A 114,938-nucleotide genomic window follows, 5' to 3' on the forward strand; every position below is an offset into this window, starting at 1 on the left:
GATGCTGCTCAAATTAATAGAAGAAGAAAAGCCGACGCATTTTCTTGTTGCTTTTGATGCCGGGAAGATTACGTTTCGACATAAAGAATATACCGAATACAAGGGAGGACGGGCCAAAACGCCGTCAGAGCTTTCCGAACAGTTCCCGCTGATCAAAGAATTGCTGAAAGCGTTCAAAATTCCGCAGTTCGAGCTGTCTGGCTACGAGGCAGACGACATTATCGGTACACTGACCAAAGCCGCAGACGCCAAGGGCGAGAAAGTGCTTCTCGTTTCTGGAGACAAGGATATGCTGCAGCTGGCTTCCGATCACGTGACTGTTGCGATAACTCGCAAAGGAATTACGGAAGTTGAGCTTTATAATCCAGCTGAGATCAAAGAGAAATACGGTCTTACCCCTGCGCAGATTATTGATCTCAAAGGACTTATGGGCGATACGTCGGATAACATTCCGGGTATTCCGGGGGTTGGTGAGAAAACCGCGCTCAAGATGCTCCATGAATTTGGCACCGTTGAAGAAGTGCTTGCGAATACGGCCAGCCTGAAGGGCAAAATGAAAGAAAAAGTCGAGGAGCACGCGAAAGACGCGATCATGAGTAAAGAGCTCGCGACGATCTTCCGTGAAGTACCTATGGAAACCGCGTGGGATACGTTCCGTTACGACGGTTATGACGGACAAGCCTTGGCAGGCATGTTCCGCAAGCTGGAATTTAAATCATTGCTGGAGAAAATGGACTTCGGCACTGTGGACTTGGAAGCTGAGGGACAAGTTGTTGAAAGCATGGAAGCGGTTGTTGTTACAGAAGCCAATGTAAGTGAGCTCATTGGTAAACTGAGCGATAGCGGAGCCATTCATGTAGAAGCTGTCGGCGAAAATCCGCATCAGGCCGTCAATGTCGGCGTTGTCTGGTTCACACATGATGGGGACGTGAATACGTCCTATTACGTGCCTATCCAGCTGTTAAAAGGGGAAGCGGGCGTACCGCTGCGCGCGTGGCTGGCTGATGATTCGAAGAAGAAGCAGCTCTTTGATTTGCATCGTTCTATTCTTGCTTTGGCTTGGCAGGGTATCGTGCTCGAAGGTGTGGATTTCGACGCCTTGCTGGCCGCTTACCTGCTCGACCCTACGGAGTCGAATCTCACTCTGAGCGGCTTATCGGCGAAGTACAGCCTGCCTGGTCTGAAGGCAGACGAAGACGTGTTCGGCAAAGGCGCGAAATTCCGCCTGCCGGAGCTCACAGCGCTTAGCGACCACGTGGGACGCAAAGCAATGGCGACCGCGCGCCTGGTGCCGGTGCTGGCGGAAGAGCTGGAGAAGGGCGAGATGCATCAGCTCTTCTATGAGCTAGAGCAGCCGCTGGCCAGCGTGCTCGCCGAGATGGAGCTGCGCGGTATCACCGTGGACGCCGAAGGGCTTAAGGCGCTCGGCGTGGAGCTCGTAAATAAGCTGGACACGATTATGTCCAGTATTTACAAGCTCGCCGGCGTGGAGTTCAACATCAACTCGCCGAAGCAGCTTGGCGAGATTCTGTTCGAGAAGCTGGGGCTGCCAGCTTGGAAGAAGACCAAAACCGGCTACTCGACAGATGCCGAGGTGCTGGAGCGCCTAGCGCCCTACAACGAAGTGGTCGGGCAGATTCTGAACTACCGTCAGCTAGCGAAGCTGCAATCGACGTACGTCGAAGGGCTGCTGAAAGAGGTGCGGCCAGAGACCGGTAAGGTGCATACCTATTACCGGCAGACCATTGCCGCCACAGGACGGCTCAGCAGCCAGTTCCCGAACCTCCAGAACATTCCGATTCGTCTGGAGGAGGGCAGGAAGATCCGCAAAGTGTTCGTGCCATCCGAGCCTGGATGGTACATTCTCGCTGCGGATTACTCGCAGATCGAGCTGCGTGTGCTTGCGCACATCTCGCAGGATGAGAATCTGAAGGAGGCTTTCCTTCAGAATATGGACATCCACACGAAGACGGCGATGGACGTCTTCGGAGTGGAAGAGAGCGCCGTCGACGCGAATATGCGGCGCCAAGCCAAAGCCGTTAACTTCGGGATCGTTTACGGGATCAGTGACTATGGCTTGTCTCAGAACTTAGACATTACTCGCCGGGATGCAGCGCAGTTCATTGAGCAGTATTTTGCTGTCTTCCAGGGAGTACGCAAATATATGGACGATATCGTAAAGGATGCACGTGAGAATGGCTACGTCACGACGCTGCTGCAGCGCCGCCGGTATTTGCCGGAGATTACTCATTCGAACTTCAATCTGCGCTCTTTTGCGGAACGTACCGCGATGAACACGCCGATTCAGGGTACGGCGGCAGACATCATTAAGCTTGCTATGGTGCAGATGGATGCTCGCTTGAAGCAAGAGGGATTGAAGAGCCGCATGCTGCTTCAAGTACACGATGAGCTCGTCTTCGAGGTTCCGGAAGAGGAACTCGAGACGATGCGCCGCCTTGTGCCGGAAGTCATGGCAGGAGCATTGAAACTGGACGTACCGCTGAGTGCGGACGTTGATTATGGCCTTACTTGGTATGACGCCAAGTAAGGAAGGCTGAACAACTACAAAAGAGGTGAACATCCGTGCCTGAACTACCCGAAGTCGAGACGGTCAAGCGCACACTGAATAATCTGATCACCGGTAAAACGATCGAGCAGGTTCAGGTCAGACTGCCCCGCATTATACAGAAACCTGATGATATTCAGATGTTTGAAGTGCTGCTGCAAGGGCAGCAAATTGAAACAATTGAGCGCAGAGGCAAGTTTTTGCGATTTGTTCTAACCGATTACGTCATGGTCTCTCATCTGCGGATGGAAGGTCGTTATGGTCTATACAGCAGTGAAGATCCATTGGAGTCTCATACGCATGTGCTATTTCGGTTTACCGACGGCAGCGAACTGAGGTACAAGGATGTGAGACAATTTGGCACCATGCATTTGTTCCCTAGAGGGGAAGAACTTACGCAGCCGCCGCTGCGCAAGCTTGGTTTGGAACCACTGGATGAAGGCTTCACGTTCGAAGTTTTCCGAGATCGAATAGCTCACAAAAAGACGAAGATTAAGCCGCTGCTGCTGAATCAAGAATATATTGTTGGCATCGGTAATATTTATGTAGACGAGTCCCTTTTCTTGGCCGGCATCCATCCGGAACGCGAGGCATCGTCGCTCAGCAAGAAGGAGCTCATGTTGCTGCATAAGGCGATTATTCGCACGCTAAGCGATTCTGTTGAGGTAGGAGGATCTTCAATTAAATCGTATGTCAACGGCCAAGGTGAAATCGGATTGTTCCAGCATCAACTGAACATTTACGGCAGACAATCGCAAAGCTGTAAAACATGCGGAAGCGAAATCTACAAAACCGTGGTTGGTGGTCGCGGGACGCACATTTGTCCGACCTGTCAACCGCTAAAGCGAAAGAGAATCATAAAGAAGTCTGAGAAATAGGCACGTGAAGCGCGCCCTTCCCATATGATATGGAGTACTTAGCCCAGATGATGTGCTGTTACCGGCTTATTGTCGTCAGTGGTAAAACTCTTAGGAGGGGTATTATGCTTCCGGTGGTTTCTTTGCTCATTCTGGCTTTCGCAGTTTCATTGGACGGTTTCGGCGTTGGCGTCATGTACGGATTACGTAAAATTCGAATCCCTTTTCTCTCTATTGGTATTATATCCCTATGGTCTGGTATCATTATTTATAGTTCGATGCAAATTGGTGTCCTCATGTCTTCTTTTATGTCTCCCATGTTTGCCAAACGTATCGGAGCACTCATCCTGATCGGGATTGGCATCTGGGCGCTCTCCCAGCTAAGACAGCAGAAGTCGCATGATCCCCAAGAGACAGCCAAATCGCCAGAAGACCAGATATCTCTCAGTAGTGTTCCCCCTTCCCGCAATGAGCCCGCCACGCTCGATACGCTGCAAAGGACGAAGGAAATCCTGAATATTGAGCTCAAGCGTTTTGGTTTGGTTATTCAAATTCTGCGAACACCGTCCATCGCAGATGTGGATAAATCGGGTAATATTTCAGCTTCTGAGGCTACATTGCTAGGGCTAGCCCTCTCGCTCGACGCATTTGGGGCGGGAATTGGCGCTGCATTAATTGGTTTTGTTCCTTTGTTAACGGCATCCGTTATTTCTATTTCTAGCGGTTCGTTTATTGCACTCGGACTTCGTATTGGTTTTCGTTACGCTGAAATGACTTGGATGAAGAAGTTATCTATTCTTCCAGGATGCGTACTTATTCTTATGGGTTTATTGAAAATGTTATAGTTGAACAGGAATACACTTAGGAGAGATTGGCCTATGAATATCGGGTTAACAGGAGGAATCGCTTGCGGCAAAAGCACGGTTAGCGCCATGCTGGTTAGCCGCGGCGCTCTATTAGTAGATGCGGATCAAATTGCGCGCGATGTTGTCCAGCCCGGCAGCCCTGTTCTTGAACAGGTTGCTGCACATTTTGGACAAGCCGTCATTCAGGAAGATGGCTCACTGCATCGTAAAAAGCTAGGAGAGATCGTATTTGGGAATACAGAAGCACGTAAACAACTAGAACACATTTTACACCCGCCTATTCGCAAGATGATTAGAGAGCAGATGGAAGCCTATGAGAAGCAATTTCCGGACAAGCTGGTTGTCGTCGATATTCCTTTATTGTTTGAATCCGATTTATCCTTTATGTTCAAAGAAGTAATGGTCGTGTATGTGCCTCCTCACATTCAGGTGGAACGTTTAATGCGCAGAGATAACATAACGGAAAGCGCGGCCAATAACCGAATCAACGCACAAATGTCGATAGAAGAAAAACGCAAACTGGCGGATATCGTGATCGACAACAGCGGAACCTGGGAAGATACCTTTGCTGAGGTTGAACGGTTTTGGCTAGGGAAGGGGCTTTCATGAAGTTTTTACGCAAAAAACGAGTTTTTGCCCTTTTACTCGTTTGTTTCGTTCTAGTCCTCTTTATGAACAGCACTTTTATAGGAAGAAAGTTGTATCCCATCTATTTTGAGCAGGAAATTAGGCAAAGTGCGGCGAAGCACAATATAGACCCTTTTCTCATTGCGGCCATCATCAGGGTAGAAACGAATTATAAGCATCATTTGGAATCAAGTAAAGGTGCTTTGGGACTTATGCAGTTGATGCCAGACACGGCAGAATGGATTGTGGAGTCCACCAATTTAGGACCTCATACCCAGGAAGATTTGTTAAAAGCGGATGTGAATATTAATCTCGGTTCTTGGTATTTGAGCTGGCTTAACAAGCATTACAATGGAAATTTAATTTATGCGATTGCAGCTTACAATGCAGGACAAGGGAATGTGAATAAATGGAAGCAAACGAACCTTTGGGACGGCTCACAAGAGCGCATTGACCAAATCCCATTCGGCGAAACGCGTCATTATGTTCAGCGAGTTATTTATTATTATGAGAAGTACACAAAACTGTATTCAGAGCAGTGGCAAAGCAAACAAACGTAGTCCCCACAAAACAAAGAAGCATTGGACTAGCTCCTTTGGGGGGCATAAGTCCAATACTTCCCGTTTGCAGATTCAGCGGCTACTTCATCTCAAGATTACTTGAATTGACCAGCCAAAGATTGTTCTGCGATTTGTACCAGGCGACGAGTAATGTGACCACCGATGGCACCAGTGTCACGAGTAGCCATGTTACCGTAGTATCCATCTTGTGGGATAGAGATACCAAGTTCTTGGGCTACTTCGTATTTCAACTGATCCAACGCTGCGTTAGCTTGAGGAACAACTAGCGTGTTGCTGTTTCCTGCGCTCATGTCTGTTCACCTCCTTGTCGGTTGGTACTAGTATTGTGCGCACTTCTTCATCGTTCATGACATGTAACATATGGTAATCCATCAGATAGAAGAGAAAGGAGAGATAGCGAATGAAGTGTCCGTTCTGTGATTATTCCGGTACGAAAGTGCTTGACTCACGTTCAGCTAATGAAAATAAATCGATCCGCCGTCGCCGGGAATGTGAGAAATGCGCTCGAAGATTCACGACCTTTGAGATGGTGGAAGAAACTCCGCTTATTGTGATTAAAAAGGATGGCAGCAGGGAAGAATTTAGTCGTGAGAAAATATTAAGAGGCTTAATACGTGCCTGCGAGAAGCGTCCGGTGTCCATGGAGAGACTGGAGATGCTAGTATCCGAAGTCGAAATGCAGCTTCGCACGACGGCTCATGCGGAAGTTGACAGTTTAGGCATTGGCGAAATCGTCATGGAGCAATTGTACCCAGTCGATGAAGTGGCTTACATTCGCTTCGCCTCCGTTTACCGACAATTTAAGGACATTAATATGTTCCTAAAAGAGCTAACGCAAATATTGGGAAAGCATGATCCCGGCCTACTCCGGGACAAATAAAGAAAGCCGGTTCTGATTCGTTCTATTGAACGTGCTCAGATCGGCTTTTATTTGTTAGATTTGTTAGATTTGTTAGATTTGTTAGACAGAATGAATGACCGTAGTGACAACTAAATTAGTTGTCGTTGAAGATGAAGTTGAGGTGGCTGTGAACGAGAGCGTCTCCAGGACGACGGTAGCGCCGATCGTCAGGGAATTAGTGATAACCAGATTGGCTGTTGTCAAAGTCGTAAGACCTCCTGCGATGAGAGTGCCATTCACAAAGACATTGTAATAGCCATTGCTGGCTGGAACGGTAAGACTGTTCGCGGGCAAATTCGTGCCCGAGTCGTCCTTGAAGCTTGTGGAGGGGATTGTGGTTACACCAGAGAGAATGTTCCCTATGACGACTGTGGCTGTGAAGCGTTTGACCAGCGGCGTAATGGTCGATGTTGTCGTCGTTGTAATGGTCCCTGAAACTGTGCTGGTTGCAGTCAAATGCAAGGTAATCAAGCCTGAACTCATAGTCATTCTCCCTTTCTATCATCTACCGGATGATAATTCTAGTATTCTATTTAATATATGCTATAAAAATGGAAAATATTGGATGATAGCCACGCTAAGGCAGCATGTTCAAAAAAAGGTTCCAACCAACTAAACTTTAAACCTTAAATCTGACAAAAAATAAGAAAAAGACAGCGGGATTCCCGTTGTCTTTTTACTGTTTTATTCCTAAAAGGCTATGATGACGCGACTTCGTTCGATTTTAAAAAAAATAATTTTATAGACATCAACCGACTGCATTTTTGTGGGCGATCGTGCATAATTCTGTTATTGGGTACGTTTGTCCAGTTCACTCCTAAGAAATTGAATAAACCGAATTGATTCCTCGGGGGACAACAGGTTGTTATTAAACTTAAAGGAGAACATATTCAAAATATCACTTTCTGGTAGGTGCAGGTTAGCAATCAAGTTTTCCACATCCAAGCTCATGTTTCCATTTAATACAATTTTCTCCATCCTTATCAGCTCCTCCTAAGTCATTCTACATTAATCGGACGGAGGCTGTTTTGGCAGCTGGCTGACATTTTGGACATGTAACACATCCAAATTAGTCCCTATAGCTTTGCGTCACCACTTTTCAGTGGTTTTGCCTTTGTCGTGCCGATTAATGCTTGTAAGAAAACTATATCACATTATTTCCATTTATTACATCTATTCGAAGGATGGTTGAAGCATATGTCCGTCAAGTCCAATCAAATTCCAGGCTTTTCTTATGAATTAGATATTATGAAAGTAGCCAGCTCGTTAGGAATTGATCAAGATCGCTTACTGGCTTATGTGTATTCGAATATGGATACCAATAAACGGAGTGAGGATAGGGCCGCTCAGCCGATGATTAGACTTGATGAGCATTCCTAAATTTTGTATACAAAGAAAAAAAGCACTGCTGCCATAGCGGCGGCAGTGCTTCTTGATGGTGAAAGGGTTCTTACTACACCATAATTTTGCAAATGTCGTTCGTGAACTCAACCGGATCTTGAAGAGGCAAGCCTTCGATCAGGAGAGCCTGGTTGTATAAGAGGGCTGTGTACAGGTTCAGCTTCTCTTTGTCTTTCTCGAAAGCGTCCTTCAACGAGCCGAAGACTTCATGATTCATGTTGATTTCAAGAACCTTTTCTGCTTTCACACTCGGGTTATTCGGCATTGCATTCAAGATTTTCTCCATCTCGATGGTCACGTCACCATCTGTAGATAGACATACCGGATGCTTTTTGAGTCGCTTGGATGCTTTGACGTTAGTAACCTTGCCAGACAACAAGCTAGTCATGTAATCAAAAAGCTCTTTATTTTCGTTTTTGTCCGCTTCGTTTTCGGATTTATCATCCGCTTCAATGCCGAGGTCACCGCTGGAAACAGATTTGAATTCTTTTTCCTTGTAAGTCATGATCATTTTGATAGCAAATTCATCGATATCGTCAGTGAAGTACAAGATTTCATAACCTTTATCGGTAACAATCTCCGTTTGAGGAAGCTTATCGATGCGCTCCATGGACTCCCCAGAAGCATAGTAGATGTACCTCTGATCTTCCGGCATTCTCGCGATGTACTCGTCGAGTGTAACAAGCTTCTTCTCATTGGAGGAGTGGAACATCAACAAGTCCTGTAGAACGTCCTTATGAGCCCCGTAATCGCTGTAAACGCCGAATTTGAGCTGACGGCCAAACGATTTGTAGAAGGTCTCGTATTTCTCTCTTTCATCTTTGAGCATGGATTGAAGCTGGCTTTTGATTTTGCTCTGAATGTTTTTGGCGATCAGCTTTAATTGACGATCATGCTGCAGCATCTCTCTGGAAATGTTCAGAGACAAGCTTTCGGAATCGACCATCCCTTTCACGAAGCTGAAATAGTCTGGAAGCAGATCCGCGCATTTGTTCATGATGAGAACGCCATTCGCGTATAGCTCTAAACCTTTTTCATATTCTTTGGAATAATAGTCGAAAGGCATGCTTTCCGGAACAAAGAGGATCGCTTGGTAAACAACAGCCCCGTCCGCGCTAACATGAATATGCTTAAGCGGCTTATCGAAGCCGTAATGTTTCTCATGATAGAACTTCTCATAATCCTCAGGCGTTAGTTCACTTTTGTTTTTTCTCCAGATTGGCACCATGCTGTTGAGCTGCTGCTCATCTTGATAATCTTCGAACTCATCTTCCGTACCTTCTTTGAGTCTTTTACCGGAAACGTCCATTTTGATAGGGTAACGGATGAAGTCGGAATATTTCTTGATGATAGCTTTCAGGCGGTACTCGTCCAAAAACTCGTCGTAGTTGTCATCTTCCGTATTCGCTTTGATTTGCAGAACGATTTCTGTACCAACGGAATCTTTATCTGCTGTTTCGATCGTATAGCCATCAGTGCCAGTGGACTCCCATTTGTAAGCTGTGTCGCTGCCAAGCGCTTTACTTGTCACTGTCACGACATCCGCTACCATGAAAGCGGAGTAGAAGCCTACGCCGAACTGACCGATAATATTGTGGCCGTCTTTGGATTCATTTTCTTTTTTGAACGCAAGTGAACCGCTCTTCGCAATGATCCCTAGATTGTTCTCCAAATCTTCCTTCGTCATCCCAATACCCGTATCCCGGATTGTTAACGTTCTATTTGTTTTGTCAGCAAAGACTTTGATAAAGTAACTATCTTTGTCAAATACCAACGAGTCGTCTGTTAGTGCTTTGTAGTAAATTTTATCGATGGCATCGCTGGAGTTGGAGATGAGTTCTCTCAAGAAGATTTCTCTTTGCGTGTAAATGGAGTTAATCATCATTTCTAATAGTCGTTTGGACTCAGCCTGAAACTGTTTCTTTTCCACGGTTAAATCTCCTCTCGATATGTAACAACATTTCAATATTAGCACTCTCTCTACTTGAGTGCTACACCTTATTTTTATATCATTCCTCCAAAATAATGTCAATTGCTATTCATCGTTAAACTCCTGTGACAATGACAAAAAAATGCCGTCTCTCCCTTCCACTCAGAAGTGTTAGTGAGAAACGGCATTACCTTATTTCATGGAAGCCGCAGGTCCGGGCTTCAGGGCGACACTTGATTTCCGGTGATGCAGCCCGTAATACAGCAGTGATGAACATGCGACAACGATTCCTGCCACGAAGTACATCGTATGATAGTTTGTTTTGGATGCAACAAGGCCAAGCACATACGAGCCGATTCCATAGCCGGTATCGAAGAGCAAGAAATACGTGCCAGTGGCAAGTCCTCTTCGGTGAGCGGGCGCGGCTTGGATGGCGATGGTCTGGAAGCTCGGAAGCATCGCACCGAAGCCAAGTCCTAGCAGTCCGCCGGCTACTAAAAAGGGAACGGGGGAAGATGTCAGGCTGAGGCCAATCATCCCCAGAGTGAACAAAATAACGCCAGGATAAACTAAGCCGTTAGGTCCTGAACGATCGAACCATTTGCCGGTAAACGGCCTGGAAATGACAATCATCAAAGCGAACACCATGAAGAAGTAGCTCGCATATTTCTCCAATCCGTTGGATTTCGCATAAACGGACAGAAACGTTGTGATGGCGCCATAGGAGAAGGCGAGTACACTGCCTGTCAAAGAAATCGGGATCGCGCGCGGCTCGATGAATTTTCTCCAGCCTTTTTCCGGTTTCACAGAAGCTTGTACGACGCGCTGCGGGATACGGAGGGATAGTCCGAACATAAGGGATAGCACGGAGAATACGATACATATGCCAAACAGCAGCGCATTATTGTTAGATTGCATAATCGTTAAACCGAGAAACGGTCCTACAACCATCGCTAAGCTCATGAAAAGGCTGAAATAGCCGATGCCTTCTCCTTTGCGGCGCTCCGGCACTAGATCAATGGCTACTGCCCCCGCGGCAGTTGTAGCCATCCCAAAGCCAATGCCATGAAGAAAACGTAGGCCTAGCAATAGATTATACTGATGAATAAATGGATATATCGCGGTGCAAATCATAAAGAGGACAAGTGAGAAGGAGATGATCTTCTTCCGATTCCATTCGTCCATCCATTTACCGGTTAATGGTCGTAAAATAACGGTTGAAATAATGAAAACGGTCATTACGAGACCAATTTGCTCCTGCCTTGCATGCAAAGTATCAGTGACAAAGATAGGTAGAGTTACGGCAAGAATATAAAATGTCATAAATAAAAAAAAGCTGCTGAGACATACAGCAACGAAATCACGATTCCACAATTTCTGATCGGTATTCACTGTGCTTCCTCCACTTCCTTGATGCGTGCATTGGCTTCTTGCGTGATTTGAATAAGCAGCGACTTGAGCAGGGCTGCCTGCTCCTCCGTGAAGCTGCTGAGTAGTGATGCGATGACCTTCTGCTCAATCGGGGTGAGGATGTCATTCATAGCCCTGCCTTGATCCGTAATGAACGTTAGGAATGACCTTCGATCCTGCTCATTAGCGCGGCGTTCAATCATACCTTTGCGCTCCAATTGGTCGAGGATTCGGGTGATATTCGTCTGATCTTTTTCCGCGCGAATAGCGAGCAGTTTCTGCGTAATGCCATCCTCGCATGCCAAACGATGAAGCACGACCCACTGTTCTGTCGTCATATCGTAAGGCTGAAATTGAGAGCCTAAAAGTTGTGTCATTCGGCGCCCGGCATGATTCAAGATAAATCCCAAGGAATGATCTAAGTGCATAGCACAAAACCCCCTTTCGAAAATTAGTTGCTATAGCAATTATATTCTTAGCAAATAAATTCGTCAATGATTTCGATGCGCTTTGCATAAGACCATTCAGATCGGACATACTAATTTCGACGGTGATTTAGAGAGGTGTTGTGTCGCATTTCATGTAGACGAAATACCAGGGAAGTTGTTGTTGAATCTACCGTAAAGCGAGGAGATGTGCCGCAGGCCATTAATGTAGTCAAAAACTGCAGGAATGTGATGAGGTAGTTACCGAGCGTAGTATGGTTCAAGGCAAAAGTACCATCAATTTGTCACCGTCGAAAAGGACTCCGCGAGGAGTCCTTTTTCTTTTTCTTTTGGTGCAGGAAGTCAGAAACGGTTAAGATCACTGCTCTCAATGACCGGTTTGGGATAGCCGTTAACGGCAACTCCAATCATGGCTCGGCCAACCTTTTCCGAGGTTGTGACCGAATTAGGGAACCATTTTTCCAGCATCGGGTAAAAAGGTTTCATGACCGTATAAACGGCCTGATATAACTTTGTTTTGGATCTGACGCCATGCAGGGGCAGAATGCCTCCAGGCCTGAACATATAGGCCCCTTTAAAAGGCAACTTGAGCAGGTCATTTTCTGTTTTGCCTTTGACACGCGCCCACATACTGCGTCCTCGCTCCGAGCTATCCGTACCGGCGCCGGTCACATAGGTAAATGTCATACCGGGGTTCAGCCTCACCAAAGTTTTGGCCACACTCATGGTTAAATCGTATGTTATCGCAGTATATTTCTCCTCGCTCATTCCAGCTGAAGAGACGCCAAGGCAGAAAAAGCAAGCATCAAACCCGGAGAGTTTGCCCTCCAAGGCCAAGGCTGACAAATCCAACAAGTTCGCCTGCACGATTTCGCGCAGTTTCGGGTGCTGCTGGCCTGTTGCATTTCGACCTATTGTTACCACGCTCTTGATCCGAGTATCAAGGAGACATTCACGCAGCACAGATTGCCCTACCATGCCGGTTGCTCCGAAAAGAAGAACGTTCAAAATGAGATCACACCTCTCTATTTACCTCCATTGTTTCCGCTTAAAAGGGTTCATAACCGATGCAGCTTTCGGTAGTGCGAAGGGGTAATTCGCATGTGCTTTTTAAACACGCGGCTCAAATAAAACTCATTCTCGAACCCGCATTGTCCCGCAATTTGCTGCAGGTTCAAGTCGCTATCGAGTAAAAATTTCTGTACCTTTTGAAGTCTCAGAGAGGTTAGGTAATCAAGCGGTGCCATGCCGGTCAATTTTTTGAATCTCCGCGTAAACTGCACCTGCGTCAACCCTAACTCCATGGCGAGTTGTTTCAAATTGAACGAGGACGCTGCATGCTCTAGCATGAAGTCAATGGCTTTCTGTACGAGGATGTCCTTTACGCTTGAAGGTGCGCGCGAGTCTGAATGCCATTCTTCCACGACCTGCATCCAGATATCCGTCACAAAATGATGACGTAAAGCAGTAGAACTATCGGCGCTAAATTCTGCCCACTTTCGCAAATAGGTGTAGGTGGATGTGAGGCGATGCAGATCGTGAATGGTTACTTTGCCAACAGGGATGCCGTCTTCCGTAAGCAAGGTACCGTTCTCTTCATTGACCCACCGCAGCAAAATGACGTGAAAGGACAGCGGGTGGATCACTTCTCTCCGAAAAGTGAGGCCAGGCGGACAAAACACAAGATCGCCGAAAGAAGCGGTGCCTTCTTGCGGACCGATTTTGTAGGTGAAGCTGCCTTCTTCCACGGCAAATATCACCCAAATGTCGTTCACATCCTCTTGCAGTTGAAAGGCGGCTTTCTCCTTCCAGTATACATGGCTGATGACTTCCGGTTTCGTGATTGTTACATCGCGTATTCGCACTGGTTTGCCCCTCGCTCCTGCCAATTTGCCCCATATGACTATCATATACGAAATCCTGAAAGCAGCGGAAGATGAGCATGAAATTTTGTATATGTTTATGTTGAATGCGTGCATGGAGTAAATCGCTAACTATGAATTAAAATGAAGATAAAAGCGAACATGGAGGGGGAAAGACGTATGAAAGAGGAACTGGTAAAGACGGATATTGCCGTTATCGGCGGTGGTTTATCCGGTGTGTGTGCAGCGATTGCGGCAGCACGACTTGGGCAGTCGGTAGCACTCGTCCAGAATCGGCCCGTGCTAGGCGGGAATTCCTCCAGCGAGGTACGTGTTTGGGTCTGCGGTGCGACAGGACACGGGGTCAACCGCTATGCGAGGGAAACGGGCATTATGGGGGAGCTGTTCGTCGAAAATCAATATCAGAATATGGACGGGAATCCGTATTTGTGGGATTTGACGGTACTAGAAGCAGTGCGCGCCGAGAGCCGTATTCAGCTTTTTCTCAACACGGACGTCCATGAGGTGGAGGCAGATGGTGATGAGGAGAACCGAGTGATCCGCAGCGTCACAGGTTGGATGATGGGCTCTGAGCGAAGAATTCGTTTCGAAAGCGAAGTATTTCTCGATTGCACAGGGGATGGGCTCATAGGTTTTCTGGCTGGCGCCAAATATCGAATTGGACGCGAAGCGAGGGAGGAGCATGGCGAGGAGTGGGCGCCGGAGGTGGCGGACGACATCACGCTGGGCAGCACGATTTTATTTCATACGAAAGATACAGGACATCCCGTTAAATTTAATCCTCCGAGCTTTGCCAAAGATATTACGAAGACATCGATTCCAATCAAAAGGGTCATACGCAGCGGAGACTCGGGCTGTCACTATTGGTGGATTGAGTGGGGCGGCGAGCTGGACACGGTACATGAGAATGAGAAGATCCGTGACGAGTTATGGTCGGTCATATACGGAATATGGGATTATATTAAAAACTCCGGCCACTTTGAAGCGCAGCAAATGACGCTCGAGTGGGTCGGTGCTTTACCCGGAAAAAGGGAGTACCGGCGTTTTGTCGGTGATTATGTGCTTAATCAAAACGACATTATGGCGCAGACGCCTTTTGAAGATCGCATCGCCTTCGGCGGGTGGTCGATTGATTTGCATCCACCGCAGGGGATGTACGCTGCGGAGAGCGGCTCTAAGCATCTGCATGCCGACGGCATCTACCATATCCCTTTCCGTTCGCTGTACTCAGTGAACGTCAGCAACATGCTGATGGCGGGACGCAATATCAGCGCTTCGCATGTCGCGTTCGGCACGACGCGGGTCATGGCGACCTGCGCCGTCATTGGCGAGGCGGCAGGTACAGGCGCAGCCCTGTGCGTGCAAAAGCAAGTGATGCCTCGCGAGCTGTATCAGAAGCATCTGAAGGAGCTGCAGATGACCTTGCTGCGTCAGGATGCTTCCATCATCGGCTTACGCAGCGAGGATGAGGCGGATCTGGCCCGCCGGGCGCAGGTAACGGCGTCGAGCACGTTAAACAAGGTAGTCGTGGAGTCGGCCGTGGAGCCTAGGCGCTTGCACACGGACGTGGCTGTTTTGTTTCCTGTAGCTCCAGCGCTGCGGGGCTTTGAGCTTCTGGCGGACGTCTCGGAGGCAACGACGATCAGTGTAGAGCTTTGGGATACTGGACGCGCGGAGAACTATGTTCCGAAGAGCATGATTGCGGCAGTATCGGCTCATGTTGAGGCCGGTGAGCGGCAGTGGGTTGGTTTTGATCTACGCTGGCAGCCGGAGGTGGAGCAGAACGCTTTTGTCATTGTAAAAGCGAACGAGCACGTTACGGTGTACCATGCGAGTGAGCCGAAGACAGGGACGATCACTTTGGTGAAGGGAGCGAAACCGATTGTTGATCCGAAGCTGGAAGATCACCAACCAGAGCAGCCTGTTGTGCTGTGGAGCATGAAAGGCGGCTTAGACCGCAAGCCGATCTGCTTCCGAGCTTCTGAAGCGACAAGCGCCTTCTCTGCGGAGAAAGTGACGGACGGTTATCTGCGTCCATACGGCACGCCGCATCTGTGGATGTCGGAGCCAATGGCAGCAGGCAGGGAAGAGTGGCTTGAGCTGGGCTGGGAGGAGCCGCAGGAGATCAGACGGGTGCAGGTGACTTTTAATGATAATGTGAATCAGGATTTGATCAATCTGCACGCGTTTAGAACGTCCTTTGACGTTATGCCGGAATTGGTGAAAGATTACCGGATTGAGGCTTATGTGGACGGGACGTGGGTCGTTCTGCAGCGCGAGGTGAACAACCGGAAAAGGACCCGAAGACACGAGCTGGCAAGCTGTGTTTCTGCTACGCGATTACGGCTAATCGTCGAGTCGACGAACGGTAGCCCGAGTGCGGAAGTGGTGGAAGTACGGGTGTATGGGTAATAAAGAGGCAATCCTTGGGGCGCTGGTGAGGAAGCTGGGGGTAGAGTAGAGGTAGGGGGAGAGGTAGTGAGTGTAGTGTAGTGTAGTGTAGTGTAGTGTAGTGTAGTGTAGTGTAGTGTAGTGTGGTGTGGTGTGGTGTAGTGTGGTGTGGTGTGGTGTGGTGTGGTGTACTGCACTGGTGCACTCATTGGATAGATTCCAATGAAAGTGGGGTTTAGGTAGCTGAAACTGCTATCTCATTGGATGGAATCCAATGCAGCTAGCTATTTGCGGTGTTTATTAGGGCTTTTCAGTTGAGTTCGTTGGATTCTTTCCAACGAAAACGACGATCAGCCCGCAAAAACAACCAGTTCATTGGAAATCATCCAATGAAAACAAAAAAACCAAGGCCATCCATTCAAAACTGGATGGATAGCCTTGGGGAGTTTAACGGGCAGTAGCTTTTCCGATACGATGCCTTCTAACCTTTCAACCCTGAACTGGCGAAGCCCTCCACGAACCATTTCTGGCAGACGATCACGACGATGAGAAGAGGCAGCAGAGCGGAAACCGAAGCAGCCATGGTTAGGACATAATTGGTCCCGAATTCTTCGACGTAGCTAGTTAACCCAAGTGGGATTGTAAACAGTTGTTTGTCTCTCAGGTAAATAAGCGGACCTTCGTATTCGTTCCAATGGGAAGTGAATGAGAGAATGAGTAGGGTGACGATAGCAGGTTTGATCAACGGCAAAGAAATCTGCCAGAAGGTGCGCCAGTACCCGGCTCCGTCCACGCGGGCTGCTTCAAGCAGTTCGTTTGGAAGCGTGCTAAAGAACTGTCTCATCAAGAATGTTCCAAATACCGTAAATAAACCAGGCAAAATAAGTGAATAGTGCGTATTGATTAGTTTCATCGAATCGAACAAGATAAAGCGTGGAAGTAGGAGCACCTGGCTTGGAATCATCATCGTTGAAAGGTAGAGCAGGAACAGGAAGTTGCGTCCTTTGAAACGGATTTTGGCGAAGGCGTAACCGGCCATGGCACTGGTGAATAAGTTGCCTATCACGGTAATTCCGGTAATTTTGATGGAGTTCCAATAAAACAGATAAAAGGGGTTAGGACCTGTCCATACTTGTTTATAATTTTCAAAATGCCATGTCTTTGGAATCCAATCAATTGGATACTGGAATACTTCTCCATTGATTTTGAATGAGGTAGAGATCATCCAAATATAGGGCAGTATCATGATTAGCGCGAAGGCTGCCATAACGACAGTTATGATTGCTTTTATTGCCCAGGAAAGCTGCTTGGTTTTGGAACGAGTCTTTTGTTTTGTCGCTTGCACCGGATAAGTGGTTTCCATCATCGTTCTCCTTTCTTCCTAGAAGTGATCTTGCCAACGCTTTTGGCTCTGCCACTGAATGATTGTAATGATGAAGATAATAGTGAACAACACCCACGAGACCGCAGCCGCATAACCCATTTTATAAAAACGGAAAGCAAGGAGATAAATGTGGTAGGACAGCACCATCGTTGAATCAATCGGACCTCCCTGCGTCATAACTGCGACTGGACCGAATACTTGGAAAGACCAAATGATGAGCGTAATGGCAATGAGAAATGTCGTTGGCGTTAGCATGGGAACCGTGATTTGGACAAATTGCCGCATCCTTGAGGCGCCATCAATCTCCGCTGCTTCGTACAAATCCTTAGAGATGCCTTGCAGACCTGCCAAGTAAATGACCATGGCATAGCCAATTGTGACCCACACCGACATGATAATAATGGCGAAAAGCGCAGATTTCGGGCTGGATAGCCAACCTGGCGGATGTTCGATGCCGATCGATAACAGGAATTGGTTGATAGGTCCGTTCGTTGCACGGTACATGATGCTCCAAATGACGGAGACGGCTACAAGGGAGGAGACGTAGGGTAAAAAGATCAGCAGCCGCAACGTATTTTTGAAAAACACATATTTGTTTAAAATAACGGCCATGAACAGCCCGATTACGATGGAAGCGGGTACGCTGACTAATGTAAACACGGTATTATTTTGCAGCGATTTGAGAAATTTTGGATCACTTGAAAGAGCTTTAAAGTTATCAAAGCCAACCCATGTGATGCCGGCAAAGCCTTTGAGGTACTCCCAATCCACGAACACCAGATAAAGACTGAATAGAATAGGCAATAAAATAAATGCGAGATACCCAGTAAGATTAGGTAAAATGAATAGGTACCCGGCGAGGTTTTCCCTGAATTTCGCGGTTTGCCAGAATGGTCTCATGGGCGAGTCACCCTTTCGTATCATGTGTTAGGCTTACTTTACCAACAGTCTTGCCTAAAGCACATAGCGTGAGATTGAACGTTTCTGTATTTTTATTGAGAAAGAGTAAGTTAGATGGGAAAACTACCGTTAATCTGCGCTGCTTTGTGGCTGTGAACAAAATAGTGGTAGAAACTCCAGCTAAATCGTCCGTGAGCGCTGAAAATAGCCAGATTTGGCAAAATTAGCGCCGGAAACTCCAGTTAATTGGGGAAAAGTGACTGAATCGCGGTAAATAACAGGAGGAAACGGCGTTTCCTACAAGTGACCCATCTACTCAGTTGCCCAGCTCAAAAAAAAGCTGTCCCTAGGTCATCAAGCGACTTCGGGGACAGCTTCCTTGGCTACACCAGCTTATTTTTTGGCGCCTTTGATCGTTGTATCGGAGCGGGTTTTCATTGTTTCCAGTGTTTTATCAATGGGTTGGACGCCGAGTAAATATTTCTCCATCTCGTCTTTATAGATGGCTTTCAGTTCAGTAGGGACAGGTACATTGTAAGCAGTCGGGAATGTGTAACTGCCAGCAAGCAGTGCTTTCAAGGATTCTTCATCGATCAAATCTTTGGCATCGCCGATAAGGATAGAAGCAATTTTGCCTGCATCGGCTTTTTTACTAGTCGGGATCCGACCACCAGGCACCATGGACATGTTGCCTTCTTGCAGATACCAGGAAATGAACTTCATGGCAGCTTCTTTGTTTTTACTGTTTTTATTAATGGACATATAGTCGCCCATGCCACCGCCGGGGTTCACGTTACCGCCAGGTGTGAATTGCGGATACGGAGCGAAAGCTACTTTAAAGTCGTGCGGGAAGCTCTTCGTATCTTTGATGTAACGGATGATATAGATTTGGGAAGGCGTCATAGCTACTTTACCTGTCAGAAGCTCGTTTTGCACCGTAATTTTACCGGCAACGGCTTCGGAATATTTCATCATGATGCCTTTGCTCTCTAAGCTTTGTTGAAGCTCCAGACCTTTCTTCAGAGCCGGACTGTTGAAGTTCGATGTGCCATCGTCAGCAATAAATGAATCTTTGGCTTTGCCGGTTTGCAACACAAACTCCCCGAAGGTGGCCAAGGCTGGATCAAGCATTGTGCCTTTGCGCTCGCCTTTATTGAGCTTCGCTGCAAGAGCGCTGAAGTCATCCCACGTCCAGGAGGTTGGCAGCTTCTCGCCAACTTCGTCTAATGCTTTTTTATTAAAAAGTACGGCACCGACGTTCTTGTTGGCAGGCAGATAATAGTATTTGCCATCTGCAAATTTCTTGATATTAGCGCTGCCGATAATGCCTTCCACGTCAAAGCCCGCCTTGGCGATTAGATCATCGAGAGGCTCTGCCATGCCGGCGGCTTGGCGCTTCGTCATTTTATCATCACCGTAGTTCATGTAAATGTCCGGTGCGTCTGTATTGGAGAGCAAAGCGGTTTCCAGCTTCAAGTTACCGGGATCGTCATTCACATAACGGATATATTCAACTTTAATGTTCGGATTTGCTTTGTTCCAGTTGTCGACGGCTTCTTGCGGACCGCTTTCCGGTGGTACGCCTCCCCAAAACTTCAGTGAAACCGGCTTTTGGGCTTCAGGCGTAGGAGTTGCGGCAGCCATTGTTGCTGCAGGCGCTGCAGAGGTGGAAGCTGTGGGTGCAACGTCGGTTTTTGCGCAACCAGCCACGAAAACGCTTACAGCCAGTGCAAGCGATGCGCTTACTCCAAAGAATTTCTTCATGTAGTCATCCCCTTTTCTTTTGGTAATTAAATCGTAATGGAATCCGCCAGAAAAAGACACGCACGATTCTTTCAAAGTTAAGCATTATTCTATGATGTTCGCCCGCCAAAATACAATTTGCGAAATTCGGTGGGATACATGCCCTCAAGTTGCTTAAAGCTGCGGCTGAAATGATTCGGGTCGGCGTAGCCGATTTTCTCAGAGATTTCGAATATTTTGTAATCGGGATTTTTGAGCAGCTCTCTAGCCGTTTTCATCCGAACGTTGGTCATATAGTCCGTGATTGTCTTGCCAGTTTCTTTTTTAAATAAAATACTTAAATAATTTTCGGTGTAACCGACTTTGCATGCCAAATCCGCCACTTTCATGGGCAAATTGTATCGCTCCGTAATCATCCGAATAACGGTTTGAATCTCAGGTCGCAGCTTTTCTTTGCCATGCTGTCGTTTGTAGGCCATGAAAACCGGAATCCACCCGACAAACCAATCCACCAAGTCCTGCAGCGTTTCCGCGTTCCGGATCACATGATACGGGTATTGATTCTCGTGAAGTGTAACGGAATATATATCGTTGCCTTCCGCTTTGAGACTGCGAGAAAAGATATGCAGCAGACTAAGCCACGTCTCGCGAAGCATGAGTGGGGGCACGTCTTTCTTGCTCAGCAGCTCCTGTGTCCAATCCTTCAACCGCTGCTGAAGTCCGGACTCATCTTGTTCGTCAATCCGTTTACGTAAATCCTCCTCGTCCCAAGGTTCCGATAGTCGGTGAGCAGCAGGGGGGATCTGGTGACAGGGAACGATGCAGGATCGTCCGAAATAAAACCGATAGCTCAGCGAATAATCAGCTTTCTCATAAGCTTGTTGAAGCTGATAAGGATCCTCTATTGGGGGCGAGACACCGCAAGAGATGGCAATTTTCAGGAAAGTGTGTACGGCATTTTGCATTTCTTGCAGGACACCCGGGTTCAACTGACCCATGAGCACGCAAAATTTGCCGCCACCAATCTCAAGCAATTCGCCATTTCCATATTTTTTTAAAATCTCGCTAAGCACATTCTTAACCGTGTAAGTCAGAAGCCGATCGCTTTGAAATCGGTTGTTCTGCGTCAGCTCATCATAAGATTCAATCTGAATGGCAATGGCGGAAAGTGGGGCAGGGAAAGGCTCAAGTTGGAATTCAATGAATTCCTGCTCGATTTCTCTGCGGGAGGAATGACCCAGCACGAGCTCGCGAAGCCGCTTTTCCTTCACCTCGCTGCTGTATTGGTTCACTTTTTGCTCCAGCCTTGTGTACGCAGTTTGCCCTTGCTTCTCGATGTGAAGCTGTTCCTTTATAGCTCGAAGCTTCTGCATAAGCTCGGAAGGATTAATTTCGAGTTTCGTAATGTATTCAATAGCCCCAAGCCGCAGGGCCGTTTGCACATAGGCGAAATCACTGTGATTCGATAAAATGAGGCATTTCATGGCCGGCCAACGTTCCCTAATGATTTTGAGCAGCGCCAGTCCATCCATTTCTGGCATGCGGATATCTGTCAGCACGATTTCACAAGGTTGGTTTTCCAGAATCGAGAGAGCTTCGAGGCCACTGGCTGCTTCGCCGATAACTTGGAATTCATCGCTGTCCATAGGAATAATCGTTTTTAACCCAATACGTACCAGTATCTCATCATCTACGATCAGAATGCGCATGATGCGGGTCCCTCCTGTTAAGTGGCAGAATTAGTGTCAATCGAACACCTTCGTTCGGAGAGCTGGTGATATGTATGCCGTATTGTGCGCCGAAATGCAGCTTAATTCGTTCATTCACATTCCGAATGCCGATTCCGCTGAACTTGACGTGGGGTTGGTTAAGTTCCGTTTCTACTTGTTGGATTTTCTCCAAGCTCATGCCAACTCCGTTATCCTGCAGAAGGATGTGCAGCTTGCCAGCAACTTCCTTGGCTTGCAGCTCAATCATTAAGGGGAAGCGGTCTCCGTGTATGATGCTATTTTCGACAGCAGGTTGCAGAGTGAATTTTAACATTTCACAATCCAGCAGCGACTCAGGAATATCGAAAGAGAATTTGATTTGATCATGATAGCGGATTTCCTGCAGGGAGAGGTAGACCTGAATATAATCAAGTTCTTCCCGGAGCGTCACGAACTCTTGTTCATTACGCATAGTGAAATTGAGTAGTTTGCCAAGCTTCGTAATCATTTCACTGACGTGCTCTGCGCCCGATAGAATCGCCATCCATTTAATGGAATTGAGCGTATTCAGCAGGAAATGGGGGTTAATTTGCGCCTGAAGCGCCTGGAATTGCGCCTTCTGCTTACGCTGCTGCTCATCATATAAATTCGCAATCAAATGCTGCAGATGGCTGACCATTTTGTTGAAGTTACTCCCCAGAACGGCAATTTCGTCCTCGCCTTTAATCGTGACCATCGTATTAAACTCGCCTTTTCCGACCCTGTTCATCGATTTGGCGAGCTGCTTGAAAGGACTTGTAACACGGAGCATCAGCATGATGAAAGCGATTGCAAATAGGAAAAACCATGCGACGACCCAACCTATGGACTTATCTTTTTCACGGCTTAACTGTGTAGCAAAATCTTTCTGATTCATCAGCTGTACCAGCCTCCAGCCAAGCTGAGGGACATAGGCATCATTTACGAGGTAGTTCTGGTTGTTCAAGGTTATTTTCTGAATGCCGCTGGCGTCTTTGTGCATGGCTTGAAGGGAATCTGAGGCTTTAAAATGGCTTGACGTGCTGTCACCAAGTAGAAATTTCTGGTCCTGATCTAACAGAAAAGAGATGACACCGGTTTCTTGTTGCTGGTGCAGCTCCTGCGCGTTATAGAAAAATATCGAAGTCGGAACCCCAATCATGAAAAAGCCATAATTGCTCGTATATTCCCCGTTGACTTGTCTAGTCATGACAACAAGGTCTTGACTACTGGCAGCAGTGCGCAGCGTGTAGGGTACAGACCAGTAGGGAGAGCCGCCCAGTTGCAAGGTGGGTTGATACCAGCTTTCCTTCCGATAGGATGCAATATCTGTCTTGGTGACTGCGGACCAGGTGGTGTGCGTATACCCACGGTTGTCATAGAGGCCTAAGTAAGCATCGCTGTCGAGCAGCAGGTCTTTCACGTTAGACAGTTTCTTTTGCAAGCTAGTAAGTTTAATGAAAGAGCTGTAGCTATCGGACCAATCAGCAGGTTCTCTTAGGAATTTCTCCGTTTCCGGATCGTTGATAATGAGGCTGGAAGCTTTAATAATACGAACGGCTAGATCGTTCATCATGTCTGCTTTTTGAGCTACAGCGGCTTGGTTGGATTGATTGAGCTGCATTTGGACAATAAGTTCAGAAGAATTATAGAAGCGGTAAAGGATGACGATGACGGGTAAAATGATGAGAACAAACAGTGAAATAAGAATTTTGCCACGTAATGTCTTGAAGGGACTTCGCAGAAGATTCATGGCGGTCACCATTCCTGTATTTTCCTAATAGGAAGAACTATCTCTATCATACAACGGATGATTCCAAGGTTGCCATAGGACTTGAAAACCGCCCTAAAAAGATCAAAGAATATGCTGTAAATTAAAAAGAATCATGCTAGTTTGTAGTGCGTAAACGGGTTCAAAAAAATCCCTCGAGGTATAACCTCAAGGGATTCCGTGGTACAAGGCGGCTTACGCCTGTGGCATTCGGCTTTGATCCATGTACAGTACATTCCAACGATGGCCGTCCAAATCAATGAACCCGCCGCCGTACATCCAGCCTTGGTCCGTAGGCTTACCATAAATGGTTCCACCTGCTTTGACTGCTTTCGCAAGCACTTCGTCCACTTCTTCTCTACTTTCGGCATCAAAAGAGATCAGCATCTCCGTGCCTTTTGTCGTGTCAGCGATCTCATTATTCGTAAAGCCTTGGAAAGCCGACTCTGGGAACAACATAATAATCACCGGGCTATGTCCGACAAACATACCAGCCAGTTCTTCGCTATGCTCGTGCCGCGGGTGAAAAGTGAACCCAAGTTGGGCGAAAAATTCTTTTGATTTCTGCAGGTCCTTGACCGGCAAGTTGAGCCAAAATTCTTTCGTCATTAACATGTCTCCTTTGCACTAGCGAAGTTCCTTGGGATTAAGGTCTACAAATTCACCTTGGATTGCACGATATTCTTAAGTACATCACAGGAAAGATCAGTTTTAAAATCTTGTATAGTATGCAAAGCCTGCTGCTCATCAATTCCTAGCACGCTTGTGAAGTAATAAAGCATATGATCATAGATTGAATCATAGTTTTTAAGTTCATTGGAGTTAACAGACAAATAGTGTTGATGTTGCTTTATGAGCTTCTCGGTGACTGCTTTCAAGTTGATTTACCTCCAATGGATGATACAATCAATCTACCATATTTATTGAAGGGAGAACAGGCATAAATTTACGTTTCATAGAATTTATTTTATGTTAAATTTTGCTGGATTTAGGGGGGCCGAAACGGCTATTTATCAAAAAAAGCAATTTGAATAATATCTTTCGCTTTTTTAAGATTTCGGTCATCCAATTGATGCAATAAGGTAACTATTTCGCTTATATCAGTTGCCTTTTCGAGTGTTTGAGCTGGCGACGTAGCCTTTGGTTCGACCTGTACGGATTCAGGTTGTACCCAGGAGGTTTCTGAAGTATCTTTCATGCACTGGACAAGAAAACGCATTTGCTCGACCGTATACCTGAGGAGGAACTTCTGCACATTTCGTTCGATATGAAGATGCAACTGTTTATGCAGGATATACATGTGATGGCCCAGTGGAGTGAGGTGAAACAAGACTTCTTTTTTGTTATCGGGAAGCAACTCGGAGTTCAGCATGCCCTGTTCCACAAGTTTTCGTGTTATTTTGGATACGCTGCCTCTTGGAATGCCGAATTGCTTAGAAATTGTAATCCCGTTCACGGGCTCTAATTCTCCAATAGCATCGATAACATGAAGCATGATGACGGTCGAATCTTTAAGGAATGCGATAAGATTCGGGTCGCTAGTCCGCTCAATCATCCAACGCCTTTCCTCATCTTCACCTTCGGCTAGAAATTGTTTTTGCATATTTGCGACTTGCTGCATCATCTCTTGCATCAAGATCTCTCTTTCGATGCTTTCCGTCATGTTAATCTGTGTTTCTGAGAATTGGGTCACGTACATTTCCCCCTTAAGCGTTCTGGCATCATTATACCAACAAACGCTTATCCAAAAAACCCACGAAGGAATCGCGGGTTACATTCGGTCTTCGCTTTATCCCACTGTGATGACGACATTGCCTTTTTTATGCCCGCTATCCACATATCGGTGGGCCTCGGCGATTTGCTCCAAGGCATAGCGCCTGTCTATGACAGATATGATTTTACCTGCTTCAGCAAGTTCTTTGAGAAAGGCGAGGTTTTCTTTCTTTTGCTTGAGCCCAGTGGCTGCGAAGCAGGCTCTTTTGCTGCCGATCCGTGATGTCCACAACATCTGAAGCATGATACCGAGCGAAGGGACCGACGTAAGATAGATGCCATTTCGTTTAAGCGAGTTTTTGCAGCGTGCGAAAGAACTTTTACCCACAGCGTCAAAAATAATATCGTAGGTATCGCCATTTTTAGTAAAGTCTGTTTTTGTATAATCTATGACACGGTCGGCACCTAACGTTTTGACTACATTCACATTAGTCGCGCTGCATACCCCGGTAACTTCTGCTCCATAGTACTTGGCAAGCTGCACCCCGTAGGAACCAACCGCTCCAGAAGCGCCATTGATAAGGACTTGTTGTCCACGCTGAATTTTGCCAATATCTCTTAGGAAAGACAACGCCGTTAAGCCTCCATCACAGATAGCGACGGCATCTGCATAGGTCATATTAGCTGGTTTAGTGATGACAACGCCGGTTTCCGGCAAGCATTTGTATTCAGCATGAGCACCGAAACCAGTGCCAGAAGTTCCAAATACCTGATCACCTTTTTTAAAAAGAGTTACCCCGCTGCCTACTGCCTCAATTTCCCCGGCTAGCTCAAATCCTGGTATACAGTTAGGTTTGGTCAGACCGCTGAACAATCTTGTCAGAAAAGGGTCGGCTTTCCGAAAAGCGCAGTCTGCTGGCGTGACGACCGTCGCATTTATTTTGATCAAAATTTCGTGATTCTTCGGTATAGGTTTTTCAACCTCTCTAAGCTGAAGCACATCGGGTGATCCGTATTTTGTAGTTATGATTGCTTTCATAAGATCTCCTCCAAAATCAAGCAGATTCGGCCACCGCCTAATAAACCAGAGATGCCGCTTGCTTAATCTACAACCAATAATAGCTACAAGCAGGTATCACTGTGTAGATACTAAAGTATTGTTTTGAGGTATTGTTGTTCGCTAAAGGAACTTTGGGCTACATCAGGCCTAACTCGCGGGCTCTTGCAACAGCTTCGGTGCGCCTTTTGACTTGGAGTTTGTCAAAGATGCGCTGATTGTGCCCTTTAACCGTACTCAAAGCGACGAAAAGCCGCTCGCTAATCTCACGGTTGGAGAGCCCCAATGCGATGAGTTCGAGCACTTTTAACTCGCGTACACTTAAGGGCTCTATAAGATTCTGTGCAATTGGAGCAGGAGATGGTAGCAAGTAAGAACTGTCAGCGTCAAATTGTTCCACAGCTTCGGAGGAAGCTAGCAGTTTGCTCAGATAGTCTGGCATGATTTCATGCAACTGTACTTCGGATACCAGCTCAGCGATAGGAATGCCTTCGTCAATAAAAAGCCGAATATAGCCGCCTAGCTCTGCTAGCTTCAGCGCTTGAACAAGCAGTCCCGCTGCCTCTGGCTTGTCTCCATTCGCATATTGAGAGGCCACTTGCAGGGCCATTATCTTGAGCCGTTCATCTGGCGAGCTGATCTTTTCGGTGCGCTGGCGCAACTGCTTGAGCACGGCTAGTGCGGTTGGTGCATCGCCTTGGACTAGATGTACGCGTGCCTGGCTGATCGCGAGCTCCTGTGAATGTGCCAGCTCGGCAGCTGCGACTAGATTGCCCTGATGAAGCAGCATAAGCACTTGTGCAGCAACAATATCAGGCATTCGAGATACGAAGTTATGCTTTCGGATAAACTGATCTGCTTTAGCTAAATGAGCCGCAGCACCAGCCACATCCCCTAGGGCAAGCTTGAGGCGGGTGAAAAACAATTCACAGAGAGCATAGGTGTCAACGCTTGCTACCTGCCTCGCTAATTGCATGCTTTGTTGGCCGTGCAGTTCAGCGGCATTGAGCTCGTTCCACTCGTAGTAAATACGAGCTAGACCTAGATGTGCTTCGCAGGCCGCGGGGAGAGGAGGCTCGCCTGCTAACTGGATCACTCGCTCGTAAGACTCGGCTGCCAGAACAAGCTGGCCGTCTGCTTCTTGTATGCTGCCGAGTCCTGTTGTAGCCGCGATCGTAATCATGATCGATGGAGTGGATTGGCCGAAAGAGATAACCTCTCTATACGACCGGCTTGCTGAGGGATGGTCGCCTTGAAGCTGGTAAGCAAATCCAAGCGTCCAGGTAGCCGCAGAACGGGCTGACAAGTTGTCAGGGTGCAGGAACTCTAATGCTCGGAGTGACTGGGTGAGGATGATGTCACTCTGATATTGGGGAATAGCCAACATTGCCCTTATGAAAGCGATTTGTCCTGCAAGATCTTGCGCATTGTCAGCTGCCTCGGCTTTTTTTAGTGCTTTTTCAGCTGTTAGCAATTTTTGTTCCACGTTGCTGTTTTGGCCCGTCAATACTAGAGCCGAGGCATACATCACCATCAAAGTAGGTCTAGCCTCCAGCACATTCACTGGCAATGAGGCTAACCATTTTAATACAGGAGCCATCATCCCGCGAAAATGCAGAGGAATCCCGTTACCTTGCAGTAAACGAGCAGCACGATCTACATGCTTCGCTGCAGCAGCATGATGAAAAGCCTCAAGCTCCAGCCCATTTTCCTCATACCACCCGCTGGCACGAAGGTGCAGTTCCTCTACGGCATCTTCTCCAGGTGAGGCGGCGAATGCGGTGCTTTGGTGCAGCTGCTTCCGCAGCAAATCAGCAAAGAGATGGTGATAACGGAACCAACGACGCTCGTTGTCCAGCGGAATGATGAAAAGGTTGGCTTGCTCAAGCTTTTTCAAGATTTCATGACTGGAGGATGAGGAAGTGCCGCGCATAACGGCATCACAAAGTGGAGCGCAAAAGCGGTCCAGAATCGACGTGTGCAGTAAGAAAGTCTGAACGCTTGCGGATTGTGTGTGCAGCACCTCTTCAACCAAATAGTCGAGAACGAAGCGGTGGCTGCCGGTAAAAGACTTGATAAAGCCAGTGGCATCAGGAAGCCCCTCCATAGAAATCGCGGCCAATTGCAGGCCGGCAACCCAGCCTTCTGTGCGTGATTCCAACTGCGCAACATTGTCAGGGGAGAGGTTCAACCCCATCGTTTGGTTGAGGAAATCAGCAGCTTCCGAAAGAGTGAAACGCAAGTCGGCAGCACGCAGCTCAGTCAATTGTCCGCGCACTCTCATCCGAGCTAGCGGTAGAGGCGGATCTTCACGTGTGGTGATAACCAGATGCATCTGTGGAGGCAGGTGCTCAAGCAGAAAGGTGAGCGCCTGGTGTACCGGCTCAGCATCAATTAAATGGTAGTCGTCCAGCACAAGGATAAATGGGTGCGGAATGCTGCTAATTTCATTGAGCAGCGATGTTAGAATCGATTCTACAGGCGGTGGATAAGGGGCTTCAAGGGCACTAAAGAAGCCTTCCCCAATGTTCACTCCAACGCCTCGAAGTGCTGCCGAGAGGTAAACCAGAAAACGTGCGGGATCGTTATCGCTCTCATCGATCGATACCCAGGCGGCAGGTCGTTTGCAACTTGCAAGCCATTCGCTGACGAGCAGGGTTTTACCGAACCCAGATGAGGCTGAGAGAAGGGTCAGTTTGCGATGCAGACCTGCACTCAGCCTTTCAGTCAGGTGGGTGCGAATAACCATTTTAGGCCGCGGAAGGGGGATATGCAGTTTAGTGGATAAAAGTGTCGTAGACATGGATCTGTAACCACCGTTCTGCGCCGTCATTGCAGCGCTTTGATAGGCTTTGTTAGTATGTTCGACGGTTGTCATGCTTTTCCTTTGCCGCGGAGCTCCAAATGAAAACAGCACCACAACCTTATCGGTCGTGATGCTGTTTTTTGCTGCGACAGTTGTACAATCCTATTTTTGAACGCTGCCTAAACTAGCACCATCGGTAAAGAATCGCATGATGTTTTTCTCAACCACTGGGTCCGGAATTAATGGAGGTGCTTGGTGCGGCTTGATTCGGGCATCAATCACGATATTATCGCAAGCCCAATGCTTATTCTCATAATAACTATTAACGCCATAAATATCATGGGAGGGGTTGCTGCGTGTAAATGTGCCCCAGACGAAATTGTCAATGGACTCACTTATAAATTGGCTGTCATCGCAGACGATAATCAGCGGACAAGTCGGGAGCGGGCCTTTTGTCCCGATGGCCTCGCATAAATCTCTCATTTCCCCTTGCGTATCGCTATAACTTTTAAACTTAGAAACCTGAATCGCAACGATTCCCGGCATGACCAAATGCGCATGCTCAATTCCCGTTATGTCATTCAATACGTCAGGAACCTCTTGGCATAAATCTCTTTTTATATCACCAACTGCTGCAAAAACGACTTTACTTCCGCTATTTAACCCAGTACCTGAGTAATCGAGCGTGTCAATGGTCGTATTTGTCTGGAAATGAAGGTCGCGATGAAGATCCATTCTAGCTAAAATGTAAGTTAGAAAATGCTCAACATCATGAGAATCCAGAGGCTGACTCTCTTCTGCCGTAATAAATAAATACTTGGCTAGACTCACCTGTCCCGTGCCTAAAATTCGATTAGCTATGGTGAGCAGCTCTGCTGGTTGTTTTACTTGCTGATATGGTGTGTATCGTTCACTGCCGATCGCAAAGAGTAACGGATGCACCCCGGCAGCATCGACGGCATGAACTTCTTTGACACCAGGGATTTCTTGCTTGATCGCATCCCCGGTTAGTTCATGAATTAAGGCACCGAATGCCGTATCCTCTTGAGGCGGTCTGCCTACGACAGTAAATGGAAAGACAGCATTTTTCTTAGCGTATACCTTATGAACTCTCATAAGAGGAAAAGGATGCGTCAGGCTGTAATAGCCCAAATGATCACCGAAAGGGCCTTCCGGCTTGGTTTCACCAGGGTATATTTCCCCGGTAATAACGAAATCAGCATCATGGCTAATGCAGTATCCATCGGTATAGCTATAACGGAAACGGCGCCCTGAAAGCAAGCCAGCAAAAGTGATCTCACTCATGCCTTCCGGCAAAGGCATCACCGCTGACAGCGTATGTGCAGGTGGTCCGCCAATAAAGATACTTACTTTCAGAGGAAGTCCCTGTTTGGTTGCTTTGTCTTGGTGCACGCCGATGCCGCGATGAATTTGGTAATGCAAGCCGATTTCCTTATTCAGCTCATACTCGTTTCCGCTCAGCTGAATCCGATACATCCCCAGATTGGAATTCATTATTCCTGGCTTCTCAGGATCTTCCGAATAGACCTGAGGTAACGTGACGAAGGCACCACCATCCTCTGGCCAGTGTTTAATAAGAGGGAGATCAGCTATGCTGACTTCTTCCATTGAAGTAGGCAATCCCCCGTTTACTTGGAGCGGGAGTGCTTTCCACGCAGCGAGCCCCGTTCCGAAATGTTTCAGGGGACTTTTCATTGCCTTCATGGGATCGCTTCGCAAAGAGATTACCTTTTGGACGCCTTCCCACGTATCCCGAAAAATAAATTTGCTGCGCTCAACCGTGCCAAAAAGGTTAGATACCGCGCGGAATTTTGAACCCTTTACATTCTCGAATAATAAGGCCGGGCCGCCAGCTGCATAAACTTTCATATGAATGGCTGCCATCTCTAGCTCTGGATCAACTTCTTCATGAATGCGAACCAAATGTCCGTTATTCTCTAAATCAATGAGGCATTCTTCTAAATTATGATAGATCATGATTATCTCCAATCGGATAGCTATTCCCCAAAGGTCTTATTTGATACTGTCATTCTACAACAAATATCGCCAAAAATAAAAAACACGTCACATCGACGTGTTTTCTTCGCTTTCCCTTAGACAGGAAGCAGTTCATAGGCTAATTTTTTGATGACCTCTTTGTGCTGCGGGTATTGCTTAAGTAACTCTTCCTGTGAAAATAGTTCGAAATCCTGAAAATCGAATCCAGGAGCTACCATGCATCCGACAAGCGAAAATGTATTTTTTTCCATGACAGAGGATCCGAAAATACAGTTTTTTGGCACTAAATATTGTGGGATTTCTCCATTTTCCAAATGAATGCCTAGTTTGACTTCCTCATAGGTGCCATCCTCGTGAATGACATGAATCGTGAGCGGGCTTCCGGCATGAAAATACCATAACTCGTCCGACTTCAACCGATGGAAATGCGAGACATCATGAGATTGCAGGAGAAAGTAGATACTAGTATAAAGCAAACGTGAACCATTGAATTGGACGGACAATTCTTGATCCGTAATCTTTTCTTCGGCTTGAAAAGTTCGTTTATAGTAACCGCCCTCGGGGTGAGCTTCGAGTTCTAGTTTGGAAATCCAATATTCGGGGCTATTTGTAAGCATGTCATCAATTCCTTTTGTTTAATGTAACATTCCAAGCTTGTATTATAATCTAGCATGTTGGTGAGATCAATCATAAAAACCGCGATCCAAAAGGAGTCGCGGTTTTCTATGATAGAATCATCTAACGTGCCGAGTTCTATCGAGGTGATTCAAAGATTGGCTCTGGGGAAAAATCAGGGAAATCCCAAAATTGGTTTTGAAATTGTGGATGTGCGCGACCTAGTCGACCTTCATATTCGTGCTATGACGGATCCTGAGGCTGCTGGTCAAAGGTATATTGCAAGCAGCGGTTATATGTGGATGAATGATATTGCGAAGCTGTTGAAAAGTGAATTAGGGGAAAAAGGTCAACCTATTTCAGTCAAAACGATTCCGGATATTGTTTTAAAAAGCGCCGCAAAAGTGACGCCGTCCTTACGAGCGTTAGTCCCGATGTTGGGACGGAAATTTCGCTATACGTCTCAGAAAGCGAGAAGCCAATTGAAGTGGAGTCCGCGGCCTGTTGAAGAGACCGTTGTAGATACTGCCAATAAATTGGCGGAGTTTCAGTTGATTTAGTGGTGTAGGGTATAGCTATAGAAAAAGGGTGTTTCATAAGTCATGGAAATGACGGAGAGACACCCTTTTTAGATTGCGCAGCGGTTGGCTTCGCTAACGGACGAGGTAGGCTTTATTCGATGGAAATAAGGCCTTTTTACATGCTAACGGACTCTGGTGCAGCTATTTACGTTATCTGTGTGTAGATAGGTTGTTTATTGATCTATTAGCGGCTCTGGTGTCCGTTATTTATGGAAATAGTGTTATAAATTGAAAATAACGTCAGTGGAGTCCGTTATGGATGAATGGATCAGACGACTTATATAGCATCTGGTGATGAGATTTTTGAAAATCGCATAATTTTAATGTGACAGGTATTGCTTTATTAATTTACTAATAAGGAGAGCGCCTAAATGGAAAAAGGTGAAAATGTAAGAAAAGCAATCAAATACGGAGTCGGCGGAGTAGCTATACTTCTTATAACATTATCTGCGTTTAGTACAGTAGAGAATGGCCATGTTGGATTTAGAAAAACATTAGGTAGTGTTAGTCCAACCGTGCTTGAGCCGGGGCCTCATTGGAAATGGCCGTTCATTTCAAGTATTGTAGAGGTCAATACTCAAGTGGCTAAATCAGAATCTGATGCAGCGGCGTCATCCAAAGATTTACAACCTGTACATAGTCATGTAGCTGTTAACTATACGATTCCAAAAGGACTAGCGTACAAGTTACTTCATGACGTTGGTTTAGACTTTGACTCTAAAGTAATCAGTCCTCACGTGCAGGAAATATTTAAAGAAGTTACTGCAAAGTACAGTGCAGAAGAGTTAATCTCAAAACGTGAGCGTGTAGCATTAGAAACAAACGAGTTATTAAAGAAATCTCTGGAGGCTTATAACATTCAGGTAGGGGATATCTCAATTGTTAATTTCACCTTCTCGGATGCATTCAATCAATCTATTGAGCAGAAACAAATTGCAGCTCAAAATGCAATGAAAGCTCAGAACGATTTAGATAAAGCTAAGATCGATGCTCAACAAAACGTAGTAAAAGCAGAAGCAGATGCTACAGCCGCGAAAGCTAAAGCGGATGCAGATCTATATGTAGCTCAACAAAAAGCGATGGGTAACCTAGAGCTTGCAAAGTCAATTACTGTTGACTTGGTAGATTATAAATTCCTTGAAACGTGGAAAGGCGATGTTCCTAATGCTTGGGGCAATGGATCTTTGATAAATATGTTACCGAGCAAAACCCCAGTACCTGATGGAAAATGAGAAAGGTGTTCTGGGTAGAGAGAGTCCAAGGATGGCGAATTTGGATATGAAGTGAGATAATGCATCTAAGAAGAACGGAGGAATAAAGAGATTAATGGAAAACTCAAACAAAGTGGTATCAATATCTTGCCGCAATTGTGACGTAGAAGGTTACATTGAGAATATTGAACAAAGCGAAGTATCCTATTGCCCCAAATGTGGAAGCAAAAATATAACTGTCCTCGATAACAAGAAGTCGCTAAAATGAGCGGCTTCTTCTTTTTCTTTGATCATGAAAATGAAAATTAGACCTACAGCTTTCTAGGGCTGTAAGTCCAATCTCTTTTATGTTTTAACAGTGGGGTTGGTCTTTAGAATAACGAAGGAAGATTAAACCTAGCTTAAGAATAGATAAGTTTAAAGTAAACTGCTCCATTGTCTCTTTCCATAAAGAAACCGAATAATCGTAACGGTTTCTTCTTTTTCCAAGACGACATAGAACACGATGTACGAGTCCACAAGTATATGTCGAATGCCACTCGCTGCCAATCGTTCATCACGAACTAATCCGTTTCTAAAAGGCATTTGCTCCAATTGAAAAACGGCTTCAGCGATTTTGGCTATCATTTTTCGAGCTGTCGATGGATCCAGTAATTCGTTTGCGATATAGTCGGCAATGTTTCGCAAATCCACTTCTGCTAGGTCAGTAATCACTATACGATATGTTAAGCTCACTCTGAAATACCTTTCTCGATGTCTGCAAGTGCTTCATGAAAAGGTCGTACTTTCTGTTTTTTCGATTCATCCAGACCTTCATCCAGCAGTTTATATAGTTCGAATTTACCAACTATTTTTTCATAGGTTTCAATACTCATCACAGCCAGGTCGCCTTGACCATTCTTCGTAATGTAGACAGGTTCATCAAATTTATGGCAAAACTCAGAGATCTCATTGTAATGATTTCTTAGATCTGAACTTGGTCGAATAGTGGGCACGTTAATTCCCCTCTCTTGTACATATCGTTATTTTATCAAAATAACGATATGTACACAAGGATGTTTAGCCGATTTCTTGGTTAATTAAATTGTGAAAAACTTCTTTAATGGAAAGATATTAAGTCGCAAACAGGCACGTTCTTTTTGGCTTAATATGGAGCCTAGGGGGATGTATGAATCCCGATTTAAATAGCTGACGAAGTAAATTCGACGAAGACAAGCATAGCGGTAGATTCAGATGCCGTGCTCCTACACTCGAAGCAAAGCTACGAAGTCAACTCATCCGTTCCGTCCGCGCGGGTGAACCCAGAGGGGTTCTCTCCCCACGGCTCCATACAAAAAACCGCGATCCCGAAGGACCGCGGTTTTTCTTATATGGAGCCTAGGGGGATCGAACCCCTGACCTCATCGCTGCCAGCGATGCGCTCTCCCAGCTGAGCTAAGGCCCCTCAATTAACGTCGACTTTTCGTATTATACATGAAATATATGAAGCAGGCAAGCCCTTTGCATAGATAATTCATTTTGTCTTTTGTGCCTGCGAAGTTTCTGTTGCAAACGGTGCCAAACGTTGTTTTCATTCACATTTTCATGCTAACCTAGTAATAGAAACTAGTTGATCGTGTAGGAGTGACGAAAGAGTGTCAAACGGGGTCTTATATTGGGTTTACTTGGGAATATCTTTTGTGTTGCCGTTTGTGATCGGTGTGTGGTTAATGCGGAAAACGAATCGGCTGGGATTCTCTTTCTGGATAACGACAGCCTTAAATATTGTACTGACCTTGGCTGCAGCATTCTGGTGGAAATCAGTGACGGAGGATCCGTTCCGCATGATGTTTGGGATGGCGTTCTATGGAGTGTCGGCCGTAAATTTGATGGTCATCGAATTTTTTGCGCTATTTAGCATTCGCAAGAAAATGAATTCGTAGAAGGATGGTTTCTTTCATGACACAATCTTCTTCCAAGGTTTACTTTTATGTGTTTACTATTGCTGCCGTCCTATGGATGGCCTTTATTTTTTTTAAGTCAGGGGAGACGTATCAGCAGCAGACGCTGCGTCCGCTTTTAGAATCAAAGCTTAGTGGATCAAATCCCTTGAATCGCATCCCGCATATGGCATTCACCTATGATGGGCAGATACTATCGTGGCAGGATCCCATCGGCGTTATCGAGTTCTTCATAAGAAAAGCAGGGCACGTAAGCGAGTTCGCTGTACTTACCCTGCTCTGGATCTTGGCCTTGCTTTCGAAGCCGTTACAAATAATCATGGCACTGCTCACCTCCTTTATGATTTCGGTTTTGTATGCAGTGACGGATGAATGGCATCAAACGTTCGTTGATGGCCGCACGGGTCATGCGATTGATGTGGTGGTCGATGCTTTCGGAGCGCTACTCGCTGTTCTTTTGGTACTGGCGGTTCTCGGGATCCGCGCTGCGATTAGACGAAGAAGAACAAACTTGTAATCATCATGTACACTTTTCTTTTTTTGATGGATTTGAATTTCCAAAGCTCGCGAGCTTCGACTTCTAATTCGTGCTGTTGCCACTGCATTAATTTCTCAGATACGTATAAGTTGGATGGTTGCATGATTCGATTCACCTTCCTTTCTTTTCCTGTTAGATCCAGTTTACATCTAGAATAAGGGGAACAAAAAGTGTATAATTCACTTTAACAATTTCCCCTTTTGGAGAAGGACGTGGACCATGCAGATTCTGTCTCATTTTTTGGAACTCCGGTCCGGCTTTGCACATGGTGTAGAGCATGAACCGCAGCCGATCACGTTAGAAGAACTATCCGAAAGAATGTACTGCACAACGCGGAATGTTAAGATTTTGCTGAAAAAAATGATGGAGCAGGGCTGGATTTCCTGGAAGCCAGGAAGAGGAAGAGGCAATGTTTCTGAGCTTACATTTCTAGTTTCCGCGGAAGACATGGTCACCAAACAGGCCATGGAACTAGCGAGTCAAGGGGATTACAAAGGTACGATTGAACTCATTCACCAATTGGGCAGGGGAGAAGCTTTGCAGGACTCTTTTGTCGATTGGTTATTTAGTTTTTTCGGATATCGAACAGTTGTCCAAGAGGAATGTTACAAGGATACACTGCGGTTTCCAGTCTACAAATGGCTTGTGTCACTCGATCCGGCTTTTAGCTTTTTTGCGTTTGACACCCATCTGATCAATCAGATTTTCGATACGCTGGTTCAATACAATCCAAGTACACGGGTTGTAGAGCCACACTTGGCGCATTATTGGGAGAAAAGCGAAGACGGGTTGCACTACACCTTTTACTTGAGAAAAGGGGTTCTCTTTCACCATGGCAGGGAGATGACAGCTAACGATGTCAGTTACTCCTTATCTAGGCTCATGGAGCTTGGTCTCTCGGCGTGCCAAGGCTGGATGACACAATGTATTGAGAATATTAGGGTACTCAACCGAAGTGCAATTGCTATCGAGCTGAAACAGCCCAACGAGCTTTTCCTGCAGCAGCTGGCGCATCCTTCATTAGCGATTCTGCCGGAAGAAATTTGCCGGGACAACGAGGGGATTTTTGGCCGCATGCCGATTGGAACAGGGCCTTTCAGGCTGGAGCGAAATGATGATTATATCTGTAAGCTTCGTGCCTTTGACAGTTATTTCGGGGTTAGGCCGCATTTGGATCAATTGGAAATATGGCTGTTGCCCCATGAGTTGTCGGAAGTAGGCCCCAGCTGGGATATGGTGCAGGTTTTGTGTGACCATACGAACTCCCGTAAACCGGTCGGAGCTGTCGGGAAAGATTCGGAATGGCATCAGATTGAACAGTCGATTCTAGGATGTTCGTTGCTTACTTTTAACCAAGGGAAAGAAGGGCCTCAGCAGCATCCGAATTTCCGAAAAGCTATCGATTTGATCCTTGATCGGGAACGAATGATTGAACAGCTAGGAGGTTTCAGGGAAGCTCCGGCCAGTTCCTTTTTACCAGCAATGAATGATAAAGGGACAGCCGCTGTATATCGAACCGATTTGGAGGAAGCGAAGAGCCTGCTTAAAGAGATGGGTTACGATGGCGAGCTAGTAAACATGTTTATCTATAGCAATAATAACGAGGATGCGATTTGGATCTGTGAGCAATGTGTCAAGGCTGGTATCCGGATTGAACTGACGACCCGGAGCATGTCGGACATGATACGGCTCGATACGATACATGAAGCAGATCTTATTTTTTACCACATCTGTCTGGAAAGCGAGTATGATCTCCATATTATCCAGACGCTTAAGCAGAGCAACAGCTATGTCCGTGCACATCTAACTCAAGAAAAAAAGGAATGGATAGATGAAGAGATGGAGCATATTCTTATGATTCCGGACATTAAAGATCGCATCGCGAGACTTCACGACATCATTGAAGTGCTTCAGAAGGACCAATCCTTCCTTTTTGTGCTTCATCGCTCCCAGCAAACTACCTATCATGATTCGATCAGAGGTGTGTGTATTAACGACTTGGGTTGGGTTGATTTCCGGAAAATTTGGTTTACGCCTAGCGCTTGATAAATCCTGGTTGACCTGGAAATACTCTTGGTAACAATCATGAAATGCCAGGAGGGTATGGTTATGAGCAAAATTAAAGAGGCTAATCTGGTTCGATTTATTGAACGTCACGATGTGTGGTGCGCAGATGTCGAAGTAATCACCGAGGGTATCACAGATACGCTGGTCGTTGAATTTGCATCGACAAAAGGGAGCCAATTCGAGATGAGTCATGTGTATCGCAAAAACGCATCCCGTGAAATTGATTGGTACGATAATCATTTGCACAATGCCTATGAAGACGTTTCCAAAGAGTTATTCGGGACAAAAACCCAGCAATCGAAGAAGTGGGGGAAACGCGAAGAATTCGAAGAGGAAATACTTGCTTTCGGCTCTATTCGCGAAGAGTTGAAGGAGCATTTTCAGCTTAGCCGCACGGCATCCTTATTCCATACGGAAGATGTGGAAGACCAAACCTACTTACATTAATGTCCTTCGTTCTTAGCAAATAAAAAAACGACCATTAAGGTCGTCGGCTTCTAGGTTCGTAACGATTTTCCATGGCCATCCAAGAAGCATTCGCAACGAAAAAACCAATGAAAAAGAACAAAACTAAACGAATAGGTACCCAAACTAAGCTAATTTCGTGCGTATTTAGTAATTCAATAATGCTAAATAAGGCCGTAAGCCCAACACCCCAAGGGAGAAGGCCGAAATTCACCAAATACTTGTTTCTGCCGAGCTGTTTTCTCTTCAGCCATATGGCTTTGCGTGGATCTTCGTTCATATCGAAACTCCCTTTTTCTTTTTATTATAGCATTGCTTGAAATAAATCTCGAATCAGTATTCATAAGAAGCCTCCATTCATATGCTAGTCATAGGGACGGGAGCTTTTTTCTATGGAAGAGATGACCAAAGTCCTCATATTATGGTAGTATAAGGAAGTTGAAAGGGGGTATATCTTTTGCTGCTTAAATTTCTTGCTTTTGGTCTGTTATGGCGACTTGTCGGTAATCCATTCCTTGCACTTCTAATTCTATTAATCATCCTATATGTATTAGATAGAAGATTTATCGGATTGACGCCGAATATTTTTAAGCCATTTCAATTAAGGCGAAGAGCGTCCAGGCTGCGAACGGAATTACATGCGAATCCACATCATACGTCAGCAAAGTTGGAGCTTGCAAGGAACCTGCTGCAGCGCAATAAATTCCAAGAAGCGCTTCCTTACTTGGAACAAACGCTGCCAATTATGGAAGACTCCGCTGATGTGCACTACGAAATCGGACTTTGCTACCTGAAGCTAGGCGATTTGAAAAAGGGAGAGAGCTTCATGCTCCAAGCGATAGAGCTGAACCCGAGGGTTAAATATGGCGAGGCTTATTTACGCCTAGGGGAAGCTTTAGCGCCTGTTGCACCTGAAAGGGCTGTGTGGCTGATCGAGCAGTTCCGTGATCTGCACTCCTCTTCGGTCGAGGCCTATTACCGTCTCGGCTTGCTGTATCAGCAGCTTGGACGCGGCAATGATGCGAAGGCAACATTCCGCGAAGCGTTGGATATTTACCGCGGCTTGCCGCGATACAGCCGCAGACAGCAGCGACGCTGGGCCATGCTTGCTCGTTTCAAATGAAAAAGGTTCCGCTGCTAAGCGGAACCTTTTTTCACGGCCGCGTACAGCCGTACGAGCAGCCAAGAGCCGAGCAGCCCGATCAGGATCGAGCTGGCGGTATGCAAATCATAGAGCCAGAGCTGATCTTGGATCGGCGTGAGGCGACCCCATAGCGTCAGGAGTGCAGGGTGCACAAGGTAGATACCGAAAGAAGCAGCTCCTAATGAGGTAAGTGCAGTACTAAGCTTTGGGCTGTTGGCAAGACGCTTAAGCGACCAATGGACGGCCCATAATGGAACTGCCATACAATACACGAGGAGAGTTAGCTCAAACCAACTATTTGCGAAGCTAGCCAGTTCATATTGATGCAGAAGAAGCATGCCTACGAACGTGGAGCCTGCAAGGTACATGATGCTCCCTATTAATTGCTTGTAGCGTTCAGACCAGGCGGCAATAGCCGAATAATGAATCCCCATGAAAGCTCCAAAGGCGAAAAGCGCTGAGTAGCTGACAAAAAGCGAGGCATATTCCGGCAGGGGATGCACCCCATGATGGAAGGCATAAGCTGCGGCTTGTATAACGATACCTATAGGAATTAGCCCTCGACGAACCCAAGATGACCTCCTCACCACAGTGATGAGAAGCGGGAACAAGAGGTAAAACTGAACGATAATGACCATATAATAGAGATGATAGCTGGCATTTCCTGAAATAAGCAGCTTGAGAAAGTAAATGACGTCAAATCGGATATGTCCATGAAACATAACCTGATTAAATAAATAATAGAACAGGGACCATAGCACATAAGGAATTAGGATTCTTCGCAGCCGCTTTGTCCAGAAAACACGCGACATTCCAGGCTCCCAGCGATCATAATACGTATAGAAGAGCACGGCACCACTGATCCAAATGAAAAGTGGCACAGTGAATAAACTAGCTTTGTTAAGGATGAAAAAGATGGCTTGCGAGCCGCTGCCAATCGGGAGCAGCGTAGCGCTCGATGTGCCGTGAATAAGCACCACGGCGATGATGGCGATTGCGCGGACGAGGTCGATCTCTGGTAATTTGGGTCTTGACGACATGACGGTGTTCTTCTCCTTTTTTCACTTTGTTCACTGTAACATGAATGAAAAAGGAGGACAATACACGCTAATCAATCGCGATAAGCGACAAAACTGTCTGGATCAAGCAGCTTCCACTCAGATGGAGGTGACCCGAAATCAGGGACGTCGATCATTTCGCCTTCCCGTTTGGAAGATTCATGAGCGACCAACCCTGGGGCTAAGTAATCCGCAGCCCGCCAAGCATGATTTGGTGGCAATTTCTTCGTGTAAATGGCTTTCAAATAATCATCAACAAGGAATTGATGAGAGCCGAAGTGACCATTAGGAAGCCCCTCAAAGGCATGTGGCAGGCGGAAGCTGTGGTGCACCTTGGCAAGGCTGGCATGGAAATCGTGCTGCAACGTTTGATTCAGATTGGAATCGTTCACATGCACATATTGATCGTTGCAGGCAAGCTGCGGAGTCAAATCCTGAGTGGCTCCCCACTTCAGAGAGGTCCATGCAGAACCACCCGAATGCTCCTCGTAGCTGCCGGTTGTTCCGAACATGCTCATATATACACTGTTGTTTCCTCCCCAGCCCACGCGCCGGAACTCATTGAGGCGCATCATCCCGCCATCTGAGGTACGTACTAGAGCACTCTGATTACTGAACGTATTGTCCCATAGGTTAGCCCCTTCCCGAAAAATCCCATCTTCGTGCTGGTCTATATAGCCCAAGCAGGATACCTTAGTCGCCTTAGCTCCTGTAACAGAGAGAATCATAGAGACAGAGTGTGTCGGATAATACATCGGTGGAATGCCGGCCACTTTCTTCCAATCTTTCCCGCCAGAATATTTGAAAGCATCATAGAACCCATGCGCCATATCATGCAAATACTGAGCTTCTCCATAGACAAAGTTGCCGAAGTGACCTGCTTTGAACTGGTCTCGGCAATAGACCGTGGAGGGATAGTAATAACTTGTCTCCCCAGTCATATAGATTAGTCCGGAACGCTTCACTTCCTCTATGATGGCGGATATTTCGTCTAAACTTTGGGCCATTGGTACTGCACAATAGACATGCTTGCCCGCTTGCAGAGCTTGTATCGTTTGAGGGCCATGCAGATGTCTTTGTGTAAAAATGGCGACGGCGTCCACATCGCTGCGCAGCAGCTCTTCCAATGAAGCGTAAGTTTGTTTGAGGGAAAAAGCTTTTGCAAATTTTTCGCGACGATCCTCGTGCAATTCCGCCAAAACAACTTCATCGACATAAGGATGAGCTTGAAACAGCTGTACGAAGCATTGGGAGAATTGACCTGCTCCAACAATTCCTATTTTAATACCCACGAAAGTTCCTCCTATAATGAGAGCTTATATTTCTGCTGCCGATATGCGACTTCTCTTTTATTGTAAAGAGGTTTCTTCACGATGTATTTAGTCCAAAGTAACAATATGGTTTCCAAAATCACATGAAAGAGACCCAACTTGCATCAGCCAACGTGCTTGCTTGACGCTCTACAGCTAGCGCGATACACTGATAGAAGTGAATACAGCGAAAGTCAAGAGGGTGATTGTACATGAGTTACGAATATCTCATGCAAGCGGTATTGTTAATTTTCCTGGTTGTCATTACTTTTTTTGCAATGTTGATTTGGACGAAATGGCGAAAAAGAGGACGGAGATAGCATTATGTATTTTATTAATCATGAACAGATCGATGAAAGAATTCAGTTTTTATCTGCATTGGCCGATGCGAGCAAACAGTTAGAACAGCAGTGGGGACAAGGCACGAATACTCTCGTTTGGCAGCTCGCCCAAGAGCGTGTTCTTCATTTGGCTATTGAAACCGTAACGGATGTAGGAAGCCTGCTGATCGATGCCTTCATTTTGAGAGATGCAAGCAGCTATGAGGACATTGTAGAGATTGTACACGGTGAAGGCGCATATTCGGAGGCATTAACCGAGACGCTGCTTGAGCTTGTGAAGCTCAGAAAACCTCTTGTGCAGGATTTTGTAGCATGGAACCGCCAAGATCTGCATCCATTGGTGCCTAAACTTCCAGCGGCTTTTGAGGAGTTTGCTGCGAGTGTAAGGGCATTTATCAAGAGTGAATTGGAATAACATACATAGATGTTTCTTAATTTACAACTTGGATATGATGCTGTAAAATGAAGCATAATGATTGATCCGAGGGTAGGTGAGCTAATGAATCAAGCACTTGAGACATCTACGCGTAAAGTGATTCTTTCCATGCTCAAAACTAGTGGACCTCTAAGCGTTCAAGAGATATCCAAACAGCTCGGAATTACGGAGATGGCCGTCAGGCGTCATATTCATTCCATGGAAAAGGACGATCTGCTCGAAACGAAGCTTGTAAGGCAAGCGATGGGGAGGCCAACCAATGTGTATACGTTAGCTCCCAAGGCGGACGAACTATTTCCTAAGAAATATATGCAATTGACACTCGATTTACTGGATGAGTTACTGGAAGATCAGGGGCATGAGAAGATCGAGCGGCTTTTTGAAGGCCGACAAGATAAGCTGGAATCTCGTTATCAGCCGCGTATGCTGGACAAAAGCTTGGAGGAACGTGTAGCTGAGTTAGCACAAATACAGAACGAGAACGGGTATATGGTCGATTGGTCACAAACAGAGGATGATACCTATACGTTTAGCGAGCATAATTGCCCGATCGCCCAAGTGGCGAATACATTTGGGCAGGCGTGCCAGTGTGAACTCGCCCTGTTCCGAAATTTACTTGACGCAAATGTCGAGCGAACAGAATGTTTAGCTAAAGGCGCAAACAAATGTGTCTATATCATTAGCAAAAATAAATAACCATCTACCTCTAAGCCTAGGGGAGATGGTTATTTTTGTATTTATCGCGAAGCCGCAAGCAGGCGGGCAGCTTTGTCTGTGATCCACTCGAAGCGACCGGCTTCGATCTCTTTTAGATTAATAAGCGAGCCGCCAATCCCTAATCCGTAGCATCCCAGATCTACAAATTGCTTAATGTTCTCCTCGGTTACGCCACCAACTGCCATCATAGGAATATGGTCTAGCGGCCCCATTAGTTCCTTGATGTAGGTCAGTCCAAGGCTGGCGCTTGGGAATATTTTAATCGCTGTCGCGCCTGCTTTCCACGCTTTCACGACCTCCGTTGGTGTCATCGCTCCTGGGAAAATCGGTATCCCTTCGCGGCTTGCATAACGGATAACATCCTCGTCCAAATTCGGAGTAACGAGGAAAGAAGCGCCTGCTTGAATAGCTTTCTGCGCATCCTCCACATCGAGTACGGTACCTGCTCCAATAAACATTTGTTCGCTGAGCTTAGCCTGCAGCTCACTGATCATCGCCAAAGCGCCAGGAGTGTTGAGCGTTACCTCCATTACGGTGACCCCGCCTTTCAAAAGCGCTTCCGCCAAAGAAACAATGTGAGCTTCTTTCACGCCTCGAACAATGGCGATAATGCGCGTTCGTTCGATTTCCTTCAATCCTTGTTCTCGATTCATGTGATTCCTCCAGAAGTTCAAAGTTCGATTTGTTTTTCATTATGACAGGTCCCTGAAATTTTTCCAGCTTTTTTGTGTCAAAACAAGCTGCTCCTATCTATACTGTAGTAATTCATAGGCATTCGTCTAGAAGCCGTCATCAATCTACGCAGTTTGCAGACCCAGGAGGTGCCTGTCATGACATGGATGGAGATTAGTGCAGTGGGTTCGACTCTTGCTTTTATCGTTCTCGTCGTCTTTGCGGTTCGCATGCTGATTACGGCAAAACGCATGTTACAACAGCTTAGCGATACGGTTGCTCAAACGGAGCAGCATGTAGGAAAGGCGGCAGGGGAAGCTGAGCAATTGCTGAAGCAAGCGGGGCAGCTGACCGAAGAGGTGCATTTGCAGGTGCTGGCGTTAGAGTCAACCGTTCAATCCATCGAGAAGACTGGAGCAGCTATAGGGGATGTCGCTTCGGTCCTTCGCAAAGGTGCACGAATGATGAATGAGTCGCTTCACGGTGCGGAAAAGGTTGTACATACCCACCAGAAGCGTATACAGGACGTCATGGAGTGGGCAACGACGGGTCATGAGCTGTGGCAAAGATGGCAGGCGAATCGGAAAGCCAAATCAGACCATTAAGGAGTGGATTTCACATGGCAAGCGAAAAAAAAGGTAAGGATCTTCTCATCGGAGCGATCGTAGGAGGGTTACTGGGCGCAGCAACAGCTCTGCTGTTCGCCCCGAAATCCGGACGCGAGCTAAGAAGTGACATTGCGGACAATGCCAAAACGGTTAGCGACAAGACGGTGCAACTGGCCAACTCCGTCACACAAAAAACGCAAGAGGTTGCAAAATCCGTTAGCACGACAACTTCTGATTTCGTTGGCAAAGCGAAAGAATCGGCAACAAATGTGGTAGACACGGTTCGTTCCTGGAAAGAGGCCAAGATTGACGATGCGCAGTTGCAAGATGATGTAGAAGTATCTGAAGCAGCAGAAGATTTAGTCATCCTAGGAAATCGTTAAAATGAACGAAAAGCAGCAAGCTCAAGAAATTGAGCTTGCTGCTTTGACATTTACCACTTGGACGGGTCAATCTTGCGAATGTCCAAACCTTCCCAGACGTTCTTGATGGGAGCTGTTTCCGGATGTTCGAAGACCAGCCATGCCGTAGGTAGATACCTCTCCCCGTATTCACTGGATGGCTTATTGATGATGGCATTGTTGTGTACAAGAACGGTAGAGGCACCACCGTCTAGATTGGCAGCAGTGACAGCGCCGTGCGCCAGGAAAATCTCCTGAATATCGTACAGCGTAGCTCCTATGCTGTGCTTCTGCCTGCCGTCGATGACAGCGAATAGAATGGAGCCGTCTTTCGTTTGGGCCATACTGGTTCGCGGAGCAATACCCCAGCCGTCGGCTTGGCTTTTGATTTGTCCAACGCCGTTGACGATGAACCGCGGGGAGAAGGAAACAGCTTCCTGAACACCCATTGCCACCAGTTCGGAGACTTTATATTTGCCGGCGATCATACGCCCTTCTTTATCAATACCGACCACTTGTACAGTGCCGTTCATGCCTTTGTCATTGTAAAAGATTTTGCCTCCGGACATGACGATGCCTTCCGGTTGAAACCCATTCCCCTCCCAATTGGGGTCGATGAAGCCTCCGCCGTTAACGCCGAGGATCGCTCCCGTTCTTTTGACCATGGAGGATACTTTCTCGCCTTTGCCCACTTTCTCAGGTACAGCAATTCGAAGCTTTTTTGGATCAGAAATGGTGACAAGCTGTCCTTTGAAATTCGTCCCCGAAATGGGTTCGATGGTCACGAGCTCTTTCTTGACTGCCGCCTCTGGGGCAGCTGAGCTCACAGGTTCAATCTGAACAATACCTTTATCTTTCTCATCGCCCATTTCGTCGAATTGCTTCCAATAAGCTTCCACGCGCTTCTGCAATTCTTCGGAACCAATTAAATATTTGGCCCAATCGCGATGCTGCGTTGTAATCAAAGTATCCGCCATCATGAGTCGGACACTTGTGCCAGAAGATGTAAGGAAAAACCAACATAAAGACAGGGTAGAGAGAAGAACTAAACTTAAAATCGTATACTGAAAAAAACGCATGCCCACAGAACGTTTTCTGTTCTTTCTCGCTAGTCGAGACTGTGTGGAGGTGGTCTGTTGTACAGCCATGAATTCATTACCAACCCTCTCTAACAAAAAATCAATTCAATCAACCTTTATAGATAGACGAAAAAAAAGGAGTAAAGTTTCATTCTTGATGAACTTTACTCCTTTTTAATAATTGTTATTAGATTGGACGTCTTACTGAAGATAGCAATGAATCTGCTGCTGATTGACGCTCGTAGTGAAATTCTAAGCCCGCGCCTGTATTCCGAGCTACACTGCGAACAATGAGATCGTGATACTTCTTTTGGCGAATCGCAGCAATAATAACAAACTTCGAGATGCCGAGAGCGTCAAAATAAAGTTTTCCTTCTCGTTCATTGTACTTTTGCACATGATTCATGTTGACGAAAAGGTCGGTATCCATCTTTTTAAAGCCCATTTCTTCAAGCTTATCCATGAAAAGACTGAAATCAAGCAATGAATTTACAGCTTGGCTTATGCGTTCAAAACGAGTATGATAAATCATTTCTTTCGAGCTGACTTCAATAAATAAAGTATCGTTCATGGGAACGGGTTCCTGTAAGGCGACTTTGCTGCTGTTAGCTTGCTCACTCTCATTCTCGAGGTAGCCGGCTTTCTCCATTAAATCGGTGTACGGAATGTTGTAGGCATCCGACAATTTTTTAAGCGTAACAGGCGATGGGTTGATTTTCTCATTGGTCGAGCGGTTGCGCTCTAATTCCAAATCCCTGATGTAGGCGTGTGAAAGTCCGCTTTTGTTAGCTGCTTCGCGCAGGGACATTTTGCCCCGTAAGCTTTCCAAAAATTTACCGAATCCTTCTAATTGCTTCATAGTGATGAATCCCTCCATATTTTTTAATTGTAAATGAGTTTCATGGAAATGAAAATGTTTGAGCGTGAATTGGTGTCATTTTCCTGAAATCCCTGCCATGTGGGCTGCGTGCATATTTAAGCTTGGCGATTGGAAAATTAGTAGCATCATCATGGAAAGAGGCTGATCGCATGGCAAGAGATTTACCCATTGGGAACGGGAATGTACTCATTAATTTTGACGCTGCTTATAATATTCGTGACATGTATTACCCTTTAGTAGGTCAAGAGAATCAATCTAGCGATCATCTTTCACATTTTGGTATTTGGTGTGCGCGAGACTTCTTCTGGATCGACCATCCGGAAGTTACCAAAAAGCTGAATTACCTAGAAGATTCGCTGGTTACAAACGTTGAATGCGCCCATGAAAGACTGGGATTAAGCTTCATTATTCGAGATGGCGTTGATGTGCAACAAAATGTTTTTTTACGAAAAATTAAGGTGGAAAACCATTTTGATGAGGAAAGAGAGATTAAACTTTATTTTCATTTGGATTTGCAAATCTATGGCAATGGTGTAGGTGATACGATTTATTTCGACCCGGAGTTGAATTCGCTGTTGTTTTATAAAGGGCATCGCTACATGTCATTGTCAGGTTTATCTCCAGATGTGGACAAGCCGTATCCGAGCGGCTATGCAACGGGGCAGAAAGGCATACATGGCCTCGAAGGCACATGGCGTGATGCGGAAGACGGCCATTTAGGGGGAAATCCGATTGCTCAGGGATCGGTTGACGGAACACTTGAGTTGACGATGGTACTGCCGCCTAGAAGCTCCAAGGAAGCATGGTTCTGGGTTTGTTTCGGTCATACGAAGCAGGAGGTTGAGAGATTGGAAAGCTTGCTGCGCACAGAGTCTCCCCAAGCTCTACTGCAGCGCACCCATGACCACTGGGTAAAATGGGTCAATCAGGATGCTCATCAGCTTACCTTGTTGAAGCCGGAACTTTCTTCCTTTTATAAAAGATGCCTGCTGATCACAAGGACGAATGTTGACAATCGTGGTGCTATTATTGCGGCAAATGATTCGGATATTTTGAAGTTTGCCAAAGATACCTACTCCTATATGTGGCCGCGGGACGGGGCTCTGGTGTCTCATGCCTTAGATCGGGCTGGTTACTATGAACTGTCCAGGAAGTTTTTTGACTTTTGTATAAAAGTGTTGACACCTGAGGGGTATCTCATGCACAAATACAATCCAGACAGCTCCGTAGGCTCAAGCTGGCATCCATGGGTGGATGGTCAGGGGAAAAAGCAGTTGGCCATTCAAGAGGATGAAACGGCACTCGTTCTGTATACGTTGTGGCATCATCATAGGCTGGCAGGCACCATAGAGCGCTCACGGGAAGATTACGAGAAGTTTGTGAAACCCGCTGCGGACTTTCTAGTTCATTACCGGGATGCTTCTGGGCTTCCGCTGCCCTCCTACGATCTCTGGGAAGAGCGTTATGGCGTATTAGCCTTTACAGTCGCATCTGTGTATGCGGGCCTCGTTGCTGCTGCTCGTTTTGCTGAGTATCACCAGGATAAAGCGCGTGCCGTTTATTATGCAGATATCGCAGATCAGGTGAAAAAGGCAGCGGAACAGCAGCTGTTCGCAGCTGACCAGAATCGCTTTCTACGTGCTTTATATTGGAGCTATGAAGAAAATAAATATGTACCTGACTATACACTCGATATGAGTATGTATGGGCTATTCGACTTTGGATTGTTCGAGCTGGAGGATCCAAGGATTGTGGCTACGATGACGATTCTAAAAGAGAAATTGTGGGTACATACGGATATCGGCGGCATTGCCAGGTATGAAAATGACTACTACCATCAGGTAACGAATGATATTGCTAAAGTGCCAGGGAATCCGTGGTTTATTTGTACGCTTTGGTATGCGGAATGGTTGGTAGCCTCGGCAAAAGTGATTGAAGATCTACAAGAAGCGGAGAATCTGATGCGCTGGGCAATACGCCATGCGCTGCCATCGGGCACGATGGCGGAACAGGTGCATCCGTTCACAGGAGCGCCGCTCTCTGTTTCACCACTGACATGGTCACATGCTTCTTTCATCAAAGTAACGCAAGAGTATTTGTCAAAACTGAAGAAATTGACCTCGACGGGAACCAAGCAAGCAGCAGATGCCAGTGAAGATAAAGTACTGGAGCCGGTTGTTCAATAGCTGGGAGGAGATGATGAAATGAAAGCGATTCGCGTCAAACAACTGCGACAAGGTAACCCTTCGATTGCGTTAGAAACCGTGGACGATCCCGCGATTTCTCATCCGCAAGAAGTGATAGTCAAGGTACTCGCAGTAGGTTTGGATGGGACGGATAAGGAAATTCTGCAGGAAAAATACGGTGTTCCCCCGCAAGGGGAGGACGATTTGACGACTGGCCATGAATCCTTGGGCGTCGTAACCGAAGCTGGCGCAGAGAGCGGATTCCAGGCTGGAGATCTCGTGACCGCAATTGTACGGCGTCCCTGCCGGAATCAAAGCTGTGTCAATTGCCGGAATGGTCACTCTGACTTCTGTCAGACTGGCGAATTTGTGGAGCGCGGGATCAAAGGTGCGCATGGCTTCCTCTCGGAATACTACAAAGAAGAAGGGCGTTACCTCGTGCAAGTTCCAACTGTGCTGCTTGAGCAAGGCGTGCTGGTCGAACCGCAGAGCATTGTTGAGAAGGTGTGGGATCAGGTCCTGCGCGTGCAGCAGCGGCTGATCTGGGAGCCGAAGACAGCGCTCATCCTTGGCTCAGGCCCGCTAGGGCTGCTCGCTGCTATGACGTGCAGGCTGCTCGGCTTGGACGTGCACGTTTGGTCCAGATCCCCGCAGGATAGTCTGCAAGCGCAGCTTGTTAAGGACTGCGGAGGCGTGTACCAACCGGCTGGCGAGGGCGAAGCGGCCGCCGAGAGTTTAACGGCTTATGCAGAGGGACTCGGCAAGCCAATGGATCTTGTGCTCGAATGCACGGGCTTCAGCCCGCTGGCCTTCGAGGCTATGGCTGTGCTAGCGCCGAATGGCGTGCTGGCGCTGCTTGGGGTCACGCCAGCTGACCGCAAGCTGGAGATTTCCGCCGACATGCTCAATCAGAGCATGGTGCTGGAGAACAAATGCGTGATCGGTTCGGTGAACGCGGCGCGCAAGGATTTTGAGACAGCTATCTATCGGCTGCAGCAGATGGAGCGGATGTACCCCGGTTGGCTTGACCGACTGGTCACCAACCGGATGAAGCTGGAGGCTGTGCCGGAGCTGGATTTTGCGAGTATCCCGATCAAAGCTGTCGTTGACATAGTTCCTGTGGAACAATGGCGCGGGCTGGTGAAACAAACGAGGGTAGTGGAGTACAGCTTCTCGGTTTAAATGGGATGACCGTTAACGTTGAAAAACAACGTTTCAGCGGGGCAATGAGGGGGCTGAGGCACTTTTCTTGAAGTAAGCAGGTTAGTTGTAGGATGCGCACCGAGGAGTTTGGTCCGAGAGAGCCAAAAAGGCCGTCTCTGTAACCGAAGCGCCAGACCAAGCATTGAGCCGTCCCAAAAGGATGTCTCGTTAGTCCACGCCCGGATTTGACGGAGTCGAGGACAATGCCGCGAGCTCCCCCAAAAGGTTAGACTTCCCTCCTATATTTTTCTATAATAATGGGAGAAGGGGAGGACGAGCACAAATGTCAAAAAAATTCTTAAGAGAAAACGGAATGCACCTATCCTGGCTACTTGCATTAATAGCCACATTAGGGAGTCTGTATTTCTCGGAAATTATGCATTTTATACCTTGCAAATTATGTTGGTATCAACGTATTCTCATGTATCCGTTAGCTATCATCTTGGGAATCGCTGCTGTGCGCAGAGACTATAAGCTGACGATTTATGTCTTACCTTTGACGATTTGGGGAGCTTGTATTTCCGTTTATCACGTATTGCTCCAATCCGGGGTTTTCCACGAATCCGCAACGGGCTGCGGGCCAATTCCATGTGACGTAGATTACTTGAACTGGCTTGGTTTTATTACGATTCCTATGCTTGCCGGAACTGCTTTTATTTTGATCACCATTCTCCAATTCTTGACATACCGAGCTACGAAATAAACCCTCGTACCAAAAATAGGCAGGTAATTTGTCTAGCGCTGTCGAAAGGAGTACTGAACGTATTCCTATCAAGCGAGGTGCTACAGATGACACCAATTACCAAAAGTGCTGCACTGCTGATCCTTTTAAGCGCAACATTGGTCGGTTGTGCAGACAAAAGCCTGCTTTCTCCGGCTGCCGAAGCGGTAACGACACCAAGTCCGCAAGCAACAACAAAAACGGTGGTGCCAACGCCAACTCCTAAACCAACTGCAAAGCCCATAGCTACTCCTAAGCCAACCGTAGTACCGAGTGCAACTCCGCATCCTACGACTGCCCCTAGCCCTACAACATCAGCAAAACCGGCAGCGGGCACGCCAACGACAAAGCCAACAGCAGGGGACAAGACCCCTTATTCGTGGTATTACATGAAGAAGAAAACAGGGCAAGTTCCCGATTTTCCGAAAGAAACGAAATCTTTTACCGCTGATCAGAAAGCAGTCTGGGTAGGGACTGGGAAAAAGGTTTACTTAACAATTGATGCGGGAGGTCCGCTGATTGAAGTGGATTTAATGCTCAAATCCTTGAAGGAAAACGGCGTGAAAGCGAATTTTTTCATATCAGGAAACAATATTAAGTTAAATCCGGATTATTTAAAAAGAGTAGTGGCAGACGGCCATTTTGTTGCCAATCATACGATGACGCACAAAGATTTCAATGAGCTCAGTGATGACCAAATTCGCAAGGAAATTACAGATTTTGAAGCTTTATATAAGAAGCTGACGGGCAAGGAAGTCGAGAAATATTTTCGCTTCCCTTACGGTCACTACAATATGCATAACTTAAGTTTGGTATCCAGCATGGGGTATACGTCTGTCTTTTGGTCGACGGCCATGCGAGATTGGGAGCCGAGAGAGAACGGAGCTGAGGATCCGTACAATGATATCATGAATAATTTGCATGATGGCAATATTATTTTGATGCATCAGGGATCTTTGGAAAACATGCAGGCACTCGCGCGCATTTGCAAAGAAATCAAGAAGCGAGGCTACGAATTCGCACTTGTGAATGATTTGCAGCCCAAAAAATAAGTGACCAATTACCAATAATCAGTGTTGTAAGCCTAGGTACCTTTCAGCTTGTACGTTCATATTCTATCCATGTAGCCTGTGAAATTCATTAACCGGCAAAGGAAGCGGATAGGTGTGCAGCAAGCGATAGCCGTACTGGACTCCGGAGTCGGAGGATTAACTGTAGTAAAAGAACTCATGAGGCAGCTGCCGCAAGAAAAAGTGATCTATTTCGGTGATACGGCTCGAAGTCCTTATGGTCCGCGATCAGCTGTAGAAGTGCGTATATTTACCCGGCAAATTGTGGATTACTTAATTCAATTTAACCCTAAAATGATAGTGATTGCTTGCAATACGGCGACTGCGGTAGCCATAGAAGATATTCGAGAACGTGTCTCGATTCCGGTGCTGGGTGTTATCTCGCCTGGGGCGAGAGCCGCAATTAAGCACACGCGAACAGGGGTTGTTGGGGTTATTGGCACGGAAGGGACGATCAAAAGCAAGGCATATGAACATGCCTTAAAGTTAATTTCGCCGAACATTCAGGTGTACAGCGAGCCTTGTCCGCTTTTGGCGCCTTTCGTGGAGAAAGGGCTTTTTGGAAGAGAGCAAGAACAGGAGATTGTGGAGCAGTCGCTTCAGCCGCTAGCCGACAAGCCAATTGACTGTTTGATACTGGGATGTACGCATTATCCCTTTCTGATGGAGCCAATCTCCCGGGTTATGGGGCCGGACGTAACGTTGATTTCATCTGCGGACGAAACAGCAAGAGAAATCAGCACGATTCTGTACCATCGCGATCGGATGGAAACCTCGGGGATACTGCCGATTCACCAATTTTTTTGCAGCGGAGAACCTACGTTATTTAAGCGTATTACGGAAAGCTGGCTCAAAGATCAGATTGCCATTACACCTGTCGTCTGGCAGGTGCCTACTATTTTTTGAATAGACCCTCAGGGGTCTATTTTTTTGTTGAGTGGCGTGCTTCTAACTTAACTTCGTTATGCCGCATGATTCTAATGGAGCAGGCATATTCATAACCTACGTAGGAGATCAAAGAGCTGTGAGGTGGTCGTATGTTGGGTTACGGGTATGATACGTTGTGTGATGAATTAAATCGGCTAGGCAGGATTTATCCTTTCCTGCATGTCGAAGTTATAGGGGAAAGCGTGATGGGCAAAGGCATACCGGCACTGCGCATCGGTCAAGGGACTAGGGAGCTCCATGTCAACGCAGCATTCCACGCAAATGAGTGGATTACAACACCGCTTATTATGCAATTCGTGGAGGATCTTGCTTGCTCTTATGCCAGAGGAACGGCATGGCAGGGTAGAAACACCAGACGCCTGCTTTCAGAGTATTCCCTATGGATTGTTCCAATGGTGAATCCTGATGGTGTAGAACTTGTTCTGAATGGCATCAGCCCTGATCATCCCTATCAAGCTAACTTGCTGGAATGGAACGGAGAACAGCCTGATTTCAGCAACTGGAAAGCGAATATAAGAGGTGTAGATCTCAATGATCAATTCCCAGCGCATTGGGAAGATGAGGCTGAGCGTAGAGGGCAGTCGGGGCCGGGGCCGCGAGATTATGGCGGCGAGACGCCGTTATCTGAGCCAGAAGCAGCGGCGCTTGCGCGTTTTACAGAATGCCACCCATTTGAGCTGGTCGTTGCCCTACATACCCAAGGAAGAGAGATCTATTGGAATTACCGTGGGTATGAACCTACGGAAGCCGAATCGTTTGCTGAGCAGTTAGCTACCGTCAGCGGTTATGAGGCCGTGAAGTTAACCGATAGCGATGCAGGGTATAAAGATTGGTTCATACAGCATTTCCGAAGACCTGGATTTACGGTCGAGCTCGGTGTCGGTGTCAATCCGCTGCCCGTGGAATCCTTTGCCGATCTATACGCGGAGATCGTCCCGATCCTGCTGACTGCGTTGGAATTACAAACAGTTAACCGTTAGACAACAACCGTTAACATAACCTTGTTTCTCAAGAACCGATCTGTCCAAACTTCATATACTGGAGTAAGGAGACGGTTGGGAGGCGAGGTTATGGCACCACCTAAAGGTAAAGGCAAGGTTGTTAAGAAGAAAGTGGTATCTTCCAGAGAGCAGTACACGATGAGAATTGTAGAGTCGTCTACGTGCGCGGTTTGTAAAACACAATGTACAAGAGGACTTCGTTACTTGGAACAAATGTCTCAGCCGGGGGCTGTTGGTAGAGGGGTTCCATGCATTTTGACCAGAAAAAAAATCAATTAATCAAAAAAAAGTCCACGCCTAATGGAAGAGAAGGCATGGACTTTTCTTTCTTTATTTGTGTCCTTTATTGCTTTTCTGATCTTGCGTTTTCGTAGTTGTATTTTTGCGGGAATGTCCTTGCTGTTTATGATCTGCTGACATGGTCGTTCCTCCTTAAATATCGTTGTTGGAAGGCGCGTGATTATTATGATCAGTTGGTTGATTTTGATACGGCTTTGGGGAAAAATAAAAACCCAACGGACGATGGTTATCGTTCGTTGGGTTGTATGCGAAGACGTAGAGTACGATTAATGGTTAGGAGGAAGCAGTTTATCTGCAAGACGTTGCTTCACCTTTTTGATAGCATCTGTCTCTAATTTGTGGTTTTGGTTGAATTTCGCACCTGTTAGTGCAAGCGCTTCCTTAACAGTCATTTCTACATAAATGATCTCTTCGCCTTGAGGAATTTGAACAGAATTTTGATTCATTTTCATCACTCCTATGTCAACTTTTTGAAGAGGAAACCTTGATTTGGCGCACTTTTAATATAACATATCATGTAAGGTTAAACAAGGGTCATTAAGACCTATTTATAGAAAAAGAATGTCGGAAACCAAGCTGAGCGACAAAGAAAAAAACACGCAAAACGGCAGCATATGCTAGGCCATTTTACGTGCTTTTGATCATTAACTATAGCAGCGAATCTCTACAATTTCGGCTCGCTCGGCACCATTGGTCGACTCCACGAGCAGGCGTAAGCGGCTAGTAACTACAGTTTCAGGGAAGATATGGGTATGATGGCGAGTGTGATTATTAAGTTCTTCAGCGACAGTTTTCCACTCTCCGTGAGCGAAGGCTTGCAGTTTGTAGTCCTTAATCAACTCAGGAATAACCTCGAACTCTGTCCGATGATGATGCAAATTAATTAAATCTTCATGGACATCGTCATTCAGTGTAAGCTGTACGCTGCGGATCGGCACTTCATTCGGCCAGCTGACTTCAAGCCATTCTGGTGTATCAGCTTCTATACGAGCAGAAGACCACATGTTCGGACCTCCGTAAGGCCGTTTAAAGCCATTAGCGGCTTTATCTGCTGTGTAAGCCGAAGTAGGTGAGAGCAGACGGAAGCAGATCGGCTTGCGGTTGAATTCCCCTGGTGTCCAATCAACGACAGGCTGGTTCGGTGTCAAGTCACCATAATCTGCGGAGGCATTGCTGTTATTTTTATGCTTAAGCCCAAGAACGCCAGATTGTAGTTTGTCGGACTTATGGACAGACAGCACAGGATTGCTGCGTAAAATAATAAACGCATTTTGAGCGACATCCGGGTGCCAGCTTATCGGAACAGGGATCCATTGCTCTGATCCTTGCGAAACGGCTACTTGGGCGGTTGCTACTTGCGTGTGCGGGACGTAGTTTTGCGGCTTGCCCGTGCTCCACAACTCAACGGATAGCTCTGTTTCCTCCGAGGCGTCAAGCAGCAGCTCGATGCCATCGATATACGGATCTACGGGCACGAGAAGCGCCACACTATCGGTGAGCGGATACACCGACGCGGACTTTTCAACCGCCAGTTGGCTCAAGGTGCTGGATGCTGTCAAGGACGCGCTAAGCACGAGGTCAGCTGCGTCAGCGTTCTTGATCCCGAGCACGGAGGCATCCTGCCGCAGCAGCGTTTGCTGCAGCTCGCTCAGATGGCTGCCATGCAGCTCGCGAGGGGAAATGCCCTTCGCTGCGCAGAGGGCAGCGCCTGTTCCTGCGGCTTCGCCGATGACGGCACAAGTCGCCATGACGCGCGTCGTGCCAAAAGCAACGTGGGACGCGCTGATATTGCGCCCAGCCATGAGCATATTCGTCGTATTGACCGAATAGAGGGAACGGAACGGAATATGGTAGCTGCCATCCACATGCATATGTTTAGAGCCCTTCGCCGTAGCATACATGCCTTGCGGCGGATGCAAGTCAATCGACCAGCCGCCGAAGGCGACGCGGTCTTCGAACAGCTCTTGCGCGATCACATCGTTTTGATTGAGAACGTAGTCCCCTACGAAACGACGATATTCCCGTTTACCCGGAACAGATCCGATCCACTCGAGAGTGAGGTTATTGGCTTCGAACTTACCGGAATTTTTGATATAATCCCATATTCCGTAGATCACGGAAGACAGTTCATCACGGATTTTTTCATTATCATGAACGGTATCCAGTTCACCGCCCCATTCAATCCACCAGTAAGCGCAACCATTATCTCCGCTGCGAATAACCCGTTTCATAGGAATAGTGGTCTGCGTGATGTCTTTAGCGAAGCTTGGCGGGATGTATTTCACAGGTCGGCCTGCGTCTTTGGTATAGAATAGCAGTGTGCTTCCTAAGGTAATATCATCTGGGACGAGAGGTGCCCATTCTTCATTAAACTCCTCTTGTGCTTCACGCCCAATACGGAACTTCGCGCCCGCAAGGAAACCGACGAGCCCGTCGCCTGTGCAGTCCAGATATACGCGGCTGTCGAAGCGGATACGGCGTTCCGATCCCATCATCCAACCTGTAACGGATCGGATAGTCCGAGAATTCTCGTCACCGTCAGCATCAACTTCATGGACATCTGTATTTAAGAAGAGGGTAATATTTTTCTCGGCTTTTACTTTTTCGAGCACAATCAGATCCCATAGATAAGGGTTCCCATCGATATTGCGGTATTGGTTCTCAACAAACATTTCACCCATGATACCGGTTTCACGTGCATATCGATGAAGGCCGTGGGAAGTAGCTCCACAAACCCACACGCGTACTTCACTGCTGGAATTCCCACCCAAAACAGGGCGATTTTGAACAAGTGAAACAGTTTGACCTAATCTGGCCGCTGCGATTGCGGCACATACACCGGATAACCCCCCGCCGACAACGGTAATGTCGGATGTAACGATTTCGTGTTTCATGACCAGCACCTCACTAGTTAATAGAATATCTTTGATTTCATTGTAAAACATTCTATTTCCATTGAACATGCAGTCAGTTACAATAAGCATATACTTTATTTCATTCAAGGGAGAGCGGGATATGGCTTTTCGTGATGTGGCGGTAAAACTCATTTCCCATGTTTATTGGCATCGAAAAGATGAGTTTATGTATAACGAGGACACCTATCCTTGCTGGACGTTATTTGCCGTGGAAGAAGGCAGATTTGTCTATGGCATAGGGGAGCAAAAAGGTGAAGCGGGATTCGGTGACTTTGTCATCTGTCCGCCTCATGTCGGCTTTCGAAGGAAGACGCTGGAGCTGCTATCGTTTCATTTTCTGCAATTTGTCTGGCTGTCTGAACCAAGTTCAGAGGAAACAAGTAGCTGGAGAGGCAAGCTTGTCATTAAGGATATAGAGAGATTAACCTCGAATTATCACTATTTGAAGAAATTCCAGGGTTGGGATGAAGAGAGCACGCTGCATAAGCAGCATATGCTCAGCGATCTGCTTCGATTGGTCACAATAGAAAGAGAACTCAAAGACGACCTCATTATAGAAACCGATATTTTGATGGAAAAAGCACGCAAATATTTGACGGATCACGCATATGGAAGTTTATCGATGCTTAATTTGGCGGAGAGCTTAGGGCTTACTCCCGTGCAGTTTACTAGAAGGTTTCGCAGAGCTTTCACGCAAACACCTTCTGAATTTCTGAATGAACTTCGCTTAACAAGAGCACGCCATTTGTTGGAAGGGTCGACCTTGACACTCGATGCGATCGCTGGAAACTGCGGATTTGAGAACGGTTTTTATTTGAGCCGCGTGTTTACTCAGAAAATCGGGATGGCTCCATCGGTGTACCGCAGCATGTATCGTGTTTAACGCTGAAAAAAGCCCATCTTTCCACGGAGGAAGGATGAGCTTTTATGTTTAGGGCCCAGCCGTAGGAAACTTGCCCTGAGCATATTCATCCTCAGGTTTGCGTATCCAGCGTTGGAAATAACCTTGTGTATACAGGGCTTTGAGCAGGATGATTAAGACAGGCGAGAGGATGACTCCAGCAACACCAAATAACGAAAGGGACACGATCATGAATGCTAGTGTCGTAAAGGCCGACACGCCTAGGGATTCCCCTGTAATTTTTGGTTCCATGATCTGTCTGACGAGGATAACGACAAGCAGCAGCGCGCTTAACCAGATCGCAAGTGTTGTCTGACCCACGATAAACAAGTAAATGATCCATGGAATGAACAAAGTGGACACACCCAGCAGCGGTAAAACATCGAAGATAGCCGAGAGCAGGGAGATGGAAAACGCATTATTGACACCGAGTAGGAGCAACGCGAAAAAAACGACAATAAACGTTAGGCTAATCAGTTTAAGCTGAGCTTTTACGTAAGAGACAATACCCTTCACGACATTTTCTTTTAAAAAGAAGAAAACGGATTTAAACGTTCTTGGTGTTTTCTCACTGGCAAGGCGTTTCCAAGAGTCGATTTCGATGCTGAGGAAGTAGGCCAAAATGATTCCGACAATGAAGTTGAACATGAAGGTGGAAAAGGAAGTCAGCGAGGCTACTAAACCGGATAGGAAAGAAATAATGAATCTAGATGCATTTCCTGCGAATTGCCCAGCATACTCTTTGGCTTTGACAATGACATCAGGGGGCAATGTTTGGAAACGATCATTTAATTCGCTAATTTTATGTATGATTTGGTCATTAAAAACGGCTTGATAATCGTCTACTTTATCGACAAGGCTCATGATCTGGCTTGTGAAAATAACGACGGCACCCGTCAGTGCGCCAAGGATGATCAGGACGAAGAGGAGTGTCGAGATCGCTGATGCAATCGACTTTCGCATCCCTTTGCGATTCAGAAACCTAGCAAAAGGCTCGATCATCATGAAAATGATCAGAGCCAGAAAGATAGGCGTCGCGATGCGATACAGATAGCTGAACAGCAGCATGAAGAGGTAGACGGTTAGAACAATGAGAGCAATGTCAAAGGCAGTTCTCCAATATTTCTTGTAAAAAGAAATCATGCATGTTCCTCCGGGGCTTTATGTTTATTGTTCCGTTAAAATAATTGGTCCTTGGCTTGTAATCGCAATCGTGTGTTCATATTGGGCAGATAGACTGCCGTCGTTAGTTCTTGCTGTCCATCCATCGCTATCTACCTTGGCATGATATTTGCCTACATTAAGCATCGGTTCAATCGTGAACACCATGCCTTCTTTAATGCGCGGCCCTTTGCCTGCTGGTCCATAATGCGGAACCTGCGGTTCTTCATGCATTTCGGCGCCGATTCCGTGTCCAATAAAGTCTCTGACGACGGAGAAGCCGTGTGATTCTGCGTACACCTGGATTGCATGCGCAACATCGCCGATGCGGTTTCCTGGAATTGCTTGCTCAATGCCTTTATAGAGCGATTCCTTGGTTACTTTAAGCAATTTCTCGGCAGTAGGAGAGATGTTCCCAACGGCATAGGACCAAGCAGAATCCGCCAACCAACCATCAATCCGTACCACCATATCAATGGTTACGATATCACCGTCGTTCAAGGCCTCTTTCTTCGGGAACCCGTGGCAGATGACATCGTTAACGGATGCGCAAGTGGCGTAAGGGTAGCCGTGATAGCCTTTTTGTTCCGGTGTTGCGCCGTGCTTCGCCAAAAAGCCCTCTACGAATTGGTCGATTTCCCAAGAGGTGATACCTGGGCGAATCATAGTGGCAATTTCTTTATGGCAATCCGCCAGAATGCGTCCGGCTCTGCCCATTTTTTCAATTTGCTCTTTTGTTTTAATGGTAATCACGTGAGTCCAACTCCTCAGCTGTTATTCAATCATTATGTCCACTTTGCAGACCATAGCTTCATTTCTTTTAATATTTGATGCAAATCCTGCCCTTTCGGTGTCAATGTATACTCAACGGTAACAGGGACAGTAGGGTATGCCATACGCTCCAAAACACCATGATCCTCGAGATGCCGGAGAATATCGGTTAGAGATTTAGGGCTGATTCCAGTCACTTGACGCTGTAGTTCGCCGAAACGTTTCGTACCGCAAAACAGTTCCCGAAGAACGAGAAATGCCCATTTCCCACCGATTACTTCAAGTGTGCGTTCAATAGAGCATTCAATTTCTTTCGGTACTTTAGGAACATAGTTGCTGAGTGGGGCGACTTTTTCGTTTTCAAGAGTTGACATTCAGAAACGCGTCCTTTCCATTTTGGAATGTACATAACTATCCATGAAGTAAGTAAGTTACCATCTTGTATTTAGGGTAAAATAGTTCCACTACTATGTATTTTAAAGTTCGTGAAGCCAATTAGCAATAGTAAGGCTTTATTGTGACGAATGTAAATCCCTTTCAAGACAGTCATGGACAAAGGTTGATTTCGCGCCTTAGATTCTTTACAATAAGAAATAAAATTATTGTTTCAGGAGATGTGTACATATGAACGTCAAAATTTCCCGTAATGCTGCGAAAGTACTTCAATTGGAACTTGAAAAAGAAGAAAACAAAGGCCTGTTGGTTCGCGTACAAGTGACTCATAAGCATGGTGACCATGCTCACTATGGCTTGGGTCTTGACGATAAATCTGATAATGACGTCGTTGTAAGCACCGATAAAGGCATTGATGTTTTGCTCGATCAAAGTGAACCATTGCTTGATGGTATCCGTATTGATTACTTCTACACACCAGAAGAAGGTTTCATGATTACGAACCCAAGCAAGGGGAACACCGGAGATCACTAATGCGTAATGATATTCGCATTTGTGATAAATGCAAACATATGAAAGTGAAATCTGCACTTTCAAAAATTAAAGCCATTGCACCTGAGGCTGAAGTCAAAATTGCCTGCAAATCGTATTGCGGTCCTTGTTCTCGTTTTGCTTTTATATTCATTAATGGCCGCTATGTGACAGGAGCAACTGAAGACGAAGCAATCGAAAAAGCTAAAAAATACGTCAAATAAAAAGAACCGTCTGGGCATCTTCAAAAGCCCTGACGGTTCTTTCTTTAGCTTAAACATGTACGGTGGAATTGTCCAGAAGCTTACGAATTTGACTTTCGATTTTGCGCGGCGTTGTAGTGGGTGAGAACCTTTTAATAACATTGCCGTCTTGATCCACTAGAAATTTAGTGAAATTCCATTTGATACTGGAGCCTAGCAGACCGGAAGCCTGCTGCTTCAAGTAACGATAAAGGGGATGGGTGTCAGCGCCGTTGACATCAATCTTGGAGAACAAAGGGAAGTTCACACCAAAATTGATTTGACATGCCTGTTCAACCTCTGCATCGTTTCCAGGCTCTTGATCTTTGAATTGGTTGCAAGGGAAGCCTAATACGTTAAAGCCTTGATCTTTATATGTGTCATGAAGCTCTTGAAGGCCCTTGAATTGAGGAGCGAATCCACATTTCGTTGCGGTATTAACAATGAGCAGCACTTGTCCTTTATAGTCTGCAAGGGACTTATCTTCACCGCGGATCGTCCGGGCCGAAAATTGATGAACGGTCAAAAGAATCACCTTTTTCACAATTATTTTATACAATTTAATTTTACGCAATTTTTATCGGTTTGTGAAGTGAATGTTTATAGGGCAAAAACCCGGATCGAGCCATGCTCGAAGGTCTAGATTTATTTATTCACGATATCCGCAAGCGCATCGTCAACGGAGCTATATGTAAAGCTGAAGCCATGCTGGAGCAGGACGTGAGGCAGCACTTTCTGGCCCTCCAGAAGCAGTGTGGACAATTCGCCGAAAGCAAGTTTCATGATAAAAGCAGGGAGAGGGAACAGATTTGGTCTGTGCATCGCTTTGGCAAGTGCCGCTCCGAACTGCTTGTTCGTGACGGGACTTGGCGCTGTCGCATTGACAGGTCCGCTGATTTCTTCATTTTGTATGCAGAAATCGATCAACCTCACCATGTCTTCAATGTGAATCCAAGAGAGCCATTGTTTGCCGCTGCCGACAGGGCCGCCAACGCCAAGCTTATAAGGGAAAGCCATCTTTGGAAATGCTCCCTCTTTCCCGTCGAGCACAAGTCCAACGCGAATTTTTACAATTCGGGGTCCTTTGATTTGATCTGCCGCCTCTTCCCATTTGTCCACGACACTAGATAAGAAATCCATCGTATGGCGGGGGCTGCGCTCATCGAAAGTTGCCGACTCAGACGTGCCATAGATGGACATGCCTGAAGCGTTAACGACCATTTTAGGTTTCTTGTCCAATCTTTCTACCAGGTGCCCAACTTGCTGTGCCGCTTTGATGCGGGATTCTAAGATACGCTGCTTAGCAGCAGCCGTCCAGCGCTGATTAATCGATTCGCCGGCTAAATTTACGATGGCATCCAGACCTTCAAGCTTCTCAGGCTCATCTTGCAGTTCTTCCCATGTTACCGTGCGCGCACCTTGCACGACGGCTTGGGGAGAGCGTGAAATCGTGATCATATCATGGCCCTGCTGATGGAAATAGGCAATTAAACGTCTTCCAATAAAACCGCTTCCTCCGGTTACCGCTATTTTCATGGCTGAACACCTCCGTGAATTAAGATTTACAAATCTTACATATTAAATTAATATAGCGGAAATTATTCTCCATTACTCTTTTAAAGATGTATCTATGGAAGAGGAGATGGAACTAACTATGAAAACAACATTCAAAATGATCGCAGGCTCAGCTCTGGCTGCCCTTCTGCTGATGCAATCCAGCGCTTTGGCTGCTGAAGAAAGACTGCCTTTGCGCAGCCAACTAGAAGCGACAGGAGCTTCAGTGACTTGGGAAGTAAGCACGAATACAGCATTATTTACGTTGAAAAATGGCGTGAAAGGTTCCGTGACCGTCGGAAAGAAAGAGTATGTACTAGGCGGAAAAAGCGGGAAGCTGAGCAACGAAGTTGTGAATGTGGAAGGCAGTCTAATGGTGTCCGCTGAACTCTTCCAAGCTGTAAAGGAATCGGATGTACAAGGAGAAACAAAGCCGGCGGCTCCTTCTAGCGTGCAAGTTCAGGCTGATGCGGAAACAGGCGTTGTGGAATCTAGCAGCGACGCGGCTGATGATCCTGCTGTGTGGGTACACCCGAGCGATGCGTCGAAGAGCAAAATCATTGCCACGAATAAAGGTGGCGGCGTGCTTGTTTACGACTTGGATGGGAAGCAAGTTCAGTCCTATACGATTGGCAAAATGAACAATATTGACGTTCGCTATGGGCTTCCGCTCGGTGGAGCAAAAGTCGATATCGTAGCAGCTACGAATCGGACAACCAACACAGTCGATGTGTTTTCCATCAATCCGGAAACTGGCGCGCTAACGAACATTGTAGATAAGCCTATCCACTCCGATATGGGAGAGGTTTATGGTTTTAGTTTATATCACTCCACACGTACGGACAAGTTCTATGCACTAGTTCTGGGCAAGAATGGTGAATTTGAGCAATATGAACTGAAAGATAACGGCAGCGGCAAAGTTGAAGGCAAAAAGGTTCGCGATTACAAATTTAAAACACAGGCAGAAGGCTTGGTAGCTGATGATGAGTATGGCGTCATGTACTTGGCTGAAGAAGACGTGGCTATTTGGAAAATGAACGCAGAACCGGATGGCGGCAATGAAGTGGTCAAGCTCGCTGAAGTGGATAATAAAACGTTAACAGCTGATATCGAAGGCCTAACGATCTATTATACAGCTGACGGCAAAGGATATTTGCTCGCTTCAAGCCAAGGTAGCAGCACTTATGCGGTCTATAACCGTACAGGCAAAAATGAATATTTGGGCAGCTTCGCTGTAGCTGACGGTGCTCAAGTAGACGGTACTTCGGGAACAGACGGTATTGATGTTATTGGATTAAGCTTGGGTGCCAAATATCCCAATGGATTGTTTGTCACGCAGGACGATGAGAATTTCGAAAAAACAGAGAAATTGAATCAGAATTTTAAAATGGTGAGCTGGGACAAAATCGCCAAAGCGTTCGCAGAACCATTGACAATCGATAACTCAGTCAATCCGCGCAATTTCACGAAACGCGAAGACAAATAAAGAATTGAACGAAAGGGCTGCACACCTTAGGGGTGGCGGCTCTTTTTGCATTGACAGGAAATAGGAAACAAATGGTATATTGGAAATAGGAGGGATGCCTATGTTTCGTTTTTTATTTGGAAAATCATCTAAACCGCCAAAGCGCAGTCGACCTGGTAAAGCTAAGCCAGTCTATCGGGCTTCGGAGCTGCCTCATGGTTTAGGGGTGCTTGAAGGTATTCCGTTAGACCGTATTGTTGCAAAGCTGAACAGTTCAATTCCAACAGACTATGCTGAAAGAATTCAATATCGGGTGAAAACCGAACATCCACGTATAACAGACGACGAATATGCTTGCAAATGGTTTGAATTACAGCGTTATTTTATAATGAGTCTCATTCTGAAATCAACACCGATGTTTAGCGCCGAAATCGATGACTTGTGGCATGAAATGTTGATGTTCACAAGGGAATATCAGCGATTTGGCGAACAATTTGCTGGAGGCGTTATCCACCATTCCCCAGAACGTGAACCCAAGATGATGCCAGGAGAACGCGCCTGGTTTGACTGGGTATACGCTCACCTGTTCGAATTTGCGCCGAGCAGCAAGCGCTGCTGGAATGGATTTTTCCGAAATGCGCTTGATCCTGAACGTACAGAGCTCCTTCGTGAAGGCAATGTGGATGCGATCGCTGGCAGTTTGTTCAATATGGAGCAGGCAGGCCGTTATCCCGAGGTGGCAGAGACCATTCGCATCTTAGTTGAGCAAGCCATTCTAGACGCACAGAAGGCGGCAAACAGCCGCCGTTTCAAAGATACAGGCTGGGATTATTCAACAGCAAATCCTAACTCAATGCTCTATTTAGCAAGCGCCATGATGTTCTTCTCCATCCAAAGTCCACAAAGTTATGCCAGTGATATGAATGCTAACTTCCCGGAGAATTCCCCGGAAGAACCGCGAGATAAGCATAGCAGCTGCTCTTCGTCGGGCTGCGGAACTTCTGGAGGAAACGGTGATAGCTCCGGAGATCAGGGGGGAGGTAGTTCCTGCTCGTCCAACTCTTCTTGCTCCTCAGGCTCTTCAGGTTCCTCTTGCTCATCTAGTTCAAGTTGTGGTTCGAGTTAATGGTCAAGAACACTTTCCTAGGCAATCTCAGGGAAGTGTTTTTTGTACCCAAGGGCATACTAAAAATTATACTAGAAAAATTCAGTAGCATTATGCTATACTTTTTTTCAAACGGGAGATGATCAGATGAATTCTAAAATGTCTTTCCAACCGCTGAACCGCCCAAAGTTGGTAGACGATGTAGTGAACCAGCTGCAAAAGAAAATTTCAGAGGGTGAAATCAAACCAGGCGACAAGATTCCAACAGAGCCGGAACTTATGCAGCAGTTCGCTGTAGGTCGTTCAACGATCCGCGAAGCGGTCCGTGTTCTTGTGCATGCTGGCTTGCTTGAGAAGAAGCAGGGCTTTGGTACCTTTCTAAAGGCACAGTCAGCCGTGCAGGAGCCGCTTGATCACAGGCTGCGTAGAGCGCAGATTCTGGAGGTTTACGAGGTCAGAAGGATGCTGGAGCTGGAGATTTCTCGATTGGCTGCTGAGCGCCGGGATGATAACGACCTTGAGCAGATGCGAAGCGCGCTCGATCAACGGTTTGAGGCATTGGAGAAAGGTGACACGGATACGTATTTGCGTTCAGACGTGAAATTCCATCTATCTATTGCTATCGCCAGCAAAAATAGTGTTGTCATCGACCTGTATCGTTCGTTCACATCAGCACTTTTGGAAGCCTCTCAAAAATTGATTGTGACGATGCAAGATCCGCATCATCTTTTTCATGAAAATATGTACGTAGCTATCAAAGACAAGGATGTCGCGGCAGCCGAGTTTTGGACCATGAAAAATCTAGATGAAACGGTCACACAGCTTAAACAATTTGTAAACCAGGAGTAGCTTCACTCTCCTATGCTTTTAAACGTCAGATGATATGATGAAAGGGGTAAGTTACAATGTCAGATTCAAGTTCAACACGTAATCATACAGTTTATGCCATTTTATTCTCGATCTCCCTGGTCCATTTATTGAATGATGCCATTCAATCCGTTATACCAGCCGTGTTCCCGATTCTTCATAATTCGCTGCAGTTGAGCTTTACCCAAATCGGGTGGATCGCTTTTACGCTAAACGTAACAGCATCCATGTTTCAGCCTTTGATTGGACTGTATACAGACGCAAAGCCAAAGCCCTTTTTATTGCCGGCAGGTGTTTTTTTCTCGTTGTTAGGTGTGATTTTGCTCGCCGTAGCGTCTTCGTTCACTCAGGTGCTCGGGGCTGTTGTGCTTGTTGGCCTAGGCTCCTCTGTGCTTCATCCTGAAGCATCGCGCGTGGCTTACTTGGCTGCGGGTCCTCGCAGAGGATTGGCGCAGTCAATTTTCCAAACTGGCGGTAATATCGGGCAAGCTCTTGCTCCCATTTTTACAGCGCTGATTTTCGTCCCATTCGGTCAGTTCGGGATTATTTGGTTTTCGTTTGTCGCTGCAGCAGCGATTGTCGTTCAATTTTTCGTAGCCAAATGGTATCGTAATGCGGGCAGCAGCCGATCAGCAGCTTCAAGTAAAGCATTTGTTAGAAAACAGCCTCTGCCGCGTAAAACAGTCACCTATGCCATTTCGATATTGATCATGCTCTTATTTTCCAAGTTTGTTTATGTGGCCAGCATGACAGGTTTCTACGCTTTTTACTTAATCGAACACAATCAACTTTCCGTTGAAAAAGCACAGCTATTCTTATTCACTTTGCTTGCTGCTGGAGCAGTTGGTACATTCTTGGGCGGCCCGCTTGCGGATCGATTCGGCAGACGAAACATGATCTGGTTTTCCATTCTGGGAACGGCCCCATTTTCACTGCTATTGCCATATGCGAATTTGTTTTGGGCGGGTGTGTTATGTGCTTGTATTGGATTCATTTTGTTATCCGGCTTCTCCGTCATTGTCGTTTATGCGCAGGAACTGCTTCCTGGCAAGGTAGGGACGGTATCCGGTTTATTCTTCGGCTTAGCTTTCGGGTTAGGCGGGATCGGTTCAGCCGTGCTTGGTACGCTTGCGGATGCAACTAGCATCTCGTTTGTTATTAAACTCTGCGCTTTCTTGCCTCTAATTGGGCTGTTGGCTGCTTTCCTTCCTTCAGATAAAAAATTGAACATGACGCAAGCTGAGCTACCGCAAAATGTTGCAAAAGCATGATAGATCAAGAGGTGAAACGGCATGACACCGATTATTGAAATGAACAACGTCTCCTGGTACAAAGATAATAAAACGATATTGAATCAAGTGGACTGGCAGGTGTCCAAAAATGAGCACTGGGCCGTACTGGGTTTGAACGGTTCAGGCAAGACGACCATACTGAATATGATTAATGGTTATATCTGGCCAAGTCAAGGGCATATGGCTGTACTCGGCCACCCGTTTGGAACAGTAGACTTAAGAGATTTGCGTAAAATGATTGGCTGGGTGAGTTCATCCCTGCAGGAGAAATTGTACGCCTCTGATAAAACGCAGCATGTCGTTATAAGTGGTAAACATGCTTCAATCGGGTTGTATGAGAAACCGAGCATGGCTGATTTCGAACAGGCCAGAGAGCACATGCAGCGGCTTAATTGTTTGCATTTATACGACCGAACTTATCAATCGTGCTCACAGGGTGAGAAGCAGAAACTATTAATCGCACGTGCTCTAATGGCCTTGCCTAAGCTGCTGATTCTGGATGAGGCAACGAACGGATTAGATTTCCTTTCCCGGGAAGCCTTGCTTTCCAGCATTCAAGAATTAGCCAAAGAACCGGATGCTCCAACGTTAATATTCGTGACCCACCATATCGAAGAAATTCTTCCCGTTTTCAATCAAACCTTATTGATTCGCCGTGGCGAGGTTTTCGCAAAAGGACAGTCGCGCCATGTCTTGACAAGTGAAAGTTTATCCTCTTTTTTTGAGACGGAGGTTGAAGTCAAATGGCAGCGCGAACGCCCTTGGCTTTTGATCCCTGCGAGTGATATGTGAGGCATGATTCATAAAAAGCTTCTAATAGCCCTTTCTTTATGGAATTGCATCGATTAAAGAGGCTTGTTAGCTATTGTCGAAGAGGGAGAGTAGTCGGTGGAGTTGCGAATGCAGGCTATGTCCTGACTCACGGAATTAACGCGCTCAATGCCTTTGATTATCATTCGGATGCAGTAGCCCAGAATTAGAAACTAAGTTTAATCATGTTTGGTGCCGCAAAAAGTGTTTAACACTGGCTTCCCGTTCGACTGCGGGGAGCCAGTTTTTTATTCGACAAAAAATTATAATTAAGGACACGAACCGCCGCTTTTCGTGTATAATGGGTTCTTGATCTCATTTTCTTAACCTTTGGTAAATTAACAGCGAGAGGAGTTCTGGCAGATGAATCGATTACGTGTTTTTCTTGGTTCGTATCATCCGATTGTACATACGTTAATTCTAGGAACGGTCATGGCCAGGGCGGCGTCTTCCATGAGTCTGCCTTTTCTGGCGATTTACTTAGCTAAACATACGTCAATGAGTGCAGTAATGATCGGGGTCGTTATTGGAATGGGAGCCTTGGCAGGAACAGTTGGCGGCTTTATCGGCGGTAACTTATCGGACCGATTCGGTAGACGTATCATTATGCTGGCTGCACTATTTGGATGGGCGGTTGTGTTTGTAGGCTTCAGTATCGTGAAACTACCTGTTTTGTTCATGATGCTGAACATGCTTAACGGCTTGTGCCGCTCCTTCTACGAACCAGTATCTCAAGCTTTGATGGCGGATTTGACCGAGCCGGCCAAGCGACTCAGTGTGTTTTCAATGAGATACATGGCTATTAATGTGGGGGTTGCTGTAGGACCATTATTAGGCGCTTTTTTTGCGACGATGGACGGGTCACTACCGTTTCTACTGACTGGAATCGTTTATTTTCTTTATGCAGTTACACTTTATATTCTCCTCATCGTTTTTGGTATTAAGCAAATAGAAGGGGAGAAGAAACAACCGGTTACTTTTGTCGCCGCATTGCAGGTCATTCAACGTGATGTCACATTTCGCTACTATATTCTTGGCGGAATTATCGGGGCTATTGGCTACTCGCAAGTTATGGTGACACTATCGCAGTATTTGGAACAGAATTTCACTGAAGGTGTGAAGATGTTTGCAGTCCTTATGAGTGTCAATGCCATCGTGGTCATTGCGATGCAGATACCGCTTACACGGATTTTTAATAAGTACTCGCCACTTGTAGCGATTATATTTGGCAATTTGATGTTTGCGTTAGGGGATACCGGTTTTGCGTTCTCGCATTCCTTAGTTCCAATGATTGTTTCTATGGCGATTTTTACTCTAGGGGAGATTTTAAATTACCCTGCGGCAAACATGCTAATTGATAAGCTTGCACCCGAGCATATGCGAGGTACTTATTTTGGCGCACAAACCTTAACAAACGTTGGTCATTTTATGGGACCATGGGTGGGCGGATTTTTGCTTGTGGCGTACGGGGGCACGACGCTTTATGTAATCATCGCCTTTGTGACACTTGCGGGATCACTCTTTTACTGGAAAGGTGCCAATAATCTACAATCGCTCACGAAAAATAGGTCGAAAAAAGAAATTTTTTGATAGATATTGCAAAATTAGTTCTTGCGAACTATACGATTTCAAAACAACTTCCCTTATTCTTGAGAGTGTAGTTATTTCTTGCAAAAGAACTCACAACACATCTCGACAATGGCAAAACTGACGAAAGTCAGTGACGCAAAGCTACAGGGGCTACCTTGTTCTGTAATGGACTCGTTGCCAGCCAGCTGCCGAACGATTGGGTATTCAACTTAGAGCCCCCTCCGATCGGTACACTATGGTGGGGTTTTTCTCTGTCATAACTTTCATAATCTATGGATAAAAGGAGGACCAAGCAGCATGCAGTCTGAATTACATGAAGAGCAAAAAGTAACATCACTTTGCGGCAATCATGTTGCCCGTTTGGTGCCATCCTCGGATGGACCAAAGCTACTGATTAATTTAGAAGAATACGCGCTTAATGAAGCATGTTGGGATGTTGAAATGTTTCAGGGGAGAAGCAACAGCATTTTGATTTTCTACTGGAAAGGTGAAGTTAAGCTTTCCGTGAAAATGCCTCCAATGCCTCAAATTGAAGCATTTATGACTAGACTTTATCAAATCCTGACATCCAAATTAAGAACGGTTCAGCCCATCTAGGCGAACTGTTCTTTTTTTTATCCGAAATGCCCTTACGACAAAATGATTGTCACAAATCGATGGGTGCTGATATAATGGAACACATAGCCATACATAGTTCTTAAGTACTATTTAGTAGGGGGATTTGCGTTATGAGATTAATTACGCGTTCGGATTTTGACGGTTTAGTATGCGCAATGCTTTTCAAAAAGCTAAACATGGTCGATGAAATGAAATTCGTTCATCCCAAAGATATGCAGGATGGTTTGATCGAGGTTACCGAGAACGATATTTTGGCGAATGTGCCTTATGTTGCAGGTTGTGGATTATGGTTTGATCATCACTCCAGCGAACTTGAGCGGATGGGTGAAAAGGTAGCATTCAAAGGGGAAACGCGGATTGCGCCTAGTGCAGCACGCGTCGTTTACGATTATTACGGAGGGCAAGAAACCTTCGGTGATATTGACGATATTATGCTTGGCGTAGATAAAGCAGATGCGGCACAATTCAGTAAAGAAGATATTTTGAACCCAAGTGGCTGGGATTTATTGTCGTTTATTATGGATGCTCGGACGGGTTTAGGACGTTACCGGGATTACCGAATTAGCAACTATCAGCTTATGGAAGAGCTTGTGGATCACTGCGCCGTGATGACAGTCGATCAAATTATGGAGCTTCCGGACGTGAAGGAGCGGGTGAAGCGGTATTATGAACTAGATGCTCTGTACCGTGAAATGCTTGAAAAGCATACGTATACGGAAGGAAACGTGATCATTACCGATCTTCGAGATGTTGAAACGATCTATCCAGGCAACCGATTCATGGTTTACGCGCTTTATCCAGAGCAGAATGTATCCATTTGGATCGTGGACGGACGCAATAAACAAAATTGTGTATTTGCATGCGGGCACAGCATCGTGAATCGTACGTCCCAAACGAATATCGGGACTTTGATGCTCCAAAATGGCGGAGGTGGTCACCAGGCAGCAGGTACTTGTCAGGTAGAATATGCACAATCAGAGAAAATTTTGAAGAAAATTGTTGAAACCATGCGAATAGACGGATAAAATATAATAAACGAGCCGCAGGATGGGGAGTTTCTCCCGGAATGCGGTTTATTTACGGAGTGGGAGGCGTGTTAGTGAACATCGATCGCATTCATCATGTGGCTATTATTAGCTCGAATTACGAACGGTCGAAGCATTTCTATGTTGATTTACTTGGAATGACCATCGTAAATGAGACGTACCGGGCAGAACGCGATTCCTATAAGCTGGATTTGCGCATAGGACAAACGGACCAGCAGATCGAATTGTTTTCGTTTCCTAATCCACCAGTAAGAGTGAATAAGCCAGAGGCGCGTGGGCTTCGGCACTTAGCTTTTGTAGTTGGGGATATGGACGTAAGCGTGAAAGAACTAGAGAGCAAGGGAATTACGGTCGAACCGGTACGAATTGATCCCATAACAGGCGATCGGTATACGTTTTTTGCAGACCCGGATGGACTCCCGTTAGAGTTGGTGGAACATGCCGAATGATGAGTTGTCACAAAAGGAACAAAGAGCAAAATTAGGATTCGCTATAGGGTGCTTATGGAGCATCCTGCTGTCTATTCCACTCTGGGCCATAGTGATCTGGCTTTTGATGAAAAAATAAATCCCTCAAACGCTCAACTGACCACAAGTCGGAGTAGCGATTGGGGATTTTTTTATTGGATATCGGCGGTATTGAAATTAAACAATTCTGAACATGAAAAACAGTACGTTATAAACGAAATATATGATAGCCCGTCTAATATAAGAGAACGAATGTAAATGGAGGGTGCTCCAATGAATAGATTAATTGTTTTTAGTTTATTGCTAGTTTTATTAACTTCCTGTAGTGATACCTTAGATAAGAAAATTGTGGATAATGATCCTATTGATAGTGCTGTTCTAATCGATAAAATTACTAATAAAAACGAAAATATTGTTATAAAATCAGAACCAATAAATACCGAAGACTATGTTGATTATTTATCAAATCAAGCAGAACGTTTCTCTAAGATTATTAAAGATAATCCCATAGATAAGAATTATGTAAAAGAAAATAATGAATTTCAAAATTCAATGAACTTTAACACGTCGAATTGGGTAGAGTTAGAAGTGAAATATACCCGAATCTGGGATGATGAGTTAAATAGTATATATGAAAGACTCCTAAGCAAGTTAAATGCAGAGAACAAAGAATCACTAATTCAAGCTCAAAGAGGCTGGATACAATATCAAACCAATGAAATAGAGTTCGCAGAACACGTCATTAACTTGCCAGAGGGGAAAGGTCCATTGTTAGGTACTCAAGGTTATGTAGATACACAAATAGCTGCAAAGAATAGAATAAGAAAGCGGACAATACAGCTATATGAGTATTATTTTTTGCTAGATGAGAAAATTGAATTTACTTATAAGAATAAGGAACAAAATTGAACTCTTATACTCATGTGGCATTAATGTAGTAACCCTATAATAAAACTTAATATATAATCTTTTACGGTACCAGTTTTATGAATGTTGTACATAAGAAGATGCAATTGCATTATTTGATACGCTTTTGCTGAGGAGGATGCACTTGGAAGACATTTTATTTTACTGCTTGTACGTAGTCTTAGCCCTCTTTATTTGCTACATAATCTTCATCTTACCAACACAATGGTTAAAAATTGAGCGGATCAAATATCCACTTAATCTAAATGTTAGAATTCTACAGATAAGTGATATGCATGTTGAAAGATTAAGAATTAGTCCAACAAGAATAGCCGCTATTATTAATGATGAAAAACCGGATTATATATTTATTACTGGTGATTTTACGAAATACCGAAAAAAGCTTCCTAGACTAGAAGAGTACCTAAGAGCGATGACGATTTGTAACGTGCCCATCTATTGTGTTCTAGGAAATCATGATTATCAGCAGAAGAATGTAAAAGATATTGTCAAACTTCTAAGGAAATATGGGATTCATTTGCTAAGAAACCAGTCGCTACATTTAGAGCGATTTGAATTGATTGGAATTGATGATTTCGATTCAGGTAAGAGTGACATTGAAGCAGCATTCCGAGCAGTTGATGATCGTAGAACTAAACTAATCATTACCCACGATCCTAACGTAGTTCTACACTTAAATAAAGATTTTGATTATTTAATGGCTGGACATCTCCACGGAAAACAATTTAATATTCCATTTTTCTTTCATATCAAAAACGCTGGTAAGCTGCCTAGAATGGGGATTTATAAAGGAATACATAAACATCAGTATGGGACTTACTACATTTCTAAAGGTGTTGGGCAAACAGGAATCAATGCAAGATTTTTAGTCAGAAGTGAAGTGACCATGCATTATTTATAAGAACAATCAGGGTGGGTTAGCTGTCATCGGGCAACACGCTTGGGATGAAATAGTGCTAACGGACACCTGTACCGTTATTACCCTGCTATCCGCTTCGTTTCGCGCCTAACGGACACCAGAGCTCTTATTCGCCCACTTCGCGGGCAAAACTCCATCGAAATGGACGATTAGCCGCGCTGGTGTCCATTAGAATTCTGAATCGGCATTTTCCCGCCGAATAAGGACTCCTCTGTCCGTTAGCTGGCGCAGGACTTCACGGTCGGTCTCTAAATATTAGCATGGGTTAACGGGATACCATACCCACGTAAAAACCAAAAGCGGCCGCTAAGACGTAAAGTCTCAGCGGCCGCTTTATCATGCCGTGCTATCTGACCTACCTACGCGGAGGAAAAGGCCCAAGATATTGATACAGATTACATTCAATCCGTCCGTTAAACAACTTACGCTTCTTATCAGCGCGGCGGTTCATATAATGCTCGAGTTGTGTGCTCGGGCTGAGAATGAACATGCTCCACGAAGGCATTGGAGCTGTAAGAGCACCGAGCTCGCGCAGCGCGACCTCGACATCCTTGGCTTCACCAAGCCGCTCTCCATAAGGCGGATTGGTGATCAAGCAGCCATAGTCGCCGCGCGGGCGGGCTTTGGCTACCGGTTCCACGCGAAGCTGGAACTGTTTCGTCAGCCCAGCCGCTTTCGCGGCGGCTTCTGCCACTTCGATGGCAGACGGGTCAATGTCACTGCCGATAATGTGAAGCGGCACATTATCGCGGACCGCGTCGAAGGCTTCGTCGCGTGCTTTGTCCCAGAGCTTGCGCGGCACATTGCCCCACGCCTCGCTGGGGAAGCTGCGCCGCAGGCCTGGCGCAATATTCCAGCCGATCATGGCGGCCTCGATCGGGATGGTTCCCGACCCGCAGAACGGGTCGTAGAGCGGCCGATCGACGGTCCAGCGGCTGAGCAGGATCATGGCCGCTGCCATGGTCTCCTTCAGCGGCGCTTCAGTTACGAGCTTGCGGTACCCGCGCTTGTGCAAGCTTGGACCTGTCGTGTCGATCGTGAGTGTCGCGATATCATTCAGAAGCGCGACCTCAATCACGTAACGCGCCCCGTTCTCGGGGAACCATTCGGTGCCGTATTGAAGCTTTAGCTTCTCGACGACCGCTTTTTTTACGATGCCTTGGCAGGCAGGGACACTGGAAAGCTGTGACTTATGGGAACGCCCTTGCACAGGGAATTCGGCATCGTTCGGAATCCAGTCGGGCCAAGCGAGCGCTTTGGTACCTTCAAAAAGCTCATCAAAGGTCAGAGCTTTAAACTGGCCCATGTGCACCAGAATCCGGTCCGCCGTACGTAACCATAGATTGGCTCGGCAGATAGCAAGGTCGTCTCCCATAAAGCGTACGCGGCCGTTCTCAACGGTAACCTCGGTATAACCGAGGTCGCGGACTTCGCGAGCAACGATAGCTTCAAGTCCCATTGGGCAAGTTGCAATTAGTTCGATAGATTGTGGCATGTTTAGATTCCTTCCATCCGGGTTGTGCTTCGTTCATAAAACTCATACAATTAACAAGTATAGGACAAATAAGATATACTTACAAACGAAACGGCAAACTCTTAGGAGGAATGACATGGAAACCATTACAGCTGAAAGCTATATGGAAGGCTTATATGCGGATGATCCCGTGCTAGAACGGGTAAAGGAAGTCATACGAACCAATAATATGCCAGAAATATCAATCGCACCTGGCTACGGCAGATTGCTCACAATGCTAGTGACGATGATTGGCGCAAAAAAGGTGCTTGAAATAGGAGCTTTAGGCGGCTATAGCGGAATTTGTCTAGCTAGGGGGCTGCAAGCAGGCGGCAAACTCATCTCACTTGAGTTGAAGCAGGAATTCGCTGATGTGGCCAAACAAAACGTGGTTGATGCGGGTCTTGGCGAGTTCGTCGAGTATTGTATTGGAGAAGCATTGACACACCTGAATGAGCTGCTCACGCAAGGGGAGCGATTTGATTTCTTTTTTATCGATGCGGACAAAGTGAACTATCCAAACTATTTGGAACTTGCCATTCAATTGGCGAATCCAGGGGCCATCATTGCAGGTGATAATACGCTGATGAGGGGCAAAGTGGTAGACGCAAATCAAACCAAAGCCTCCGTGCAAGCGATGCGCGGCTTCAATAAGCTCATCGCTACAGATCCGCGTTTGGAAAGTACGATCCTACCAGCTTATGACGGATTAGCGTTAGCTCGGGTGAAATAAGACGTACATATCAAGGGCTACTTAGAATGTCTAAAAGACGTTCCAGGTAGCCCTTTAATTATGGCAGATGTGAAGGATTATCTTAGGAAGTTAGCTGATGCATGTGAAATAATTTGAATTCGTTCATTTGCCATGGCGCCTTCACCTCTAGCTTGGTAACAGGCTGAGCGGGCTGCGGCGTAGATATAGGGTGTACAATTTGCTGATTCTTGAAAGGTATAGCGCTCATCCCATTCCAGTAAATAAGCAAAATCTCCGCACTTAAAACGATAAAAGCAATTTTGGGCCAGTTCAGCTTCATGGAGGGCATCCTCGCTTTCAATGATGCACCTATATTATCATGTAGTGGAATTAATTTCCATAATAATTTTTGTGCAATCTATTATTTATGTACCAGCCCCGTCGAAATCTCAAACGCATAGCGCTCTATGTCTGGCATATTCACTAAGTGAGCTCTGTTGATTGCAAGGCCGATATCGTAGGGGACTCGTACATATTGAATGGAGAATCCGGCTTGCTCCTGACTATCCATAGTGCCTTCCAGAACGCAGTAGCAGGCTTGTGGAAGGCCATCATAGGGGATGCCTACACTGCCGACGTTAAAGAGCATTAGACCACTGTCTGTTCGCTTTGTAGCGCTCTTTTCCGAGGGATTCTTCATGGTGATCAAAAAAGGTATGTGTATATCCCCGTAGCCGACGATATCAGGCAGCTTTCCATTAGGAGCCTCTCCTGTCATTTCTGTATTTTGAAACAGTGCCAGACGTTCTTTTTTTGAAGCCTTACGCTTTACGCGGTGGTAGACACTTTGTGAGGAAGCGTGGAATAACCGGAACAATTTGCCGCTAAGGTTGAAATCAACGGAGAATGGCAGCCGTGCCAGATAAGCAAGCCTCTCAGGCCCTAACTGCTGCTGCTGCCAGATGCCTGCTGGCTGGTCTTGCGGCATATTGATGCCTAAGTCCCAGTTCCCCTGGATGACAACTTCGCAGGTCCTTTGTATAGAGTCAACAACGGCTGCCGAATCAGGTCCTTTGCCGACCAGGTCTCCTAAGCAATAGATCCGCTTAATGCCACGCAGGTTGATATCAGCAAGTACGGCTTCGAGAGCGGGTAAATTTCCATGGATATCTGAAATAATCGCGATTTTTTCCAAAATGATAAATTCCTTTCCGTGCTGGTCTCATGTGTAAATCTTAATTCTTCAGTTATATCATACGGATTCCATTCTGAAAATGAGTGTGCTTGACTATTACCCAATGCTAGATTCTTCTGCTATAATTTGTAGGGGGAAAGGGGAAGGTTTTGAATGGAATCCAGACTAGAGCGTCATCGTAAAGTGAAGGAAGAGCGCACTCCTCCGAAGAAAACTCCGCTGAAAGTAATTGGAGGACTCACACTGGTTGCTGTCGCTTGTTTCGCCATTGGGATTGGCGCATCCTATTGGACGTCGAACAACAATACGGCTGAAGAAGAAGCGGCTGCTTCACCACCCTCGGCAGTTAATTCGCCTCAACCGACGAGTGCAGCGAGCAGCAGCCAGCCCAGTCCTACGTCTACAGCAAACGCAATCGCTCCATCGTCATCACCGGCGGTTACGGACAAGCCAATGAGCAGCGATGGGCAAGTGAAACTGACTTTTGTGGGAGATGTGCTGCTAGCCTCCAAAGTGGATGATATTTTGAAGCAAAAAGGCTATGATTACCCTTATACGAATGTTAAAGACTATTTGACCAAACCGGATTTCACCATCGCTAATTTGGAAACACCCATAACGACTAGAGGTACTGTTCAAAATAAGGATTATGTGTATCGTTCTTCACCCTTGGCTTTACCTCCACTCAAGGATGCTGGCATTGATCTCGTTAATTTAGCCAATAACCATGTTATGGATTACGGCCCTGAGGGTCTGCAGGACACAATGAACGCCTTGGACCAAGAGGGTATTAAACGCATGGGAGCGGGCAATGATCTGAATGAAGCCTACCAACCTGTCATTATGGAAAAGGACGGCATAAAGATTGCCTTCTTCGGCTTTAGCCGTGTTGTTCCTGAGGCCTCTTGGAAAGCGGGTCCAGGACGCATCGGGGTGGCGGAAACTTACAATTACAAGCCGCCTGTTGAAGCCATCCAAAAAGCGAAAGCCAGCGCTGATCTTGTCGTCGTTGTTGCCCATTGGGGCGTCGAACGAAGCGATAATCCGGATAAGTATCAGACGGATTTGGCACACCGTTATATCGATGCCGGTGCAGATCTGGTCGTTGGCGGCCATCCACATGTGTTGCAAGGCTTTGAGCAGTACAAAGGCAAATGGATTGCTTATAGTCTAGGCAATTTCATATTTACAACGAATGATGTTTCCAAGACATGGGAAACGGTTATCTTGGAAGCAGCGTGCTCGAAAGACAAATCGTGCAATATTCATCTTGTACCTATTTTAAGCAAATTCGCACTTCCTACACCGATGAATTCGGAAGACAGCTCTAAGCTGTTCCAGAGATTAAGCCAAATTTCAATAGGTTCCAAGGTTGATGCCGAGGGTAATGTTAGCAAGAAATAATGTGAGGAGAAGACAACATGACGGATATTCGCAATATTTACTGTGTAGGACGCAATTACCGGGCACACGCAGCCGAACTGGGAAATGATGTTCCCGATCAACCGATGATATTTACGAAACCGACACATGCTTTGGCTGAAATGAGTGGCGGGGAGCTGACGCTTCCAGCCGATCAAGGCGAGATTCACTATGAAGCTGAATTGGTCTTGCATATCGCTAAGCCTTACCATGAAGGCATTCAGGTAGATGAGATTGTTGATAAGTATGCGCTTGGCATCGACTTTACACTAAGAGATGTGCAATCTGTTATTAAGAAAAAGGGCCAACCTTGGCTGCCAGCCAAAGGATTCCTGAAGTCGGCTCCAATCACTGATTTCCGTCCGTTCCCAGGGGCTTCCAAGCTTACGGAGGAGAACTTCCAACTTCGCCAGAATGGACAAGTCGTTCAAAACGGCAACATTAGCAATATGATTTTCGATCTGCAAACAATCATCGATTACATAGCTAAGCATTACGGGCTTGGCGTAGGCGACATCATTTATACGGGAACCCCAGAAGGCGTTGGACCTGTCAATAATGACGATCGTTTGGAATTAGCATGGGGCGAAGAGGTATTTGGAGCAGTAACCATTCGATTATAAAACAAAAAGGGCAGTCTCTTGCGGTCATCATTGACCTGAGAGATTTGCCCTTTTTATTGTGCATCAGCCGAGTCCTCTAAAGTGCTATCGGCATAGTGTTCGCGCGCTTGAAGGATCGCAGGTAATTGTTCAAAAAACACATCCACGATGTGAGGGTCAAAATGTTCGCCTCGTTCTTCTGTTAACAGCTGTAAGATGCGTTCTAATTCCCATGCTTTCTTATAGACACGCTCACTGCCAAGCGCATCGAAAACGTCTGCAATCGCGGTAATACGCCCGTAGATGTGAATTTCTTCACCCTGGATTCCTCTTGGATATCCGCGACCATTCCATTTCTCGTGATGCTCATAGGCGACAACCGCAGCCGTTTTGAGAATATGACGATTGGAGTTTTTGAGCAAGTTATAGCCAATCACGGTGTGACTTTGCATGATTTTGAACTCTTCATCGGTTAATTTCCCTGGTTTATTTAGCACGCTGTCAGGAATGGCTACCTTTCCGATGTCATGCATCGGCGAAGCAATTTTGAGGAGGTCCGACTCTTCCTTACTCATGCCTAATCCACGCGCAAGGATATAGGAATACTCGGCAACACGTTTGACGTGGTTACCCGTTTCTTTGGAGCGGCTCTCGCCAATTTCGCCCATTCGGAAAATAATTTCTTTCTGGGTTGCTTCGATCTCGTTAGTGAGCAGCGCCGATTCTAAAGATTTGCCCGCATAAGAGGAAGCAAGCGTTAAATATTCCATATCTTTATCCGAAAATTGCTGACATTCCGTTAGTTTATTAATAGCTTGGTAAGCGCCCATAATTTCACCTTGGCTGTTACGGAAAGGAATAACCATCAAGGCTTTCGTGCGGTAGCCTGTTTGCTGGTCCGTGTGCAGCGCGCCATTAAGCAAGTAGGTTTTATATTGTTCATTCGTATAGGCGTCATCAATAAATACAGCTTTATCATGCGTGACCGCATAACCGACTAGTCCAGCTGACTTTGGAATACGAATCTCATCGAGACCATGAGCCACTTTGGACCAGAGCTCATTTTTGCTCGTATCCAGCAGCCAAACCGTACAACGATCAGAAACAATCATTTCCCGGCCCATATCAGCCATCAACATAAGGACGTTCTCGAGTACCCGTTCATTGGCAATTTTGGCTGCGTAATCAAAAATAACACGCAGCATTTCTTGCGGATCCAAATCTTTTTTTATCTGGGATCTAATTATGATCTGGTCGTTATCCATGGCAGCCTCCTAGCTTTCGGAAATTATCTTACCATATTATTCTCGTAAAAAGGTTAACTTCCTGCTGGAATGACTCGAGAAATGATTGATTTTGTCGAAAAAAACAGGGTTCATTGAGGAAGATGCACAATACCGTGCTATGCTACAATAATAAGTGGAAATTGGGGTGTTTACATGGAATGGATTTGGGGATTAGCCGGCAGTTTGCTCATTGCAGGCGCAGCCTACTGGAGAGGGTCCCTCTCTGTATCAGGATTGATTTCTGCGGTTGTTCTTGGGACCTTGATGTTTGTCTTTGGAGACTTAGCTTGGTTTGGGACGCTGATCGCCTTTTTTATCTCTTCGAGCATCTTGTCGAAGCTTAAACACCAGCGTAAAGCCGCTGCAGAAAGCGGATATGCCAAAGGCGGAAGGCGCGACGCCGGACAAGTTGCTGCTAACGGCGGGCTCGGCTTAGCGCTTTGTATAGGCAATGCATTTTGGCCTGATCCTGTTTGGTGGGTGTTGTTCGTTGGCGTGATGGCAACCGTCACGGCGGATACGTGGGCGACGGAAATTGGCGGAATGAGCCCTTCAGCACCGAGGTCGATTCTAAGTGGGAAGCGTGTTCCAGCTGGAACATCAGGTGGCATTAGCACGATTGGCGTGCTGGCTTCTGTGGTGGGAGGAGCCTTCATTGGATGGCTCAGTGGCTGGTTCAGCAGCATAGGTGATATGGGCTACGAATCAGTTTCAGTTCCTGTTTTAATCCTATTTGGTGCTGTTTCAGGTTTGCTAGGTTCATTAGCTGATTCATGGTTAGGGGCAACCTGGCAGGTGATGTATCAGTGTGCGGTTTGCGGGAAAACCATTGAGAAAGAAGTCCATTGTGGTCAGAGCGCGAAACAAATACGTGGTTTCCGCTTCATGACCAATGATCGGGTAAATGCCATTTCCTCACTGGTTGGCGGCGTAGTGTGCTACGTATTATGGCTAGTATCGACATAGCTTTTTTACATTAGTGCACGGTCGGCGACGTCTCACCTGCTGTTTCTGTCACAGATTGCGCGGCTGGAGGCAGGACAGCATCGTGCAGCTGTTTCTCCAAGTGTTTTACTTTACGATGCAGTTTGTACTGACGAACCATTCCGAAGAGACCGACAATCAGACCCCCCAATAATGTGGAGGTTAGAATAACGAGAATGAGTGGCGTGGATGTTTGGGCGAATATGAAATTTACTTGCACCGGTTCGACATTCACAACCGCGAAAACGGCTGTAATCAGGGCGAATAGTAATGCGCAGATCAGAATCCATTGCATCTTCATCCAGCATACATCCTTTCAATGGAGAAAAGGTTGAAGGCTCGCGCCTTCAACCTTACTCATTCACTTACTTCGTAAGCTCTTCCATCTGATCGAGCAAGGAGCTGAAGACGCTCATGGCTTGCTTGATCGGCTCTGGTGTCGACATGTCAACGCCGGCTTTTTTAAGGATATTCAGCGAGTAGTCGCTGCCGCCGCTTTTCAGGAAGCCCAAGTAACGGTCAACGGCTGGCTGCCCTTCATCCAAAATTTGCTTCGCAAAGCTAGTTGCTGCAGAGAAGCCTGTTGCGTATTTATAAACATAGAAGCTGTTATAGAAGTGAGGAATACGTGCCCATTCCATCTCAATATCTTGATCCACGACCATGTCGTTGCCATGGTACAGCTTATTCAAGCCGTAGTAGATTTCGCTGAATTCTTGAGGTGTAAGCGACTCGCCTTGCTCCGATTTCTCATGCGTAATCATCTCGAACTCGGCAAACATCGTTTGACGGAAAACCGTAGTACGGAACTGATCCGCATAATAAGTCAGCAGATAAAGCTTCTCTTTTGGATCTGTCACGCGTTTCAATAAATAGTCCATGAGCAGCGCCTCGTTCAGGGTAGAAGCGACCTCTGCAAGGAAAATCGTATACTGCGCATAGCGGTACTCTTGATTTTCGTCGGACAAATAGGAATGGATGGCATGACCCATTTCATGCGTTAGGGTGAACATGCTGTTCAAATTGTCTTTGTGGTTCAGCAAGACGTAGGGATGTGTGCCATAGGCACCCCAGCTGTATGCACCGTTACGCTTATTCTTATTCTCATAAACGTCGATCCAATGGTTGTCGAAACCGTCTTGAAGAATTTTCAAGTAATTTTCGCCAAGTGGAGCTAGGCTTTTCTTGATTTCTTCTTTGGCTTGCTGGTAAGTAATATCCATTTTGAACTCTTCAACCAGCGGAGCAAAGAGGTCATACATATGTAATTCATCGACTTTCAGCAGTTTTTTACGAAGCTTTAGGTAACGCTGCAGTTCAGGCAGAGAGTCGTGAATGGTGGAAATTAAGTTTGTGTATACTTCCTTCTTGATGTTATCGCCGAAAAGGGTCGATTCCAGAACGGAAGGATAGTGACGTGCTTTGGTATAAAAAATATTTTTATTAATATTCGCGCTGAGCGTTGCGCCGATCGTGTTCTTATTGTTGCGGTAAGTTTCGTAAACAGCATGGAAGGCATTCTTCCGAACTTCCGGATCACGGCTCTCCAGGAATTGAATGTAGCTTCCGTGAGTGAGCTCGACTTCCTCGCCTTTTTCGTTCTTAACTTTCGGGAACTTCAAATCAGCGTTGTTCAGCATGCCGAAGATTGTGCTTGGTGCTCCCGCCATATTGCCAGCTTGAGCGAGCAGTGCTTCCTGTTCTTTGGATAGCGTATGCGGCTTCTGACGAATCATTTCTTCGAGCGTGTCTTTATAAAAAGATAAAGAAGGATCGTTCACAAGTTGCTGAAGCTTTTCATCAGATAAACTTAAAATTTCCGGCGAAATGAAGGAGAGAGCTTCGCCCACTTCGACACTGATTTTTTTTGATTTATCGGATAAGGCCTGGTAAGTAGGCTCTGCTGTATCTTCATGATGTTTCATGTTGGCATACACATAGAGTCTTTCTGTCTTCAGAGAGACCTCATCTTCCAATTGGAAACATTGCTTGATGGCAGCGGCGTCGCTAAGTTTTCCTTGGAAGGCGCTGATTTTGCTGATGGAGCCTTTAACATCTTGAAATTCTTTGTCCCAAGCCTTCGCATCGGAGAATAAATCTTCCAGATTCCAACGGTGCTCGGCAGGTACTTGTTTGCGTTCCAATAGTTGAGCCATGGGAGCCCTCCTGTCCTTGTTTTGAGTTTGGGGTAAACGGTTTTCCTTCGCATGCAAATCGGCTGCTGGGACAGAGCTGAGCAGAAGTCCCATTGCCGCAGTTACATAGATCCAGCGCATTACGGTCACGCTCCCGGCTTATACCCATGTGGAGGTTTCTTGATCGAAACCCACTTCATGGTTTTCACCTAGTATGACCGTTAACCCACTCATTTATGATTATAAGAAAAAGCTGGAAGGAAGTAAATTTACTTTCCGGCGCCAAAGAAGCTGATCAAGATAAGTACAAACGAAAACGAGACCATGACGATAGCGAGCAAGGCAAGGTACCGTTTCATTTTAGCTGGAAGGCTGTCTTTTTTTATAATCAAAATGATGGCAAGGCAGAAGGATACGAGTACAAATGTGAGTATAGAACCGGAATCGGTCATTGGTGAATCATCCTTATCCCTATAGAATATGACGCATGCTAACTACTGCATGATAGTAACTTTCGCTGCCTATAGGCAAACTCCTTTTTCAGCCGGCATGCTGCATCGTTTCATCGGGGTTTTCATCATCTTCTGTCTTCACCAGAATCAATTTGCCTCTAGAATCCATCTTGACTGTAAAACGATCTTCCGGAGCAATTTGCGCTTCATCGCTTAATTCTTTAGGCAGTTTTAACTGTCCGCGGTCTCCGACTTCTACGAGGTAACCAACCATTTTGGACCATTTGCCTGCCGCAAGTACGATGATAACAAGCAGACCGATAAGCAACCATTTACCAAGCGGATTTGAAGAAAAATAGGGGGAGAGGAACTTCTCGCCGGTAATCATTTTACCTGCAGTTAACGCTAGCACGCCTGCGCCGATATACATGATCCACGGATATTTTTCAATCCATTTGATGAACAAGGTGCTGCCCCAGACCACGATAGGGACACTAACGAGTAGACCGATGATGACTAGCAGGAAGTTTCCATGTGCTGCGCCAGCGACAGCAATTACGTTATCCAGACCCATCACGGCGTCAGCAATAATAATCGTACGAATCGCAGCCCACATGCTGCTCTTAGCTTGAACTTGTTCGTGATTTTTCTTTTCGCTAAGCAGCTTATACGAAATCCAGAGAAGTAATAGGCCACCAGCCAAGAGAAGACCAGGAATTTTCAAAAGCGTGACTACGATGAGGGTTGCCAGAGCGCGGATAACGATGGCGCCGACTGTGCCCCATAAGATGACTTTCTTTTGTGTTTTCTTTTCCAAATTACGTGCCGCCATACCGATAACGATCGCGTTATCTCCTGCAAGTACCAAATCAATGAGAATAATACTGAGTAATGAAACGAAAAAAGCTGCTGATAACCATTCCACAACGACCACTCCTTTAGCAAATTTTTTTGAAAAAAATAGAGCCCAGCACCGATGACCGGTGAAGGCTCTAATTCATCAAAAAAGACCTTCACCAAAAATTTGGCAAAGGTCTTGCTAACAACGATTGTCGTTGCCAATAAAGCCGGGATCTGATGAGGATCCGAATTGACGACTTTACTGTATCAGCTACTCCCCTTTGGAGTATTACGTATGAACTTGTAACTTAATTATAAAAAGATAGAGAAGGAAAGTCAAGGCATTTGGTCTAATCCGTTTATACTTCTTTGAAAGCGTCCATAATCGCTTGCCATTCTTCCTCCGTACCATCGAACTTATCCTTGGCAAATCGCTCACTAGCCCAATGCAGCATCGCTGGACGCCCGATAAAAGTGTGGCACTCTTCGCCCCACTGGTCGGAGATCTCAGTAAGCACAATTTTGGTCCCTTGGACCTCAACATTGAGCATGTTCCATTTATCTTTTTTGTAGATTGTATGTTTCTTGAAAGGTTGTTTTGACACGGTTGTTCCTCGTTTCTGTAGTAAGCTTATAGATATATGCAATCGTATCATAAACAGGCGTGATTTCCAAACAGGTCATCAAGAATTCCCTATTGCCATAGGCGGTCCCCCATGATAATATTCTCCTAATCCTTTCCAGAGGGAAGCGGGTTACGAGACAGGTAGTTGCGCACAAAAGATGAGCTGAGGAGAGATGAGCATGGAACAAAAGCGTATTTATGAGCAAGTGGGGGTCGCTATGACCTCAAGATCGTTCATCGAGTATGAGAAAATGTTTATGCTGCAGACGGAACAATTACAAGGTAGACGTATCCTGGATGTTGCTGGCGGCGCGTCTTCATTTACGGCAGAAGCAAGGCAGCTTGGGATTCTCGCAGAGGCGGTTGACCCGCTGTATGAGCAATCATCAGAAGAGATCGAGAAACATGGCAGGCAAGAAATTGAGCTCGTTGCGGCCAAGATGGAGAAGCTCCAGAACGTCTATGACTGGACGTTTTATGGTTCGCTTCAAAATCATACGGCAGGGCGTACAAAAGGTTTAGAAAGGTTCGTAGAGGACTTCTCAAGCCATGATGGAGTGTCAAGGTACCATGCAGCTTGTCTTCCGGTATTGCCGTTTGAACAAGAATCCTTTGATCTTGTGCTGTGCAGTCACTTTCTCTTTCTGTATGAAGAGCAGTTCGACTATGCGTTTCATCTAGAGGCCGTGCGAGAACTGATTCGCGTCGCAAAGCCAGGCGGTGAAGTACGGATTTATCCGCTGCTCAGTTTTCGAACAGATGAGTATGGCAGACTGCCTGATTTGATAAATGAACTTACAAATGAGGGGTATTTGGTTGAAAAAAGAGAGGCAAGCCTACCATTTTTACCAAATTCTCATCAATATTTAAGCATAATTAAGATGGGCTCTGCATAGAGGAAAACGTTGGTACATCAACAAATTTTAGCATGTCCAGCGCTTTTTTTGCGTTGATTTATCCCAAATCTGATGGTATAATTTCCTTATTCGTCATAGATGGCGATATTTTTAGGAGGTTGTTCATTTGAAAGGTACAGTTAAATGGTTTAACGCAGAAAAAGGCTACGGTTTCATTTCTGTTGATGGAGGCGACGATGTATTCGTTCACTTCTCCGCAATTCAGGGCGAAGGATTCAAAACATTAGAAGAAGGCCAATCCGTTGAGTTCGATATTACTCAAGGCAACCGTGGTCCTCAAGCAGCTAACGTCACAAAATTATAAGAAATTGGGAGTCCCCACTTATAAATAGAGTGTCATAGCACAAACAACAGAGACAGTCCCCTGTGGGGCTGTCTTTTTTGCTGTAAGAAAGGCCTGTACAAGTCCAATTAGGAGATGCACAGGCTTTATAGTTAAACGAACATATCGATGATCAGCACGGTACCGAATGCAATGAATGAAAGGAGTGTTTCCAGCACGGTCCACGTTTTGAACGTTTCTTTGACGGTTAATCCGAGGTACTCCTTCACCATCCAGAAGCCTGCGTCGTTGACATGGGAAAGCATCAGCGAGCCTGCGCCTGTGGCAATAACGAGCAGCTCCAAATTAACACCAGACATATGCTCAACGATTGGGGAGACGATACCCGCGGCTGTCGTTAGAGCGACCGTTGCTGAACCTGTTGCGACGCGAATTAATCCAGCGACCATGAACGCAAGAACGATGGGAGAGAGCGAAATATTCTCGGCCATTTGCGCAATAGAGGTACCTACGCCGCTTGCGATAAGGATTTGTTTGAATCCGCCGCCGGCACCGATAATCAAAATAATCGAACCAACAGGCAGCAAGCAATCATGCGACAGTTTGCTGATATAATTTTTACTCATACCTTGGCGGATGCCCAGGAAGTAGAAGGCAGCGAAACAAGAAATGAGCAGCGCGATCACGGAATTTCCGATAAAAACAAGGAATTTCATGAATCCGCTTGGAACTGGCAGGTAGGGCGCAATGACGGACAAAACCATCAATAAAACAGGCAATAAAATAATGAAGAAGGAAATGCCGGCACCTGGCAATTTTTCAGGTTCAGTGCTTGAATCAAGAAGCTCAGGTTCCTTCTCTGGAACAACACGTTTGTTTATCCACTTGGCAAACAAAGGGCCAGCAATGATCGCTGCTGGAATCGCAATGATCAGGGAGTAGATCAGCACTTTGCCGATATCGGCTTTGAAAATGCCGATAGCTGTCATAGCACCCGGGTGAGGCGGCACCAGACCGTGAACAATGGACAAACCTGCAATGACCGGTAAACCGATGAGCAATATATTTTGTTTCGTTGATTTGTGGATGGAGATCACAAGCGGCAGCAACATGACGATCCCAACGTCAAAAAATACGGGGATCCCAATAATAAAACCGGATAGCAGCATGGCCCACGGCAAACGTTTTTCACCGAAAACGCGGATGAAGAAATTGGCGACTTGGGTGCCAGCCCCGGAGTCTGACATCATTTTACCTAAAATTGTACCTAATGCTAAAATACCGACCAAATGACCAAGAACTGCGCCGACGCCGGTTTCGTAAGCGCCAACGATTTTATCCATAGACAGACCCGCCATTAGCGCGAGGAACAAGCTAGCAACGGTTAAAGATATAAAGGCATGCCATTTCCACCAAGCTACACCAAGAATGACAATGACAATAGCAAGCAGGGTAACTATCAGTAGATACATATTCATCGTAGGATCCCTCTTCTCAAGAAGTTAGTAAGCGTTATCAATGTGTCGACGAGAAAAGGAAACGAGCTTTCAGCCTGTATTCCTAGGTATCGTAATTAACTACATAATTGTGCATTTCGGTACTGTAATGTCCAGCGCTGAATTCGATCAGAGTGCCTTGTTCATCATAGGAATATCGCAATCTGTTCAGTAAAGGCGTGCCTGATTTCACCTGCAGCATGTCCTCCACATGGGAGGAAGCGATGACAGCGGCAAATTCATCCCGATACTTCTCTAAGACAATGCCATGATCTTCAAGGAGCTCATACAGGGATTGTTCGTTCAAATCCGTGAGTTCGATGGTGGCCATTTGCAGTGAGAGATAATGGGAGTAGTGAATATACGGTTTCTCATCTAGGTGGTAAAGGCGCTCGATATAGAAACATTGCTCTCCAAATAGCTGATAGGGCAGTGTGCCAGGTGTATTCGAAACAATTTCAGCACGCAGCAATTGCTTGTGAATCTGGTGGCCTTCTTCAACAAGCACCTCTGTGAACCGTTTCCATTTGGAGAGCTTCGACAGTGAAGCATTGCGGATAACTTTGGTTCCTTTGCCGCTGCCTTTTTCCAAATAACCCTCTTGTGCCAGCTCTTTGATAGCATTTCGAACGGTAATCTTGCTGACGTTGAATTCCTGCTCCAACTGGGGTTCAGAAGGAATATTGGTACCCAAAGGATACACACCGTGTAAGATGCGATCCTTCAGGATATTCATAATTTGCAAATATAAGGGCCGTTTATTGCGGGATAAGTTCACCTAAACGTTCACTACCTTTCTACATCGCCCACAGCTTCCGTCATCGCTCGCAGGATATCGCTTTCTGATGACATTGGCGTATCGCCAACAATGGTATGCGCGAGCATGCCTGCGGCAGCTGCAAAACCAACTGTTTTTTCGGGAGAGAATCCTTGGATTTCCCCATGTACGATACCGCTTGTGTAGGCATCTCCAGCACCAATTCTATCATAGATAGAAAATGTGAGTAGATTAGAAAAGGTGAACGCTTGATTCTTATAAATGAATCCACGTAAGGAATGCGTATTATCACTGTTGATGTGTCGATGTGTGCCTGCAATGACAGCGATCTGATACTTGTCTGCAACCGCTGGAATCAGTTCCATCAGCTGATCATGAGGTTCTGTTAGGTCGGTATGCATGCCAAGGATATACATGGCATCTTTCTCGTTCATCATGACAATGTCAGCAAGTTGCAGCATGTCCTCGTAATGAGGTTTTGCTTTCGCATAACCGCCTTCACCCCAGTGGGCAGGACGATAATTGCAATCGAAAACAACGGTACCTCCGTGAGCTTTGACTTCTTTGGCCAAAGCTTTCATATGCTGGCGTACGTTATCATTCATGGCGAGAGTAATCCCGCAGAAATGGATCATATCGATATTTTTTGAAATCTCTGCAAAATTATAAGTGCTTTCCGGGGCAGTGTTGAAACTGCTTTCCTGCCGGTTGGAGTAGGTCACACGGCTGGGCCGCGCGCCGAAACCATTTTCTAAGAAATACATGCCGACAAAGTTGCCGCCGCGGATAATCATCGAAGAGTTGATGCCTAACTTGCGTAAATAAGCTTCTGCAGCATCTCCAACTGAGTTGGACGGCAATCTGGAGACCAGGAACCCGGTATGACCGAAGCGAGCAAGCGCAGAGCTGATGTTCACTCCAGTACCGGAGAACGTGTAACTCAGCGAGCTGGCTTGGGACAAGAGTTCATAACCTGGCACCTGCAGGCGCATCATAACCTCTCCAAAAGCAGCAATTCGCTTAGCCATGTTGATCAACCAGTTTCTTCATGATGCTGAGCAGTTCGCGTACATCGGGTGTATTCGTTTTTCCGGTTGCTTTGTCAATGATCGACGAATACACGTGAGGGATGACTTGCGGAACTTTGGCTTCGAGCGCGATGCGCAGAATCGTTTCAAAGTTTTCCATGTCGATGCCGCCAGTTGGCTCTAACGCAAAGCCTTCTTCGCCACAAGCCTGTGCAACGGCGCGAAGCTCGTCTTCACAGCTGAGTCCGTTCATCGGGAAATACTTCAGGGCATTTCCGCCCATGTCGCGAACAAGCGCGATAGCTGTTTTGACAGGTACGATGGCATGCTCAGCGTGAGCTGCGCTCACAGGACCTGTTGAGATATTGACATAGCCGACGCGGCCAGTAGGGGAGACCAAGCTGTTGATCCAGCTGTCTTGCTCGCCAAGGTTAGCGCGTGTAGCACCAACAGCTGGGAACACTTGATTGATGTGAGTGCCAGGGTAATGCTTGGCAATTGCGGCAACCACAGCTGCTTGACGATTGTCCCCAGCGCCTAAACCGATAGATACGGCTTCGTCAATCGCTTTGCCGTATTCTTTCATGGCAGCAACGGCGGTTTCCACGGTTGGATAGTCTTTCGATAGAACGCCGACAAGCACATAACCTTCTGCGGCTTCGAATACTTCTTTTGCATTTTCAACGGAGTTAGCAAGCACGTTTAGAGCTGCGCGGCCTTTATATAATCTTTTTGCCATATTGGACATGTTATTGACCTCCTGCTAGTTTGTGGATTTGAGTAGCGATAACTTCGATGTCATCACCTTGAAGCGGACGTGGATCAATATCAAAATAGCCTTGTCTCACGCCATAATCGCGTGTGTAAATAGCGATTTCGCCTTCGCGAAGTCCATTTACGACTTCCTTAGCAGTCGTCCCGGCTTGCTCGGGATCAATTTGAATACGTCCACGGAAAATGGCGCGGCCTGCTTCGTCTTGTACGATCGACACTCTAATGCCTTTTAATTCGCTTAGCGGCATTAGCACTTGCAAAGCTGCTTTTTCTTGCTCGCTTTTGTCTTCTTTGACGCCATATTCATCGAGTGCTTGAAGCAAGCCGAAGGAAGTTTCTTTGCCGACTTTCATGCTCCGGCCTATGCCGTGCAGTTGAACCTTAAGCCATTCGATGTAGGTACGTTTGCCGCCGACAATACCTGAAGTGGGGCCTTCAATTGCTTTGGAACCGCTGTATATAGCTAGATCCGAGTATTTCACATACTTTTGAATATCTTCTTCCGCAGCGGCATCTACGATCAGAGGCACATTATTACGCACTGCGATATCCCAAGCTTCTTCAACAGAAATCATATTTTTTTGGACAGCATGATGGGATTTCACATACAGGATAGCGGCCGTATTTTCAGTAATCGCATCTTCAATATGTTCAGCTTTCCCTTCATTGGCATAGCCAACTTCGATGAGCCTTCCGCCACCAAGGTAAACCATGGTCTCAACAGGAGCTCCGTACTGAACGTTGTGACCCTTGAGGATGATGATATCACGTTTGGCAATCGGGTCCTGATGCAGCCGCTCGCTTGCTCGGCGATTTCCCTGAGTTACCACGGCCGCGACGGAGAGTGCGATGCCGCTGGATGCCGAGTTAACGACAACGGCAGCTTCAGAACCAAGGATATTGGCGATATAGTCGCCGGCTTTATCTACAAGATCAGCAATCTCGACATAATTTTGTCCACCATGTTTCATAGCTTCCATGACCGTGTCGGTCGGTGCGGATACTCCGAGAATACTCATGCGTCCACTGGCATTGATGACACGTTTAAGACCGTATTTAGCATTTAATGAGAGCGCCATTTACAACTACTCCTTTAGATTGAATTATTCGATCTGCCGTACGTGTGTCCCCTTCAGAATCCACGAGCTGAATCTCTTCATTCTGAACGGTAAAAAGTGTGAGATTAGCCGTATCTCCAACCGCCATTCGACCAAGCTCCGGTTTGTTCAGCCAATTTGCAGCATGGGTAGTCACAGCCGCAATGACCTCTTCAAGTGAGTAGCCTAGGTACAGGAATTTCGTCAGAACATGGGACATACTAAAAACAGGACCATTCAAACGATTCCCGCGATAGATATCCGTAGAGATCGTGTCCAAACCGATATGATGCTTCTTAGCGGCTTCCGCAACTTTGAAAGAGAAGCTAGCTGTGCCGTGGCCGACATCCAGATGAACGCCTCTTTCAATCGCCTTTGTTAGCACACCCAATGGCTTCCCTTCCTTATCAAAAAGATTATTAGCCTTCCCATTCAAATAATGGGTAATGATATCTTTCTTTTCTAAAAGCGAAATGACATCTTCGATGCTCGGCGGTCCAGAACCGATATGGACCATCAAAGGGAGAGCGGTCGCTATTGAAAGTGCTCGTGCAGCACGCAAGGGCTCAATGCCGGAATCGCGAACAACACTTTTGCTAATTCTTGCCTTTAAACCGACGATGAAGTCTGCATAGTTCTTCACAGCTTCTACAACCTTCTCATGATTAATCCAAGTCATGTCGGATAATTCATCGATCCTTTGTAATCCAATGTGCGAAATGTTCAAAAAAGCAAACAAGTTCGTTAGAGCGCTTTGTCTGCTTGCTGCTAGTTCAGCGATACGGTCAGCTCCGCAGCTTCCGGCGTCAACGATCGTGGTAACACCTTGTTTAATGCCGATCTCATCGATTTCATCGCCGTAAGGATCAAAGGCAGGAAAAGCATGAACGTGCATATCAATCCAACCGCTTGAAACATATGCGCCTGAGTAGTCAACGATCTGTTTGCCTTGTCCCTGCCCGGGACTAGTCAATTCCGCAATTTTTCCGCCTTCAATTACAACATCGAGAAATTCTCCGTTTACTTGCTTAACATTGTGTAGGACGAATCGCTCCTGCATGCCTGTCACCTTTTCCATAACTCGAATTATGAACGCTTTCACTAAGTCTTCCATGTAGGTTCTCCTACTATGTAGGAGAAGGTTATAAACTATAAAATGAGTATAACGTTATAATGTTAGATTAGCATATCGGGTTGATTAAGTAAATATAACGTTATAATGTTTGTGGTGGTAATTTTGGCATAGTTGTGTAGACAATTTGCTATATTCGTGTAGTGCAAGGCGCACGCACTTAAATAGAAAGGAGCTGCCCGCGAATTGCGGCAGCTCCTTCTTATAATTAGTCGATAATTTGAAGAATATCATCAATTTCTTTGCGAGCCAATTTGCCCGGGCGATCCTTCGGATGACCAAGGGAAATGACCATATTGATCTGACATTCTTCCGGAATGCTCAGATATTCACGAATTTGATCTTGGGCTAGCAAGACAGGCCCAGTCATCGGGCACGTCGCGAGACCTCTGGCATGCGCGGCAAGCATTAGATTCTGGGAGGCTAGGCAGGAACTTTTGATTCCTTCTTCCGCCCATACCGCATCTTCAACAAGCTCAATAGGATCAAAAATCCGATCGCGGAACTTCGATTCGTAAGGCGTTGCTAGGCAAATGATCAGCACAGGAGCATTGGAAAACGCGGTAGCATAAGGTCCAAATGATTTCACAAGCAGGCGCGCTTCCCGGGAAAGACCTTTCTGCTCGGCCTCAGACGCTCTAAGATGAAGCTGTTCCCAAGTCAATTGTTCGATATGTTTAATCTTTTCTGTATTTCGTATCGCAATAAACTGCCACGTTTGGGAGTTCGTATCGCTTGGCGCATAGCGGGCACAGTCGATAATTTCTCGAATATCTTCCGTTGAGACTTCCTGCTCAGTAAAATTTCGAACGCTGCGGCGCTCTAACACAATCGTCTTAAAATCCTCATAATTCATAAAAAACAATTACCTGCCTTTGCTGCTTCATTTTCGATATCATTATTACTTGGTCCTAAGACTATAGTATAAAACAGTTGTTACTGCAGCACAACCGTATCTCCCTCTTGGAGACCCTTAATGACCTCTGTTTTTTCGGGAGTTTCCAAGCCGATCTCAATTTCACGGCGTTCTGTGCCTTGCGGAGTCTGCAGCATGACGTAGTAGATATCTTTCTCATGCATCACAGCTAGCGTGGGAACGACGGTTGTTCCGCTTTTTTTCTCTGTCTCAATTGTCCCCGAAAGACTGAGTCCTGCGATAAGCTGCTCATCCGGTTCTAGAGAAATAGTTACCTCGAATTGCGCAGAAGATGTGCCTTGATCGGTGCCAGTTTTGGCAAATTTGGAAACTTTCTCAACTTTGCCTTGCAGCTTTTTCTGTTTAAGGGCATCTACTTTTACCTGGACGGACATCCCTTGCTTAATCCGGAATACGTCAAACTCGCCTACGGTACAAACAAGCTGCAGTTTCGTCAAATCCACGATTTTACCGATTCGTACGCTTTCCTCGACAGATTTGGGGATTTTGGAGGAATCTTCGAACAAGAAGATGCCGTCCTCAGGTGAAACAAAAGCCGCCTGTTCCACTTTCTCTTGCTTTTTGGCCAGCTGCAATTGAATGGATTCATCGTTTACCTGATTCAACTGCTCCTGGATTCTGCGTCCTTCGGAAGCAGCAAAGCGTGACCTGGAATCATCTTCGCTGACGGCACCAGCTGGTATGCTGGTTGTTTCGCCTTCCGGTCCAGCTGCTTTGAAACTCGCAAGATCAGCCTCAAGTTTCTGCTTTTTTAAATTGGATTGCAGCGTTGCGATTTCACTTTTCAGAGGTGTGGCATCAAGCTCAAACAGCAGCTGTCCCTTTTTAACTTGAGCCCCGTCTGTGATCTGCCATGCTTTAATTTCGCCGCCAAATGGTGCGTAGACACGTGTTTCTTTCTCGTAAGACGACTTTCCTTTTACTTCTACACTGTTGACTAGATCCTCTTTGGTCACTTTAAATTGCAGTGCGTCAGGAGCAGCGGAGGTTTCCGTACTTGCTCTCTTCATGGCATTGGGATGGCTGGATATGTATAAAAAACCGCTAATACCGCAGATCAAGAGGGCTGTTATAAGCAGCACCCATGTTTTCTTTTTCCTCATGCTAGGCAAACTCCTATTCTCGTTTAATTGCTGTCAACGCGTCCGTTCGCGAAGCTTTAATAGCGGGGTATAGTCCTGAAAGAACGCCGGTCATAACAGCGAAAAACATGCCGACCGGAAGAATCCAAAAGGAAATGAATAAAATTTCTGCAGGCTCTCCGGCATTAGATCCGAATCGAATAATGAGTAGATTGATTCCCCATATAACCCAATAAGAAAGGATAATACCTACAACGCCGCCTAACATGCCTAACAGCGATGATTCTACAATAAACATGTTACGGATTTGTTTTAAATTCGCACCAAGCACTTTCATGATGCCGATCTGTCTTCGGCGTTGATGAGTGGACATCGTCATAGCAACAACAATGGAAATCGAGGCTACGAACAGCACAAAAAGACCGACACCTGTGAGGAGCAACCTTACGATAGCGAATTCGCCTTTCATCCGATCCTCTTGATATAAATTCGTTTGCGTATTGAGCTGGAGCTTCTTTATCCACTCATCCACTTGCTTGACATTGACACTATTGTCGATTTTCACTTTCACTTCGGAGTATTGAACGATACCGTTCTGTGATGTTTTGTTCAGCGCCTCCAAAATTTTCTGACCCGTTTGCGGAGAGACGTAAGCCGTTTTGTTCCCTTGAAGCATGGACTCGGGCAGACCATCCGGTTTTTTCAAAATGCCAGTAACCCGGAGTGTCACTTCTCTCGGTTCAGCCTGGCTTGTACCTGAATTCCCTCCTGATTGCTCTTGTTTGAGAAGCAATTGTTTTTGATAAAGTGGATAAGGGATCGCACCCATTTGACGGTAAGTTTCTGACTGCTCTTTGGTTGGATTCTGCTGCATCAGCTTATTTCTAGCTTCTATCGTCTTCATATCCAGAACGCCGAGGGTTGTCCCATAATTGAGTACAATGTGGTTGTCCTGATTACTAGCTCCGCCTTGCCCAAATTTGGAGTCGAAATCTTCTAGCGCACTTAGCTCAGTAGCAATCAGATGAAGATAACTTTGTTTACCATCATCAACTGTGAAGCTGAATTGTCCTAAATCTTGAAAACTAGCAACGGATTTTACATGTGGAAAAGTACGAATGAGATCGAGTTTGCTCGTTGTTAGTTTCGGAGGACTGTTCGGGTCATTGTTTTGTTCTGAAATCGTAATTTCATCTGTTTTGAGATAGAAGCTCATTTGCTTCTGACTGTAGTGCTGAATGGATTCACCAAATCCCAGCGCCACCATAATGGAAGCAGAGCCGATGGCGATTCCTACGGTACATAAGGCTGTGACGACTTTGCGCCGCTGCAGCTGGTCCCAGCCAAGACGAACGTAATCTTTGAACTTCATCCTGCTTCACCATCCTGCTCGTACCCTTCCAGCAAGTATCCGTCGCGAAGCTGTAAAATCCGCTGCGTTCGGCGCGCTACCTCATGTTCGTGAGTAACGATAACGAAGGTGATGCCGGAATTCTCATTTAAATCAATGAGTAAATCTATGATCTCGGCTTCCGTCTTCGTATCTAGATTACCTGTAGGTTCGTCAGCAAAAACGATCGTTGGTTTCGTAATGAGGGAGCGAGCGATACTGACACGCTGCTGCTGTCCGCCGGATAACTGTGAAGGAAATAGATCCGATTTATCACCGATACCAACTTTTTGCAGGAGCGCCAGAGCTCGCTCTTTGCGTTCTGAGGCCGCTATACTTTGAAAGACGAGGGGCAGCTCAACGTTCTCGCGGACGGTTAAATGTGCTATTAATTCATAAGATTGGAAAATGAAGCCGATATGTGTCCTTCGAAATTCCGCCAAGCGGTTTTCGCTCATTTTCTCAATGGCATGTCCTGCGATGGTAATACTTCCTCGGGTGGGCTTCATTAAGCCCGCCATTAAATTTAGCAATGTTGATTTCCCGGAGCCCGAGCTTCCAAGCAAAGCGACCATCTCGCCTTGCTCAACCCGGAAACTAAGTTCATGCAGAACGGGAGTATCCTCTTGCCCTGTGCGGAAACTATGAGATAACCGTTCAATGGCTAACACGTAATCATTCCCTTCAATAAAAAACTATCTGGTACCCGGCAAACGGTCATCGTTTTGGAATAGATGTGTAGCAAGGAAGCCGATCGCTGCAACGATCGATAAACAGCCGGCAATGACGTAGACCGTGCTTCCCCCCACAGCGTCATACATCCAGCCGCCCAACATGCCGCTGATTAATCCAGCGATACTGGACCAAGCCACAGCAAAAATCGCTTGTCCGGACGAACGGTATTCGTCGGGTATAATTTGGCTAATGTAGCGATTGGCCGTTATGAGGAATACACCAAATGTTAAGCTATGCAGCAGCTGAACGCCGATGATCCATGCGGGATTATGGATGGAGCCCATGATGAAAAATCGCAGGGCGTAAATGATTCCCGCAAAGGCAAGAAGCGGTAATTCTTTAAAGCGGTGCCCGTGCCTGCTTAGAAAGAAAAACATGGGGATTTCACTTAGTGCGGAAGCCATCCAAGCGTAACCGATCACGGAGTCAGAGGCGCCAAGCTGCCGCATATAAAGGGCCAGGAAGCCATCATTAAAGCGGTGGGAGACTGACATGATGATGATCAAAATTAAGAACCAGACAAACTTCCTAGAACGCAAAATGCTCAGCATACCGCCTAAAGCCATTTTTTTGCCGCTTTGACGTGCATCCTTCAGGAAGAATACAAGGATTAACGTGCAGGTAATGGTAAACAGACATAGAATTGGCGTGAGTCCTGTCCCATAATGTCTAAGCAGCAAACCAAATCCTCCGGCCGATACAGCAAACCCGATGGAGCCCCACACACGGAAAGAGGCGTAGCTTTTGCCACTTGCCCGAATACTCAACATGAGTTGGCTGTCGTTGAGAGAATTAACCGGCTGCTGAAAGAAGAAAAACATCGCTAAACAAACGTACAAAAGGGAAAACCATCCCGCAGTAAACACTAAGATGGCTGTGATGAGCTGGCCAAAGATCAGAATGATCATAATTTTTTTGACGGTTTGAAAACGGTCGCTCAAGAAACCCCATAATAAATTTGTCGCGATCCCAATCAGCGGCCCAATGGCATACAGCAATCCAATTTGAATCTTGGAATATCCTTTGTAATCAAAGTACAGGGGGAAAAAAGTGACCACGATGCCCATTGTCATAAAAAAGGAAAATGTGAACAAACGGAGCAGGCGATGTTGTGACTTTATACCATTAGACGTATTCATAGATGATTATCACTCGTTTTCACTACAAATTTTTTGAAGATAGGCTTGGCAGTGGATCCTCGGACGTTCGTTTGAGCACGTAAACCACGACCATCAGCTCAGCTAGCGTGCCAACGGATTGTGCTAATGCCCCAATCATTCCGTTCCAATCAGGTACTGTCCATATGGCAATGAAAAGGGTTAATACCGTTATCGTAGCATTCGCCGATTGCGAGAAAATCATAATTTTCGTTTGTCCTCTGAGCATGATAATTCCGTTCATATAATCCAACCAAGGGAATACTAATGTCATAATCATAAAGATTCGCATAGCATGAAGACTGGCATACATAAGCTCGGAATTAACACCCATCACATGGATCATAAACCAAGGACCAAGAGGCGTATAAGCAAGAATAGCGATTAGAGCTCCAGGAATGAAGCTAAGAATCAAAACAAACCGTAGAACGGATTTTGCATCTTTGCGATAGAAATTCAATACGATTTGATGAATATAAGAGAAAAAACTTAAAACCAGCTGTGTTAAGGAGCCGGCAATCGCAAAGGAAGATATAGCAAGGTGGATATGCGTTGTTTTTCCCAAGATAGCATTGATAGATGGGCCGATGATGACGGCAATAATAGATGAATACAAGAGCGGCTTATAGAAGCTGAAAATTTGCTTTTTGCTTTCAATGGGATGGCCAGGTGCCTTTTCCGGAATGACTTTCTTAAGTAAACTGGTGCCTTCCCAGATGGCTACTAAAGCTTCTATTACCATGCCCATTAAAAAAATAATCGCGCCAACTCGTCCACTAGAGACATTATCTGTTGTAATAAAATATAACGATAATAAATACATAGCGACGATTCGTACACCCATCCCGATGGTTAACCATTTGGTCCGCATATTAAAAATAATAATGCCGTGAAATAAACACCGCAGTCCGGAAAAAATGCTTACGTACATCAATATACGGTAAACACTTATCGTAGAGTCTAATAGCTCGCGTTCGACACCAAAGAAATAAAGAAATACCCACTCTCCAACTGGTGTGTAGCATATAATGAGACCAAGAAGGACGATACAAGCAAATACATAAGAACTAACCGCCGCCATAGCTCGAAATGAGATGCGGTCCCTGACGAGGGCTGAACAAGCTTGTCTGAGCAGAACAGCTGGTCGCTCGGTAATACCTAACAAACTTAGAGGTAGCGCATAGCTGGCAATGACCAATTCGGGATTATCAGCCCGGGCAAGTGTGCTATTAATGATAACGTGCGAGAGGGTAACTAACGTTGCGGAAAGACCGAGGGGGAGAAAAAAGGAGATAAGCTGATTCCATGAGATCGTTCTTTTCATAGTTGAAGCGGTCATTTCTGTATCTCTCCTAACGAATTGTCCCTTCTAAAAACGTTAATTAAGTATACCAGAAAATGAAATATTGTTGACATACAATTTTAACTGGAAACCCAAGGTTTGAAGTGATACATTTAAAGGTAGAATGTTTGTTGAACTATCGCAGCATGTTTTTACTGCAAGGAGGTAATTCAGAAGAATGAGCTGCTATTTTCATTACAATGCCAGACTTGGCATTGAGACGCCAGCTTTAGAACAAGATTGGGACTCTTACCCCTCTGATGTGCGTGTTGAAATCCTATTTCGATGGGAACAAATTCGAGGAGTCATACCCGACCGGATCATGAAACTAGAAGGCGCAATTATTCGTAAGCAAAACCAGTTGGATCAAGAAGATGATTTTATAACTTCCTGTCGTTTGAATTCCGAAATTGCTGATTTGGCATCGATTATAAATGATCTTCACCTTTGGTTCCGGATTAATCAGGATTTGGAAGCGAAGACCCACCATTAAGTTTGTCTAATGAAAGGGAGAGTGACTGGCATGCATAGCAATAAAGATGGTGCAGACTGGCTGGAAGCTATTGCGAAGCCGCTCTTGGAGCATCTGCCTGCCTTATATCCAATTGAAGAATGGGATTTAGCAATGGATGCGAACATTGAAGCGATGTTACCGGCTAATATAATCCAAGGCAATCCGGAGCAAGAGATGTATGGCTTGGCCATCAAAGCAGGTCTTTATTTACTGAATGAAAGCCTCGACAAGTCGCATGATATTGCCCAGGAAATTACAAATACTACAGGCAGTTATTGGCACGCTCTTATGCACCGGATGGAAGGCGATTATAGCAATGCGAAATATTGGTTTAATGATGTCGGCCATCATCCTATTTTTTCGAATTTGATTGCCTGCGTGAGAGATTATTTGAGTGTGAAAGACTTAGCCGATCTAGACAATGAGGCGTTGCGCCAGAAACTGGAAGTGCTGATTACTTCCCCTGTTTGGAATCCATGCGTATTCATTGACGTGGTAGAGCTTCAGGTATCCCTGGTTCAAAATTCAACAGTCGATAGTTGGCTGAGACATATTCAACGTTACGAAATGCAGCTGCTGCTGCAGTATTGCTATGAACAAAGTTGTGGAGGAAGTCTGCTTGAAGCAATTGGACAGAAGTAGTACGAAGGTTCCGCAAGGTCCGCTCCGGTTAATGCTCAGGGTGTATCGATACATTTTACCGGATGTAAGCGAAGAGCTTTCCATGTGGAAGACAAGAGCGGAGAACATTCCGGATACTGAACTGCGTACGCAAGCTTTAGCCAGCATAGCAACGAAGAAATTTCATTGTCAGGGCGGCGCCGTTTATGCGGCTGCCAATTTGTCGATGCGTCATGTACTAATACCGCTCATCGTTGCATTCCAGACGATCAGCGATTATCTAGATAATTTATGTGATCGCAGCACTTCTTTAGATCCGCATGATTTCCGACAATTGCATCAATCGATGCTGGATGCCATAGATCCTTCAAAGCCTCTGCATGATTATTATGCGTTCAGGCAGGAGAAAGAAGACGGCAACTATTTAAGGGATCTTGTTCTGAAGTGTCAATCCTGTATTGATTTGCTGCCGTCGTATGGACAAGTCGCGGATCAGGTGCGGGATTTCGTTGCTTTATATTGCGATTTACAAGTGTACAAGCATATCCGCAAAGATATGCGAGAACCCGAGCTTCAGCAGTGGTGGAAACTCCATCATCATCGTTATCGCCAGATTGATTGGAATGAATTTGCGGCAGCTACGGGGTCGACTTTAGGGATGTTTATGCTGTTCTTGGCAGCATGCGATACGCAGTTAAATGACAAGCAGGTGGAAGCGATTCGCGAGGCGTATTTTCCTTACGTTTGTGGGCTGCATATCTTGCTTGATTATTTAATTGATCAGGAAGAAGATATTCTTGGTGGAGATCTGAACTTCTGCAGCTATTATGGCTCTATGGAGGACACGGTTGAGAGGATTGCATTTATCGTGCAGGAAGCGCGCAGCAAAATTTTGTTCTTGGAACATCCGCGATTTCATCGTATGATAATCGAAGGTTTGCTCGCGCTCTATTTGTCGGACCCTAAAGTGAATGGACAACAACAAGTTAAAAACATATCCAAGCGTCTTATGAAAAATAGTCCGTTAACCCGGTTGTTTTTCTGGCTAAATAGCATGTATATCCGTACGACATCATGAATGTCATTCACAAGAATTTGAAGGAGGAAATTGAAATGTCAGCAGTAAAATCAATTGCAGTTTTAACAAGCGGAGGAGACTCCCAGGGGATGAATGCGGCGGTACGTGCGGTTGTAAGAAGCGCATTGTTCCATGGACTCGAAGTTTACGCCGTACAACGTGGCTATCATGGATTAATTAACGATGATATTCGCAAAATGGATCTCAGAAGCGTTGGAGATATTATTCAACGTGGAGGAACGATCCTGCAGACAGCACGCTGCAAAGAGTTTTTGACGCCAGAAGGTCAACAAATCGGTGCTGATAACCTGCGCAAGCGCGGAATTGACGGCTTGGTTGTTATTGGTGGGGACGGTTCCTACCAAGGAGCGAACAAACTAAGTAAATTGGGTATCAAAACGATGGGTCTGCCAGGGACAATCGACAATGATATTCCGTTTACGGACTTTACGATCGGTTTCGATACAGCGGTAAGTATCGTAGTGGATGCGATTAATAAGCTTCGTGATACGATGACGTCCCATGAGCGTTCATCCATTGTAGAAGTTATGGGTCGTCACTGCGGAGAGATTGCACTCTACGCGGGATTAGCCAGCGGTGCGGAAACAATTATCGTTCCGGAAGTTGAAGTTGACATTTGCGAAGTGGCTAACCGTATGAAAGACAACTTCTCACACGGCAAACGTCACAGTATCATCCTGATCGCAGAAGGTGCAGGAACTGGCGATGGCGTTGCGAAGCAGATCACAGAGGTAGTCGGCATTGAGCCGCGTGTTACCGTTCTAGGTCACATCCAACGTGGTGGAACGCCGACGCATAACGACCGTATCTTGGCAAGCCGTCTTGGCGACTTTGCCGTTCGTAGACTGATGGAAGGCGATTCTTCCAAAGCTTGCGGTGTCATCAAAGGCGAGTTAGTCGCTACGGATATCGACTTAGTAGTTAATACCAAGCGTGAATTCAACAAAGAATTATATGAGTTGGCAAGTCGTTTATCCCAATAAGCTTAGTAAGTAGTGAGCCTATTGACCTGAGGAATGACTTCGTCTATAATAGCGTACAACGTACAAAGCGACATTATGTCTATGAAGAGCATCCAACTCGGAGACGTTTATGATCGGAACGGCTGATGACTGAATAAGCATCGACTCTCTCTAAGTAAACCGGCACCGCCCGTTATCGCGGAACCAAGCGGATGATGGCAAGAAATTGTCTTCATCAAGTTGGGTGGCACCGCGAGCAGAACGCTCCTCGTCCCAATTCGGACAAGGGCGTTTTTTGTCTTTTTCACATAATCGAAAAGGAAGCGGTGACGGAGGATGCTGGATATCAAATGGATTCGCAACAATCAAGATCAGGTTAAGGAAGCTGCTAAACAAAAGGGAATAGATTGTCCCTTGGAGGAGCTTCTCGAAGTTGAAGAGAAGAAGAGGCAGATGCAGCATCGCGTCGATCTGCTTCGGGCAAATCGCAACCGAGCTACTGCGCAAATTGCAACGCATATGACTGAGAAGAACCGAACGGCAGCCGACGAGCTGAAAGAGCAGGTTCGCAGCTGGAATGTTAGTCTGGCTGCGGACGAAGAGGAACTATCGAACTATGAGGAGCGGTTCAAAGAACTCATACTGACAGTTCCGAATCTCGTTTCACCTGACACACCTGAAGGGGCTACGGACCAAGATAATGTTGTCGTGAAAATAGTAAGAGAGCCTGCAACATTTGCTTTCGAGCCTCGCGATCATTTGCAAATCGGGGAAGATCTAGACATTATAGATATACCAAGAGGTGTTAAGGTAGCTGGAACCCGCAATTATTACCTCAAAGGGATGGGGTTGTATTTGCACCGAGCGGTTCAACAGCTAGCTATCGATCTATTAACGGATCGTGGCTTTACGGTTATGGATGTACCGCTCATGGTTCGTGAAGAAACACTGGTGAATGCAGCGTTCTTTCCGGCAGGCAAGGATCAGACTTATGAGCTGCAGGATGAGAACAAGTGGTTAGTAGGTACTTCGGAAGGACCGCTTGTTTCGTACTATGCGAATGAAATTGTAGATCTGTCGGATGGCCCTATTCAGCTGGCAGCGGTATCGAACTGCTTCCGTAAGGAGGCTGGTTCGGCGGGGAGAGATGTGCGTGGATTGTATCGCGTTCATCAATTTGCGAAGGTAGAGCAGGTAATTGTTTGTAAGAATGATCCGGAGATGGCCGATCTAATGATGGAGCAAATTACGAGGAATGCGGAAGATATTCTTGATCTGTTGGAGCTGCCATATCGAATCGTTGCCGTGTGCGCTGGGGATATGGGAGCCAAAAATTATAAGCAGTACGATATCGAAACCTGGATGCCAAGCCGGGGTGCCTATGGAGAGACGCACTCGTCGTCAAGCCTCCTTGATTTCCAAGCACGTCGTAACGGGCTGCGCTACCGAGATCAGAATGGAGAACTACGCTATTGCTACACGCTCAACAATACAGCGGTAGCCACACCTCGTATTCTGATTCCTTTACTTGAAAATCATCAGCAAGCGGATGGTTCGATCTATATTCCTGCGGCTCTTCGTCCCTATATGAGAGGATTAGTAGCGATAACTGCCAAATAGCGATAAACGCACCTTATCACTCGGAAGTAATTCCGCTTAGGATAAGGTGCGTTTATTGATTAGTAGCCTTCGTGGATGTTCACCAAGTTCATCATTTCTCCGCCATCCAGGAGTGCGCGCAAATTATGATAAAAAATTGCGGCTACACGCTCTGTATAATGAGAAGATGAGCCTGCGATATGCGGAGTGACAATTACATTCTTCATGCTCCAGAGCGGAGAAGTCGCCGGTAAAGGTTCCTGTTCGAAAACATCAAGAGCTGCGCCAGCGAGCTTACCTTCCTGCAGCATAAGCGTTAATGCACCTTCATCAATCACATCGCCTCGCGCAAGGTTAATCAAGAAGGCACTTGGCTTCATTAGGCTCAGATGTTCTTTCGTTATTAAGCCACGTGTTTTCTGAGTGCTAGGCAGAAGCAGGACGACGAAATCGCTTTGGGTAAGCAAAGTGCGCAGCCCATCATCGCCGCTGAGAGTTTGATCATAACCAGACTGCGGCGCACCCGAGCGGTTCAAACCGATAACCGACATATCGAATGCTTTGGCTTTGCGTGCAACGGCTTCACCGATTGCTCCAGCACCTACAATACCTAGCGTTTTACCAGCAAGCTCGCCGACGGTGATACGTTGATACCATTCCTTCTGGAGCTGGCATTCATACAGCTTGTTTGATTTACGTACCCACTGAAGCATAAGACTGAGCGTGAACTCACTCATCTGGATCGTATGCACTCCGCGCGCGTTAGTCAGCGGGATTTCTCGCTCTGCCAACTCTTGGAGAGGCAGCTTGTCGACTCCAGCGGATAATGTTTGCATCCATCTGAGCTTAGGGGCTCTTTCTTTGGTGACGTATTCCGGATTAATCCGACCGGCTGTAATGATTACTTCAGCATCAGCAACATGCTCAAGTGCATCTTTTGAAGATTTAAACCATTGGAATTGGCTGCGGTCTTTTAGGTCCTTCGGCATCTGCTCCTGCATAAGGGATAGATCCATATCCGTAATGGCAACAATTTTCATTTCTCCAACTCCTTTAGAATGTCTCTTGTAATTGGCACTTGTGTAACTTTTAGTGTACAGCTTAACCTCAAATCTGGTAACATAATCTTGATTATACGATAAAACACCCTGAGGTATATAGCCTCAGGGTGTTTTCTTGATTAATAACTAACATTAGGTGTGTAGTTGTTATTAGCATTCCAAAGCAGGAATTCGTCTACACCATTATCTTTCAGTGCTCGAATTTGCTCTTGTACCTCATGCGGGCCGTATTTAATGTAACCTGATACCCATGACGCGGTAAAATCTTGAATCCAAGGGCGAATGACTGGCTTCCAACCTTTTTTATCGATTGCTTCTAATTTCTTTGTCGTATCCTTCGATGCACCGTTAATAGTCACATAAGGAGCGGCATCTGGTACTTTAGCGCCAAACCAGCCTGTACTATAATGACTCGGATAAATCATAGGGGAAATGACATCAACATTTTGAGAAATTTTCTCGAAATCTTGTCCAATACCTTCAGCTGCTGGGACGGATGCGGCATATCCGAAAATATCAACGGAAACACGTACGCCAAGCGGTTGCAATTGTTCTTTGGCATACTTGACGAAAGAAGCTACAGCATCGATGCGAGGACGCTCATCTTTGGTGTATTTGAGTGTGTCTGCTCTTTTCTCAAAACCTTCCGGGAACCGGACGTAGTCGAACTGAATTTCTTTGAATCCTGCCTTGACGGCTTCTTTGGCTACAGCGATATTGTAATCCCATACTTCTTTGTTATATGGATTTACGAAGCTGTCCGGGGGATTTTTGCCATTACCCCAAAGGGTGCCGTCGGGATTAACAAAGGATAATTCTGGTTTCTTCTTAGCAAGAACCGTGTCCTTGAAAACAACGATGCGTGCAATGGGATAAATCTTATGTTCATTAAGCGTGCTCATCAGTCCAGGCATATCGCCAATGATTTTCTGGGTGGTACCCATTGCGTCCAGCTCTGGATTGCCTGTTTCCCATGTGATGTAGCCCCAATCGTCTTTGACGTCGATGACCATTGCATTCAGTTCCGTGTCGTCCATCAGTTTCACAAGTGTATTGAGACGGGCACCTCCGGCACTATGCGCGGTAGCATAGACACCTTTAACCTTGGGAGCGTCTTTTTGCGGATCTAGTTTGTTTGTTGGGGCGAGAGGATCAATTGGATCATTAGTCGGGGCTGGTTGAACGATTGCAACGGCATTCTTAGCGTCCAAAGATGCTTGTACGAGCTGCTCGAAGCTTGCGTCAGGGTTAGCGGCAGTAACATTGCCCCAAATAAGGGCAAGTGAAGCAAGTAAAATTTCCATGATGTATAAGTCCTCTCCAATCTTGTTCTCTGCTTTATTATAAAGCAAGCAGCAAGCTCCGCACAGAGGGAATTTGTTGAGAGTTGTAGAAAGAAGGTAGTCGTTGTTGAAACTTGATAAGCAAATTGTATCATTGTCGGGAGTTAACTTTTTTTACTATGCTTCAAGCGCAATCTTAATGCCCTATTTACCCTTGTATTTACAAACGAAAGGTTATACAGCAGCAGAAATTGGACTGTTAATGATGATTGGTCCCTTTATCTCCATATTCGCTCAACCCTTCTGGGGCTATGTAAGCGACAGGTTCAACTCCGTGAAAAACATCGTATTTTTACTGTGGGTGCTTTCATTATTAGGCAGCTTTGGACTTTTTCTAACAAGCGGATTCGGGCTTACACTAGGCTTCATATTACTGCTCTATTTCTTCTTGCTCCCATCGATTCCTCTCATCGATAATTTGGTCGTGAAGTCAACGGCTGTTCGCGGCATGTCTTATGGCTCAGTTCGGGTATGGGGCTCCATCGGTTTCTCGGGGGTAGCATTAATTTCGGGGCTTCTGCTGGATCAATTGGGCGGGGTAGCAAGGATTCCCTATTTTTATTGGGTATTGTGGATTTTTCCATTCCTGCTCCTAGCCTTTATCAAGGATGAGAAGAGTAGTGGGCAGCGAATTACGCTAAGTGCCATCAGTATTATTTTTAAAAGTAAAAGCTTTCTGTGGTTCATGTTAATGATCTTGATGATTTCAATACCGCATCGCATGAATGATGCATTATTAGGCTTATATCTCAATAAGTTGGGTGCCACGGACGCGATGGTAAGCTGGGCATGGGCGATTGCAGCATGCAGCGAAATTCCGGTATTTGCCTTAATAAATCGATACATTCATCGCTATCATGAGCTGACCATTCTTGGAATTGTCGCCATTATCTATACAATTCGATGGATTCTTTATTCAGTCATCACAGATCCTTGGGTGTTAATCGGGCTGCAAGTGACACAAATGCTCACCTTTGCCGTGTTGTGGATTGTCGCCGTGCAATATGTCGTTCGTTTGCTGCCAAAGCAATTTGGATCAACAGGGCAATCCATACTTGCCATGGTGTTCATGGGACTAGCTGGAATTATCGGAGGTTCGATAGGGGGCTGGCTAAGTGAACAATGGGGAGGCGCCAGCATGTATGTGTTCGCAACCGCCATGTCGGCGATTGCGGCGGTTATGTTCTTAGGTACACAGGCGGTTATGCGCGGCAGAAGCTAAAAAAATAAAAGCACCCTGTATAAGTACATTACCGGGTGCTTCTCATTATTTGTTAATCTGACCTGTCTCTGCGTTCGTTACTTCTGCAGGATTGATCTCTTTACGAACCGGTGCAGGTTGATCATCAGATGTGTTGTTACCGCCGTTACCACTCGTTGCATCTTTGAATTCACGAAACATTTTGCCAAAACCTCTGCCAAGTTCAGGCAGCTTATTAGGCCCGAACAAGAGAAGGGCAACAATTGCAACTAAGATGATGTGCCAAGGAGATAATGCTCCCATTTTAGACACCTCCAATAATTTATCTTAAGCTCTATTATATCATGTTCTTATCATAACCTATATAGCCTAATTATTACAAACACAATAACAAAGTGTAAAAAATTGTGCATAATCAGAAAAAGACGCCCCTTAATGATAAAGGGCGTCTTTATGATGTTCCGAAATGCTGAATTGAATAATCTCCATGACATCTTCCGCCTCGAGCGCCTCGATACCAAACCGAAGGACGATCTCAGAGTCCAGCTCACAGCTGGTTAAGAAGGGGTACAACTCGGGTGTTAATTTCATTACAATCCTGGATAATTTGACTGTTTCCACAAGCATCACCCTTCCAATCATAAGATTAGAATAAGAACTACGCCTGAACCACTCACGATGAAACCAGAACTATATGAAATTACAATCATTATAACACAATTTAATTCGGATGAAAGAGGCTGGTTACACGAGTTACGACTTCAGCTTGCGGAATTCGCCAACGACACCAACGGTTTCAACGATATTTACGAACGCTTTTGGGTCTATCTTCTTAATAATACGCTTTAGCTCAGCAAGCTCATAGCGGGTTGTTACAGTCATGAGCATATCATGTTGTTGTTTCGTATAAGCGCCTTCTGTTTTTACTAGTGTGACACCTCTGGGAAGCTGCAGCAGCTCATGTGTCAACTCATCCTTCTGTTTCGTAACGATGAACGCGGTCACCTTAATGTGGCGGATATGTACCGTATCGACGACTTTACCACAGATATAGATGGCTAACATGGAGAAGAGGGCGAGGTCCCAATTATTTTTAAAATAACCGAGAGCCACAATTACGATCCCGTTCATACCGGATATAATCGTACCGAGTGGAAAATCAAATTTGCGGGTTAAAATCAAGCCTACAATATCAAAGCCGCCGGTGGAACCGCCAATCCTTAAGGTGATACCGCTTCCGATCCCGATCAATACACCGCCAAATACTGCGCCAAGGATAGGCTCCTGCGCAACATAACTAGTAGGCAGTATCTGCATCAACCACGCGGTTAAAATGACAGATGCAACACTGATCATAATGAATCTGCGGCCGATAGCAATCATTCCCCAAATCATAAGGGGCAGGTTAAAAATTAAATATAATAAGCCAATATTCCAGTCCGTAAAATAGCCGATGATCATGGCGAATCCCGACACCCCGCCGCTAAGCAGTTGGTGAGGGATGAGAAACATATTGAAGCCGACCGCGACAAGCAGAGCGCCAACTAAAATGATGATGGCATCCAGCGCTTTTTTCAAAAAAAATCACCTCTAAAATAGTATGCAGCATAATGCAAGTATAATTCATTCTTTCAAAACTTCAATCATTATTTAACCACCGTTTAATTAAAATAAACAGAAATAAAAAAGCTGTGTCCATTTCGTGGACAACAGCTTTTCTAATGAGACTAGCGCCGTTTGAAAGAGCCGGTCTTTTTCGTTGTGCTTGGCTTGCTGGTCGAAGGTTTTGTCACCTTATTAGGTGTGGAACCGTCGTTCTTGCGTGCCGTTGAGGAGCTGCCTGCGCTAGGATTTGCGGTCCCGCTCTTGAAAGTTCCCGTCCGATCCGACGTAGTCGGTTTCTTATCCTTAGACGTATCGGTCGTCGGCGTAGTAGCTTTACCAGAGCCTGCATTATACGTTGGTGTCTTCGTATAACCTCGATAATCGTAGGCCCCTCTATTATTGAACCAGCTTCCTCCGAAGAGGTTCTGCAATAAGGCCGCTGTCAAAAATCCTTGTAAGAAGGAGGAATCATAATGGGTTTTGGCATATTCAATACTGTCTACCTGAACCAGGGTGTTCTTGCTCTCGTTAGGATCTTTCTGAATGTTGATGACTTTATCGCTATAAACAAGGAACATTTGATCTTCGGATTCCTTGCTCTTTTCTTTCGGTGACTCTTTCGCGGCCAGTTCAGTTGCAACAGAAGGGACATTTTTACCTTCAACTAAATATACTTTAGAAAGGTTAGTGCCTTTGCCTTCTACACTGACGAGCGGGTACTCATCTTTGATATAACGTACGGCATCAGCGCCACACCCGGTTAGAAGGGCGATGATCAATAAGAAGGAAAGCCATGAGGTCCATCTTTTCACTTTTCAGTAAACCCTCCTTTTGGGGTATGACTAAATGATATCACAGGTGGATTAATGCGTCGATTTCAAAAATTTAATCTGATTGCCCGGTGTCCGTTCCCCCTCGAGAGCTACAAACTTGCCATCTTGCCATTGAAGGAAGAAAAATCTGCGATCAGGACCGAAGTAGCGCCAAAAGATAACATCATCACCACTACGGAAATCGGTGTTTCCTTCAGTCCTCGTAACATCATTGCGATGAAACTCTAAGTCGAAAGTCAAATCGTCATCTAACTCAAGACGGGTTGGGACATCATTAGGGTCATCGAGTGCACCTTCAACAAAGCTGCAAAGGAAACAATCATAGGTTCGTCCTTTTTCCACAATCAGACACTGAATATTTCTGCCGCTTTGCAAATAATAAGCGTAGCGATGCGGAGCGAAACCCCGGTCGAAATAAACGACTTTACCGGATACGACGTATTCCTCTAAGTCTACATTTACAATGTCCCCAACTCTGGCGTCTTCAAGCGGGTTGCCAGCGGGGGTTGTTTCTGGTACTTGTTTCTGACTTCGCAGAATGCTGCTTACACGTTTAAATATGGACATTGAAAAACGCTCCTCTGTTCCGAATGTTGTTCTAATCTGTAATACGTTTAGCTTATGCTTAAGGTTTCGTTCTCATCATTCGTTGTGTTCATGAAAGCAGCCTCTGGCATTGTGCATATAACTTGTGCTATAATATTTTAGATGTTCTTAAGGGCGGCCCATTGGATCATGGAAGATGATGAATCGAAATGTTATCCACCAAGAAACTATAGACACGGATAGGAAGTCGTACTTAAGGGTAAAAAAGATACAAGGCATTAGCCTGCCCTGTACAAAAGGAGATTGAATTTATTTGAAAACATTTCAGGAGTTTGGTTTAGAGCCGGCGATTCTACGTGCGGTAACGGAGATGGGGTTTGAAGAATCCACACCGATTCAAGAAAAAACAATTCCGTTAGCCATGGAAGGCCGAGATTTGATCGGTCAAGCACAAACAGGCACTGGTAAAACCGCTGCTTTCGGTATCCCGCTAATCCACAAAATTAATATGAAAGAAGAGCGTATTTCCGCTCTTATTATGTGTCCAACACGGGAACTTGCCATCCAGGTTGCGGAAGAGATTGAGAAGCTCGGCCGTTTCAAAGGCATTCGTTCCTTACCTATTTATGGTGGACAGGATATTGTAAAACAAATCCGTGCCCTCAAAAAGAAACCGCAAATCATTATCGGTACGCCTGGTCGTTTGCTTGACCATATTAATCGCAAAACGATTAAGCTTGATGATGTTCAAACGGTTATTCTGGATGAAGCGGATGAAATGCTTGACATGGGCTTCATGGATGATATCCAATCCATTTTGAAACTCGTTCCGGAAGAGCGTCACACGATGCTATTCTCAGCAACGATGCCAGCAAACATTCAGAGATTGGCACAACAATTCCTACGCAACCCTGAGCATGTATCGGTTATCCCGAAACAAGTCAGCGCACCGCTTATCGATCAAGCTTATATCGAATTGCACGAAAAACAAAAATTCGAAGCATTAAGCCGCTTACTTGATATGGAAGCTCCGGATCTGGCCATTATCTTCGGACGTACCAAACGCCGCGTTGATGAATTAGCGGAAGCTCTACAAAAAAGAGGCTATGCAGCAGAAGGCTTACACGGCGATTTGTCCCAAAATCAACGTGATAACGTGATGAGAAAATTCCGTGACGGAAGCATTGATGTACTCGTTGCTACGGATGTCGCGGCTCGTGGACTTGACGTATCTGGTGTAACGCATGTTATCAACTTTGACCTTCCGCAAGATCCGGAAAGCTACGTTCACCGTATCGGTCGTACAGGACGTGCTGGTAAAGAAGGTACAGCTTGGACGTTTGTAACACCAAGAGAAATCGATCACTTGCACTTCATCGAGAAAGTTACTCGTCATAAAATTAGCAAAAAGCCGCTGCCTAGCTTGGCAGAAGCGATCGAAGGCAAGCAAAAAATGACAGCTGAACGTATTCTTGATGTGCTTCAAAATGATGCACAATTCGAATTCAAAGGTTTGGCTATTCAAATGCTTGAGCAATATGATTCAGTAAACTTGCTTGCAGCTGCTATGAAGCTTCTGACAGGTGACAAAAAAGAATTAAATATCGAATTGACTCCGGAAGATCCAATCCGTGCAAGAAAGAAAAAATTCGACGTGCGCAGCTCAGGCCGACGCGTTGGTGGCGGATATGGTTCAGGATCAGGAGATCGTCGTCAAGGCGGCGGTTACGGATCTGGTTCTGGTGGTTCCAGCAGCTCCAACTCCCGTTACCCGCGTAAAGATGGCGGCGGAAGAGATTACGCTTCAAACAGAGAAGGTGGAGAAGGACGCAGCTCCTCTTCCAGAAACCGCGAATACGGAAGCAACAATCCGGGCAACCGCGATCGTTCCAGAGCTCCTCGTAAAAGCGAAGACACTTTGGTGAACAAATAAGGGTTTACACCCACAAAATAAAGGCGGAGATCCTTGGAGGATCTTCGCCTTTTTTCAATAATTAATTGTTTTAGAGGACAAAAGAGCTAGTGATGATAACAAGAAGGATAAAGAGAACCAAAACAGCACCTGCGGATGTACCAACTGCTGACAAAAGTATCTACCTCCTGAATAAAGATTTGGGGGCGGTTCGATTGACAATACTATACTATGTAAAAGAACCTAGAACGACTAGACGTCTACCTATATGTTCAAAAATAGGCTATAATTAAACCATGATTGGCGAGACAAGCTATATGATTATTTATGGACTATCAACGTAGAAAGTTTCCTAAAGGAAACGCTAAGGAGGAAGCGGTTTTGGAGTTTAGAGGAGTTATGGGTGGACTTTACAAAATATCAGAATGGATCATGCGTTTATCGGTGATTAATCTGTTGTGGATGTTGTGTTCAATTCCGGTTTTCTTTTTTGGCTTTATGGGTTTGGTGAGTCCATCTCCTGATGGGCTGAAAGCCATGTTACCGATCATTGCAGTTTTGGCACCGTTTACTTTATTCCCGGCGACTTCTGCCATGTTCGCAGTTGCTAGGAAATGGGTTACTGGAGAAGAAGATGTTCCTCTGCTTAAAACATTTTTCCGCGGATACAAAGAAAACTACAAGCAAAGCATGGTCGGCGGTATTTTCTTCGTGATCATCTTCGTAATCATTAGCGTGAACTACTTCTTTTATTTAAAACAAGGGAGTTCACTCAAAATATTGGCCGTTTTGTTCATTGCTTTCACGGTCATTATTATTATTTCCTTATTCAATTTCTTTTCAATTATGGTTCATCTCCATATGAAAATTTTCCAAATTCTTAAAAATTCGATCTTGATTTCAATTGGAAATCCGATCAACTCGATCGTTTTATTGCTTTGTAATGGAGCTATTTTCTACATTTGTATTACGAAATTTAATTTCTTCCTTGTTGTTTTCTTCATGGGAAGCATTATGGCAACCTTTTCATTCTGGCAGTTTAACCGCAGTTTCACGAAACTGCAAATTAAGCAGCAGGAACTTGAAGAGAAGGAACTCCAGAAGCTTGAAGAGGCTGAGGCGGAAGCAGAAGCAGAAGCTAATCCAGAAGATGTGGTTGAGGATGAAACAGAAAATAGAAATTCTGCTGTCAGCTTGCATAAAAATGATGAAAAGAATAGAGAATAAAGCTACCAGTTGATTATCTGCTGGTACAGCACTATAATAAGAACTACAAAAGAATCCTGCGATGTACGTAACGGTTTTAAGTTGTTTTAAACCAATGACTGTTTCTAGGGAGACCTACATCGAAGTGTGGCTGACATGCCCTCGAAAGGGGACCTCAAATACACTTCTGCGGACACCCACCTGCGAGAGCGGGTTTGAAGCACCAAAACCGGACGGCATAGGCGGGTTTCTTTGTGTCTTTATATGTAAAATAAAATAAAGCGGTTGATCAGGAGAATTCCTGTTCAACCGCTTTTTCAGTTCTTACAATTAGGATTGACCGGCAAGGTCGCTTAATTGGTGGAACGTATTTTGAAGTGTGCCGTAGAGACCACGGTAAATTTGATAATAAGCTTCATACTTATGTTGATTATCCAAATTTGGCTCTACGCGATCCGTAACCTGTATCCACTTCTCACAAAGTGATGTGATATC

Annotated in this window: 120 protein-coding genes, 1 tRNA gene, 1 other RNA gene and 2 riboswitches (2 of these 124 running past the window's edge); of the genes, 57 read left to right on the plus strand and 65 right to left on the minus strand. The window is 45.9% G+C overall.

The genetic code is table 11. From position 1 onward, the window contains the following. From polA to AC58VC_RS14295, 5 genes are all read left to right on the plus strand, one after another. On the plus strand, positions 1-2,548 hold the 3' portion of the coding sequence (polA, locus tag AC58VC_RS14275; RefSeq protein WP_497369415.1) for a DNA polymerase I. Its footprint begins 116 nt before the window's first position; the window shows 2,548 of its 2,664 coding nt (coding positions 117-2,664); its start codon lies off the left edge, out of view; it ends in the stop codon at positions 2,546-2,548. A 35-nt stretch (positions 2,549-2,583) separates the two neighbouring features. Next, positions 2,584-3,444 carry a DNA-formamidopyrimidine glycosylase gene (gene mutM / locus AC58VC_RS14280; protein ID WP_497369416.1) on the plus strand — a complete coding sequence of 287 codons (861 nt, stop codon included), beginning with the start codon at positions 2,584-2,586 and terminating at the stop codon, positions 3,442-3,444. A gap of 104 nt (positions 3,445-3,548) precedes the next feature. Then, positions 3,549-4,268, plus strand: coding sequence for an MntP/YtaF family protein (locus AC58VC_RS14285; RefSeq protein WP_497369417.1), 720 nt, complete (start codon positions 3,549-3,551; stop codon positions 4,266-4,268). 33 nt (positions 4,269-4,301) lie between these two features. Then, the gene (gene coaE, locus AC58VC_RS14290; protein ID WP_497369418.1) at positions 4,302-4,898 is read left to right on the plus strand and encodes a dephospho-CoA kinase; all 597 of its coding nucleotides are present in this window, start codon (positions 4,302-4,304) and stop codon (positions 4,896-4,898) included. Next, positions 4,895-5,476 carry a lytic transglycosylase domain-containing protein gene (locus AC58VC_RS14295; protein ID WP_497369419.1) on the plus strand — a complete coding sequence of 194 codons (582 nt, stop codon included), beginning with the start codon at positions 4,895-4,897 and terminating at the stop codon, positions 5,474-5,476. Before coaE ends, AC58VC_RS14295 begins: the two co-directional genes overlap by 4 nt. A 95-nt stretch (positions 5,477-5,571) precedes the next feature. Here the strand turns inward: AC58VC_RS14295 and AC58VC_RS14300 are convergent, their stop codons facing one another. Continuing rightward, positions 5,572-5,787 carry an alpha/beta-type small acid-soluble spore protein gene (locus tag AC58VC_RS14300; RefSeq protein WP_127458075.1) on the minus strand — a complete coding sequence of 72 codons (216 nt, stop codon included), beginning with the start codon at positions 5,785-5,787 and terminating at the stop codon, positions 5,572-5,574. 110 nt (positions 5,788-5,897) lie between these two features. On the opposite strand from AC58VC_RS14300, the gene nrdR reads away from it, so the two are divergent. After that, positions 5,898-6,377, plus strand: coding sequence for a transcriptional regulator NrdR (gene nrdR / locus AC58VC_RS14305; protein ID WP_127458074.1), 480 nt, complete (start codon positions 5,898-5,900; stop codon positions 6,375-6,377). 81 nt (positions 6,378-6,458) lie between these two features. Here nrdR and AC58VC_RS14310 read toward each other — a convergent pair whose 3' ends face one another. Further along, positions 6,459-6,881 carry a DUF4183 domain-containing protein gene (locus AC58VC_RS14310; protein ID WP_497369420.1) on the minus strand — a complete coding sequence of 141 codons (423 nt, stop codon included), beginning with the start codon at positions 6,879-6,881 and terminating at the stop codon, positions 6,459-6,461. Positions 6,882-7,187: 306 nt separating this feature from the next. Beyond that, on the minus strand, positions 7,188-7,376 hold the full coding sequence (locus AC58VC_RS14315; RefSeq protein WP_477503221.1) for a hypothetical protein: 189 nt from the start codon (positions 7,374-7,376) through the stop codon (positions 7,188-7,190). 49 nt (positions 7,377-7,425) lie between these two features. After that, positions 7,426-7,521: riboswitch (cyclic di-GMP riboswitch) on the minus strand. Between the two features lie 74 nt (positions 7,522-7,595). On the opposite strand from AC58VC_RS14315, the gene AC58VC_RS14320 reads away from it, so the two are divergent. Beyond that, a complete protein-coding gene (locus AC58VC_RS14320) occupies positions 7,596-7,778 on the plus strand; it encodes a hypothetical protein (RefSeq protein ID WP_497369421.1) in 183 nt (60 codons plus the stop codon). Positions 7,779-7,851: 73 nt separating this feature from the next. Here AC58VC_RS14320 and htpG read toward each other — a convergent pair whose 3' ends face one another. From htpG to AC58VC_RS14345, 5 genes are all read right to left on the minus strand, one after another. Beyond that, complete coding sequence (gene htpG, locus AC58VC_RS14325) at positions 7,852-9,729, minus strand: molecular chaperone HtpG (RefSeq protein ID WP_497369422.1); 1,878 nt, start codon at positions 9,727-9,729, stop codon at positions 7,852-7,854. Positions 9,730-9,921: 192 nt separating this feature from the next. Next, on the minus strand, positions 9,922-11,121 hold the full coding sequence (locus tag AC58VC_RS14330) for an MFS transporter (RefSeq protein WP_497369423.1): 1,200 nt from the start codon (positions 11,119-11,121) through the stop codon (positions 9,922-9,924). Further along, entirely contained in the window at positions 11,118-11,567 is a 450-nt protein-coding gene (locus tag AC58VC_RS14335) for a MarR family winged helix-turn-helix transcriptional regulator (protein ID WP_497369424.1), read from the minus strand. The genes AC58VC_RS14330 and AC58VC_RS14335 overlap by 4 nt, the downstream gene beginning before the upstream one ends. Before the next feature lie 360 nt (positions 11,568-11,927). Beyond that, positions 11,928-12,593, minus strand: a complete 666-nt coding sequence (locus AC58VC_RS14340) for an NAD-dependent epimerase/dehydratase family protein (protein WP_497369425.1) — start codon at positions 12,591-12,593, stop codon at positions 11,928-11,930. Between the two features lie 50 nt (positions 12,594-12,643). Next, positions 12,644-13,495 carry an AraC family transcriptional regulator gene (locus AC58VC_RS14345; RefSeq protein ID WP_497369426.1) on the minus strand — a complete coding sequence of 284 codons (852 nt, stop codon included), beginning with the start codon at positions 13,493-13,495 and terminating at the stop codon, positions 12,644-12,646. Positions 13,496-13,609: 114 nt separating this feature from the next. Between AC58VC_RS14345 and AC58VC_RS14350 the strand changes: the two genes are divergently transcribed. Continuing rightward, positions 13,610-15,880: an FAD-dependent oxidoreductase gene (locus AC58VC_RS14350; RefSeq protein ID WP_497369806.1), complete on the plus strand. Its 2,271-nt coding sequence runs from the start codon at positions 13,610-13,612 to the stop codon at positions 15,878-15,880. A gap of 460 nt (positions 15,881-16,340) precedes the next feature. On the opposite strand, the gene AC58VC_RS14355 is transcribed toward AC58VC_RS14350, so the two are convergent. From AC58VC_RS14355 to AC58VC_RS14410, 12 genes are all read right to left on the minus strand, one after another. Beyond that, entirely contained in the window at positions 16,341-17,222 is an 882-nt protein-coding gene (locus tag AC58VC_RS14355; RefSeq protein WP_497369427.1) for a carbohydrate ABC transporter permease, read from the minus strand. A gap of 18 nt (positions 17,223-17,240) precedes the next feature. Further along, the gene (locus AC58VC_RS14360; RefSeq protein WP_497369428.1) at positions 17,241-18,143 is read right to left on the minus strand and encodes a carbohydrate ABC transporter permease; all 903 of its coding nucleotides are present in this window, start codon (positions 18,141-18,143) and stop codon (positions 17,241-17,243) included. Between the two features lie 393 nt (positions 18,144-18,536). Continuing rightward, positions 18,537-19,907, minus strand: coding sequence for an ABC transporter substrate-binding protein (locus AC58VC_RS14365; RefSeq protein WP_497369429.1), 1,371 nt, complete (start codon positions 19,905-19,907; stop codon positions 18,537-18,539). A gap of 89 nt (positions 19,908-19,996) precedes the next feature. Next, positions 19,997-21,595 (minus strand): response regulator, encoded by a 1,599-nt coding sequence (locus AC58VC_RS14370; RefSeq protein WP_497369430.1) that lies wholly within the window; start codon positions 21,593-21,595, stop codon positions 19,997-19,999. After that, complete coding sequence (locus AC58VC_RS14375; RefSeq protein ID WP_497369431.1) at positions 21,573-23,378, minus strand: cache domain-containing sensor histidine kinase; 1,806 nt, start codon at positions 23,376-23,378, stop codon at positions 21,573-21,575. The genes AC58VC_RS14370 and AC58VC_RS14375 overlap by 23 nt, the downstream gene beginning before the upstream one ends. A gap of 201 nt (positions 23,379-23,579) precedes the next feature. Then, positions 23,580-23,993, minus strand: a complete 414-nt coding sequence (locus AC58VC_RS14380; RefSeq protein WP_497369432.1) for a VOC family protein — start codon at positions 23,991-23,993, stop codon at positions 23,580-23,582. Between the two features lie 44 nt (positions 23,994-24,037). Then, the gene (locus AC58VC_RS14385; protein WP_497369433.1) at positions 24,038-24,262 is read right to left on the minus strand and encodes a hypothetical protein; all 225 of its coding nucleotides are present in this window, start codon (positions 24,260-24,262) and stop codon (positions 24,038-24,040) included. A gap of 128 nt (positions 24,263-24,390) precedes the next feature. Further along, positions 24,391-25,077, minus strand: coding sequence for a winged helix DNA-binding protein (locus AC58VC_RS14390; RefSeq protein ID WP_497369434.1), 687 nt, complete (start codon positions 25,075-25,077; stop codon positions 24,391-24,393). Between the two features lie 96 nt (positions 25,078-25,173). Continuing rightward, positions 25,174-26,136, minus strand: a complete 963-nt coding sequence (locus tag AC58VC_RS14395; protein ID WP_497369435.1) for an NAD(P)-dependent alcohol dehydrogenase — start codon at positions 26,134-26,136, stop codon at positions 25,174-25,176. A gap of 157 nt (positions 26,137-26,293) precedes the next feature. After that, on the minus strand, positions 26,294-29,032 hold the full coding sequence (locus AC58VC_RS14400) for a winged helix-turn-helix domain-containing protein (protein WP_497369436.1): 2,739 nt from the start codon (positions 29,030-29,032) through the stop codon (positions 26,294-26,296). 90 nt (positions 29,033-29,122) lie between these two features. Next, positions 29,123-30,958 (minus strand): UbiD family decarboxylase, encoded by a 1,836-nt coding sequence (locus tag AC58VC_RS14405; RefSeq protein WP_497369437.1) that lies wholly within the window; start codon positions 30,956-30,958, stop codon positions 29,123-29,125. Positions 30,959-31,074: 116 nt separating this feature from the next. Beyond that, positions 31,075-31,596, minus strand: coding sequence for a cupin domain-containing protein (locus tag AC58VC_RS14410; protein ID WP_497369438.1), 522 nt, complete (start codon positions 31,594-31,596; stop codon positions 31,075-31,077). Positions 31,597-31,704: 108 nt separating this feature from the next. On the opposite strand from AC58VC_RS14410, the gene AC58VC_RS14415 reads away from it, so the two are divergent. After that, positions 31,705-32,154: a Rossmann-fold NAD(P)-binding domain-containing protein gene (locus AC58VC_RS14415; protein ID WP_497369439.1), complete on the plus strand. Its 450-nt coding sequence runs from the start codon at positions 31,705-31,707 to the stop codon at positions 32,152-32,154. Positions 32,155-32,546: 392 nt separating this feature from the next. Next, complete coding sequence (locus AC58VC_RS14420; protein WP_497369440.1) at positions 32,547-33,407, plus strand: prohibitin family protein; 861 nt, start codon at positions 32,547-32,549, stop codon at positions 33,405-33,407. Positions 33,408-33,803: 396 nt separating this feature from the next. On the opposite strand, the gene AC58VC_RS14425 is transcribed toward AC58VC_RS14420, so the two are convergent. From AC58VC_RS14425 to AC58VC_RS14435, 3 genes are all read right to left on the minus strand, one after another. Continuing rightward, complete coding sequence (locus AC58VC_RS14425; protein WP_497369441.1) at positions 33,804-34,100, minus strand: type II toxin-antitoxin system RelE/ParE family toxin; 297 nt, start codon at positions 34,098-34,100, stop codon at positions 33,804-33,806. Positions 34,101-34,117: 17 nt separating this feature from the next. Further along, the gene (locus AC58VC_RS14430) at positions 34,118-34,381 is read right to left on the minus strand and encodes a type II toxin-antitoxin system Phd/YefM family antitoxin (RefSeq protein WP_497369442.1); all 264 of its coding nucleotides are present in this window, start codon (positions 34,379-34,381) and stop codon (positions 34,118-34,120) included. A gap of 376 nt (positions 34,382-34,757) precedes the next feature. Beyond that, positions 34,758-34,830: transfer RNA gene (locus AC58VC_RS14435), tRNA-Ala, on the minus strand. Positions 34,831-35,020: 190 nt separating this feature from the next. On the opposite strand from AC58VC_RS14435, the gene AC58VC_RS14440 reads away from it, so the two are divergent. Beyond that, the gene (locus AC58VC_RS14440; protein ID WP_497369443.1) at positions 35,021-35,308 is read left to right on the plus strand and encodes a hypothetical protein; all 288 of its coding nucleotides are present in this window, start codon (positions 35,021-35,023) and stop codon (positions 35,306-35,308) included. Between the two features lie 16 nt (positions 35,309-35,324). Next, entirely contained in the window at positions 35,325-35,843 is a 519-nt protein-coding gene (locus tag AC58VC_RS14445) for a VanZ family protein (RefSeq protein ID WP_497369444.1), read from the plus strand. Here the strand turns inward: AC58VC_RS14445 and AC58VC_RS14450 are convergent. Beyond that, positions 35,818-35,967 carry a hypothetical protein gene (locus AC58VC_RS14450; RefSeq protein ID WP_157322777.1) on the minus strand — a complete coding sequence of 50 codons (150 nt, stop codon included), beginning with the start codon at positions 35,965-35,967 and terminating at the stop codon, positions 35,818-35,820. The genes AC58VC_RS14445 and AC58VC_RS14450 overlap by 26 nt on opposite strands. Before the next feature lie 116 nt (positions 35,968-36,083). Between AC58VC_RS14450 and AC58VC_RS14455 the strand changes: the two genes are divergently transcribed. Beyond that, positions 36,084-37,910, plus strand: a complete 1,827-nt coding sequence (locus AC58VC_RS14455) for an ABC transporter substrate-binding protein (protein ID WP_497369445.1) — start codon at positions 36,084-36,086, stop codon at positions 37,908-37,910. A 63-nt stretch (positions 37,911-37,973) separates the two neighbouring features. Beyond that, positions 37,974-38,378 (plus strand): hypothetical protein, encoded by a 405-nt coding sequence (locus tag AC58VC_RS14460; RefSeq protein ID WP_497369446.1) that lies wholly within the window; start codon positions 37,974-37,976, stop codon positions 38,376-38,378. Positions 38,379-38,412: 34 nt separating this feature from the next. On the opposite strand, the gene AC58VC_RS14465 is transcribed toward AC58VC_RS14460, so the two are convergent. Continuing rightward, complete coding sequence (locus AC58VC_RS14465; RefSeq protein ID WP_161409149.1) at positions 38,413-38,676, minus strand: hypothetical protein; 264 nt, start codon at positions 38,674-38,676, stop codon at positions 38,413-38,415. 177 nt (positions 38,677-38,853) lie between these two features. On the opposite strand from AC58VC_RS14465, the gene AC58VC_RS14470 reads away from it, so the two are divergent. Continuing rightward, a complete protein-coding gene (locus tag AC58VC_RS14470) occupies positions 38,854-39,519 on the plus strand; it encodes a tetratricopeptide repeat protein (RefSeq protein WP_497369447.1) in 666 nt (221 codons plus the stop codon). 14 nt (positions 39,520-39,533) lie between these two features. Here AC58VC_RS14470 and AC58VC_RS14475 read toward each other — a convergent pair whose 3' ends face one another. Together AC58VC_RS14475 and AC58VC_RS14480 are read right to left on the minus strand one after the other, a co-directional pair. Continuing rightward, the gene (locus AC58VC_RS14475; RefSeq protein WP_497369448.1) at positions 39,534-40,580 is read right to left on the minus strand and encodes an acyltransferase; all 1,047 of its coding nucleotides are present in this window, start codon (positions 40,578-40,580) and stop codon (positions 39,534-39,536) included. Between the two features lie 71 nt (positions 40,581-40,651). Beyond that, complete coding sequence (locus AC58VC_RS14480) at positions 40,652-41,890, minus strand: Gfo/Idh/MocA family protein (protein WP_497369449.1); 1,239 nt, start codon at positions 41,888-41,890, stop codon at positions 40,652-40,654. A gap of 342 nt (positions 41,891-42,232) precedes the next feature. On the opposite strand from AC58VC_RS14480, the gene AC58VC_RS14485 reads away from it, so the two are divergent. Together AC58VC_RS14485 and AC58VC_RS14490 are read left to right on the plus strand one after the other, a co-directional pair. After that, complete coding sequence (locus tag AC58VC_RS14485) at positions 42,233-42,664, plus strand: DUF86 domain-containing protein (RefSeq protein WP_497369450.1); 432 nt, start codon at positions 42,233-42,235, stop codon at positions 42,662-42,664. Positions 42,665-42,748: 84 nt separating this feature from the next. Next, positions 42,749-43,381 carry a helix-turn-helix transcriptional regulator gene (locus AC58VC_RS14490; RefSeq protein WP_497369451.1) on the plus strand — a complete coding sequence of 211 codons (633 nt, stop codon included), beginning with the start codon at positions 42,749-42,751 and terminating at the stop codon, positions 43,379-43,381. A 41-nt stretch (positions 43,382-43,422) separates the two neighbouring features. On the opposite strand, the gene AC58VC_RS14495 is transcribed toward AC58VC_RS14490, so the two are convergent. After that, on the minus strand, positions 43,423-44,055 hold the full coding sequence (locus AC58VC_RS14495; protein ID WP_497369452.1) for a bifunctional 4-hydroxy-2-oxoglutarate aldolase/2-dehydro-3-deoxy-phosphogluconate aldolase: 633 nt from the start codon (positions 44,053-44,055) through the stop codon (positions 43,423-43,425). A gap of 177 nt (positions 44,056-44,232) precedes the next feature. On the opposite strand from AC58VC_RS14495, the gene AC58VC_RS14500 reads away from it, so the two are divergent. Continuing rightward, positions 44,233-44,679 carry a DUF948 domain-containing protein gene (locus AC58VC_RS14500; RefSeq protein WP_497369453.1) on the plus strand — a complete coding sequence of 149 codons (447 nt, stop codon included), beginning with the start codon at positions 44,233-44,235 and terminating at the stop codon, positions 44,677-44,679. Positions 44,680-44,693: 14 nt separating this feature from the next. Further along, complete coding sequence (locus tag AC58VC_RS14505; protein WP_497369454.1) at positions 44,694-45,065, plus strand: YtxH domain-containing protein; 372 nt, start codon at positions 44,694-44,696, stop codon at positions 45,063-45,065. A gap of 50 nt (positions 45,066-45,115) precedes the next feature. On the opposite strand, the gene AC58VC_RS14510 is transcribed toward AC58VC_RS14505, so the two are convergent. Both AC58VC_RS14510 and AC58VC_RS14515 read right to left on the minus strand, forming a co-directional pair. Then, entirely contained in the window at positions 45,116-46,162 is a 1,047-nt protein-coding gene (locus AC58VC_RS14510; protein WP_497369455.1) for a phosphodiester glycosidase family protein, read from the minus strand. Positions 46,163-46,349: 187 nt separating this feature from the next. Continuing rightward, on the minus strand, positions 46,350-47,021 hold the full coding sequence (locus AC58VC_RS14515; protein ID WP_497369456.1) for a helix-turn-helix domain-containing protein: 672 nt from the start codon (positions 47,019-47,021) through the stop codon (positions 46,350-46,352). Positions 47,022-47,191: 170 nt separating this feature from the next. Between AC58VC_RS14515 and AC58VC_RS14520 the strand changes: the two genes are divergently transcribed. The 7 genes from AC58VC_RS14520 (at position 47,192) to AC58VC_RS14550 (ending at position 54,450) form a co-directional block, all read left to right on the plus strand. Beyond that, entirely contained in the window at positions 47,192-49,228 is a 2,037-nt protein-coding gene (locus tag AC58VC_RS14520) for a glycoside hydrolase family 15 protein (protein ID WP_497369457.1), read from the plus strand. Positions 49,229-49,246: 18 nt separating this feature from the next. Then, complete coding sequence (locus AC58VC_RS14525; protein WP_497369458.1) at positions 49,247-50,410, plus strand: glucose 1-dehydrogenase; 1,164 nt, start codon at positions 49,247-49,249, stop codon at positions 50,408-50,410. 304 nt (positions 50,411-50,714) lie between these two features. Then, the gene (locus AC58VC_RS14530) at positions 50,715-51,134 is read left to right on the plus strand and encodes a disulfide oxidoreductase (RefSeq protein WP_497369459.1); all 420 of its coding nucleotides are present in this window, start codon (positions 50,715-50,717) and stop codon (positions 51,132-51,134) included. A gap of 86 nt (positions 51,135-51,220) precedes the next feature. Further along, on the plus strand, positions 51,221-52,204 hold the full coding sequence (locus AC58VC_RS14535; RefSeq protein WP_497369460.1) for a polysaccharide deacetylase family protein: 984 nt from the start codon (positions 51,221-51,223) through the stop codon (positions 52,202-52,204). A gap of 114 nt (positions 52,205-52,318) precedes the next feature. Continuing rightward, a complete protein-coding gene (gene racE / locus AC58VC_RS14540; RefSeq protein WP_497369461.1) occupies positions 52,319-53,128 on the plus strand; it encodes a glutamate racemase in 810 nt (269 codons plus the stop codon). A 134-nt stretch (positions 53,129-53,262) separates the two neighbouring features. Continuing rightward, positions 53,263-54,150: a M14 family metallopeptidase gene (locus AC58VC_RS14545; protein ID WP_497369462.1), complete on the plus strand. Its 888-nt coding sequence runs from the start codon at positions 53,263-53,265 to the stop codon at positions 54,148-54,150. 90 nt (positions 54,151-54,240) lie between these two features. Beyond that, positions 54,241-54,450, plus strand: coding sequence for a hypothetical protein (locus AC58VC_RS14550; protein WP_497369463.1), 210 nt, complete (start codon positions 54,241-54,243; stop codon positions 54,448-54,450). 287 nt (positions 54,451-54,737) lie between these two features. On the opposite strand, the gene AC58VC_RS14555 is transcribed toward AC58VC_RS14550, so the two are convergent. Both AC58VC_RS14555 and AC58VC_RS14560 read right to left on the minus strand, forming a co-directional pair. Continuing rightward, a complete protein-coding gene (locus tag AC58VC_RS14555; RefSeq protein ID WP_477500386.1) occupies positions 54,738-54,917 on the minus strand; it encodes a hypothetical protein in 180 nt (59 codons plus the stop codon). Between the two features lie 198 nt (positions 54,918-55,115). Beyond that, positions 55,116-57,365 (minus strand): FAD-dependent oxidoreductase, encoded by a 2,250-nt coding sequence (locus AC58VC_RS14560; RefSeq protein WP_497369807.1) that lies wholly within the window; start codon positions 57,363-57,365, stop codon positions 55,116-55,118. A 121-nt stretch (positions 57,366-57,486) separates the two neighbouring features. Between AC58VC_RS14560 and AC58VC_RS14565 the strand changes: the two genes are divergently transcribed. Continuing rightward, positions 57,487-58,269, plus strand: a complete 783-nt coding sequence (locus AC58VC_RS14565) for a helix-turn-helix domain-containing protein (RefSeq protein WP_497369464.1) — start codon at positions 57,487-57,489, stop codon at positions 58,267-58,269. 48 nt (positions 58,270-58,317) lie between these two features. On the opposite strand, the gene ytvI is transcribed toward AC58VC_RS14565, so the two are convergent. From ytvI to AC58VC_RS14580, 3 genes are read right to left on the minus strand one after another with little or no spacing between them, the layout of a single operon-like run. Further along, positions 58,318-59,430 (minus strand): sporulation integral membrane protein YtvI, encoded by a 1,113-nt coding sequence (ytvI, locus tag AC58VC_RS14570; protein WP_497369465.1) that lies wholly within the window; start codon positions 59,428-59,430, stop codon positions 58,318-58,320. A gap of 24 nt (positions 59,431-59,454) precedes the next feature. Further along, on the minus strand, positions 59,455-60,201 hold the full coding sequence (gene map, locus AC58VC_RS14575) for a type I methionyl aminopeptidase (RefSeq protein ID WP_497369466.1): 747 nt from the start codon (positions 60,199-60,201) through the stop codon (positions 59,455-59,457). 32 nt (positions 60,202-60,233) lie between these two features. After that, positions 60,234-60,593, minus strand: a complete 360-nt coding sequence (locus tag AC58VC_RS14580; RefSeq protein WP_145659322.1) for a winged helix-turn-helix transcriptional regulator — start codon at positions 60,591-60,593, stop codon at positions 60,234-60,236. Positions 60,594-60,843: 250 nt separating this feature from the next. Between AC58VC_RS14580 and AC58VC_RS14585 the strand changes: the two genes are divergently transcribed. Together AC58VC_RS14585 and AC58VC_RS14590 are read left to right on the plus strand one after the other, a co-directional pair. After that, the gene (locus tag AC58VC_RS14585; RefSeq protein ID WP_497369467.1) at positions 60,844-61,146 is read left to right on the plus strand and encodes a HesB/IscA family protein; all 303 of its coding nucleotides are present in this window, start codon (positions 60,844-60,846) and stop codon (positions 61,144-61,146) included. After that, the gene (locus AC58VC_RS14590; protein WP_497369468.1) at positions 61,146-61,367 is read left to right on the plus strand and encodes a YuzB family protein; all 222 of its coding nucleotides are present in this window, start codon (positions 61,146-61,148) and stop codon (positions 61,365-61,367) included. Before AC58VC_RS14585 ends, AC58VC_RS14590 begins: the two co-directional genes overlap by 1 nt. A 49-nt stretch (positions 61,368-61,416) precedes the next feature. Here AC58VC_RS14590 and AC58VC_RS14595 read toward each other — a convergent pair whose 3' ends face one another. Both AC58VC_RS14595 and AC58VC_RS14600 read right to left on the minus strand, forming a co-directional pair. Then, on the minus strand, positions 61,417-61,911 hold the full coding sequence (locus AC58VC_RS14595; protein ID WP_497369808.1) for a glutathione peroxidase: 495 nt from the start codon (positions 61,909-61,911) through the stop codon (positions 61,417-61,419). Between the two features lie 119 nt (positions 61,912-62,030). Beyond that, a complete protein-coding gene (locus AC58VC_RS14600; RefSeq protein ID WP_497369469.1) occupies positions 62,031-62,921 on the minus strand; it encodes a TIGR01777 family oxidoreductase in 891 nt (296 codons plus the stop codon). A gap of 118 nt (positions 62,922-63,039) precedes the next feature. On the opposite strand from AC58VC_RS14600, the gene AC58VC_RS14605 reads away from it, so the two are divergent. From AC58VC_RS14605 to AC58VC_RS14660, 12 genes are all read left to right on the plus strand, one after another. Continuing rightward, complete coding sequence (locus AC58VC_RS14605) at positions 63,040-64,425, plus strand: phytase (RefSeq protein ID WP_497369470.1); 1,386 nt, start codon at positions 63,040-63,042, stop codon at positions 64,423-64,425. A gap of 100 nt (positions 64,426-64,525) precedes the next feature. Beyond that, positions 64,526-65,530 (plus strand): UCP032817 domain-containing protein, encoded by a 1,005-nt coding sequence (locus AC58VC_RS14610; protein WP_497369471.1) that lies wholly within the window; start codon positions 64,526-64,528, stop codon positions 65,528-65,530. 126 nt (positions 65,531-65,656) lie between these two features. Beyond that, entirely contained in the window at positions 65,657-66,358 is a 702-nt protein-coding gene (locus AC58VC_RS14615) for a FadR/GntR family transcriptional regulator (protein WP_497369472.1), read from the plus strand. 56 nt (positions 66,359-66,414) lie between these two features. Continuing rightward, complete coding sequence (locus tag AC58VC_RS14620) at positions 66,415-67,647, plus strand: MFS transporter (RefSeq protein ID WP_497369473.1); 1,233 nt, start codon at positions 66,415-66,417, stop codon at positions 67,645-67,647. 21 nt (positions 67,648-67,668) lie between these two features. Further along, positions 67,669-68,460: an ABC transporter ATP-binding protein gene (locus AC58VC_RS14625; RefSeq protein WP_497369474.1), complete on the plus strand. Its 792-nt coding sequence runs from the start codon at positions 67,669-67,671 to the stop codon at positions 68,458-68,460. Positions 68,461-68,498: 38 nt separating this feature from the next. After that, positions 68,499-68,648, plus strand: coding sequence for a hypothetical protein (locus tag AC58VC_RS14630; RefSeq protein ID WP_497369475.1), 150 nt, complete (start codon positions 68,499-68,501; stop codon positions 68,646-68,648). A 193-nt stretch (positions 68,649-68,841) separates the two neighbouring features. Next, positions 68,842-70,068 carry an MDR family MFS transporter gene (locus AC58VC_RS14635; RefSeq protein WP_497369476.1) on the plus strand — a complete coding sequence of 409 codons (1,227 nt, stop codon included), beginning with the start codon at positions 68,842-68,844 and terminating at the stop codon, positions 70,066-70,068. Between the two features lie 100 nt (positions 70,069-70,168). Beyond that, a riboswitch (cyclic di-GMP riboswitch) is annotated at positions 70,169-70,261 on the plus strand. A gap of 104 nt (positions 70,262-70,365) precedes the next feature. Next, complete coding sequence (locus AC58VC_RS14640; protein WP_161409230.1) at positions 70,366-70,665, plus strand: hypothetical protein; 300 nt, start codon at positions 70,366-70,368, stop codon at positions 70,663-70,665. A gap of 131 nt (positions 70,666-70,796) precedes the next feature. Continuing rightward, on the plus strand, positions 70,797-71,711 hold the full coding sequence (locus tag AC58VC_RS14645) for an exopolyphosphatase (RefSeq protein WP_497369477.1): 915 nt from the start codon (positions 70,797-70,799) through the stop codon (positions 71,709-71,711). A gap of 41 nt (positions 71,712-71,752) precedes the next feature. Further along, a complete protein-coding gene (gene gloA2 / locus AC58VC_RS14650; protein WP_497369478.1) occupies positions 71,753-72,181 on the plus strand; it encodes an SMU1112c/YaeR family gloxylase I-like metalloprotein in 429 nt (142 codons plus the stop codon). 291 nt (positions 72,182-72,472) lie between these two features. Further along, positions 72,473-73,108 (plus strand): lysozyme inhibitor LprI family protein, encoded by a 636-nt coding sequence (locus AC58VC_RS14655; RefSeq protein ID WP_497369479.1) that lies wholly within the window; start codon positions 72,473-72,475, stop codon positions 73,106-73,108. Between the two features lie 142 nt (positions 73,109-73,250). Continuing rightward, a complete protein-coding gene (locus AC58VC_RS14660; protein ID WP_497369480.1) occupies positions 73,251-74,027 on the plus strand; it encodes a metallophosphoesterase in 777 nt (258 codons plus the stop codon). 373 nt (positions 74,028-74,400) lie between these two features. Here AC58VC_RS14660 and AC58VC_RS14665 read toward each other — a convergent pair whose 3' ends face one another. Beyond that, positions 74,401-75,540 (minus strand): THUMP domain-containing class I SAM-dependent RNA methyltransferase, encoded by a 1,140-nt coding sequence (locus AC58VC_RS14665; RefSeq protein ID WP_497369481.1) that lies wholly within the window; start codon positions 75,538-75,540, stop codon positions 74,401-74,403. Between the two features lie 115 nt (positions 75,541-75,655). Between AC58VC_RS14665 and AC58VC_RS14670 the strand changes: the two genes are divergently transcribed. After that, the gene (locus AC58VC_RS14670) at positions 75,656-76,291 is read left to right on the plus strand and encodes an O-methyltransferase (RefSeq protein ID WP_497369482.1); all 636 of its coding nucleotides are present in this window, start codon (positions 75,656-75,658) and stop codon (positions 76,289-76,291) included. Positions 76,292-76,373: 82 nt separating this feature from the next. Here the strand turns inward: AC58VC_RS14670 and AC58VC_RS14675 are convergent, their stop codons facing one another. Both AC58VC_RS14675 and AC58VC_RS14680 read right to left on the minus strand, forming a co-directional pair. Further along, positions 76,374-76,592 (minus strand): hypothetical protein, encoded by a 219-nt coding sequence (locus tag AC58VC_RS14675; protein WP_497369483.1) that lies wholly within the window; start codon positions 76,590-76,592, stop codon positions 76,374-76,376. Between the two features lie 81 nt (positions 76,593-76,673). Further along, positions 76,674-77,447 (minus strand): metallophosphoesterase family protein, encoded by a 774-nt coding sequence (locus tag AC58VC_RS14680; protein ID WP_497369484.1) that lies wholly within the window; start codon positions 77,445-77,447, stop codon positions 76,674-76,676. A gap of 153 nt (positions 77,448-77,600) precedes the next feature. Between AC58VC_RS14680 and AC58VC_RS14685 the strand changes: the two genes are divergently transcribed. Together AC58VC_RS14685 and AC58VC_RS14690 are read left to right on the plus strand one after the other, a co-directional pair. Continuing rightward, the gene (locus AC58VC_RS14685) at positions 77,601-78,851 is read left to right on the plus strand and encodes a CapA family protein (protein WP_497369485.1); all 1,251 of its coding nucleotides are present in this window, start codon (positions 77,601-77,603) and stop codon (positions 78,849-78,851) included. A gap of 17 nt (positions 78,852-78,868) precedes the next feature. Further along, positions 78,869-79,492 carry a fumarylacetoacetate hydrolase family protein gene (locus tag AC58VC_RS14690; protein ID WP_497369486.1) on the plus strand — a complete coding sequence of 208 codons (624 nt, stop codon included), beginning with the start codon at positions 78,869-78,871 and terminating at the stop codon, positions 79,490-79,492. Positions 79,493-79,545: 53 nt separating this feature from the next. Here AC58VC_RS14690 and AC58VC_RS14695 read toward each other — a convergent pair whose 3' ends face one another. Continuing rightward, positions 79,546-80,736, minus strand: a complete 1,191-nt coding sequence (locus AC58VC_RS14695; RefSeq protein WP_497369487.1) for an HD domain-containing phosphohydrolase — start codon at positions 80,734-80,736, stop codon at positions 79,546-79,548. Positions 80,737-80,910: 174 nt separating this feature from the next. On the opposite strand from AC58VC_RS14695, the gene AC58VC_RS14700 reads away from it, so the two are divergent. Continuing rightward, positions 80,911-81,723: a DUF92 domain-containing protein gene (locus AC58VC_RS14700; protein WP_497369488.1), complete on the plus strand. Its 813-nt coding sequence runs from the start codon at positions 80,911-80,913 to the stop codon at positions 81,721-81,723. A gap of 10 nt (positions 81,724-81,733) precedes the next feature. Here AC58VC_RS14700 and AC58VC_RS14705 read toward each other — a convergent pair whose 3' ends face one another. Both AC58VC_RS14705 and pepF read right to left on the minus strand, forming a co-directional pair. Continuing rightward, positions 81,734-82,042 (minus strand): LapA family protein, encoded by a 309-nt coding sequence (locus AC58VC_RS14705; RefSeq protein WP_497369489.1) that lies wholly within the window; start codon positions 82,040-82,042, stop codon positions 81,734-81,736. 64 nt (positions 82,043-82,106) lie between these two features. Beyond that, positions 82,107-83,897 carry an oligoendopeptidase F gene (pepF, locus tag AC58VC_RS14710; protein ID WP_497369490.1) on the minus strand — a complete coding sequence of 597 codons (1,791 nt, stop codon included), beginning with the start codon at positions 83,895-83,897 and terminating at the stop codon, positions 82,107-82,109. A gap of 215 nt (positions 83,898-84,112) precedes the next feature. Here pepF and AC58VC_RS14715 point away from each other — a divergent pair, with 215 nt between their 5' ends. Beyond that, on the plus strand, positions 84,113-84,334 hold the full coding sequence (locus tag AC58VC_RS14715) for a hypothetical protein (RefSeq protein ID WP_497369491.1): 222 nt from the start codon (positions 84,113-84,115) through the stop codon (positions 84,332-84,334). Between the two features lie 82 nt (positions 84,335-84,416). Here AC58VC_RS14715 and AC58VC_RS14720 read toward each other — a convergent pair whose 3' ends face one another. Together AC58VC_RS14720 and AC58VC_RS14725 are read right to left on the minus strand one after the other, a co-directional pair. Continuing rightward, a complete protein-coding gene (locus AC58VC_RS14720) occupies positions 84,417-85,253 on the minus strand; it encodes a YjbE family putative metal transport protein (protein ID WP_497369492.1) in 837 nt (278 codons plus the stop codon). Between the two features lie 274 nt (positions 85,254-85,527). Continuing rightward, complete coding sequence (locus AC58VC_RS14725) at positions 85,528-85,719, minus strand: hypothetical protein (RefSeq protein ID WP_497369809.1); 192 nt, start codon at positions 85,717-85,719, stop codon at positions 85,528-85,530. A gap of 253 nt (positions 85,720-85,972) precedes the next feature. Between AC58VC_RS14725 and AC58VC_RS14730 the strand changes: the two genes are divergently transcribed. Together AC58VC_RS14730 and AC58VC_RS14735 are read left to right on the plus strand one after the other, a co-directional pair. Beyond that, positions 85,973-86,689, plus strand: a complete 717-nt coding sequence (locus AC58VC_RS14730; protein ID WP_497369493.1) for a class I SAM-dependent methyltransferase — start codon at positions 85,973-85,975, stop codon at positions 86,687-86,689. Positions 86,690-86,816: 127 nt separating this feature from the next. After that, the gene (locus AC58VC_RS14735) at positions 86,817-87,014 is read left to right on the plus strand and encodes a cold shock domain-containing protein (RefSeq protein WP_028556542.1); all 198 of its coding nucleotides are present in this window, start codon (positions 86,817-86,819) and stop codon (positions 87,012-87,014) included. A gap of 131 nt (positions 87,015-87,145) precedes the next feature. On the opposite strand, the gene AC58VC_RS14740 is transcribed toward AC58VC_RS14735, so the two are convergent. From AC58VC_RS14740 to AC58VC_RS14795, 12 genes are all read right to left on the minus strand, one after another. Next, positions 87,146-88,471 (minus strand): GntP family permease, encoded by a 1,326-nt coding sequence (locus AC58VC_RS14740; RefSeq protein ID WP_497369494.1) that lies wholly within the window; start codon positions 88,469-88,471, stop codon positions 87,146-87,148. A gap of 82 nt (positions 88,472-88,553) precedes the next feature. After that, positions 88,554-89,267, minus strand: coding sequence for a GntR family transcriptional regulator (locus tag AC58VC_RS14745; protein ID WP_497369495.1), 714 nt, complete (start codon positions 89,265-89,267; stop codon positions 88,554-88,556). Positions 89,268-89,278: 11 nt separating this feature from the next. Then, positions 89,279-90,295, minus strand: coding sequence for a sugar kinase (locus tag AC58VC_RS14750; RefSeq protein ID WP_497369496.1), 1,017 nt, complete (start codon positions 90,293-90,295; stop codon positions 89,279-89,281). Continuing rightward, entirely contained in the window at positions 90,288-91,043 is a 756-nt protein-coding gene (dagF, locus tag AC58VC_RS14755; protein WP_497369497.1) for a 2-dehydro-3-deoxy-phosphogluconate aldolase, read from the minus strand. The genes AC58VC_RS14750 and dagF overlap by 8 nt, the downstream gene beginning before the upstream one ends. Position 91,044: 1 nt before the next feature. Continuing rightward, positions 91,045-92,148, minus strand: a complete 1,104-nt coding sequence (locus AC58VC_RS14760) for a DgaE family pyridoxal phosphate-dependent ammonia lyase (RefSeq protein ID WP_497369498.1) — start codon at positions 92,146-92,148, stop codon at positions 91,045-91,047. Continuing rightward, a complete protein-coding gene (locus AC58VC_RS14765) occupies positions 92,126-93,226 on the minus strand; it encodes an amidohydrolase/deacetylase family metallohydrolase (protein WP_497369810.1) in 1,101 nt (366 codons plus the stop codon). Before AC58VC_RS14765 ends, AC58VC_RS14760 begins: the two co-directional genes overlap by 23 nt. 280 nt (positions 93,227-93,506) lie before the next feature. Then, positions 93,507-94,154, minus strand: a complete 648-nt coding sequence (locus AC58VC_RS14770; RefSeq protein WP_497369499.1) for a nitroreductase family protein — start codon at positions 94,152-94,154, stop codon at positions 93,507-93,509. A gap of 80 nt (positions 94,155-94,234) precedes the next feature. Then, complete coding sequence (locus AC58VC_RS14775; protein ID WP_497369500.1) at positions 94,235-95,338, minus strand: efflux RND transporter periplasmic adaptor subunit; 1,104 nt, start codon at positions 95,336-95,338, stop codon at positions 94,235-94,237. Positions 95,339-95,351: 13 nt separating this feature from the next. Then, positions 95,352-96,689, minus strand: coding sequence for an ABC transporter permease (locus AC58VC_RS14780; RefSeq protein ID WP_497369501.1), 1,338 nt, complete (start codon positions 96,687-96,689; stop codon positions 95,352-95,354). Next, positions 96,686-97,378 (minus strand): ABC transporter ATP-binding protein, encoded by a 693-nt coding sequence (locus AC58VC_RS14785; protein ID WP_497369502.1) that lies wholly within the window; start codon positions 97,376-97,378, stop codon positions 96,686-96,688. Before AC58VC_RS14785 ends, AC58VC_RS14780 begins: the two co-directional genes overlap by 4 nt. A gap of 24 nt (positions 97,379-97,402) precedes the next feature. Next, entirely contained in the window at positions 97,403-98,581 is a 1,179-nt protein-coding gene (locus AC58VC_RS14790; RefSeq protein WP_497369503.1) for an MFS transporter, read from the minus strand. 22 nt (positions 98,582-98,603) lie between these two features. Beyond that, a complete protein-coding gene (locus tag AC58VC_RS14795) occupies positions 98,604-99,938 on the minus strand; it encodes a multi antimicrobial extrusion protein MatE (RefSeq protein ID WP_497369504.1) in 1,335 nt (444 codons plus the stop codon). A gap of 181 nt (positions 99,939-100,119) precedes the next feature. Here AC58VC_RS14795 and AC58VC_RS14800 point away from each other — a divergent pair, with 181 nt between their 5' ends. The 5 genes from AC58VC_RS14800 to serS all read left to right on the plus strand — a co-directional run bounded on the left by AC58VC_RS14800 (position 100,120) and on the right by serS (position 104,757). Then, the gene (locus AC58VC_RS14800; RefSeq protein ID WP_497369505.1) at positions 100,120-100,434 is read left to right on the plus strand and encodes a hypothetical protein; all 315 of its coding nucleotides are present in this window, start codon (positions 100,120-100,122) and stop codon (positions 100,432-100,434) included. Between the two features lie 30 nt (positions 100,435-100,464). Beyond that, the gene (locus AC58VC_RS14805) at positions 100,465-101,097 is read left to right on the plus strand and encodes a hypothetical protein (RefSeq protein ID WP_497369506.1); all 633 of its coding nucleotides are present in this window, start codon (positions 100,465-100,467) and stop codon (positions 101,095-101,097) included. Positions 101,098-101,128: 31 nt separating this feature from the next. Continuing rightward, complete coding sequence (locus AC58VC_RS14810) at positions 101,129-102,154, plus strand: tetraprenyl-beta-curcumene synthase family protein (protein ID WP_497369811.1); 1,026 nt, start codon at positions 101,129-101,131, stop codon at positions 102,152-102,154. A gap of 35 nt (positions 102,155-102,189) precedes the next feature. Continuing rightward, on the plus strand, positions 102,190-103,158 hold the full coding sequence (gene pfkA, locus AC58VC_RS14815; RefSeq protein ID WP_497369507.1) for a 6-phosphofructokinase: 969 nt from the start codon (positions 102,190-102,192) through the stop codon (positions 103,156-103,158). Between the two features lie 315 nt (positions 103,159-103,473). Further along, complete coding sequence (serS, locus tag AC58VC_RS14820; protein ID WP_497369508.1) at positions 103,474-104,757, plus strand: serine--tRNA ligase; 1,284 nt, start codon at positions 103,474-103,476, stop codon at positions 104,755-104,757. A 59-nt stretch (positions 104,758-104,816) separates the two neighbouring features. Here the strand turns inward: serS and AC58VC_RS14825 are convergent, their stop codons facing one another. Then, entirely contained in the window at positions 104,817-105,776 is a 960-nt protein-coding gene (locus tag AC58VC_RS14825; RefSeq protein ID WP_497369509.1) for a D-2-hydroxyacid dehydrogenase, read from the minus strand. 140 nt (positions 105,777-105,916) lie between these two features. Next, entirely contained in the window at positions 105,917-107,101 is a 1,185-nt protein-coding gene (locus AC58VC_RS14830; RefSeq protein ID WP_497369510.1) for a putative glycoside hydrolase, read from the minus strand. Between the two features lie 133 nt (positions 107,102-107,234). Here AC58VC_RS14830 and AC58VC_RS14835 point away from each other — a divergent pair, with 133 nt between their 5' ends. Next, positions 107,235-108,362: an MFS transporter gene (locus tag AC58VC_RS14835; protein ID WP_497369812.1), complete on the plus strand. Its 1,128-nt coding sequence runs from the start codon at positions 107,235-107,237 to the stop codon at positions 108,360-108,362. Between the two features lie 45 nt (positions 108,363-108,407). Here the strand turns inward: AC58VC_RS14835 and AC58VC_RS14840 are convergent, their stop codons facing one another. From AC58VC_RS14840 to AC58VC_RS14860, 5 genes are all read right to left on the minus strand, one after another. Then, positions 108,408-108,644 carry a Sec-independent protein translocase subunit TatA/TatB gene (locus AC58VC_RS14840; protein WP_161409296.1) on the minus strand — a complete coding sequence of 79 codons (237 nt, stop codon included), beginning with the start codon at positions 108,642-108,644 and terminating at the stop codon, positions 108,408-108,410. Positions 108,645-108,773: 129 nt separating this feature from the next. Next, complete coding sequence (locus AC58VC_RS14845) at positions 108,774-108,932, minus strand: hypothetical protein (protein ID WP_407945420.1); 159 nt, start codon at positions 108,930-108,932, stop codon at positions 108,774-108,776. A 162-nt stretch (positions 108,933-109,094) separates the two neighbouring features. Further along, positions 109,095-109,919 carry a YitT family protein gene (locus AC58VC_RS14850; RefSeq protein ID WP_497369511.1) on the minus strand — a complete coding sequence of 275 codons (825 nt, stop codon included), beginning with the start codon at positions 109,917-109,919 and terminating at the stop codon, positions 109,095-109,097. Between the two features lie 149 nt (positions 109,920-110,068). Then, on the minus strand, positions 110,069-110,758 hold the full coding sequence (locus tag AC58VC_RS14855; RefSeq protein ID WP_497369512.1) for a DUF4247 domain-containing protein: 690 nt from the start codon (positions 110,756-110,758) through the stop codon (positions 110,069-110,071). 51 nt (positions 110,759-110,809) lie between these two features. Beyond that, complete coding sequence (locus AC58VC_RS14860) at positions 110,810-111,346, minus strand: DUF4178 domain-containing protein (protein WP_497369513.1); 537 nt, start codon at positions 111,344-111,346, stop codon at positions 110,810-110,812. 292 nt (positions 111,347-111,638) lie between these two features. On the opposite strand from AC58VC_RS14860, the gene cshA reads away from it, so the two are divergent. From cshA to ssrS, 3 genes are all read left to right on the plus strand, one after another. After that, entirely contained in the window at positions 111,639-113,258 is a 1,620-nt protein-coding gene (cshA, locus tag AC58VC_RS14865) for a degradosome RNA helicase CshA (RefSeq protein ID WP_497369514.1), read from the plus strand. A gap of 360 nt (positions 113,259-113,618) precedes the next feature. After that, entirely contained in the window at positions 113,619-114,464 is an 846-nt protein-coding gene (locus AC58VC_RS14870) for a YesL family protein (protein WP_497369515.1), read from the plus strand. A 50-nt stretch (positions 114,465-114,514) separates the two neighbouring features. Then, positions 114,515-114,696, plus strand: a non-coding RNA gene (gene ssrS / locus AC58VC_RS14875) — 6S RNA. 77 nt (positions 114,697-114,773) lie between these two features. On the opposite strand, the gene xylB is transcribed toward ssrS, so the two are convergent. Then, positions 114,774-114,938, minus strand: partial view of a xylulokinase gene (xylB, locus tag AC58VC_RS14880; RefSeq protein WP_497369516.1) — the end only. The gene runs 1,374 nt beyond the window's last position; only the last 165 of its 1,539 coding nucleotides appear in the window; its start codon lies beyond the right edge, outside the window — the gene reads right to left on this strand; its stop codon occupies positions 114,774-114,776.

This window comes from Paenibacillus sp. J22R67, assembly GCF_059692175.1.

Bases quoted from the DNA above. Each gene is read 5' to 3' on its own strand.
- AC58VC_RS14285 (WP_497369417.1), top strand. From the start codon at position 3,549: ATGCTTCCGGTGGTTTCTTTGCTCATTCTGGCTTTCGCAGTTTCATTG.
- coaE (WP_497369418.1), top strand. From the start codon at position 4,302: ATGAATATCGGGTTAACAGGAGGAATCGCTTGCGGCAAAAGCACGGTT.
- AC58VC_RS14295 (WP_497369419.1), top strand. From the start codon at position 4,895: ATGAAGTTTTTACGCAAAAAACGAGTTTTTGCCCTTTTACTCGTTTGT.
- AC58VC_RS14300 (WP_127458075.1), bottom strand. From the start codon at position 5,787: ATGAGCGCAGGAAACAGCAACACGCTAGTTGTTCCTCAAGCTAACGCA.
- nrdR (WP_127458074.1), top strand. From the start codon at position 5,898: ATGAAGTGTCCGTTCTGTGATTATTCCGGTACGAAAGTGCTTGACTCA.
- AC58VC_RS14310 (WP_497369420.1), bottom strand. From the start codon at position 6,881: ATGAGTTCAGGCTTGATTACCTTGCATTTGACTGCAACCAGCACAGTT.
- AC58VC_RS14315 (WP_477503221.1), bottom strand. From the start codon at position 7,376: ATGGAGAAAATTGTATTAAATGGAAACATGAGCTTGGATGTGGAAAAC.
- AC58VC_RS14320 (WP_497369421.1), top strand. From the start codon at position 7,596: ATGTCCGTCAAGTCCAATCAAATTCCAGGCTTTTCTTATGAATTAGAT.
- AC58VC_RS14335 (WP_497369424.1), bottom strand. From the start codon at position 11,567: ATGCACTTAGATCATTCCTTGGGATTTATCTTGAATCATGCCGGGCGC.
- AC58VC_RS14345 (WP_497369426.1), bottom strand. From the start codon at position 13,495: ATGATAGTCATATGGGGCAAATTGGCAGGAGCGAGGGGCAAACCAGTG.
- AC58VC_RS14350 (WP_497369806.1), top strand. From the start codon at position 13,610: ATGGAGGGGGAAAGACGTATGAAAGAGGAACTGGTAAAGACGGATATT.
- AC58VC_RS14355 (WP_497369427.1), bottom strand. From the start codon at position 17,222: ATGGAAACCACTTATCCGGTGCAAGCGACAAAACAAAAGACTCGTTCC.
- AC58VC_RS14360 (WP_497369428.1), bottom strand. From the start codon at position 18,143: ATGAGACCATTCTGGCAAACCGCGAAATTCAGGGAAAACCTCGCCGGG.
- AC58VC_RS14365 (WP_497369429.1), bottom strand. From the start codon at position 19,907: ATGAAGAAATTCTTTGGAGTAAGCGCATCGCTTGCACTGGCTGTAAGC.
- AC58VC_RS14370 (WP_497369430.1), bottom strand. From the start codon at position 21,595: ATGCGCATTCTGATCGTAGATGATGAGATACTGGTACGTATTGGGTTA.
- AC58VC_RS14375 (WP_497369431.1), bottom strand. From the start codon at position 23,378: ATGGTGACCGCCATGAATCTTCTGCGAAGTCCCTTCAAGACATTACGT.
- AC58VC_RS14380 (WP_497369432.1), bottom strand. From the start codon at position 23,993: ATGACGAAAGAATTTTGGCTCAACTTGCCGGTCAAGGACCTGCAGAAA.
- AC58VC_RS14395 (WP_497369435.1), bottom strand. From the start codon at position 26,136: ATGAAAGCAATCATAACTACAAAATACGGATCACCCGATGTGCTTCAG.
- AC58VC_RS14400 (WP_497369436.1), bottom strand. From the start codon at position 29,032: ATGACAACCGTCGAACATACTAACAAAGCCTATCAAAGCGCTGCAATG.
- AC58VC_RS14405 (WP_497369437.1), bottom strand. From the start codon at position 30,958: ATGATCTATCATAATTTAGAAGAATGCCTCATTGATTTAGAGAATAAC.
- AC58VC_RS14410 (WP_497369438.1), bottom strand. From the start codon at position 31,596: ATGCTTACAAATAGCCCCGAATATTGGATTTCCAAACTAGAACTCGAA.
- AC58VC_RS14415 (WP_497369439.1), top strand. From the start codon at position 31,705: ATGATAGAATCATCTAACGTGCCGAGTTCTATCGAGGTGATTCAAAGA.
- AC58VC_RS14420 (WP_497369440.1), top strand. From the start codon at position 32,547: ATGGAAAAAGGTGAAAATGTAAGAAAAGCAATCAAATACGGAGTCGGC.
- AC58VC_RS14445 (WP_497369444.1), top strand. From the start codon at position 35,325: ATGACACAATCTTCTTCCAAGGTTTACTTTTATGTGTTTACTATTGCT.
- AC58VC_RS14450 (WP_157322777.1), bottom strand. From the start codon at position 35,967: ATGCAACCATCCAACTTATACGTATCTGAGAAATTAATGCAGTGGCAA.
- AC58VC_RS14455 (WP_497369445.1), top strand. From the start codon at position 36,084: ATGCAGATTCTGTCTCATTTTTTGGAACTCCGGTCCGGCTTTGCACAT.
- AC58VC_RS14460 (WP_497369446.1), top strand. From the start codon at position 37,974: ATGAGCAAAATTAAAGAGGCTAATCTGGTTCGATTTATTGAACGTCAC.
- AC58VC_RS14465 (WP_161409149.1), bottom strand. From the start codon at position 38,676: ATGAACGAAGATCCACGCAAAGCCATATGGCTGAAGAGAAAACAGCTC.
- AC58VC_RS14475 (WP_497369448.1), bottom strand. From the start codon at position 40,580: ATGTCGTCAAGACCCAAATTACCAGAGATCGACCTCGTCCGCGCAATC.
- AC58VC_RS14485 (WP_497369450.1), top strand. From the start codon at position 42,233: ATGTATTTTATTAATCATGAACAGATCGATGAAAGAATTCAGTTTTTA.
- AC58VC_RS14490 (WP_497369451.1), top strand. From the start codon at position 42,749: ATGAATCAAGCACTTGAGACATCTACGCGTAAAGTGATTCTTTCCATG.
- AC58VC_RS14495 (WP_497369452.1), bottom strand. From the start codon at position 44,055: ATGAATCGAGAACAAGGATTGAAGGAAATCGAACGAACGCGCATTATC.
- AC58VC_RS14500 (WP_497369453.1), top strand. From the start codon at position 44,233: ATGACATGGATGGAGATTAGTGCAGTGGGTTCGACTCTTGCTTTTATC.
- AC58VC_RS14505 (WP_497369454.1), top strand. From the start codon at position 44,694: ATGGCAAGCGAAAAAAAAGGTAAGGATCTTCTCATCGGAGCGATCGTA.
- AC58VC_RS14510 (WP_497369455.1), bottom strand. From the start codon at position 46,162: ATGCGTTTTTTTCAGTATACGATTTTAAGTTTAGTTCTTCTCTCTACC.
- AC58VC_RS14515 (WP_497369456.1), bottom strand. From the start codon at position 47,021: ATGAAGCAATTAGAAGGATTCGGTAAATTTTTGGAAAGCTTACGGGGC.
- AC58VC_RS14520 (WP_497369457.1), top strand. From the start codon at position 47,192: ATGGCAAGAGATTTACCCATTGGGAACGGGAATGTACTCATTAATTTT.
- AC58VC_RS14525 (WP_497369458.1), top strand. From the start codon at position 49,247: ATGAAAGCGATTCGCGTCAAACAACTGCGACAAGGTAACCCTTCGATT.
- AC58VC_RS14530 (WP_497369459.1), top strand. From the start codon at position 50,715: ATGTCAAAAAAATTCTTAAGAGAAAACGGAATGCACCTATCCTGGCTA.
- AC58VC_RS14535 (WP_497369460.1), top strand. From the start codon at position 51,221: ATGACACCAATTACCAAAAGTGCTGCACTGCTGATCCTTTTAAGCGCA.
- AC58VC_RS14550 (WP_497369463.1), top strand. From the start codon at position 54,241: ATGGCACCACCTAAAGGTAAAGGCAAGGTTGTTAAGAAGAAAGTGGTA.
- AC58VC_RS14555 (WP_477500386.1), bottom strand. From the start codon at position 54,917: ATGAATCAAAATTCTGTTCAAATTCCTCAAGGCGAAGAGATCATTTAT.
- AC58VC_RS14560 (WP_497369807.1), bottom strand. From the start codon at position 57,365: ATGAAACACGAAATCGTTACATCCGACATTACCGTTGTCGGCGGGGGG.
- AC58VC_RS14565 (WP_497369464.1), top strand. From the start codon at position 57,487: ATGGCTTTTCGTGATGTGGCGGTAAAACTCATTTCCCATGTTTATTGG.
- ytvI (WP_497369465.1), bottom strand. From the start codon at position 59,430: ATGATTTCTTTTTACAAGAAATATTGGAGAACTGCCTTTGACATTGCT.
- AC58VC_RS14580 (WP_145659322.1), bottom strand. From the start codon at position 60,593: ATGTCAACTCTTGAAAACGAAAAAGTCGCCCCACTCAGCAACTATGTT.
- AC58VC_RS14585 (WP_497369467.1), top strand. From the start codon at position 60,844: ATGAACGTCAAAATTTCCCGTAATGCTGCGAAAGTACTTCAATTGGAA.
- AC58VC_RS14590 (WP_497369468.1), top strand. From the start codon at position 61,146: ATGCGTAATGATATTCGCATTTGTGATAAATGCAAACATATGAAAGTG.
- AC58VC_RS14600 (WP_497369469.1), bottom strand. From the start codon at position 62,921: ATGAAAATAGCGGTAACCGGAGGAAGCGGTTTTATTGGAAGACGTTTA.
- AC58VC_RS14605 (WP_497369470.1), top strand. From the start codon at position 63,040: ATGAAAACAACATTCAAAATGATCGCAGGCTCAGCTCTGGCTGCCCTT.
- AC58VC_RS14610 (WP_497369471.1), top strand. From the start codon at position 64,526: ATGTTTCGTTTTTTATTTGGAAAATCATCTAAACCGCCAAAGCGCAGT.
- AC58VC_RS14615 (WP_497369472.1), top strand. From the start codon at position 65,657: ATGAATTCTAAAATGTCTTTCCAACCGCTGAACCGCCCAAAGTTGGTA.
- AC58VC_RS14620 (WP_497369473.1), top strand. From the start codon at position 66,415: ATGTCAGATTCAAGTTCAACACGTAATCATACAGTTTATGCCATTTTA.
- AC58VC_RS14625 (WP_497369474.1), top strand. From the start codon at position 67,669: ATGACACCGATTATTGAAATGAACAACGTCTCCTGGTACAAAGATAAT.
- AC58VC_RS14630 (WP_497369475.1), top strand. From the start codon at position 68,499: ATGGAATTGCATCGATTAAAGAGGCTTGTTAGCTATTGTCGAAGAGGG.
- AC58VC_RS14635 (WP_497369476.1), top strand. From the start codon at position 68,842: ATGAATCGATTACGTGTTTTTCTTGGTTCGTATCATCCGATTGTACAT.
- AC58VC_RS14640 (WP_161409230.1), top strand. From the start codon at position 70,366: ATGCAGTCTGAATTACATGAAGAGCAAAAAGTAACATCACTTTGCGGC.
- AC58VC_RS14645 (WP_497369477.1), top strand. From the start codon at position 70,797: ATGAGATTAATTACGCGTTCGGATTTTGACGGTTTAGTATGCGCAATG.
- gloA2 (WP_497369478.1), top strand. From the start codon at position 71,753: ATGCGGTTTATTTACGGAGTGGGAGGCGTGTTAGTGAACATCGATCGC.
- AC58VC_RS14655 (WP_497369479.1), top strand. From the start codon at position 72,473: ATGAATAGATTAATTGTTTTTAGTTTATTGCTAGTTTTATTAACTTCC.
- AC58VC_RS14665 (WP_497369481.1), bottom strand. From the start codon at position 75,540: ATGCCACAATCTATCGAACTAATTGCAACTTGCCCAATGGGACTTGAA.
- AC58VC_RS14670 (WP_497369482.1), top strand. From the start codon at position 75,656: ATGGAAACCATTACAGCTGAAAGCTATATGGAAGGCTTATATGCGGAT.
- AC58VC_RS14675 (WP_497369483.1), bottom strand. From the start codon at position 76,592: ATGAAGCTGAACTGGCCCAAAATTGCTTTTATCGTTTTAAGTGCGGAG.
- AC58VC_RS14685 (WP_497369485.1), top strand. From the start codon at position 77,601: ATGGAATCCAGACTAGAGCGTCATCGTAAAGTGAAGGAAGAGCGCACT.
- AC58VC_RS14690 (WP_497369486.1), top strand. From the start codon at position 78,869: ATGACGGATATTCGCAATATTTACTGTGTAGGACGCAATTACCGGGCA.
- AC58VC_RS14695 (WP_497369487.1), bottom strand. From the start codon at position 80,736: ATGGATAACGACCAGATCATAATTAGATCCCAGATAAAAAAAGATTTG.
- AC58VC_RS14700 (WP_497369488.1), top strand. From the start codon at position 80,911: ATGGAATGGATTTGGGGATTAGCCGGCAGTTTGCTCATTGCAGGCGCA.
- AC58VC_RS14705 (WP_497369489.1), bottom strand. From the start codon at position 82,042: ATGAAGATGCAATGGATTCTGATCTGCGCATTACTATTCGCCCTGATT.
- pepF (WP_497369490.1), bottom strand. From the start codon at position 83,897: ATGGCTCAACTATTGGAACGCAAACAAGTACCTGCCGAGCACCGTTGG.
- AC58VC_RS14715 (WP_497369491.1), top strand. From the start codon at position 84,113: ATGATTATAAGAAAAAGCTGGAAGGAAGTAAATTTACTTTCCGGCGCC.
- AC58VC_RS14725 (WP_497369809.1), bottom strand. From the start codon at position 85,719: ATGCTCAATGTTGAGGTCCAAGGGACCAAAATTGTGCTTACTGAGATC.
- AC58VC_RS14730 (WP_497369493.1), top strand. From the start codon at position 85,973: ATGGAACAAAAGCGTATTTATGAGCAAGTGGGGGTCGCTATGACCTCA.
- AC58VC_RS14740 (WP_497369494.1), bottom strand. From the start codon at position 88,471: ATGAATATGTATCTACTGATAGTTACCCTGCTTGCTATTGTCATTGTC.
- AC58VC_RS14750 (WP_497369496.1), bottom strand. From the start codon at position 90,295: ATGGCTAAGCGAATTGCTGCTTTTGGAGAGGTTATGATGCGCCTGCAG.
- dagF (WP_497369497.1), bottom strand. From the start codon at position 91,043: ATGTCCAATATGGCAAAAAGATTATATAAAGGCCGCGCAGCTCTAAAC.
- AC58VC_RS14760 (WP_497369498.1), bottom strand. From the start codon at position 92,148: ATGGCGCTCTCATTAAATGCTAAATACGGTCTTAAACGTGTCATCAAT.
- AC58VC_RS14765 (WP_497369810.1), bottom strand. From the start codon at position 93,226: ATGCAGGAGCGATTCGTCCTACACAATGTTAAGCAAGTAAACGGAGAA.
- AC58VC_RS14770 (WP_497369499.1), bottom strand. From the start codon at position 94,154: ATGAATTATGAGGATTTTAAGACGATTGTGTTAGAGCGCCGCAGCGTT.
- AC58VC_RS14775 (WP_497369500.1), bottom strand. From the start codon at position 95,338: ATGAGGAAAAAGAAAACATGGGTGCTGCTTATAACAGCCCTCTTGATC.
- AC58VC_RS14780 (WP_497369501.1), bottom strand. From the start codon at position 96,689: ATGAAGTTCAAAGATTACGTTCGTCTTGGCTGGGACCAGCTGCAGCGG.
- AC58VC_RS14790 (WP_497369503.1), bottom strand. From the start codon at position 98,581: ATGAATACGTCTAATGGTATAAAGTCACAACATCGCCTGCTCCGTTTG.
- AC58VC_RS14795 (WP_497369504.1), bottom strand. From the start codon at position 99,938: ATGACCGCTTCAACTATGAAAAGAACGATCTCATGGAATCAGCTTATC.
- AC58VC_RS14800 (WP_497369505.1), top strand. From the start codon at position 100,120: ATGAGCTGCTATTTTCATTACAATGCCAGACTTGGCATTGAGACGCCA.
- AC58VC_RS14805 (WP_497369506.1), top strand. From the start codon at position 100,465: ATGCATAGCAATAAAGATGGTGCAGACTGGCTGGAAGCTATTGCGAAG.
- AC58VC_RS14810 (WP_497369811.1), top strand. From the start codon at position 101,129: ATGCTCAGGGTGTATCGATACATTTTACCGGATGTAAGCGAAGAGCTT.
- pfkA (WP_497369507.1), top strand. From the start codon at position 102,190: ATGTCAGCAGTAAAATCAATTGCAGTTTTAACAAGCGGAGGAGACTCC.
- serS (WP_497369508.1), top strand. From the start codon at position 103,474: ATGCTGGATATCAAATGGATTCGCAACAATCAAGATCAGGTTAAGGAA.
- AC58VC_RS14825 (WP_497369509.1), bottom strand. From the start codon at position 105,776: ATGAAAATTGTTGCCATTACGGATATGGATCTATCCCTTATGCAGGAG.
- AC58VC_RS14830 (WP_497369510.1), bottom strand. From the start codon at position 107,101: ATGGAAATTTTACTTGCTTCACTTGCCCTTATTTGGGGCAATGTTACT.
- AC58VC_RS14840 (WP_161409296.1), bottom strand. From the start codon at position 108,644: ATGGGAGCATTATCTCCTTGGCACATCATCTTAGTTGCAATTGTTGCC.
- AC58VC_RS14845 (WP_407945420.1), bottom strand. From the start codon at position 108,932: ATGAAATTAACACCCGAGTTGTACCCCTTCTTAACCAGCTGTGAGCTG.
- AC58VC_RS14860 (WP_497369513.1), bottom strand. From the start codon at position 111,346: ATGTCCATATTTAAACGTGTAAGCAGCATTCTGCGAAGTCAGAAACAA.